Source organism: Mycobacterium sp. 141 (genome assembly GCF_000382405.1).
Lineage (GTDB): Bacteria > Actinomycetota > Actinomycetes > Mycobacteriales > Mycobacteriaceae > Mycobacterium.
In genome coordinates, this window is record NZ_KB908258.1 from 57,672 (window position 1) to 173,014 (window position 115,343).

Sequence of the window (115,343 nt, forward strand, 5' to 3'; positions counted from 1 at the left end):
GGTCTGCTCGACCTGATCCAGGAATGCCTTCGAGGCGTCAGCGAACAGTAGGTGCGCCTCGTCGAAGAAGAACACCAGCTTGGGCTTGTCGACGTCACCGATCTCGGGCAGCGTCGTGAACAGATCGGCCAACACCCACATCAAGAAGGTGGAGAACAATGCCGGCCGCGCGGCCTGCGACCCCAGTTCCAGCAGGGTGATGACACCCCGGCCCTGCGCGTCCAGCCGCATCAGATCCTTGGGTTCCAGCTCGGGTTCACCGAAGAACGTGTCGCCGCCTTCGGCCTCCAGGTTCACCAAAGCCCGCAGGATCACCCCGGCCGTGGCGGGTGACACCGCACCGAGCGCCTTGAGTTCGGGCTTGCCCTCGTCACTGGTGAGGTACTGGATGACCGCACGCAGATCCTTCAGATCCAGCAGCGAGAACCCCTTCTGATCGGCCCAGTGGAAGATCAGGCCGAGCGTGGACTCCTGGGTTGCGTTGAGCCCCAATACCTTTGACAAGAGGATGGGCCCGAAGCTGGTCATCGTCGCACGCACCGGCACGCCGATACCCGAGGTGCCCAGCGACAAGAACTCCGTCGGGAACGCGGTCGGGGTCCAGTCGTCACCAGTGTCCTTGGCGCGCTGGGTGATCTTGTCGTTGACCTCCCCCGGCTTCGACAACCCCGACAGATCGCCCTTGACGTCGGCCATCACCACCGGCACACCTGCGACCGACAGCTGCTCGGCGAGCACCTGCAGCGTCTTGGTCTTGCCGGTGCCGGTGGCACCGGCAATCAATCCGTGCCGGTTGATCGTGGCGAGCGGGATGCGGATCTGGGCGCCGGGGTCCACGGTCCCGTCGACCATGACGGTTCCCAGCTCCAACGCCTGGCCGCCGACTGCGTAGCCGGCGGCGATCTGCTGCGCGGGAGTTGCTGTCGATTCGGTGGTCATGCCGGGGTCCTCCGTACGCGCGAACGAGCCAATCGGGACCTGACACTACTGGCCGATCTGCCCGCGCGGTGGGTGCGGGCGACCGCTTGTCGCGCTTGGGCATACTGTGGATCCTCGTGCGAGACGAACTGGTGTGGATCGACTGCGAGATGACCGGCCTCGACCTGAAGAAAGACCGGCTCATCGAGATCGCAGTGCTGGTCACCGACGCAGACTTGAACATCCTCGGTGACGGCCTCGACGTGGTGATACACACCGACGACGCGGCGCTGAACTCGATGGTCGACGTGGTGACTCAGATGCACACCCGCTCGGGGCTCACCGAAGAGGTGCGTGCCTCGACCGTCGACGTGGCGACCGCCGAGCAAATGGTGCTCGATTACATCCGTGGCCACGTCAAACAGGCCAAGACCGCGCCACTTGCAGGCAACTCCATCGCAACCGACCGCGGTTTCATCGCCCGGGACATGCCCAAACTCGACGATTACCTGCACTACCGGATGATCGACGTCAGCTCGATCAAGGAGCTGTGCCGGCGCTGGTACCCGCGGATCTACTTCGGTCAGCCCGAAAAAGGGCTCGCCCACCGCGCGCTGGCCGACATCCACGAGTCGATCCGCGAATTGAAGTACTACCGCGCGACCGCCTTCGTGGCCCCACCAGGGCCGTCTACCAGCGATATCGCCGAGATCGCCAGCACCCTCGGACCGGATTCTTCCGACGCGGAGGAAAACGATTCGGCGTGGGAGCGTCCGAGCGGCTAGTATCTACGACGCCGCATGTGCCGAAAGGTGTAGCGGCGATGGTGGCTGTAGTTCAGTTGGTAGAGCACCAGGTTGTGATCCTGGTTGTCGCGGGTTCGAGTCCCGTCAGCCACCCCGCAGGTGGGAGGGTATTTAACCCTCCCACCCTTTGCGTTCCCGGGAGGGCTTGCAACGTTAGCGCAACGCTAAGGTCTGCCCGCCGCCATCGGCGTCTGCGACAAGACCATCCGCCGCCGCGTCGCTGACGGGACGCTCAAGTCCTACCGGGTAGGCCCGCGCCTGATCCGTATCGACCGGGACTCACTGCTGGCCCTGGCGCGTCCAATGTGTGATGCCGAGCTGCATGTACCGATGTTTATTGTTTGCTAAATCTGAACTTATACGCACGAGTGGTAGATTGATGCAGGTATATATCCTCGGTGGGTGAAGTTAAATAGCTAGCTGGCTCCCTGTGTGGCATTCCCGACCCTCCGTGTGCACGGACCCCGGTGCCCCGCCGCCCAGCAGCTCCCCGTGGAGCAGGCCGCCACTAACCCGCAGGTCTAGGAGTACCGCCAACCTCATCCTCATGTACGGGGTCCGGACATCGGATGCCACGGGCACTGCCGCCCACGAAAACCCCAGCACGTCGCTGACCAGCGTTTGTCGAGTCCCCAGCTACCGCCAGCGGACTAGACTGCACAATCATGGGGGAAAGTCTTGAGGTCAGTGCTGCCGACCTGCACCAGCTCGCCGGGGCGCACGACACCGCCGCCACCACCCTGACCGCTACTGCCGGACCGCCGGCGGCCGGGTCCACCGTATGGGCCAGCACCGCCGCCGTGAACGCAGGCCACAGCATCGTCACCGCTGCTGTGTGCACCATGGCCACCCGCACCACCACGACCAGCACCAAAATCAGCACAGCCTCCGCGGCCTACACCAGCACCGACGAAAACTCCGCTCAGCACCTCGCCGACGTCGGCCACACCGTGCACCTCTGACCATGGCGGCTGTCACCGGGGCCGCAACCCTGACCCGCTCCGACATCGAAGCGTTGACGGTCGAGCATCTGGAAGCCGCCGACACCCACTGGACTTCGACGGCGAAACTGTGGGAGGAGACCTTCGAGCACCTGCACTATCAGACCTCCAACACCCAGTGGAGTGGAAAAGCCGCAGACGCCGCCCTGGAACGATCCTGGGCCGATGTCGTCAAAGTGCGCGGGGCAGCGCTGACCACCTGCACAGCGCCGCTAACGCCGCCCGCCACGGGGCCGAAGAACTCCTCTGGGCCAAACGCGACGTCACCGACACCATCGAAGAAGCCAAGGAAGCGGGCTTCACCGTCGAACAAGACTTTTCGGTCACCGACCCCTCCTGGAGCCTGCTGTACGACAAAGCAGAACGCCAAGCCCAAGCCGAAGCTTTCGCCACCGACATCGCGGAGAAAGTGCAGCGACTGGCCAGCATCGACGCCGAGGTCGCAGGAAAAATCACCAGTGCTCTCGCGCCCCTGGAAGGGCTCAACTTCCCCGAGCACGGGGGAGAAAACGCCCACGACAACACGGTGCAAGCCGTCGATTACAAGACCGCACCACCAGGCGCTGGCGATGGCCCTACCGCTCCACTGCCACCACCATTGCCGCCCGGGGCAAACGACGAAGACTGGAAGCATGGTGGAGACCAGAGTCTCCCATCCCAAATGTCGGCAGGACTGAAGCAGAAATTGGTGGCAGCAGCCATGTTGGAGATGGAACGCAATGGCCAGACAGTTTCACGCGACATGCTGGAGCACTATCTGGACAACTCGGGAACACCGAGAAGACTGTCGTCCGGGCTAATTGACTCGTGGCTGGCGAACGAATCAACGAAGTACACCGACGCTCCCGCTCCCGCACTCCAGATACAGAGGAATCTGACAGATATGACGCAACAAGCCTACGAAAGGGCAAAGGCATCGGGGGGTCCCGTCACTATTACTGGAAGTACGCCCTGGGCGACTGTTGCCGGAAGTGACGGTGACAGTGTTCGAGCGCTCGGTCACTACTCAGTTTCCACAGCGTATTCGGTGACGATGAATCCTGACGGGACATACGCGGCTGCCTACCGCAATGATGTCTACGACTGGTACAACTTCTCGACACACCCGTATTCTGGTGTCGCCGAGTATATTTCAACCAAGGCGCATGAACTCCAGGCTGCGGGTGTCGCTCAAGACTTCCTCGTCACCGGTTCAGGAGCAATGCACTCTGTGAATGGACGCGTGAGCTAAATGCGAGTGCTACTCGGCCTGGCCGCCATCCCGCTGACCATCCTGCTCACCGCGTGCAACATGACCGACGACAAGACGGTAAATGAAGACATCACCCCCGCCTCGGATGGAACGGCAAAAATCGACGCAGAATTCAAGTTTGCCCGCGTGCCTTCGTCCTTCGCACCCATCAAGGCCATCAAAGGACACACAACCTGGGGTTCAACATTTTTGAGCTACAGCGCTGGCTACAGCGCCACTCAGCAAGATGTGGAAGCATTTCTCCAGGCATCGCATGCCCGCAAAGATTCGCTCATGTACCGAACGAAGGAGGGCTGCCCTCCTGCCCCGCCTGCCGAGCCCTCTCCAGCGGCCCCAACCGCGTTGATGGATCTATGGATGGGCTACGGAATCCTCGACCGATGCGCCACAATCGAAAGCTGGTACCTACCAAACTCAGAGCTAAAGCACGACAAAGCTACATCGGGGATCTATCGGGAATATCCGCCACCGAACGTTGAGGGCGGACACCGAACCAACGTCGTCATCAGCGTCTCGTTACCCGAGTCCAGCCAGAGCTGACCGCCCCGCATCACCCACACCCGCACGCCACGCTCCGTTCCCCCGCCACCCCGCACCTGAAACACACCACATACCACTGAATTTCGCCCCGCTCCCCCGTCGGCAAGGTCTCCAACCACCTCAACCACTCGACCACCTGGGGTTCACCCCAACCATCACAGAAGCCGAAGAAGCGGGCTTCACCGTCGAACAAGATTTCTCGGTCACCGACCCCTCCTGGAGCCCCCTGATGCGGGGATTCGAGGCACGCCAGTCCCAAGCCAAAGCATTCGCCACCGACATCGCGGAGAAAGTGCAGCGACTGACCAGCATCGACGCCGAGGTCGCAGGAAAAATCACCAGCGCACTCGCACCCTTGAAAGAGCTCAACTTCCCCGAACACGGAGGAGAAAACGCCCACGACAACACGGTGCAAGCCGTCGATTACAACATCAAGGAATCACCAAAGGGAACGGGTGGCAAAGGTATCGAGGTGGGTGACGACGCCATCAATGGCACTCAGCCGCCACTCCCGTCAGCCACCCCGATACGGGAACGCCGTCTACGCGAGTAGGCGGCGTTTTCCGTATCAGCGGCGATGCTGCCCGTCAGAACCTGGTATGCACGAAGTAGTGGACGACCAACCGTGGAACATCAACATTCACTACGACGGGCTGCTCGAATCGAAGGTCCCGCAGGATGCCCACACCGTTCTCGACGTCGGGTGCGGCGACGGCTTCCTGGCCGCCAGGCTTGCCCAGCGGGTGCCCGACGTGATGGCGGTCGACGTCGACGAGCCGGTACTCGATCGGGCCCAGATCCGCTTCCCGACGGCGCCGGTCAACTGGATTCACGGCGATGTCATGTCGACCGACCTGCCAACCCACGGTTTCGACGCGGTGGTCTCCAACGCAGCCTTGCATCATTTCGATGACACCGGTGCCGCCCTCACCCGGTTCGCATCTTTGGTCCGCCCCGGCGGCACAGTGGCAGTGACGACGTTCGTAAAGCCGTCCCTGCGCGAAATCGCTTGGCACATCCCGGCATGGGTGGCGTGCACGGTCGTCAACCACACCAAGGGCAAGTGGGAGCATTCGGCCCCGGTCAAATGGCCGCCGCCAGAAACGTTCGGCCAGTTGCGCCTCAAGGTACGTCAGGCGCTTCCTGGTGCGAGGTTGCACCGATTGCTCTACGGTCGCGTCCTGATCACCTGGCACGCGCCGCCGTCGTAGCTTTCGCCGTCGGCCAACGCCGTGTGCGATGAGTTCCGGGAGCATGGCGGGTCAATACGGGAGACCGGAGTCGTGTGAAGCATGGAGCGAAGGAGTACCTGATGACGACAGCGCAGCCCCCGGTGGTCGACGAGCAGACCTGGCGCGCCGCGCTGGGTGATTTGCGCCGCCGCGAGAAGGCCGCTACCCGCGAACTCGACTCGATCGCTGCCGAACGACGGCGCCTGCCGATGGTGGAGTTACCCGACTACACGCTGATCGGCGCCGAGGGTCCCGTCCGGCTGGCCGATGTGTTTGCGGGCCGCTCGCAGCTCATCACCTACCACCACATGTGGACCGATGGCGCCGAATGGCAGTGCGGTGGCTGCACGGGTTTCACCTCGCAGTTCACCCGGCTGGACTTCCTGGACAACTACGACGCCCGCTTCGTCATCGTGACGAACGGGCCGATCGAGGAGGCTCTGGCCTACCGCGACAAGGTGGGTAACCGGATGCAGTGGTATTCGTCGTCGCAGAGTTCGTTCGGCGCCGATATGGACGCCCCTGCGGGCGGCGGCTTCGCTGTGAATGTGTTTCTGCGCGACGGGGATACGGTCTACCGGACCTGGCACACCAACGGCCGCGGCACCGAACAGCTAAGCCACAGCTTCGCGCTCATCGACCTGCTGCCGTGGGGCCGGCAGGAACAGTGGCAGGACTCCCCCGAGGGGTGGCCGCAACGGCCCACCTATTCGGGGTGGCTGGACAGCCCGGATATCGCCCGCTCCTACGGAAAGGACTCCCAGTGACCGACCCCGAACGTTACGTCGTCACCCACACCATCGCCGCCGCACCCGGTGCGGTCTTCGCCGTGCTCGCGGATCCAGCCCGGCACAAGGACACCGAGCCCGGGGACTGGGTGCGCGACGCGATCGACCCCCAACCCATCACCGGGACGGGCCAGATCTTCGCGATGAACATGTTCCTGCCGCAGGTCGGCGGGCACTACGTCATGCACAACCTGGTTAGCGAGTTCGTCAAGGACCGCACCATCGCCTGGATGCCCGGCCGACTCGATGACGCCGGCAAGCACACGCCGGGCGGCTGGTACTGGCGCTACGACCTTGCGCCCAACGGCGACGCGACAGATGTCACGTTGACCTACGACTGGACCGGCACACCGCAGAGCTTTCGCGACCAGGTCGGCCGGATGCCCCCGTTCGGCGCGGATTTTCTCACTGAATCGCTTGCCGCACTGGACCGTTCGGTCAAGTAGCGCAGGTTCTGGCGTTGGTCACCCCGACGATGTCGCCTCGTCTGGTGTTCGCAGATATGCCGAAGATCACAGCCAGCGCCAGAGCAACGGCCGCACGTCGGCACCGCTTTCGACGCTGGCGAATAAACGCCTGTACGTGCCACGTATCTCGCTCCGCTCCGCATGACGAGAGCAAACGACGAATTCTGACAATGACCTGATGGGGTCCCGCAGCGTGAGCGCATCCACGCTGTCGAGCGGGCAAGAGAGCCGACCGGATTTCACCTTGAGCGCGTGGCCTGTTATCGTTCCATGCGCGCGCCGTTAGCTCAGTTGGTAGAGCAGCTGACTCTTAATCAGCGGGTCCGGGGTTCGAAACCCTGACGGCGCACAGATCAAGGCCGGTGCCTGTCCTCATCACACAGATGTACATGAGGACAGGCACCGGCTTTTCTCGTTCGCGCGACCGATGGACCAGGAATTGTCACGCTCGTCAGCACCGTGACTCAGCATCGCGGTCATCGCCGTCGGATGGTTCGGTTGGCAGAAGTACACCGAGTACAAGGATGCCGAGAAGAAACAGCAGCTCAGCTCCTGGGCCAAGACCTCCATTCAGCGGAAGGTGACCAACGACTCGCTCTCCGAGCTATGGATCAAGCGACCTCGGCGGGCCTAATCAAGGTGCCGAAGGGACTGTCCCGGCATGGCTTGCCCGCCTGGCGTTCTGGGCAGATGTAGCCGAGCGCCCGGCACGACGTCCGAACGCAGTCATGCACCACACCGTCACGCATGTCCTGCTCACGTGCCAGCTCGCACGCCGCGCACTTCGGATGATCCTGTTTGAACCACACCTCTTGCGACTCAGCATATTCCAGCTTGTACTGGCCGCACAGACTCTGCAGATAGATCTTCGTCGGTTCATCGTTGTCGACCCACCAGTGGGCCAGACTCCGGTTGTCGCCCGGCGTCCCCCAACCTCGGTTCATGGCCATTGCACCTTCTCCAGTCCGGGCTTCCCACTGTCGAGCAGAACGATGCCGGTGCTGATGAGGCTGGGAGCGATGCCTACGACGATGCTCATGACGCCACCCTCTTTAGCGGCCTATGACGGCGCATCCACACCGGCGCTGGGTGATTGCCCGTACTCGATGAGTGCCCCACTGGTGCGTGAGCCAAACCTCGTTCATCCTCGTAGTTCAGCGGCGCACCGATGGTCAGTACGTCAGCTGGCTCGTTTGCGAATGCCGTCGCGATCCTCGAGAAGTGCGCACATCACCCCACCGGTACTTACCGTCTTCGGTGGTATCCACTGGTGTCGATGCGCTTGCCGAGTTCGTGCCACAGCACCCAGACGAGTTGGAAGAGCCGGTTTTCGCGGAGGGTGCTCATGCGTTGGCCCTGTCCAGTGCGGTGACGAGGTCGGTGGTGGTGTTGAAGCCGGCGACGCGGGCGAGGTGTCATTCAGTCTCTGCGGCGAGCCACGCAGCTACCTCTGTGCGCCAACGTGATTCGGTGGGCAGCCACCTGAGCAATTCCATGTCAGCCTCCTTGCACTTTTAGGTGAAACTTCGTGAACCCGGCGAGCCGGTGGTAGTCGTCTTCGGTGAATCCCCTGCCCCATTGGGAATTCAGTGGGCACTTGGCGCAGTGGATGAGGTCGGTGCCGTACTGCGCGGTGCAGGCCGTGGTACTTGCCGAGCCCGATCTTGACGTATTCGGTAGGTTTCCTCCGGGGTCCGAAACCCTGACGGCGCACAACGAAAAGCCCCAGTAACACCGGGGCTTTTTCCGTCTGCGGCTATCGGCAGAGCCGCGCGTCAGCGGGCGTCAACCGGCCTGATCGTGCTCACCGACACTCTGCTCAGCCTCCTCCAAGAGCATTTCCACAGCGCCGGCGAGATGGGCTGCGGCATAGCCGCGATCGCGATACTGCTCACTCTTGAAGCGGCTGAGCTCTCGACGTAGCTCGTTGAGGGTTTCGTCGCTCACGTGCGCCATGCGACCTCCGGTTCGGGTGAATAAACAACGACTCGAACCGGCGCCACTCGGTACCGATGCGAGTCGTCAGAAGTTGAAAGTGATTGTCAGCGAGCCTCGACCTTGGCCTGGCCGTCGGTGTAGGTGATCGTTCCGTGCTGGAACTGCGACTGCCATCCGCCGGGGATCGTCTCCTCGTCCGACGTCGGATAGCCCAGCGGGCCGCCCGCACCGCCGTCGCGCTCCCAGGCGTCGCGGATTCCACCCCACACGATGTGGGCATCGGTCTGCGGCGTCCAATAGATTGCACCGCCGTCGAAGGTGCTGAATTGACCGCCGTTGGGTGCAGGAGCCTCACTCGCCGTCGGCAGTCCGAGTGGACTGCTCGCACCACCGGTTGCGTTGTACTTCTGCAGGATGATGCCCTGTACCACGAACGAACCGTTGGGTGTGACGATTGTGGTGCTGTCCGCTGCACCCGTACCCGGGGTATCGGCTGCAGGGCCGCCGGAAGTACCCGGGGCGCCTGGCGCACCAGGTGCAGCAATGCCGGACTCGGTTGGCGCACCAGGGGTGGCGGTTCCGTCGGCGCCCGGAGCAACCGACTCGCCCGGAGCGGTAGTACCAGCTTCCGCACCCGTGGTCGCTTCGCTGGCTGATCGGCTGGTCTCGCTTCCCGACCCCGCGGAATTGTTCGAACACCCCACGCCAAGCGCGCCAGTGGCGATGACTGCGATGATGCTGGCAAATCTCAAATATGTTCGCTGCATTGCAGGTCTTCCCTTGTCACACGGTGGCCCGTGTCGCGGTTCCGCTCGAATCCCGGCACGTCTCCCCCGACCAAGATCGTCATTCGAGCGTAACTGGCAACCCATACGGTAGCAACCACTACGGCAATAAGAGCCGTTCACGGCATGCCCCGGGTCGAGTTGTAGACTTTGACGTTGTTCGCCCGAGCACTGTCGGAATTGTCTTGTGCAGCAGCCGAAACACGCATTCGGACAGCGATCCGGCGTCGACTATCGATGAGTTCTCAACCCGGCGAACAGCCCCGGCGCAATCTTGCAGCAAAACCGATCAAGATGACCGAAACGATCGCCGGATCCCGGCCAATCGCCGTGCGATTCACCAGCAATCAGTAAGAGATTGCAGAACGACCATGACAGCTTCGTTGCATTCTATTCGGGATACCGGCCGGTGCGATGTGCTGGCAGAATGACCAACGTTGCAGGAAAGCCTGTTGCACCATATTGATTTGACGCTCACGAAAGTTACTGTTCGATAGTCGTACATCCACTGACGCACTGGTCAGACGTGGGGAATACTGCTAATCTCCAGTTAGCTGAACTCCGGTGTCGAGCAACTCTCGGCAGCATAGGCGAGGAATCGAGGTGTTAGCTGATGACCCCGAGCGTCGGTGCGGGCTACGCAGACCCCTCGCCTCGCGACGAGGTTGCTGCGCAACATCCGACCATGGTTTACAGCTGCAGTCGCCTCGGCCGCACAGCCAACCCGCCGGGTTTTACGTTGCCGGGCTGGCTCCTGCCGGGGCGCCGCCGCTGAGCGGCGAAGACAACTGAAGCCGCTGAGCGGCGAAGACAGCTGGAGCCGCTGAGCGGCGAAGACAGCTGGAGCCGCCGAGCTGGCTTGTCAGCGATTCTTGATCCGGCGGACGACGACGAACACCACCAGCACGCCGACCCCTGCCAGCGATGCCGTGACGGCGGGCTTACGCAGGAATTTGATCACTGCGGCTTTGGCGTCGTCGGCGAGTCGTTGCGGATTGGCGCGCTCAGCCAGGGAGTCGACAGTCAGCGCCAACTGATCGCGAGCCTGATCGATCTCACGCTTGATGCTCTCCGGGTCCCGGTTCGCCACTGTGCTCCTCCAAAGCCGCTCCATGTCGTGCTGCCCTGCCGAACTACCCTAGATCAGCCTGCGCCGTACGAACGGCACCGGTCGACCAAGAAGGGATTCCTGCGTATGTCGCCAACCCCGCGCCTCGAGGTGGGTGCCACCGCCCCCGCTTTCAGTTTGCCCGACGCCGATGGCAACATCGTCAAGCTCTCGGACTACCGCGGGCGCAAGGTCATCGTGTACTTCTACCCGGCGGCGTCCACTCCGGGATGCACCAAGCAGGCCTGTGATTTCCGCGACAGCCTCGCCGAGCTCAACGGCGCCGGTCTTGACGTGGTGGGAATTTCGCCGGACAAGCCCGAGAAACTCGCGAAGTTCCGCGATAACGAAGGCCTCACGTTCCCGCTGTTGTCGGACCCGGACCGCGAGGCGCTCACCGCCTGGGGCGCGTTCGGGGAAAAGACCATGTACGGCAAGACAGTTCAGGGCGTGATCCGCTCGACGTTCGTCGTCGACGAAAAGGGGAAGATCGCCGTCGCGCAGTACAACGTGAAGGCCGCACACACGTCAACAAAGATCAAGAAGATTCTGCATGAAGTGGCAGGAGCCAAGTAAAGCCGCGCCCGGTTGGATCGCCCGACTGATCACAAGATTCGCAGGCATAAGTTCCGAGCTGGCGGGGGTCTAAAGCGCGTGCGGCGCCGTCCACTGCCTGCCGTGACGTCCGGCAGTAGTCTGGTGCGCACGTTCGTTAGCTTGCGGATCTGGCCGGCTAACACCTGAACGCTGGCTGCCCGGCAGCTGGCCACCGGTTTGCCCACTTCACCGGCATGGTGAACAATCTGTTTGCTGTATGCGTCCATATCCACCAGAAAGGACGTCAGTGACCAAGTCAGGATCTGATTCCGACCGCCTGAGCGCAATGTCCATACTTGCGGCGGGCACCACGCCGAACGGGCTGCAAGTAGTGCTTCGCAACCCCCGATTGGGCGACGCAGACGCCTGGAGACGGGTCCGACTGGATGACCAAGCCGCGATTGAGCCGTACTGGGCGTACTCAGGTCAGTCCTGGCCGGATCAGCATCGTCGTCGAGTATGGGTCCGAGAGTGGATCGCTGCCCGCCGACGCATGCGGCGGGGGCAGTCGATCCACACGATAGTCGAGGTCGACGGCCAGCTTGCCGGCCAATGCGATGCTTGGTTGGAACGCTATCACCAGCGGGGCGAGCTGGGCATGTGGATACATTCCCGGTGGTCGGGCGACGGCGTCGGGCTAGTCGCAGTCGCATTACTGATCGACCATCTGTTCAGCGAAGTCGGGCTGGAACGGGTCAGTGCACCCATCGCGTGTGGCAACGTGCCGCCGACCCGGCTGGCCGAACGCTTGGGGTTCGTGCACGAAGGTGTGATGCGCAACTACCTGACATCCGGAAAAGGTCGCTGCGACTACGACCTATGGAGCATGACCCGCAAAGACTGGCTGGCACGTAGCAGGGGCTGACCCGCTCCCTGAGCGACTTGCAGATTGCACACACCTCCGCATCGAGGACCGTTTGCCCGCCACTACGGCAGCACACACCTGATACCGAAGTTTGAACACGGATCTGATAGATAATGTCCATGAAGCGGACTCTCTGTGGCCTCGGCCTGGTACCCCTCCTGATCGTGACGGGGTGTTCGGGGCGGCGCGCCACACCACCGCAACCAGCCGCGCTGAGCACCACCGCAACGACAACTCCTACCTCCAGCCCGCTGCATCCCGAGCCTCTCGGTTCGACGTACACGCTGACTGACCCCGGCTTGAAAGTGTCCGTCACGGTGTACGACGTCGCTCAGAATTTTCAGGCTGACGGACCGGGTCCGTCGGGTGGTGGCCATTGGACCGGAATCGATGTGCAGACCTGCCTTGATGAGGCTCACACTGTCTTCACGGTTAGCTGGGCGGATTGGTCGGTGGCTGACGCGGACAACGGTCACTATGAGGTCAGCCAAGATCGACCGACTAACATTTCGCCACCGATTTTTCCTGTTTCCCCGACGCCACTGGCGGTCGGTGAGTGCGCTCGTGGGTGGGTGGCCTTCCCGGTCGGATTCGGAGCCCGGATCACCACGGTGAAATATCAGCCTGGCGGTCGACCTGCGGTGTTCTGGTCAGCTGATGACAGTGATCACTGACTACCCGCCAATTTCCACCGGCAACGGCCACCATAATGGCGGGGCAACCCCGATCTACACCCAACCTGCCGCCCCGTTGGCGGCCCAGGCACTAACATTGAGTTTGCTGAATTTCGGAAAACACAACGTGCAGAGTTCAGGGAATGGCTATCACACTTTCATCATCATGGCGGCCAGGTGAGCTGCCATGACTCCCGACGTGAAGTACTCACGCACCTGTCGCGCCCCAGCAGCACCCATCTCGGCGCACCGACTCGGGTCTGCAAGCAGCTCGGCGACGGCAGCGGCGAATGCATCAACGTCGTTGGGCGGCACGAGTAACCCGGTGACCCCATGCTCGACATAGTCGCCGACCCCCGGATTCTTCGTCATGACCACTGGGCGACCACTGGCCATCGCCTCCAACGCCACGGTCAGTCCGGACCCACTCAACGTCGGCTTCAGCGCGATCGCCACAACAGCCGCCTTTCGGTAAAGGTCACGGATTTTGCCGAAGAGCCGGGCTCGGTGCACCACACCAAGATCGTCAGGAACGCCAACCGGCAGCAGAGTAGCCAGCTCAAGCCAGACGTCAGGACGCACATCGCGGACCATCTTGACGGCCGACACCAGCAGATCGTGATCGCGGTATCGGTCCTCCCCGGCACTGACAACAACATTCGATTGGCTCGGCATAGGTTGTCGGCAGTAGAAATCCGCGTCGATCCCCATCGGCACGAAATGCAAGCGGGACGACGCAACACCCCATTCCCTGCCCAGTACCGGCAGCACAGGCGCGCACTGAGCCCACACTGCGCCAGCACGTGGGAGTGCTCGCGCCGCCAACACAGCATGTACCTTCGGTGCGGCGGCACGGGTGGTCAGCCAACCGGCGCCGAGGAGCACAGGCGCGTAGCGTCGACTCGAACCCGTCAGGCTCGCCGGGATACCAGTTCGTTCGTCGTAGGCCAACACCACGTCGGTATTTCTGCGCAAACGAGACCGTGCCTGCGTCGCCCCCTCCAATATGTCGACGCCGCCGGTCTGACGGCGCACGATGTCGGCCAACCGCGCGGCCGGGCGGCTGAACGTCTTTTCCCCGAAGGTGACTTCGATGCCATGTTCGGCCAGCTTATGAAACCCGTACGGTGACGCATCCGGAACCTCGCCCAGAGCATGGCGAGTTTGCCAACCCGAAGCGGACAACCCGTGAGGCAGAGGAATATATGCACGCATCGTCCTCGGACTCTACCGCCGCAGAAAAGCCCGGGCGGGCGGCCTCCGAATCATTGCCCGGCCGGGTGTCGAACCGTCGGATGCTGCACAATTTCCTTCAGCAGATCGGCTCCCGCGCGCTCGGCATGGTCGCGTCGGTATTCACGGTGTCGGTAACAACGCGCTACTTAGGTCCTTCTTCCTACGGCGCTCTCACCACCGCTGTCATGTTCGTGGCGCTGTGGACCAGCCTTACCGAATTAGGCGTTGGACAGGTCATCGTGCGTCGGGTGATGGCGCACACCGGCGATCTTGAGCGGCTTATCCGTATCAACACCGGTATGTCAGTGGCGTACTGCCTGCCGCTGTCGGCAATTACCGCCATATCGGGCGCATTGATCTACCGGAACGACACCGACATTGTGGTGATGGTGCTGATCGTCTCGGTCAGTTTGCTGTTGACGACGATCTCCAGCTGTTTCACCCCGATCTTCCTGATCACGGCACGGTTCGGCGCAATCGCACTGTCGGATCTACTCAGTAGGTGCGCGTCGCTCGGCGTCACTATGTTGCTGGTCCATTTCCACGCTGGCATCGTGTGGTTCGCCATTGTGCAGTTGGTCCCACCGGCGGTGGTGCTGATCATTCAAGGTGCGGCCGCGACGCGGATGATCAACTGGCTTCCGCAGTTCTCCCTCCGGGAAAGCGTCGCGCTGGTCCGCGAGGCACTGCCGCTCACCGCGATGCTGATCATCGGCGTGCTGTACTGGCGTGCTGACGGAGTCATCCTGAGTCTCTTGAGCACAACCGACCAGGTCGGCATCTACGGTCTGGCCTACACGTTGACCTTCACACTGACTGCGCTGTCGGCCTTTTTCCTGTCCTCGACGCTGTCGACGATGGTTCATCTGTTCGCACAGGACCCCAGTGGGTACGCCAGGTTCACGGCACGCTCGATGGAATCGATGTTGTTCGCCGGAGGAGTGATAGCGGTTGTCGGCATCATCCTGGCCAACCCGATCGTCGACCTTGTCGGCTCGACCGAGTTCATCGCGGACGGCGGCGTCACCGTCGCGTTGCTCAGTGTTGCGGTCGCGCTGACCTTCGTGACCGGCTTGTTGAGTCAGGCAATGTTCGCCGCGCACGAGCAGTCATTCCTGGCTCGGCTGAGTTTCGTCAATCTCCTGATCAATATCGCCCTCAACGTCGCGTTGATCCCGCACTACGGGGCCATCGGAGCCGGGGTCGCGATGGTACTCACCGAAATCAGCGGGGTGGTCGTGGCGAGTTGGCGCCTCAGCCATCGGACGCCTTATCGAACCCCGTGGTTATTCATCGCCCGGTTGTTGATACCGCTGACAATCTGCGGTGTCGTCACCGAATTCGTCCAGCATCTGCCAGTGTTATTGGCTATCGCCGTCGGCGTGCTCGTCTATCTTGCCGTCAATCTAGTGATCGGCCCGGTCGATGCGAAGGCGATCAAGTCGCTGTTTGCCAAACACCCCGACGAGGAACAATCCGATGACGAAACCGAGCGCAATGCCAGACAGGCCCGGTGACCATGCCCAGTGAATCCCACCGGATCTATCTTGCGGATTGTTACGACCCCCCACAGCCACCCGTCACGCGGCAGCAATCTCGGCGTCGTGAGCTCGTCATACTCATCGTGGCATACCGCAACGCAAACCTGCTCCGCGAATGTCTTGCCGCGGCCCACACCCACTTGCCGGGGATACCGGTGTACGTGTGGGACAACTCCGGACCCGATTATGCGGGTGCCGATGAAATGACAAAAGTAGTGGCCGAGTATCCAGACGTACATTGGTATCTGGGCTCAGCCAACATTGGCTTCGCGGCCGCAGTAAACGCCTTGACCCGCGAAGTGCCCGACTATGACTTCATATTGCTGAACCCGGACGCGATTCTGCAGGGCCCGTTGACGGACACGCTGGCCGCAATCCAATGCGGCGGAGTGGCCGCAGCTTCACCACTTACCATCGAGCACGACACTCATTCCAAACACCGCCGGTCCTGGGATACCGCACACCGTGAGCAGAGCCTCAGCCGAGCACTGGTTGCGTGGTCTGGTTACGCCACCAAAATTCGCGGATCGCGGTGTTCCGATCTCTACGAACGTCGACCCGACATAGTCGAGGGCTACCTCACCGGTGCCTGCCTAGCCGTAAGTCGCGACGCATGGGACCGTGTCGGAAATTTCGATGAAGAGTTTTTCCTTTATGGCGAGGAAGCAGACTGGCAGCGTCGAGCACGGTCAGCTGGCTGGTCGCTGCGACTTGTCGACGAGCCCGGAATCGTACACACGGGTCACGGCACCGTCGCCGGCGATCCTACCGCCGGTCTGCGCTCCCAAGACCTGTTGCGCGCCAACATAGCGCTGAACCTCGAGTTCGAGAATGGCCGCAGGTGTGCGGATGCATTCCTCGTCGGATCCACGGTTCTGGACCGCGTACAACGCTCGGTACGAAGGGCGCGAACAGCCCGCAGGCGCCCTCCAGGCGCCCGGCCGTCGGTCCTCATAACCATGAACCAGCTGACATCCGCACAGGTCGAACGTCAGCACGCACTGCTGGCCGCAGAACTCGATCGTCGCGGATACGAAGTCATCATCGTCTGTGTCGGGAGGTTCGGCCCACCGGTCTCCATGGTTACCCCGTCGGTCCGCGTCATCCGCCAAACCTGGTGGCTACCCCTTATCGACACTGCACCCGGGCAATCGGTCGTGATCAGCGGCAGCACCCCAGCCGAGACTGGTTTCGCCACGCTGTGGCGAGCCGCCAACCGCAGTCGACGCTGGTTGGTCGCCGCTCCCCCGTCGTCCCCAAACAACCCGAGATGCTCACGTGCGCACGCAGTGGCCATGCATCGCTGCGACGGCGCCGTCACCGTGGACGGTGTTTTAGGAGCCGGCGAACTCGACAATGGGCTCGCCATCGACGGACTAGCCGACACATACGAATCTGCGATCGCCGAGGTACTCCGATGACCGATCTCACCCGATACCCTGGACGCGGACTAAGGGTGCTGTGGCTCTCGCCGTGGATGCGTCCACTCGCACGCGTTTACGCCGAATCATTACGCGCCATGGGTGCCGACTTACTGCTGGTGACCTCGAACCGTCACCCAAGCTCCGACGATGCCCGCCCGTACGAACTGGTGGTCGACTCCCGCCCGAAAACCGCCCGAACCTGGCCGGAATTCGCCCGCGCCGCGGCGGACGTCCGCCGCTTCAAGCCAACTGTCGTCGTTGCCGAAATTGTCCGGGACCCCCGTTGGATGATGTTGGCTCCCGGAATACCCAGAGTTGAACTCATCCACGATGACCAGCCGCACGACCCCGCCGAGCAACGTCCCGGCTGGGAACGCAGGCTGTTCGGCTGGTGGGCGTCGCGGGCGACCTGCCGCGTCGCATTCAGCGATTACGTCGCGCACGAAGTCGGCGCCGACACGGTCGTTCCCTTGACGAGCGATCTCGAAGACACTCAAGTGCCGTCCATAGTTGCGGCGACCGACCGCCGAGATTTTGTGTTGACCGGCCGACTCAATGGATACAAGAACATCGACATCTGCCTGCAAGCGTGGCAGCAGCACACGAATGGCAGTGGCTGGCGCGGCGACAAATTAGTTCTGCTCGGCCAAGGCGATCTACCCCAACCACTACCGCCACACGTGCATTGGCAAGCGAAGGCATTTGAGTATCGCGATGTCCTGCCCACGCTGGCACGCGCGAAGGGTTCGCTGGTGCATTATCGGCGGGCAAGCCAGAGCGGTGTCCAAGTACTGTCGATGCAGCTTGGAGTGGTGCCCATCGTGTCAATGCGGGGTGCACTACCTGAGTTCCAACCACCGGGAGAAGACCCGATCGACGTCGATGACGTGACGGGACTCTGCGCCGCGCTCGACGCCCTGGCCGACCCGGAACAAGCTGCGGTCCGTGGCTCGGCAGCGCAGCGCCATTACACATCTCGATATTCAGCCGGCGTTTCGACGAGTGTGCTCATCGAAGCGCTGAAAAAAATCAGCACCCCCACCGGTCCACAAGGTTCACCCGGGTGACACACAGCAACCATGGCGAAACTGTGAACCGATCTCGCCTCCGCGATGATCCCCCACCCATCAATCCCAACAAACAGCACATTGTTGACATCTGGACGTGCCCTCAGCGACTGTCGATTACCTCGAAACGTGCGGTATCGTTTGACATCGAAGCGACTGCAGCAAAGTCGTCACCCCATGCCGCATAGAAGGTTGTCCATTGAACGTCGCCACATTCCTGCGGTCACTGTTGTCGCGGCCACTCGCCTGTGCACTTATCGTCGTGGCGGCGATCATCGCGGGTGTAGCCGGTGTCGTATCGGCACCACACAGCTACGAATCAACAGCGGTCGTCGTAGTCCTCCCACCCGGCTCGGGTAACCCCGATGCCATGCTCAACCCGCTGGTGAACATGAACGACAACATCGCTCAGCTCGCCGCCGTCCTCGCAACCGTATTGAGAACCGAGGGCGGACCGGTCGCCGCCGAGGCCGGGGGCGACCGCGGATTCACCGTCGACACTACTTTTGGCGACTCCCCCACATACGCGAAGCTCACGTCACAGCTGGCAATCCATGCGACGGCGTCGACTCCCGAGGGAGCCCAGCAAGCCGCACAAGCGCTCGCTGATTATGTTGGAACCAGCCTCGTCAAAATCCAGGCCGACGCGCGGGTACCCAGCCAGAACAACTCGATCACTGTGGCATCAGTGGCACCACAGACAGGCACCGAGGTGTCCAACAGTCCCCTCCGCAGTGGAGCCTCATATGCGATCGCCACCCTACTGATCGGGTTTGTCTTACTGATCGCGTACGACGCAGTTCGGGCTCGTTTCGCCGAACGCAGTCCCACAAAGACCCAGGGTGCCCGGCGTAAACGGCCCAGACACGCTGAGGTCACTGCAGCCGAGACACCGGAACCCACCAAGCTAGCGGAGTCGTCGAGTATGCACCACGACGACTCCTCAGTAATCGACTACAGCGATTGGTCAATCGTTAAAACGGCGCTGGACCAACCTGAGCGATGAACACCACACCGGCGCTTACCCCGACATCGGGACGACACTGGGGCGCCATCTTTGTGGCGATCAGCGGATTCCTGCTGATCAGCATGCGTCAGAACATCACCGTCCCCATGTCGTTAGGGTTGAGCCTCGGGCAGTTCTTACTCTTCGGCAGTGGATTGTTGTGGGTCCTGACCCGACTCAGTGGCCAACGCTCCCGCATCTCTAATCCAATACTGACCATCGTCGTGATGTGCTACTTCGCCGCTGTGTGGCTGACCTACGCCGCAGCGACCGGCACAGGCCTCACACCTAAAGCAGCAGAATTCTCCGGACAGTACAACTATGTGACCGTTGGGCTGGTAATGATGGTCGGCGCGGTCATGTCGCTGCTCACCACCGCCGACGATGTCCGACTAGCACTAAAGGGACTGCTAGTCGGTGGGGCGGTAAGCTCCGGTTTCGCACTTGTTCAGTCGGCTACTGGGCTGGATCTCGCCGCCAGTTTCAAGCTGCCGGGCCTGAAAACGAGCGATTTTATGCTGGTCAAAGACCTTATGCGCGAAGGTATTGTTCGCTCACAAGGCTCTGCCGGGCATCCTCTCGAACTCGCTGTGGTGCTGACCATCCTGATACCGATCGGCGTCGGAGTCATCGGCAGTGCCCGTGCCAAGCACGATCGGATCTGGCCATGGGTATTGTGCACCGGCGTGGTGGCCTTGGGCGCACTGTCCACGGTGTCAAGATCAGTCGTACTCGGCTTGGCAGCCGCAACGGTCGTAATGTGCTGGCGGTGGCGAGTCACACGCTTGGCCGCGACATTGGGTGGTTTGCTTGTCGCGGTAGGAGCCGGTTGGCTACTGCAGTTGCGTATCGCCACTGCTCTGGCCGCCTCTTTCGCCGTGGTTTCCGATGATCCGTCAATCGAGTCGCGATCGACTGGTAGGGGTTACGTGCTCACTCACTATCAGGAACATTTTTGGGTCGGCACGGGGATGGGCACCTATCCGGCGGTCCCCAACCAGCCGGTTCTTGACAATGAATACTTCTCCCGACTGATGGAAGGCGGTGTCGTCGGCCTGATCTGCTACACACTTGTGTTGATCACTGCCATCGTATTGGCGATTCGGGCCTCGGCAGCACCATCTCCAGTTCTGGCGGAACTCGGCGGCGGAATCAGTGGCGCCCTAGCGGTGGTGATCGCCACCAGCGCGATCCTCGATATGGGTGGATTTGCCCAGGTCACAACATTGATCTGGCTTATTGTCGCAATGGCCGGAGTCGTCGCGTATCTCGCGCGCCATGGCGACCTGCCACCAGTGGATACCGGAAGGGCCGAGATACAGTGTGTCGACGCATCCAGATCGTCGCTGTAGCGATCGTGTGCGTGCTGGCCTCATGTTCCGCGCCCGGCGCGAATACCCCGGCACCCGGCGCGAATACCCTGGCACCCGGCTACGCCAACTTCGAGGGTCCAGATCTCGTCAATCCGTTGCGCGGGCAATATGAGAATTTACTGAGCCCACTTTTCCCGCAAGCAAGCACCGCCAATCAACAGTTTCCACCGTGGCCAGGCACCGATGACGTGAACGTCCGAATCGATTGGCGCCTCCTACAGCCGCGTGACCCGCGTACATTGCCACCCAACGCCCCTGACAGCGAAAAATTCGACTTCACCGCCCTGGACGAGGCTGTCGCTACGGCCGCACAGCAAGGCCGCCGTTTCGGTTTCCGCATCACGTCGTTCAATTCTTGCTGTGAAACCTCCTATCCGCACAACACCGACATCTCCGTGCCGGATTGGTTGCAATCGGTCAGTGGCGCGACCCAGAACTACGTCCACGACGGCATCACCTATGTGATTCCCGACTGGAACAACGAAGCGTATCTCTCGTATTTTGCCGAGCTGTTGGCGGCCCTGGGTCGCCGTTATGACCGTGACGAACGAATCGCACTGTTCGAGATGTCCGGCTATGGCGACTTCAGCGAGAATCATGTCGCCTTCATGAGCAACACACTCGGGATACCGGCCCCCAGCCCGTCGGACAGTGAAGCCCAACTTGGCTACTTCAGCCAATACAGAGACCAATTCATCACCAAACAATCAATCGAGTACCTGGTGGCCGCAAACCTAGCCGCATTCCCGAATACCCAAATAATCACAGCTATGTTAAACCCGGAAATTGTCAAACAAATGTTTCGCGACAGCCCGTTGCTGCGAAACCGGAAAAAACCGGTCGGCATTCGTGCCGACGGACTCGGCAGGTACGCGCCAATACCAGATTGGGCGGCACAGCGCGACTCGTACTACGTGCGCAATAACGACCCGATCAACCAGGTAGTCGCAGACCGGTACAGGGTCGCGCCAATTGTCACTGAATGGATTCCCCAGATCCCGTCGGACACCAGCACCACTGATTACTACCTGACCGGGCTACGCGACGTCGTCAACTACCACGTGTCGATGACTGCCAGTACCGGATTCCCTGCACAGTCCTCAAACAAACCCATGTCGCCTGATGACTTCACGATCTGGTCGCGTGCCAACAAATTCAGCGGCTATCGCTACGCGGTAATCGCCACTGGCACTCCAATACAAGTAACTGCGGGTATGCCAGTACGGATCCCGCTGCGCTGGACCAACTTCGGCTCGGCTCCCACATACGAGAACTGGCAGCCAGAGTTCGAGGTCCAATCCGATGCCGGTGCAGTAGTCCGCACCGTGACCGACCCGGTAGACCTTCATACACTGGTCGCCGATCAACGCTTTGAGGACGACAACAGCGTCCCAACCGCGCATACCGTCGACAGCAACCTGGTGATCGGGGACCTACCCCGCGGCAACTACACGGTACGGGTGCGAGTCGCCTGGCACGAACATAAGCCCGACGCGACACACACCATGGACTATCCGCCAATGCAACTCGCCCAGCCTGGCCGCGCCGCCGACGGCTCCTACCCGATCACGACAATTCGCGTGACCTGACGAGCCGAACATGCTTAATGCGTAGTTGCAGTTATCTAAGCAATTTGCTAAATTGCCCTAGAGACTATAATTTTGCTGCGAAATGTAGCTTCTATTTACAGAACATTACTTGCTGGCGGCTAGTGAGGGTCGGGGTTGAAGTCCTCAGTTCCCCACTACGCGGAATCACAGCTATCGGGAGTGCCGAACGACGATCACACTGGGGGTGTGCAGTGAAAGTAGTGTTGTTCTGCGGCGGATACGGGATGCGTATGCGCAACGGCGCCGAAGATGATGTACCAAAACCTATGCAGATGGTGGGGCCTCGACCACTGATCTGGCATGTGATGCGCTACTACGCCCACTACGGCCACCGAGAATTCATCCTGTGCCTGGGCTATGGCGCAGCTCACATCAAGAATTATTTCCTGTCTTACCAAGAAGCCGAGTCCAACGACTTCGTGATGCACCACGGCCAAGTCAAACTGATGCATTCTGACATCGCCGATTGGGAGATCACCTTTGTCGATACAGGCCTCGAGTCTGCAATCGGTGAGCGTTTACGCCGGATACGTCCGCAGTTGGACGGCGACCAGTATTTCCTGGCCAACTACGCCGACGTACTCACAGACGCACCGATGGATGAGTTGATTGCTAAGTTCCACCGGTCGGGCGCAGCGGCCTCGATGATGGTGGTACCGCCACAGTCGTCATTCCACTGTGTCGACATCGATGAAACAGGGTGCGTCAGCAGCATCAACCCGGTATCCAACCTGCCCATCTGGGAGAACGGTGGATTCTTTGTGCTGAGCCAGGAAATCTTCGACTACCTGCCCCCTGGGGGAGATCTCGTCGAAGACGTGTGCGGCAAGCTCGCCGGTGAGGGACGCCTTTTCGGCTACCGCTACGAGGGCTTCTGGAAACCGGCCGACACCTTCAAAGAGCGGGCCGAACTCGACGAAAGATACCGACGTGGTGATCGGCCGTGGATGGTGTGGGAGCAACCGAATAGGATCTCGGCGGCTGCCATCGGAAACACCCCATGATCACGTTCAATGCGGGCTCCCTAACCGAAATCGCGGTCACCGGTGCTCATTGCGATGACATCGCGATCGGCATGGGAGGCACTCTGCTGCAATTGTGTGCCGGTCACCCTGATCTGCGAGTGCACGCACTTGTTCTCAGCGGCGCGAGCGGGGTCCGCGAGGCCGAAGAGCGTAAAGCTCTCGCATCCTTGTGCCCCGGCAGCCATCTCGAGGTCACCGTGCTCGACATTCCCGACGGACGCGCTCCCCAGCACTGGGGTCGCATCAAAGAATCTCTGCACGAGTTTCGCCGTACCTGCGAACCGCAGTTTGTGTTTGGTCCGAATCGCACCGACGCCCACCAGGACCACCGACTATTGGCGAAGCTCTTACCCACCGAGTTTCGCAACCACGCGCTGTTCGGTTACGAAATTCTGAAGTGGGAGGCGGACAGTCCGCGTGCCAACATATTCTTTCCGTTGGAGCCGTCGACTGTCGACGACAAGGTGCGGTTGCTGCTCGAGCACTACCCGTCGCAAGCCGGTCACGATTGGTTCGACGCGGAGGCCTTCCGCGCTCTGGCGAGAGTCCGTGGCGTGCAATGCCATTCGGTGTATGCCGAAGCATTCACAGCCGAAAAGCTCACCGTGAAAATTTGATGACAAAGGGCTGATACAGATATGCGGGTACTCGTCACAGGCCACCAGGGCTATCTCGGCACGGTCATGGTGCCGGTATTGAAATCCGCTGGACATGAGGTGATCGGTCTGGATTGCGGGTTTTACGCCGACTGTGTGTTAGGCCCCGAACCCGCATCCTGCACGGCCCTGCGTGTCGACCTGCGCGATGTGACACCACGTCAACTCGAGGGCTTCGACGCCGTCATTCATTTGGCCGCGCTGTCTAATGACCCGTTGGGAGAGCTGGCACCGCAGATCACCTACGACATCAACCACCACGCCTCGACCCGGCTCGCCCGACTGGCCAAGCACGCGGGTGTAAGCCGATTCCTCTACGCTTCCACGTGTTCGGTGTACGGGGCCGCAGGGGATGGATTGGTCGGAGAAGACGCACCCTTGCGTCCCTTAACTCCCTACGCGGAAAGCAAGGTCCGCGTAGAAGACGATCTGGTCGCACTCGCCGGCGACGACTTCTGTCCGGTCTTTCTGCGCAATGCCACCGCATTCGGATTCTCCCCTCGGCTGCGGGCCGACATCGTGCTCAACAACCTGGTGGGGCACGCGGTCCTTACCGGGGACATCCGGGTGCTTTCCGACGGCACTCCCTGGCGTCCGCTGGTGCATGCCCGAGACATCGCCCAGGCTTTCCTGCTGTCATTGGATGCTCCTGCCGACCGCGTGCGGTCAGTTGCACTCAACATCGGATGCGAATCTAACAACGTCACCGTTGCACAGATCGCCGATGCGGTAGCAGGGGTTGTCCCCGGGTCACGTGTAGTGGTCACCGGTGAGACTGGTTCGGATCCGCGTTCTTACCGCGTGGACTTCTCCGCGAGCCGCCGGGTCCTCGGGTTCGAGGCTAAGTGGTCAGTTTCTGCCGGTGCTGCGGAACTCTACGAACGCTATACCGAATACGGGCTGACCGAGGAGGCCTTCCTCAACCAGTTCACCCGCCTGAGGCGTTTGGAGGCATTGCGCAACGCCGGGCTCGTCGACGAATCGTTACGCGAGGTCCCCCAAGATGCCTGATCGGCTCGGACCAGTTGCCCGCCGCAGCATCACGGGCGGAAACCGTCGTGACCGCGAAATCCGCCGATTCGATGTGCACCGGACGACCCTGACATGAGGCGTTGCCGTGGGTGCAACAATGCCGAGTTGCACCGCATCCTCGACCTCGGGACGGTCCCGGCGGCAGACTATTTCCCGCCGGTGGACACGCCGCTACTACCCGCTGAATCGACGCACCCTCTGGTGATGGTCCTGTGCGAAAGGTGCGGTCTCGCACAGCTTGCCGACGACGACACCATTGTGCAGGAACCGCGAGGGATAGAGCCACAGGCACTGAGAGATCAGGCCGCCGCCGCGGTCGAGCTGGTCGAAGATACCGGCTGGCTGCACGGAACGACCGCACTCGAGTTCGGCAGTCCGCACGGGGGCAGTTGGCTGCCGCTGCTCACCGCACGAGGATTCTCCCTGGGAGACCAACGCGCCGACCTGGTGTTGGACAGCTTCGGACTCATGCACGCACCCGACCAGGCCGCTGCGTTCCACCAGCGCGCACGGTGTCTGAATCCCGATGGCGTGTTGCTGTTGCAGTACCACTCGATCCTCACAATTGTCGAGCACGGTCAATGGAATGCATTGCGGCACGGGCATTTCGCGTACTACTCACTGACAGCGCTACGGTATCTGCTGCGTCGCGTGGGGCTGGGTGTCGCCAAGGCATGGGAATTCGACCTGTACGGCGGAACAGTATTGATCGCAGCGATTCCCGGCGATGACCCCACTCCGCAAGACGCGTCGGTTCGGGCCATTCTCGAGCGGGAGCACGCGAAAGCCATCACGACCGCTACGGCCTTCCGCTCCCTGCAGGACGCTGCCGACCGGGACGCAACCGAGCTGCGCGACTGGCTGCGAAGCCAGGCGGGCAGCCGGAAAGTCTTCGGCTACGGCGCCGCATCCCGCGCCGTGGCCCTGCTGAGCCGGGCTCGGCTGGATTCCAGCCTGTTGACGGCCGTTGCTGACGCATCGCCGGAAAAGCAGGGCCGTCGAATGCCGGGCACCGATATTCCCATCATCTCTCCATCCGAACTCGTTGCAGCACAGCCAGATTTGGTGATGCTCACGGTGCCCGACCTGCTGCCCGAAGTCAGTCGCCGCTTTCCTGAATTGGACGGCCGGTGGGTGGCCGAGTTGCCCTCACCCCACCGAGCGCGGACGTTCACGGGATCGCAACGGCTCCAATCCCGGCTTCACGAACTCATCCCCGGAGGGGCACACACATACGCCCGCGGTTCAGATCAGTACCCCGAGGGACTGGCGCCGGTTCTTCGCCGTGGTCATGGCGCCCGGGTTTGGGACGTCGACGGAAATGAATTCGTCGAGTACGGCATGGGTTTGCGCTCCGTCGTGCTCGGGCACGGCTACCGGCCGGTCGTCGATGCTGCCTACGCGGCCGCGCTCGATGGCATGAGCTTCACCCGTCCAACTGAGCTCGAACTGCTGGCGGCACAGGACTTCATCGAGCTTGTGCCGGGCGCAGATATGGTCAAGTTCGCCAAGAACGGATCCGACGTCACCACTGCTGCTATCCGGCTTGCCCGAGCTGCGACTGGACGACGCACGCTTGCGCTCTGTAAACAGCCGTTTTTCTCAGTCGATGACTGGTTCATCGGTACAACGGCTATGTCCAGTGGCATACCAGACATCAGTCAGCACACAGTGCAATTCGAGTACAACAATCTCTCATCGTTGCAGCGATGCTTCGACACCAACCCCGACGCGATTGCCGCCGTGATCATGGAGGCCGCCACCGCCCTGGCGGAACCGGAACCAGGGTTCCTCGAGGGGGTGCGGTCGCTGTGCGACGCTAACGGAACGGTTCTGATCTTCGATGAGATGATCACCGGATTCCGGTGGTCCACCGGTGGCGCTCAGAGTGTCTACAACGTCACTCCCGACCTGTCCTGCTGGGGCAAGGCAATGGGTAACGGATTCGCGATATCGGCTTTGGCGGGTCGGCGGGAGCTGATGGAACTTGGCGGCCTGAACACCGACCGCGATCGTGTGTTCTTGTTATCCACCACGCACGGACCAGAGACAACGGGGCTGGCCGCTTTTCGTGCCGTGGTGCGGGCCTACCGCCAGGACGATCCCATCGGCCGGATGGAAGCTATCGGAGCGCAGCTGGCAGCGGGGTTCAACAACGCCGCCGCCGAGTATGGGATCGCCGACTTCGTCTACGCGCAGGGTCGGCCATCCTGCCTGATTTTTGTCACCCGAGGTACCGATGGCACACCGTCACAAGCGTTCCGGACTCTGTTTCTGCAAGAAATGCTGCAGCGCGGGGTACTCGGCCAATCGTTCGTCGTCTCCGCCGCCCACACCGATCGGGATATCAGCGAGACCGTGGCTGCGGCGCATGGTGCGCTGCAGATCTATCGGCGTGCACTCGATGCCGGTTCAGTCGAGGGATTACTGTCTGGTCGGCCCGTCGCCCCAGCGATCAGACTCCGGGCCAACCCCCGCAGACTTTGAACACAGCGGTCACGTTCATCCACTGCTCAGAGATCTGATTCGTCGGTGCCACAACGGAATCCGGAGTGATACACGATGTCGCTCGTTCTTGTCGGGGCCTGGTAAAGACCCTCCTTGTAGTAGACGGACGACTCACCGGGAATGAGGGTCCGAACGTGGAAAGTGTCATCGCCGTTGGCGAATCGTTGTCGCTGCTGTCCCGGCACTACAAAGCCCCGTTTCATACTGACTGTAACGTAAAGTAACGTTGCTGGTGAGGTGAGCCCGGCGAAATCGCCTGGCGGCTCCGGCGCGGAGGCGTGGCTGTTCACCGGCGACGAACGCTACGCCAACGTCGCACTCGACCAGTTCGATTCCTGGATCGTGCAGAACCCATCCGGCGTCGTATCGCCTGGCGGCGTGCCTTTGAAGTCGCGATACGTGCCATCTCTCTCGGGGTTGCACTGCAGAGGCTTTGCACTGCACCGGGTCTCACCACAACGCGGCAGATCCTGCCAGACAGAGCGGATGGCGAACAGTCGGTCTCGTATCAAATGTTCACCACCGAACTCATTACGTTGATCGCGACACTGCTCCAGTCGCGCGGGACCCCGATTCCCTCCCGCACAGGAATTCAATCATCGGGCGTGGCAATCGAATTCAAGTCTATCTCAGTCGATGCATCGTTCGGATCTCACCGAGTTATCTCACGATAGAGGTCATCGAACCTGCGCCAGACAACGTCGATATCGAACTCGCGGTGGATACGGTCGAGCGCCGCACGGCCAAGTCGAACCCGCAGCTGCGGGTCTGTGATGACGTCCACCAGTGAGTTCGCCAGGCCATCGATGTCTCCCGGCGACATCAGTACCGCACATCGGTCGTCAACGAGGTCCGGGATGCCTCCGGCGTTGGACGCGACCACGCACAGGCCCTTCGCCATCGCCTCCAGAATGGCCATCGGTTGCCCCTCCATGTATGACGGCAGCACCAGCACGTGGGCTGACCGCATCAGGTCGGGGACAGCGTCTGGGCTGACCCAGCCCGCGACATCAATGGTGCCGGAGAGACCGAGGGTGTCCACCAGGCGATGGCACTCCCCCAGATCACCATCGCCGATCAGGCTCAACCTGGGTGTCGGATGGCCGGTGCAATTCGCTAGCACCTTCTGCCATGCGTGCACGAGGTCGAAAACGCCTTTATCGGTGGCGATTCGGCCGGCGAAGAGGACATGCACCGATTCGTCGAGGCCCGGTTGTCCGACGGGCTGCTCCGGGCGGGCAGTATTCGGGACAACCAGGATGCGGGCGCTCGGCTGCATCGCACGCAGCCGATGTGCCCAGGTCTCACCCAGTGCGACCACCACGGCGGAGTTTCCCAGCAGCCAACGCACCGCCGCCCGCGTAATCACCGGAGAATCGGCGTAGAAGTCGTGGAAGGCTGCACCATGTACGTGCGTGACGATCGGCACGCGGGCCAGCGAAGCGAGACCAGCGAGCAGTGCTTTGCGATAGAAGCTTCCGTTGGAAGCCACATGCAGGTGCACCACGGCGGGTCGGTTTCGGATCAACAGTCCCAGGAAAACCACTGCGCTGGTAGCGAACTGGCCGACCTTGACCGCGACACTGCCATCACGATGGGTTACCACGTGCTGGATATTCCATCGCTGCCACAATGGCGTTGTCGACATTCCTCGGACGAAACTGGCGACACCGCCCTTGGTTTCCATGCTGGTGGACACCCACACGACAGGCCCAGTCATTGCGGACTGCTCGCCGAGGGAGACACGCTGAGCGGCGTGGTGCCTGACTCGATGCCGGGCGCCACCGTGCGGCGGCTGGCTTGAGCGATGACGCACAAAGCCGCTCTTGGTGTCGGTGCGGTTAGAGTTACGGCCCCAGGCAGTGTGGTGTTGATCGACAACCGGCGTTCTCCACCGGAGGTGCGCCATTCGACGTCGATCGCGGCCCCGCGATGTCGCGCTTGGATATCGGCTGGGCCGTCGGCCGCCCGTCGGATGACAGTGGCGATCACGACTGGTAGTTCGCCCGCATGCGAGTGGCCGACCAGGAACGCGGGGCGACGTGACTCCAAGCGATCCGACCACCAGCCCAGGTGGTTGGACTCGTCAGCGCGCACCTGTTCCGCGGTGAGTTTGACCGTGCCGGCTGATTCGATTCGTGCGAGCGGCCCCTGCTCGCCGTGGATCAGATGGCCCGTCGTATCGGGAACCACCGTAAGCGCAGGGTGCACCGGCCATGATGTCCGCACCAGGTGGCGCCCACGGCCGGAGATCAGATCTACGACGACGATGTCATCGCTATCAGATGGAGCGACGAGCCATCGACGATGCGTGACCGGGTTGGGTAACCGGTCATAGCCGAAATGTTCCGCGTCGACCACGCCTCTGTCGAGGTCGACGGTCCGGATCCGGGTGTGGGTGTGTCGGCTCCACAAGAACGCGCCGCCGGCGACCGCTTGGTCGACGCCGTCGACCTCGACGGTGGCATGTACTCGGGTGCTCCGATGCGCTCGCCGCCAATCGGGATGCCCGTAGTAGCTGGCCGCACCCGGATCGCCGATGATGTCTTGGCCGTCGAGGCTCACCGTGACTGACAACGCATCAGCGTGTCCGTGCGCGGCGATGGACAGGTAGCCCAACGGTCCGACGTCCATCAACACCCGCCGGTCGTCACGCCGCAACACCACCAGGCCGCCGTCGGGTGCGTAGTGATGTTGACCGACGGTTTCCAGACTCGAGTTGCACTCTGGTGGCGACCACGTCGTAGGCCTGATTGTGTCCAGCCATTCAGCTGTCCAGGTTCGATTTCCGTACTGCCGGGCCGCATCAGATCCGGTCAATACAGCGACCGCGCCCAGATGGTCGCGGACGGTGCGCACGGGTTCGGGACCGAGCCTGAGAGCGAAACCCTCGTCGTCGTCGCCGTAGCGCGGATCGGGATCTGCCGCGTTGACCAGCACTGCGAGGTAGTCGGCGCTGCGCTGCAGGGCGGACAACAGCGCTGCTGGGGCTCGGCCGTCGCGTTGGCAGAGTAAGGCCGCGACGATCATTAGCAATTCGGCGGTGAAGATCTGATAGCCGACGGCTTGTTCGGCGCCGACTCCGTCGGGGAGGATCTGCAGGCCGGCCTCGACCGACAGCGCCGACATGGCCTGCTGTTCCCACTGACGGGCGCCGGGCAGTTCAGGAAACAGCATCGCCACAACAGCCAACCCCGCGAGTTCGCCGACGAGGTGATTGTTCGCCGAACTGAAGCGGGAGCGATCGTTCCAGCAGCGTTGTGCGCCATCGGCCAGGATGCTGACGATGCTGCGGTATCTCTCGACGGTGAGCTCATCGCTATCGCGGAAACCCTGGAGCGCCAACGCGATCGAGATGGCCCGGATGCCCACCTCGAACGGGTTGCGCCAGGCGATTCCTATCCCGGGAGGGTTTTGCTCAAGCCATGAGTCCAGCTGGGTGAACGCGGCCCGGCTGAACCTGTCGTCGCCGGTCAGCAGCCACGCCTGGGCCAGCCACGGTAGGTGCTGAAGTCGGTTTAATTCCCAGATCCACTTCACATCCCCGGCGTAGGTGCGGTAGTCGATCCGCGATGCCCGAATAGACGGCCACCGAGCCCCGCTGATCGGGTCGGTGTTCCAGTCGATGGGCTCACTCAGCATCACTTCGGGATAGCCGAAGAAGCTGAATCGTCGCTGGACGGAGCGCTCGGCTGCATCGATCACGTCGCCGCGGACCTCGGGCTGAGCTTGGCTGACCCGCGCCGCGTGCTGCCGATCGAGTAGGACCGGACGGTCGGTGCACCGCCGGAATTGGTCCAGGGCACGGGACCAGTCCAGCGTTGCCTGCCAGGCATTCTCACGTCGCTGCACATTTTGCGTCAGGGCATGATAGCGGGCGTCTATAGCCCGGTTCACCCGCCACGCAACCTCTGCGCCACCCATCGAACGTAGCCGTTTGGCATACCACAAGATATTTGCCATCACATCCTAAGTTACTCCCGTTAGACGACCTGATGGTACCCTGACTAGGCTAGAGACAACGATTCTTCTTTGATCTGATTGACTAGATCAATTGCTAGAACTACGACCAGATAAGGCACCTGACAGATGGCGCCAGTGAGATCGCGGAGTTTCGAACACCTGATTCGCAACACGCACCCGTTCCGGATCGGCATGCGTCGCCAGCTTGCCCGACTCGAACGTGTCGATCCCGAAGAGATCGTTCGCTGGCAGGAGCGGCGCCTGCGTCTTCTGGTTCGAGTGGCTGCTGCTCGTTCGCCGTTCTATCGTGAGTATTTCCGGCAATCGGGTGTCGACCCGCGTTCGATTCGCACTCTTGCCGACCTCGCTCAGCTGCCGCTTCTTACCCGTTCACATCTAGCCCAACGCCCTGAAGACTTCCGCACCTATCCCCGTCGAATGGTTTGGCCGGCATCGTCGAGTGGAACGTCGGGAGCACCTATCACCGCCTATCGCACTCCCGGCTCAAGCGTGTTCGAACTCTGCGCCCTCGAGCGGCAGTGGGGTTGGTTCGGCTTGCCGCCCCGGTCACGCCGGGTAATCCTGCGAGGTGCCGAGTTTGCCGGGCCGTCCGGACCGCCGACCATGGCGGTGCCCGGCGCAGGTCAGCTGCTGGTCTCCAGTTTCCATCTGATTCCCGGCAACGTCGATGAGATCGTCGACCGGATCCGTACATTCGAGCCCGATGCGGTGGAGGGCTGGCCATCGAGCATCGCGCTGCTTGCCGATCTGCTGACTGCGCGCGGCCAGACTTTGCCAGTACGAGCGGTGATCACTTCTTCGGAGACGATGACTCCGGGTCGGGTTGAGTTGATCGAGAAGGCGTTCGCCGCGCCCGTCGTTGATCACTACGGCCAGACCGAGCGGGTCATGATGGCCGGCAGCTGTGAGTTCGGCGGCTACCACATCTTTCCTGACTACGGAATTGTCGAGATGTTACCGATAGACAACTCAGAAACACGGTGGGAGCTTGTCGGCACTCCGCTGCACAACTGGGGGTTCCCGCTGCTCCGTTATCGCACCGGCGATGAAGTCCGTCCAATGCCAAACGTGGAATGCCCATGCAAGCGGCCGTTCCCGCTGATTGAACGAGTCGATGGTCGCGTCGAGGACAACTTCACCGCGGCGGACGGGCGGCCGATTCCACTGCCATCGCTCATTGTCGATCAACTCGTGGGAGCGCGTGAGGCGCAGGTCGCGCAGTTGGGGCAGGGGCGGTTCGAGGTCAGGGTAGCTCCTGGGCCGGGATTCGATGTCGCAGCTTGTGAGCGTGCGGTACGCGCAAACATCGACCATGTCTTCGGACCCGGACAAGAGGTGAGCTTTGTGACCATGGCCAATTTGCCGAGGTCCAGGAGTGGCAAGCTCAAGAGCGCGGTTGTCGAAGGCGTGGGCACAGGAGTCCGGCGCCATGCGTGAGGTCGAGATCCAATGCTGACGCGACGACAATGTGTTACGCGCAGTCTTTCGCTTTTCGCAGCGGTGGCGATCGGCTCGGGGACAGGATGTCGGCGAATGCGCCGCGAGCGTTCCCGGATTCCGATCTGACGTTCCCAAGGTCTGTCGCTACGACGTTGTGGTGACCAACAAACGAATGGGCGAACCGCAAACCGCGTGCATTCCTTGACGAGCTGCGCACGCGCCCCCCGGATGAGACTGCTGGCCTGTACCAATGTTTTGGATTCACTGCTGCAGCCCGGTAGTGAACGCTGGTGGCGCAACAGTTATCGGCTGTGGCAGATCGACGATTCGGCCGATCTGCTGCGGTCATGCCGGCGCCGAGGGATGACCGCACCGGCGCTGGCCGCCGGGGACAGGGCATTGGGTTCTGGAAAGTGGTCGGGGAGACGTTCCCGCAGACTCGGGAGCGGCGGTGCTGGTTTCATAAACGGCCAATGTCCTTGCCGCACTGCCGAAGTTGGCGCATCCGGGAGCGATCGCGGCGATGCGGGAAATCGTCACGCCGAAGATATCGACAAAACTCACCCCAAAGTGGTCGCCAAGATCGTTGATGACGCCGATGTGCTCCTGGAGTTCTACCGCTACCCCGCCGAGCACTGGGCGCACCTGCGCATCACGAACCTGATCGAAAGCACCTTTGCCACAGAATGTTTGAGAACCAAGGTCACCAAGAGGCCCGGCGCCCACGCGGCGGGGATTGCCATGGCCTACAAACTCATCGACGCTGCACAAGCCCGCTGGCGCGTCGTCAACGCCTCACACCTGGTCGCCCTCGTCCGAGAGGGTGACACCTTCTACAAAGGCAAACTGCTCGAACGACCCGTCGCCATCACCCCGGCCGAACCATCAACAGCCCCGCACCGCACCGCACTCGTGCCCCACTGAGCGCAAGCAAATATTCGGTCAGGCTCCCAGTACCCGATTTGGCGACAGCGCGCTCTTTACCAACGTCGTCACCGCCAGGAGATCCTCAGCGACCTCACGAGGGCATCGATCTACATTTGCTTGAAGTTCTCACAGCGAATGACAAGATAGAAGCGCTCCGACTTGGCTCACCAGACCTGCGGAAGAAATATGTGCTCAACAGCAGCTCTACGCTGGGACTAACACCCGCCATCACCAGGCGGAGGCCATGGGTTGCATGCCACGGCATCGACCATCGATGGAATTATCGCGACCATAGAAAAATTTGCTAAACTGACGGAATGTTGAAAGCTGCCCATACCGCTCGCGGCCTGGCCGACGGTGTAGCTACCAAACAGTCGATCAGCGTGTTCGGCCTCGGATACGTGGGTTGCGTATCGGCAGCCTGTTTGGCCGCGCGAGGACACACCGTCGTCGGTGTCGATGTGAGTCACACAAAACTGGACTTCCTCCGCGACGGTAAGTCCCCGGTAGTGGAAGATCGCATCGGCGAATTGGTGGCCGATGTGGTCCAGGCGGGTCGGCTCACGGTCACCACCGATGCTGCTCAAGCAGTGTCTGTTTCGGATATCTCCATCGTGTGCGTGGGAACACCGTCGGCCGCCTCCGGCGGACTGCTGACTCGATTCCTCGAAAATGTCAGCGAGGAGATCGGCACGGCGCTGATGCACAAGGACGGCTGGCACGTCATCGTCTTCCGCAGCACGATGGTGCCAGGAACCTGCGAGCAGCTGTTGATACCGATCTTGGAACGCACTTCCGGCAAGCGAGTCGGCGTCGATTTCGGTGTATGTGTCAATCCCGAATTCCTACGAGAAGGCACAAGCGTGACGGATTTCGAGAATCCGCCCAAGACCGTGGTCGGTGAAAGTGACGCACGCAGCGGCTCGGAGGTCATGGACCTCTACGACGGACTCCCCGGGCCCCGGTTCCGCGTCCCCATCTCAGTCGCAGAGATGACGAAATACGTCGACAACAGTTTTCATGCCCTCAAAGTCACCTTCGGCAACGAGATCGGAGCGCTGTGCGCACGTCTGGGCCTGGACTCTCACACCGTCATGGACATCTTCTTGAGCGACACCAAGCTCAACATCAGCCCGGCGTACCTCCGGCCCGGCTTCGCGTTCGGCGGATCATGCCTGCCCAAGGACGTACGAGCGCTGACCCACACCGCCCGACAGAACGACCTGGAGTTGCCGGTCCTGTCTAATGTGCTTGTATCCAACGAAGCCCAGTTGCGCCGGACTGTCGACAAGATCATCGAATTGGGCCGGCGTAAAGTCACCATCCTGGGATTGGCCTTCAAGTCAGGCACTGACGATCTTCGGGAAAGTCCGATGGTGGAGCTTGCCGAACGCCTGATCGGCAAGGGTTACGACGTGAAGGTATACGACGCCAACGTCGCACTGTCCCAACTCATCGGCGCCAACCGCGAATATCTCGACACACACTTGCCACACGTCGGGCAGCTGGTTACCGCTGATCTTTCACAGGCGCTCGACCACGGGGAATTGCTGGTGGTCGGCGCGACCGAACCAGGCCTCGGGGAGGCTATCGATGCCCTCGATGGCGACCGGGTGGTAATTGACCTGGTACGTCTTCCAGATGCAGAGACCCGTCGGGCGAAGCCGGGGTACATCGGCATCGGTTGGTAGGAACACTCCGTGCCGATTGATCAATGGCCCAACTGCCTGACGGGCCAGACCGCCTCGATCACCACACTGACTGCCTCCTCCGACGCTCGGGAACGCAGGTGACGGCTGATCACCAAGCCGTATCCACACGGCGTATCCGGGTGATGTACGTCGTGCCCGATCTCAATATCGGTGGGGCAGAACGGCATGTCACCACTCTGATGCCGAAGCTCAACCCCGATAGGTTCAGCACCTCGGTGATCTGTCTCGGTGAGAGGGGAACACTCTTCACCGACCTCGAGGGCACCACCACACCCGCCACAGCGCTGAATCATCGTAAGCGACAGGCGATCCGCGCGATCCTCGATCTGGTCCAGCACATGCGTGATTTTCGACCCGATGTGGTGATCACCCGGGGCTACAATGCCGAGACGCTCGGCAGGATCGCGGCAGCGCTCACCCGGGTACCGCACAATGTGGTCTGGATCCACAACTACGGCGACATCACCCGCAGGAGCACCATCCGCAGACTCGCTGACCGTTTGCTTGACCACGTCACCAGTGCATATTTCGGTGTGGCACAAGCGCAGACGTCGTACATAGTCGAAGAGCTCGGGTATCCGGCCGATAAGGTTCGCATCATTTACAACGGTGTCGATCTGGACAACTTCGAGACAGACCGATCCGCCGGGGCCACCGCAGCGACCGAGTTCGGTATCGCCCCGACCGACAAGGTTGTCGCGATCGTCGCGGCGCTGCGCCCGGAAAAAGACCACGAGATGCTGCTGCGTGCCGCACGAATGGTCGTAGACGCGGTACCCGCCACAAAATTACTCATCGTCGGTGACGGAGAGATGCGTTCACGAATCGAACAGCTCACTGCAGAACTCAATCTCGGCGACAGGGTGGTCATGGCCGGGGCTCGATCGGACATCCCCGCGATCTTGCAAACCGTCGACGTCTTCGCACTGAGTTCCTACAGCATCGAATGCTTCCCGATGGCCCTGCTGGAGGCAATGGCCGCAGGTCGGCCAGCGGTATGCACAGCTGTCGGTGGAGTACCGGAAATGATCGATGCCGGAACCACCGGCTTCCTTGTACCGCCCCACGATCCGCGAGCAATGGCCGATGGATTGCTGCGGATTCTCACCGACGATTCACTGGCCACGGCAATGGGACGAGCCGCACGGGTAAGGGTCGAACGGGAATTCAGCCTTAGCGCAAGCGTGTCAGCCACCGAGCGCGAACTCGAATCACTGACCAAAATAGAGTACTACCGTGAATAAACACATCCTGATTCTGGTCGAGAACCTCTCAGTGCCATTCGATCGGCGTGTCTGGCAAGAAAGCCGAGCGCTAGTGGATGCGGGGTTTGCGGTCACCGTGATATGTCCCGCAGGCAGCAAGCAGGACACCGAGCCCGAGGCAGTCATCGACGGGGTCAGGATCCTTCGCTACCCGCTTCGGCCGGCAGCGGGTGGTCCGCTGGGGTATCTACGCGAGTACTCGCTGGCGATGTGGCACACACTGCGTTTGGCAATCCGGGTGCGGCGCGCGCAACCTGTCGACGTCGTACACGCCTGCAACCCACCTGATCTCCTGTTCCTTATCGCGTTGGTATTGCGGCCGTGGGGTGCCCGGTTCGTGTTTGACCACCACGATCTGGTCCCGGAGCTTTTCATGTCACGTTTCACTGGCCACGGGCGCGCGCTGCTGACAGTCACCAAGTTTGTGGAACGACTCACCTTCGCCGCCGCAGATTACGTCATTTCCACCAATGAGAGTTATCGGCGAGTAGCCATTGAACGCGGTGGCATGGATCCGGACCGTGTCGTCGTGGTACGCAGCGCCCCCGACTTGGACCGGTTCTACCCACGCGAGCCTGACGATGGTCTCCGTCGGGGCAAACAACACTTACTGGCCTACCTGGGTGTGATGGGCCCTCAGGACGGCGTTGACTACGCCCTGCGTGCCATTCAAATTCTGCGCGATCGTATCGGACGCACAGATTTTCACTGCGTGTTCATGGGGGCGGGTGACGCGTTCGACTCCATGGTGGCGTTGTCCGAAGAACTCGGGATCGCCGATGTCGTCGAATTCACCGGTCGGGTGTCCGACGAGTTCGTCCAGCGGTGTCTGTCGACAGCCGACGTCTGTCTGTCCCCTGATCCGTTCAATCCGCTCAACGACGTTTCGACCATGAACAAGGTCATCGAGTACATGGCGATGGGACGCCCCATCGTCTCCTTCGAGCTCACCGAAGCGCGAGTGTCTGCGGGCGACGCAGCCGTCTACGTCCCTGCCAATGACGAATCCGGTTTTGCAGAAGCGATCGATGAGCTCCTCGCGGACCCGGACCGCCGAAGGAAGCTGGGCGAGTTAGGACGTGCACGGGTGGAGCGCGACTTGTCCTGGAGCGTCTCGCAACAACACCTGATCGACCTGTATATGACCGTGTGCGACCACTGACCGGGCAGATCTCGCCAGCGGGCCCGCGTCAGCGCAGCACGGACCTCTTGAGATAGCCGCCAACCTCACGCAGGCCAGCCGAGGATTGGGCTATCGAGTTCGCTTGCCGCAAGTAACTTTCAGTATGCCCCCGCCGCACGTCAGAACCTACCGGCCGCATGCTCGGTACGAAACCATTCAATCGTGGCGTCGAGACCGGTGTCGAGGCCAACCTGTGGCCGGAACCCGGTGCACACGTAGGTTTCCGTCGGATCAGCGCACCGGGCAATCTCCATGGTCCGATCCGGACGTGTGCCAATTACTGGAGCCGGCGCGTCCAGCTTCGTCGCAATACGGGTGACCATCTCTTCGACGGTGGTTGTATGTCCAGAACCAACATCCAGTGTTCGGCCTTCGACGCCCGACACTTCGCCGAGGGTGATCAGGCCTCGAACCACATCGTCGATGTATATCCAGTCGATTGGGCGAGCTCCTCCGGCCAGCTCGGCCGCACGTCCATTGAGGCCGGACAAAATCGAGTAGGGCACCACCTTGGCCGTTTCACGCTGACCGGGCCCGTACACCATGGAAATACGTGCCACCACGACCGGGGTTTGGTACACGGCCCGAAAAAATCGAGCATAGAGCGTCTGAGCCGACTTTGACACGGCGTAGGGCGACGATGGAACGTCCCCGTCGTCGCGGCGTGGCTCCTCGATCGATCCCGCAAGTACCACACGTTGGCACCCCGACGCGGTGGCGGCCGCCAACACGTTCACGGCCGACGCAACGTTACCGGTGAATGCCGTGCGCACGTTGTGGAGATTTTGCCGACCCGACACCCAACTCGAGAGATGGAACACCAGGTGCGGATTGATCTCCGCAAAGAGCGCATCGACGGCGTCTGCATCGCTGAGATCGACTTTCCTCCACGATATTTCGTCGGTATCCGGTCGAGCGCGCCGAGAGACACCGCTGACTTGCGCTCCTCGTACAACCAGCTCGTCGAGCAGTCTCGATCCGATGAAACCCGAAGCACCTGTCACCAATACGCGGGTACCCAGGGTGATCGCAGTCACGAGTAGCTATCCAGCCGAGCCACTCTGTCAGCCCACCTTCTCGACGAGGTCGTGCTCAAGGAGCGCTGTGGCCGCGCGATGCAAAACTGCGAAAGACAGGGACGACCGCTCGGCAATGTCGAGTAGTGAACGCGTGCCGTCGCTCTGGTTGAGCACCCAGAGTAATGCCATCTCGTCAAACCCGCCGTCAGTTCGATCCGCCATAGCGCGATAGATACCCCGGCGACCTAGCTGCGGTTCTCCCTTGGGTTTGAGATTGCGGTAAACAGCGTTCTTCTCGAGTACTTCCAGAATCTTCAGGCCAGTGTCCAACGAGCCCTCAAGCGAGGCGGCGTCGATGAAATCGAGGTTGTCCCCCGATGTGTGGTATTCCGGGTACTCACCGTGGGGTGTGCGCATCAGACAACCGACCGGGAGATCGAATCCCGGTGAGCAAAACTGCCTTTCGTCGTAGCCGTATGGGCTGAAATCGACGATGTCGAAGGGCGCGCCGGAATGAGCCAGGACATGCTCCGCCGCCCTGTCGACAACGGCGGACTCCCGTTGACTGCGCTTATAGGTGATATGACCACGATCGCCGAGCAGACTCAGCACCAAACCGTGCTGGATACGGTCGAGGTCGCTCTCGTTGCGAGCCAGCCACGTGATCGCACCGATGGTCACCGGTATGAACAGAAAACGGTAGGTGTACCGGTGGGGAACGACTGCCAAGTAGCGCGCCAGATATTTGGCAACCGCGATACCCGCCAGGTTGTCGTTGCACAACGATGGGTGACAGATGTGGCAGCTGATCAGGATCTCATCGGTGCTGGTGCCGGGCAGGGTCAGCTCGGCATATGTCAGTGAACCGTTCGAGAGTGTGGAGTCGATGCAATACTCGTACTCACCGTCAGGAAGTTCGTTCAACTTCGCGTCGCTCAGGCAGAATCCCCAATTTTCCGCGTAGAACGAGCTGCGGTACGGAATCCACTCGGGACGGTCGGGCAGCGAATACAGATGCGCCTTCAACTCCGACAGGGTTGCCCTGCCGTGCACTGGCACGCTGTAGCCGACCACGTGCAGGTTGCTGTCGGCGAAGTCGATCACGCGTTCACCCGCCGCGTTCTTCACGAACGCATCACGGATATTCCATTCCCGCGGCACCGTCCAGTCGAGCACGGGGGTTCCGGTTGGCACCTCATGTACCGCGAGCGGCAGATCTGTCCCGATGAATGCAAGTGTCTGGCGGACACCGTCACCGGTAATGCTGCGGCAGATGGGGTACAGAGACACGCACAATTCGTACATGTCCGTACCCGGCTCGTCTACGCCAAGCGATTCCCGGAGGTTGCTCAAATTGAGTGTCGGAAACTGTTCAGGCAGAGCATCTTCCGTCACAGCCCGATTCCTTCGTAACGATCGAAGGCCGATTTGTCCAACATGCGCCGGCCATCTACGACGACCGGGTTGTTCCCTGTTGCAGCCAACACGGCCGGCAGATGTTCGAACTCGGTCCATCGTGTGACGACCAGGACAGCCTCGGCCTCCGCCACAGCGCTCACCAGTGAGTCGCAGATACGGACGTCGTCGAAGATTCGGCTGCCGTCGGCTACCGGGTCATACACAGACACGATGGCACCCCGCTTTCGCAAACCATGCACGATCGGGATAGCGGGTGACTCCCGAGTATCGTTGGTGTCGGGCCGAAACGACAAACCGAGGACCGCGACCTGTACCCCCTCGAGACTGGCGAAATGTTTGGCCAACAGCCGGAACATCTCATTAGGCTGCCGCTCGTTGACGTCGATTACCGACTGCAGCAACGGCATCGGAATTCCGGCATCCCCGCCTCGTGCGATAAGTGCGTTGACATCCTTGGGCAGACAGCTTCCTCCGAAGCCGCAGCCTGCCATCAGGAACGATGCGATAGGCGGAACCACCCGCCGACCGTCATCTAGCACGGTGGTCAGATAACGACTCGTGTGTACCCCGTCCATGACTTCTACGACATCGATACCACCAAGTGCCGCACTCAATTTGGATATTTCGTTCGAGAAGGAGATCATCGTGGCGAGCATCGCGTTGGAGGCGTACTTAACCATCTCCGCGGTGTTGTTGTTCGTTCGCACACACGGCGCATCCGAGAACGGCAGGTACACCGATTCCAGCACCGCATGTGTTCGCGTATCGATGCCGCCGCAGATGACTCGATCGGGCCGCATGAAATCCCCGACGGCCTCCCCCTCGGTGAGGAACTCTGGGTTCATTCCAACGCCGAAATCGACATGCGCGCGCTTACCCGAGGCCGCTTCGAGAATCGGGAGCACAACGCGATCAGTGGTACCCGGAATCACGGTGCTCTTTACCACCACGACGTGGTAGTCGTCGGCGTCGCCCAACGCCGCACCGATCGCACGAGCCGACTCTTCAATGTGCGTCAAGTCGATCCTCGTGCCATCGAACGGGGTTCCCACAGCGATGAACGTGATCTCGGAACCTAATACCGCCTCACGGGTATCTGTCGTAGCCCGCAAACGGCGCCCGACATTGCGCACAAGCAGTTCTTCGAGGCCTTGTTCGAAGATCGGAGACTTACCGCGGTTGATTGCGTCGACCTTGGATCGGTCCAAGTCGACACAGACGACGTCGTGGCCCTTCTCGGCCAAACACGCCCCTGTGACCAGGCCGACGTACCCCGTTCCAATGATCGCAATGCGCATCAGGCGTCCTCGGCGTCGCGGTTACCTGCATACCAAATCAGTGAGCGTCGAAGCCCCTCGTCAACAAGGATTTTCGGTGCATAACCCAGCTCTGTCCTGGCCTTCGTGATCACCGGGCATCGGCGCTCAGGGTTGTCGGCGAGGTAGTCCTCGTCAATATTGCGCACCACCTTGCCCGTGTAACCCCACAAGTCATGACCGAGCGCGACTACTTTCTCCGCCAGCTGAGCCATGGTGATCTCCGGAGCCTCGACACCGATGTTGTACGCCTCGCCGGGGCGACCTTTCACCAGCACCTTGTAATAACCGACGACTGCGTCTGCGACGTAGCAGAACGTCCGGCTCGGGGTCCCAGTGGACTTCATCACGATGTCGCGGCCGGAAAGGATGTCGCGGGCGAAGTCGGGCAACACTCGTTTGTCGGTGATTTTCAAACCCGGTCCATAGTTGTTGAACGGTCTGACCACAGTGATCGGAAGGTCATGCTGCTGGGCGAAGAACACACAGAGGGTCTCACCGAATCGCTTGGACTCGTCGTAACACGAGCGCGGTCCCGTGCACGACACATTGCCTCGATAGGTTTCGGGCGTCGGGATGTTCTCTGGTGTTGGGTCACCGTAGATTTCGCTACTGGAGTAGAACAGGAACCCCTCCACTGGATGCGATGACGACTGTTGCCTCAGCGCATAGTCCAGAAGCCTTCGCAGACCACCGATGTTGGCATCCATTGTCTCGATCGGATGACGACGATAGAAGATCGGGGAGGCGATAGAACCCGCGTGCACGATGTATTGGACATCGCCGATGTCATCAGGTAGCGGCTCGGTGATGTCGTGGCGGACCAACTCGAGATGGGCAGTGCCATCCAGCGCGGCCAACCACTCCGGAATTCCACGAATATAGTTGTCGTACACCGTAAGCCGGATCGGGTTCAGTTTGCCGGCGGTGCGATTCCAGTGCAGCACCGCCTGCACCAGGTAGTAGCCGAGAAACCCCGCGCCGCCCACGATGAGTAGACGCTTGTTTCCCATGCGGCCGAACTCTTCGCGCAGTTCACCGGTGATGTACTCAAGGTCCTGCTCGACGATATCCGTTGCGGTATCGGTCATTTCAGCGCACAACCCTTACTTCGGGGATCGGGATCAGCCATTGCCCACCCCATTCGCGGATATAGGATGTCTGTTCCATGATTTCGTCGGCCAGGTTCCATGGACCTACGAACAAATAGTCGGGCCTAGTTTCCCGAATGCGGTCGGGAGACAGAATCGGGATATGGGTACCAGGCAGGAATTTCCCCTGCTTGTACGGGTTGCGATCGACGGTGTAATCGATGAAATCCGTTCGGATGCCGCAATAGTTCAGCAGGGTGTTGGTCTTGCCGGCCGCACCGTAGCCGACGATCGACTTGCCGTCCCGCTTAGCCGCGATGAGGAATTCGAGGAGACCGCGCTTGGTCTCTTTGACTCGCTCATCGAATTTCGCGTAGTAGGCCAATTCGTTCATCCCGCGGCGCTCTTCTTCCGCCAAGACGTCGGCCACGCGCGGCCCCGGCTCAACATCACGTTCCGCGTGGGCAGCGAAGATCCGCAACGATCCGCCGTGGGTGCCGAGTTCGGCGACGTCGAAGACCGTCAACCCGTGGTGTGTGAAGAGTCCGACGACCACGGCGAGCGACAGGTAAGAAAAGTGTTCCTGATAAATCGTGTCGAACTGATTGCCCTCAACCATCCGCATCAGGTGCTGAAAATCGATTGTGACGGTGCCGCCCGGCGCGAGCAGGATCTTGAGTCCCCCGACGAAGTCATGCAGGTCGGGCACGTGCGGCAACACGTTGTTGCCCAACAGGAGATCAGCTGTGACACCCTCGTCGACCAACTCCTGCGCGGCGCGCACCCCGAAGAACCGAATTCGAGTGGGAATTCCTTTGCTTTCGGCGACCTCTGCAACGTTGCCGGCGGGCTCGATACCCAGCACCGGTATGCCCTTTTTCGCGAAGTACTGCAGAAGGTAGCCGTCGTTACTGGCGACCTCGACCACCGTGCTCTGCGAGTTCAGCCGAAACCGTGGAACGACCTCCTCGACATATTCCTCGGCGTATCGCAGCAGCGTGTCGACGTAGGAGGAGAAGTACGCGTATTCGGTGAATATCGCCTCAGGTCGGACGTACTCATGGAGTTGGACCAGCAGGCAGCTCTCACACACGAAGACGTGCAAGGGGTAGAACTCCTCACCGCGCTCGAGTTCATCAGGCCCCAGGTGCGACTGGCACAATGGCGACATTCCCAAGTCGACAAACGTCCGGTTCAGCGGTTGCGTGCAGAACCGGCACGACAGCGTGGACTGCTCAGTCATGTTCAACAACGCTCTTTCGATCTCTACGACGCACCGGGCACGTTGACAGGTATTCCGCTAGCGAATCTACATTGATTATCCTCTGCTCGGCACACGGCGTACCGTCTTACTTCAACAAGAGCCGCAGCGCGTGGCTTAAGCTGCCAAGCTACCCTTTGACGACGGTGTCTACCAAGACCAACCGTTGGGTACACTCGCCACAGCCGGACGTCTCCAGCAAAGAGAGTTTTGCACATGTCAAACATCCCGCCCCCTAGCTGTCGCGCCATGAAAGCCACTAGCTGCATGACCACTCTTGTGGGCGCAGTCCTTGCGCGGAGTCTGTGAGATGCGGCGCTGCCGATTCAGTACGAAGAGTCCGGGTGCACGGATTCTGTGTGTCTCAAACCGCGACATCGCGCCACTGATCTCGCGATGCTTACAGTACGAACTCGAAGACCTCATCGCATCGGTGGACGATGTCGATGTGATCGCCCCCTCCGGCTCGGTCGCCCACGAGGGCGCAGAAGGTCTATTTCAGGCCACTCTGGGCAAGGTTCGGCAGCTGTCGCTGCGGGCGTTACAGCGGTTGAGCCTGCGACTCGAACAAGCTTGGCCTATCGCGGGTCGTCGGCGCCTGCCCGCCGGCCTGTCCCGCCACTACGACCTGGTCTTCCTCAGCACGGAATCAGTAGCCGACTTACGCGCACTCGCTCCGTGCGCAATGTGGCGATCAACGGCAAGAGTCTCCGCGTGCTACATAGAAGAAATCTATGCAGCCGACATTCCCGCCCTCGGGAGTCTCCTAGATCTACTCAAACGCTTCGACCACATTTTTGTCGCCGACGCGGGCACTGCTGAGCCCCTGGCACAGGCCACCGGCCGTCCTTGCCACCACATCCCGCCCTCTACCGATGCTCTCAAATTTTGCCCGTATCCTTCGGCACCCGAGAGAGTTATCGATTTCTATGCAATGGGTCGCCGCCCGGAACAAACCCACAACGCTCTCCTCAGGATCGCAGCCACAGACGACTTCTACTACATGTACGACACCGTGAAGAATTCCGAAGTCACGAGCTACGTCGAGCATCGCAACAGACTCGCGGACATGATCAAGCGTTCGCGGTACTTCCTGGTAAATCTGGCATTGTTCAATAATCCCGAACGCACCGGCGGCCAACAAGAATTGGGATTTCGATACTTCGAAGGCGCCGCCGGCGGAGCCATCCTCGTCGGCGATGTTCCCGATACCCAGGCGTTCCACGAATGGTTCGGATGGGAGGACGCGGTCATCCCACTCCCCGATGATTCCGACCAGATCTCAGCTGTCATGTCGGCATTGGACGCTGATCCGACTCGCTGTGAACGGATCAGCAAAACCAACGTCGTGAACTCATTACGCCGTCACGACCACGTTTATCGCTGGGCTCAGGTCCTGTCCGCCGTAGGACTGCCGGAAACTGAGGCAATGCAACGCCGCAAGCGTGCTCTCAGCGACCTCGCGGAGTCAATCGATCGCACCATCCCGCAAAGCGAGTTAGAAGGATCAGCTAACCCATGACAAATGTTGCGATCCTCGGATCCGGTATGGCAGGGTTCGGCGCGTCACATCGATTGCGTTCGGCGGGTCTGTCACCGGTGATGTTCGAGAAGCTGCCCTACTACGGCGGACATACCTCATCGCATGAGTGGCACGGTTTCGTGTTCGACGAGGGACCACACGTTTCCTTCACCAGCAATACCCGGATCCAAGAGTTATTGGCTGCCAATATCGATGGCGCGTACGAGATATTGCATGCCAAGATCAACAATCTCTGGCGCGGCCATTGGATCAAGCATCCAGCACAAGTCAATCTGTATGGTTTGCCCGAGGACTTGGTGGTCGACATCATCAAGGATTTCGTCGCCGTGCAGGACCAGCCCGCGGGCGAATTCAAGAACTACCAGGAATGGCTCTACGCGGCATTCGGCAAGACTTTCGCTGAGACCTTTCCGATGGAGTACGCGTACAAGTACCACACAACCACCGCTGACAATATGAGTACGGACTGGCTGGGGCCCCGGTTCTACCGACCCAGCCTCGACGAAGTCCTGCGGGGTGCACTGGGGCCCAACACCCCCCACACCCATTACGTGGACTACTTCCGTTACCCGACTCGCGGTGGATTCGCCTCCTATCTTCGCCGGTTCGCGCAGGAAGCCAATGTCAGAACCGGCCACGAGGTCAGCGCGGTAGACCCCAAGCGCGGGTTACTAACCTTCCGGAACGGGCAGCGTATCGACTACACGCACCTCATCTCTTCCATCCCACTGAAGACACTGGTGCCGATGATCGAGGGGACACCACCTGATGTGCTCGACGCGGCGGACCGACTCGCCTGCACCGAGGTGGTGCTCGTCAACGTTGGTGTCGATCGTGCGGACCTCCTCGACGCCCACTGGTCGTACTACTATGACCGCGAGATAACTTTCACCCGGCTTAGTACGCCACACCTACTCTCGCCGAACAACGCACCTACCGGCTGCGGCAGCCTGCAGGCTGAATGTTATTTCTCGGCCAAGTACCGGCCCCTAGACCGGAGTCCGGACAGTTTGATCGAGCCGGTGCTCCGCGATCTCAGGAAATGCGGCATCCTGCGCGAATCCGACCGAATCATCTTCGCGAATACGCTGCACATTCCCTACGCGAACATCATCTTCGACCTCGACCGGGCCGCGGCCCTCGAAACCGTTCACGGTTATCTAGCGGATATCGGGATCACCTGGTGTGGTCGATACGGAGAGTGGGGATATCAATGGACCGACGAAGCATTCGTCAGTGGCGAGAATGCGGCTGACCACGTCCTGAACCTCATCGGACATTGAACTGAACTGCCGGTTTTGATGCACACCGATTATTGGTGTGCATCCTCTGTGCCACGTCGCCAAGCTGCGCCGCGACCTATCGGTCTAGCTGTCCCAGCCGCTCCAGCAGCAGCGCCTCGGCGGTCGCGGCCTTCTCCAACACGCCGAGGTGCAGGCTTTCGTTGATGCTGTGGGCCTGGGTGCCGGGATCTTCAACGCCGGTCACCAGGATCGTCGCGGCGGGGAACGCCGCGGCGAACTCGGCGATGAACGGGATCGAGCCGCCCATGCCCATATCCACCGGATCGGTGCCCCATGCCTGCCGGAACGCGGCGCGGGTCGCGTCGTACACCGGGCCGCTGGCGTCGATGGCATACGGCTGCCCGACGTCGCCTGGCGTGACCGTCACTTGCGCACCCCACGGGGCGTGCTGCTGCAGATGACGTGTCAGCGCCTCAAGGTGGGCACGGGCGTCGCCGCCGGGTGCCACCCGCATGCTCACTTTCGCGCGGGCGCGTGGGATGAGGGTGTTGGACGATTTGTCGATGGGCGTGGTGTCGATGCCGATCACCGTGACGGCGGGTTTGGCCCACATACGTTGCACCACTGAGCCCGAGCCGATTTCGGACACCCCGTCGAGCAGACCGGATTCCTGGCGGACCCAGTCGTCACCGCGGTCGACGTCCGCGGCGGACGCCTCGTGCAGGCCGGCGACCGCGACGTTGCCGTCGTCATCGTGCAAGCTGGCCAGCAGCCGCACCAGCACGCTCAGTGCGTCGGGCACCACCCCGCCCCACAAGCCCGAATGCAATCCGTGGTCCAGGGTGGCGACCTCGACGACGCAGTCCGCCAGCCCACGCAGCGACACCGTCAGCGCAGGGGTTTCGGTGCTCCAGTTGTCCGAGTCCGCGATGACGATGACATCGGCGGCCAAGGCGTCATGATGGGCGGTCAACAGGGCTCCCAGCGATGGGGAACCGGACTCTTCTTCGCCTTCGACGAACACCGTCACGCCGACCGGGGGCTTGCCGTCGAAGGCCCTGATCGCGGCCAGATGCGTTGCGATACCGGCCTTGTCGTCGGCGGTGCCACGGCCGTAGAGCCGGCCGTCGCGCTCCTGCGGCTCGAACGGTGCCGAGTTCCATTGAGCGGGATCGCCTTCGGGCTGCACATCATGGTGGGCGTACAGCAGCACCGTGGGTGCCCCGGGCGGGGCCGGATAGTGCGCGATGACGGCGGGCGCACCGCCTTCGCTGACGATCGTGACGTCAGGGAAACCCGCATCGGACAACAGCTTTGCGACAGCTTCGGCGCTGCGGGCCACCTCTCCGCGGCGGGCCGGGTCAGCCCATACCGAGGGGATGCGGACCAGATCCTCCAGATCGGCCCGCACCGACGGCAATATCTGTTGGATCCGCTGCACGACATCACTCATGGTGATGACCCTAGCGTCACAGTCGAGCCCGGCGAGCGTGCGTGAAATGCTGACCGGACACGGCGTGTCGGGCGGCAGACGCGCACGCTCGCGGAGCTAGGGCTGCTAGGGCTCGAGTTCCTCGATGATCGCCACGGCGGCGGCGGTGTCCGCCTCGTGCGTGAGCGATACATGGATGGTCGTGTTCTCCAGGTGCCGGCCGATCTCACCCGACAGCCGGACCTTCGGACGGCCCCACATGTCGGTGACCACCTCGATGTCGCGGTGGATGTCCTCCGGCAGCATCGGCCGCTTGGAGAACCGCGACCCCGACCAGGCCTTGATCACCGCCTCCTTGGCGGCCCACCGGGCCGCCAGGTGCCGGGCCGCCGAGGAACTCTTGTCCGCGGCGTCCCGGCGCTCACCTGGTGTGAACGTCTCGGCGAAAACCGTGCCTGGCCGATCAACCTGCTCAGCGAAATCCGGTATGGAAACCAGATCGATGCCTACTCCGACTATCGCCACCCAGCGACCTTAGCTCACGCCCTCTTGCTCTCCGCGCAAGCGCTCATCGCGCATAGAGATCGTCATTGCCAAGTCGAGCATCCGGGTCGAGCAACATGGCCGCTTCCTGGGGCTTTTCCGGCACATCGTGATCGAACCGGCGGTCGGCAGGCTTCTCGTACATCGGACGCCCACCGGCGATGGCCGAGGCCAACCGGCGCTGCCCGGCCAGCGTGCGCTGTTCGGCCCGCTTGCGGTAGCTCTCCCGTTCAGCGGGATCGAGCGAAGCGATGAACGCCTCCGGATGCACCAGCGCGACCAAACCCGACACGTGACCGAACCCGAGGCTGGTCACCAGACCGGCCTTGAGCGGGAACTTGCCGCGCAGGTCCAGGGGCTCACGCACCCAGACGAAGTGGCCGGATGTGGCCAGCTCGTCGTCGACGCAGTCCAGGCTGCGGTTCGGCGGGATGACGCCGTCGCGCAGGATCTGGCACAGCCCCATCATCTGGAACACCGCGGCGCCGCCCTTGGCGTGCCCGGTCAACGACTTCTGGCTGACGATGAACAGCGGCGCACCCTCCGAGCGGCCCATCGAATCGGCCAGCCGCTCGTGCAGCTCGGTCTCGTTGGGATCGTTGGCCAACGTCGAGGTGTCGTGCTTGGAGATCACCGCGATGTCGTCGGCACCCACACCCAGCTTGGCCAGCGCACGGGACAGCGCCGAGTCCTTGCCGCCACGGCCCGCACCCAGGGCGCCCAGGCCCGGGGCCGGGATCGAGGTGTGCACACCGTCGGCGAAGCTCTGCGCGTAGCCGATCACCGCCAGCACCGGCAGACCCATCTTGGCGGCCAGGTCACCGCGGGCCAGCAGGATGGTGCCACCGCCCTGTGCCTCGAGGAACCCGAGCCGGCGCCGGTCGTTGGCGCGGGAGAACTTCGAGTCACTGATGCCCTTGGCCCGCATCGTCTCGGTGTCGGCGGTGGCCGCCATGTCACCGAAGCCGATGATGGCCTCCAGCGTCAGATCGTCGAAGCCGCCGGCCACCACCAGATCGGCCTTGCCCAGGCGGATCTTGTCGACGCCCTCCTCGACCGAGACCGCCGCGGTGGCGCATGCGCCGACCGGATGGACCATCGCGCCGTAGCCGCCGACGTAGGACTGCATGACGTGGGCCGCAACAACGTTCGGCAGCACCTCCTGCAGGATGTCGTTCGGCTTGGAGCGGCCCAGCAGGTTGCCGTGGTACATGGTCTGCATCGAGGTCATGCCACCCATACCGGTGCCCTGCGTGCTGGCCACCAGGCTCGGGTGCACCCAGCGCATCAGCTCGGTCGGCGTGAAGCCCGATGACAGGAACGCATCGACGGTCGCCACGATGTTCCACAGCGCCACCCGGTCGATGGAGCTGGCCATGTCCGGGGTGATGCCCCACACCGTCGGGTCGAACCCGGTGGGGATCTGCGCGCCGACGGTCCGCGACAGCTTGGTCTTGCGCGGCACCCGAATTTCGGTGCCCGCCTTGCGGATCACCTGCCAGTCACCGGAGTCCGGCACCGGCCGGGCCACGGTGTGCTCGGGATCGAAGGACACGAACGCCCGGGCGTCGGCCTCGCTGGACACGACGAACGAGAAATCCTTGTCCAGGAAGACGCTGACCAGCAGCGGCGAGGCGTGATCCGGATCGATCGCGCCGTCGTCGACGAACTCGCGGATGCCACAGCGCTCGACGACGGTGTCGTGGTAACGCTCCACGATCTCCGATTCGTCGACCAGCTCACCGGTTTCGGTGTCGTACCAGCCGGCCTTGGGATCGTCCTCCCACTTGACCAGTCCGGTTGTCCACGCCAGCTCCAGCACGCCGGCCGCCGACAACTCGCCGGAGACCTCCATCTCGTAACGGGTACGCGAGGAACCGTACGGGCCGAGCTCGGCACCGCCGACGATGACCACCAGATCGGCCGGGTCGACATCGAGGTTGTCGAAGACCGGCGCGGGCGCCGGGGCGTATCCGCGCGGCGGCGAGGGCAACGCGGCAATAGTACCGCGATTGTCGCCGTCGGAAGCTCCGTCTTCTGATGCGGCAGCAGCCATCTCCTCGCGGGCCTTGGCGGCCAGCTCGGCCATGTCGATCTTGATGTCGCCGAGACCACCGGTCAGGTCGACCTTGATCGGCGCATTCGCCGCGGCCACCTTCGACTCCACCGTGCACAGGTCCAGCAGCATGGCTGCCATCTCCGCACTGGTGTAGGTCGTCACGCCGGCCTCTTCGACCGCGCTGACGATGGCGTCGTTGTGACCCATCAGGCCCGTGCCCTTGGTCCAGCCGATCAGCGCGTGCGCCAGGGTGACTCGCTCGGCCCATGACGTCTCGGCGTTCCAGCGGTTCACCAGCGCGTCGAGCGCCGCCTTGGACTCGCCGTAGGCGCCGTCGCCACCGAACATGCCGCGGTTGGGCGAGCCCGGTAGCACCACGTGCAGGCGCGAAGCGATGTCACGGTCGGCGCCGATCCTGGACAGCCCACCGACGAGCCGCTCCACGGCCCACAGCAGCACCTTCATCTCCATCTCGGAGCGCGAACCGGCCTCCGACAGATCCCCGGCCACGCGCGGTGCGGCGAACGGGAACAGCAGCGTCGGAGTCTGCGCGTCCTTGAGGTGAATGGATTGCGGCCCAAGGCTTTCGACCTGATCGCTCCCGACCCACTCGACCAGCTTGTCGATGTCGGAGTAGGACGCCATGTTGGCCGGAACCACCCACAGCGTGGCGCCGAAACGAGCGTTGTCGCGGTAGAGCTTCTTGTAGAAGGCCAACCGGTCGTCGTCGAGGCGCGAGGTGGTGGCGATGACGGTGGCACCACCGTCGAGCAGCTGCCCGACCACCGCGGAGGCGATCGAACCCTTCGAAGCACCGGTCACGACCGCGATCTCGTCACGGTAGCGGCCCTTGCCCGGGTTCTCGGCGCCCGCGGCAATGCGACCGAACAGCGACGCATGCACGTTGCGGCCGGCGGCAAGGGCCTTGCCCTGCCACCAATTCGCCTGGGTGCCAACCACATGCCCGGCACCTTCGAAGCGCTCGGACAGCCGCGGCCACTCCGAGTCGATCTCGCTCTCGTCGGCCAACCACAGCTTGGCCAGATCTTCACGGGCACTGGCCCACCGGTCGTCGAACACGACGGCCTTGCGGGCGTCGAACGTCGGCGCGACAAGTCGCGGCCAGTCCGAACCGAGTTCGGTGGTCACGAGGTCGATGAGCTCGGCGTCGGTTGCCGTCTCCGGGGCGGTTACGGCGTTGTCGAGCCCGAGCTGACCCAAGATCGTCCGCGCCGCGGCAGCCAGCACACCGTCACGTCCGGTGACCTTCTCGGCGAACTCGCCGAGCGCTGCCGAATCCACCACACCGCCACCGGCACCGCCGGCCGACGGCAACGCGACAGGCACACCACGCCGGGCCGCAATTGCCGCCACGGCCGCGTCGATCACCTTGTCGACGCTGGCGGCGTCGGCCAGCGCGCCGGGATGCAGGGCACCCAGGTCGCCGCCGCGCACGCTGTTGCCCTCGCGGGTGCCCAGCGCGACCTCGACGGTGACGTGCTTGGCCCAGCCTGCACCCAGCTCCCAGGTTTTGGTGATCCGCTCGGCGATGTAGGCCGGACGCTTGCCGGACGGACCGAACACGGTCCGCAACTGGTCGTTGATGGCGTCCGACAGCACCGGGCCGAATGGCTTATAGGTGCGGGCGAGCTTGCTCACCTGCCCCTTCAGCGCACCGAGGTCGGCTTCGGCGGCACCGTCGATGGCACCGAGGTTCAGCTCGGAGCCCAGGTCCACCAGCAGCTGGTTCCGGCGCGATGACGCGCCGTCGGTGATGGACTCGATGGAGTCCAGCCCTTCGATCTGATCGATGCGCATCTTGGCCGACAACGCGATGAGCGCCACGGTGGCGTCGGCGGCATCGAACGCGATGTCGTCGGGCCGTGGGCCACCGGACGCCGCGACCGGGGCTGCGGGTGCCGGGGCCGCCGCAGGAGTGGCCTCGGCGGCTCCAGCGGAGCCGGTGGACGGTTCTGCGGAACCTTCATCGACGTCGGGATCCGGCTCCGGATCGGTGTCAGTGGCGAACAGCACTGCCGCGTCGCGCTCGCTGTTGAGCACCTCGACGGTGCTGTGCGAGTACTCGGGCAGCTTGAGCGTGTTGGTCGCCAGACCGGCGACCGTCGGAGCCGACTTCACGCCGATCTCGACGAACCGCTCAACACCGAGACCGCCTGCGGCCTCCTCGATGAACAACAGGTCCTGCGTCTCGATCCAGCGCACCGGGCTGGCGAACTGCCAGGCCAACAGCTCGATGACGATCTTGCGGCACAGCTCCTTCGGCTTCTCGTTCCGCCAGGTGTCGTAGTCGGCGAGCACCTCGTCGAGCGGCTCGGCCGGAACCAGGTCGCGGATCTCCTGAATGAAGTCCTTGTCCAGGGTGAACGGCCGTGGCACCAGGTTCGGGATGTACTTGCCGATGACCAGCTCGGGGTCGTTGTCGCGCGGCATGACGCGGTCCAGGCTGCGGCGGAAGTCGTCGACACCCACGCGCAGCACGCTGGAGTGGAAGGGCACGTCGACGCCAGGCACCAGGATGAACGAGCGTCGGCCGCCACTGAGCTCGCGACGCCGCTCGACCTCTTCTTCCAGTGCCTCCAGACCGCGCACGGTACCGGCTATCGCGTACTGCGAACCACGCAGGTTGAAGTTCACGATCTGAAGAAATTCACCGGTATCCGCCGCGATTTGCGCGACGAAGTCCTTGACGTCGGCGTCGGGGAGATCGATCTGCGACGGCCGGATCGCGGCCAGCCGGTAGTTGGACCGGCCCTGCTCGTCACGCTCGACGATGTCGTGCATCTTGCCGCCGCGCGCGAACACCACCTCGAGCAGAGCTTCCAGCTCGTACACGCCGGAAACGCAAGCCAGTGCGGTGTATTCACCGACGGAGTGCCCGCAGGCGATGGCGCCCTCGACGAACGCGCCCTGTTCACGCATCTCGGCGACCTGAGCCGCCGCAACCGTCGCCATGGCGACCTGGGTGAACTGCGTCAGGAACAGCACACCGTCGGGATGGTGGTAGTGCACACCGGACGCGATCAGGCTGGTCGGGTTGTCCCGCACCACGTGCAGGACCGAGAAGCCGAGGGTCTCGCGGGTGAACTTGTCCGCCGAGTCCCACACCTTGCGGGCGGCCTTGGACCGGGCCCGGACCTCCATGCCCATGCCCTTGTACTGGATACCCTGGCCGGGGAACGCATAGACGGTCTTGGGCGCGGCCAAGCGAGCGGTCGCCGACATCACCAGGTCGGAGCCGACGCGCGCCTGCACCTCGAGTACCTCTGCGCCGACGTCGATTCCGACGCGATCGACGCGGAAGTCGACCTCATCGCCGGGCTTGACCATGCCCAGGAAGCGGGCAGTCCAGCCGATCAGCTTGGCCGGCGGAGCCGGCTTACCGTCGGTGGCGGTGGCCACGTGCTGGGCCGCGGCCGAGAGCCACATGCCGTGCACGATGGGCGAATCCAAGCCGGCCAGCAGCGCTGCTGCCCGGTCGGTGTGGATCGGGTTGTGGTCACCGGACACCGCGGCGAACGGCCGCATGTCGACCGGGGCGCCGATGGTGATGTCGCGGCGACGGCGACGCGGGGTGTCAGTGGCGTTGTCGGAGATGGCGCCACCGGCCTTGACCGGGTCAGCCAGCTCGGCGTCGCCGGTGCGGCCACGGATGGCGAACCGCTCCTCGAGCGTGGCCAGCACCGTTCCGTCGGCAGCCTTCACGACCACCGAAACCGGGACCACCCGACCCACCTCGGTGTCATAGGCGGCCGAAGCCGTTGCGGCGACGGTCAATTCGGCCTGCTCCGACGGCAGCGAAGCGTGCAGCTGCGCGGCGTGGTCCAGGTGCACCAGGCTCAGCAGACCCTCGACGACCGGGAATCCGTCGTCGGTGAGAGCCGATCCGATCGCCGCGAACACCGCGGGCCAGCACCGGCCGACCAGTGCATCGGGGACCACGGTCAGCGTCGGGGCCAGTGGTGCACCGAAGGTCGCGGTCACGCCGGTGTGGTCAGCGACCTCCTCGGGATCCCAGGCGACCGTCACGGTGGCGGTGGAGTCGATCACCGGCGGCAGCGCATCAGGGCCGTTGACGCCTGCGGCGATGGCCAGCACCGATCGCATCGCGGTCGAGGCGTCCTCGACCGAAACGATCGGGGCTCCGCCGCTGTGCACGGCGTCGGTCAGGCTGAACCGGATCTCGATCCAGGTACCCGACAGCGGCACCGAGAGCACGACGTGCGTGTCGTCGACCACCTCAAGCCGAGCCCCGGTCGAAGGATGAGTAGCGGAACGGTTTGCCGACCCTTCGCGGACCTGCCAGTCGCCAGGCGCGGCGATGCGGTGTACCGGGTTGGTGGCGGTACGCCCGGCCCACAGCACGTCGGGAGCATCGAGCAGTACGGCCAGCGGACCGGACACGCCGGCGCGGCGGGCCCGTCGGGACAGCGCAGGCACCGGCTGGGCGCCCGACGACAGCGCCTCGTCGACGGCGGCCTGCTCGAAGCGGTCGAGCAGCTCGCCGACGGGCTCGTCGACACGGGTGATACCGGCGACCGCGGCGGTGCCGGGGATGACGCACACCTGGTCGGCCGTGTAGCGGGCATCGTGGGCCTGCCACAGCGAGTCACTGCGCCACCAGCGGCGCACATCCTTGTCGATGACCGGCACAAAGTTGACCGGCTTGCCCAGCATCTTGCACAGCTCCGTGAAGAACGGGACGTCGGCCGGGTGCAGCTGCACCGATGCGGCATCCGGGTAGGCGCCGACCAGGGCGGCCAGCGCGGCCTTGGGATCCTCGAGTAGCGCCTCGTTGTCGAACAGCGTCTCGACCGGACCGAAATCCTGTGCGTGCAAACGCCCTTCGGCACGCTTGAGCATCTGCTCGAAGCGGTCGCGCCAGGTGATGTCCAGCCACGGCGAGTTATCCCGCTTGGTGTCGGCGGTGCTGTTGCCGTCCCCGATGGCCAGCTCCACGTAGCGGCGCAACCACTGCAGGTAGGTCATGTCGGCGACGTTGCCGAAGTAGGGCTTGGCCGTGTCGGCCATGGCCGCGATGATCTCGTCGCGACGCTCCGCGACCGCGTCGGCGTCGCCGGCCACCTCGTCGAGCAACCGGCCGCAGCGTGACGCGGTGTTGTCGATCTCGTGGATGTCGGCGCCGAGCTGGCTGCGCCCGGAGGCCATGCCGCCCTGGGCTTTTCCGGCACCCACCCACTGGTCGGTGCCCTGGGTCGCCACCAGGAGCTCCTTGACCTGGGGACTGGTGGTCGCCTCCAGCGTGGCCATCGCGGCCGTGCCGACGAGGATGCCGTCGATCGGCATCAGCGGGTAGCCGTGGCCGACCGACCAGCGGCCGGACAGGTACTCGGCGGCCTGCTCGGGCGTACCGATGCCGCCGCCGACGCAGATGGTGATGTTGGACCGGCTACGCAGCTCCGAGTAGGTGGTCAGCAGCAGGTCGTCGAGGTCCTCCCACGAGTGGTGGCCACCGGCGCGGCCGCCTTCGATGTGCACGATCACCGGCTTGGTGGGGGTCTCGGCGGCGATCCGGATCACCGAGCGGATCTGCTCGATGGTGCCCGGCTTGAACACCACGTGGCTGAGGCCGGCGTCGTTGAGTTCGTCGATCAGCTCGACGGCCTCTTCCAGATCGGGGATACCCGCGCTGACGACGACGCCGTCGATCGGGGCACCCGACTGCCGGGCCTTCTGCACCAGGCGCTTGCCGCCGACCTGGAGCTTCCACAGGTAGGGGTCCAGGAACAGAGTGTTGAACTGGATCGCGCGGCCGGGCTCCAGCAGCGTGGTCAGCTCGGTCATGCGGTCATCGAATATGCCCTCGGTGACCTGACCACCGCCGGCCAGCTCGGCCCAGTGGCCAGCATTGGCGGCGGCCGCGACGATCTTGGCGTCGACGGTCGTCGGGGTCATACCGGCGAGCAGGATCGGCGAGCGCCCGGTGAGCCGGGTGAACTTGGTCTCGAGCTTGACCGAGCCGTCGGGCAGCGACACCAGGGTCGGGGTGTAGCTGGACCACGGGCGGGCAACCTCGGGCACCGCGCCGATGGTGAACAGGTTGCGCTGGCCCCCACGCGTGGCGGCGGGCACGATGCCCACGCCGAGCCCGCGGATGACGGGGGCGGTCAGCCGGGTGAGGATGTCGCCGGGGCCCAGGTCGAGAATCCAGCGGGCGCCTGCCGAGTGCACGTCGGTGATCTCTTCGACCCAGTCCACCTGGTCGACCAGGATCGACTCGGTCATCGCCTTGGCGAGCGTGACGTCGAGGCCCACGGCCTCGGCCCAGCGGCCGACGATCTCGATGCCGTCGGACAAACGTGGGGTATGGAAGCCGACCTCGACCTGGACCGGGTCGAACACCGGCGCGAACACCGCGCCGCCGCGGACTTTGCTCTTGCGCTCGGCCTCTTCCTTCTCGGCGATCTGGGTGCAGTACAGCTCGAACCGGGAGAGCTGCTCGGGCGTGCCGGTGATGACGACCGAACGACGGCCGTTGCGGATGGACAGCACCGGCGGCAGCACGGTGCGGACATCCTGAGAGAACTCCGCGAGCAGTTCGTAGATGCGCTCGGGCTCGGCGTTGGTGACCGAGACCATCGGCGGCCGGTCGCCCAGCACGGTGATACCGCGCCTGCGGGCCACGAGTGTGCCTGCGGCACCGATCAGCTGGGCCAACGCGAGCAACTCGACATCCTTGGCACCGCCGGCCTTGAGCGCCTCGACGGCCAGCACGCCCTGGGAGTGCCCCACGACCGCCACCGGCGGGGTGGCGGTCAGGTCCATCCCCTGACGGGCCAGGGCGCGAATGGCGGCGATCTGGGTCAGCAGCACGCCCGGCACCGACACCGCGGCCGACGTCAGCTGCTTGACCGACGGCACGGGCTCTTCGGAGGCCAGCGCGCGGACCCAATGCAGCGGGTCGAAGCCGATGGGCCGGACCACGACGAGTTCGGCGGCGACGGGCTCCAGCATCAGCTCGGCCTCACCGGCCAGGGTCGCCAGCTCGGCTTCGATCCCGGCGGAGGACACCAGTTCCTCAAGGGTCTCCAGCCAAGCGCTGCCCTGACCGCCGAAAGCCACCGCATACGGTTCGCCAGCGCTGAGCCGGTCGACAAGTGCGTGGGTGGAGTCGATCGGCAGTCCGTCGGATCCAGACTCGTTGTTCCAACCGGCGGACACTCGGTCGTGTTCGTAGATCGTCACTGGGGCTATCTCCTCGGTGCTGCTCGGGTGTTGTCGCGTACGGGCGGCCGTATGCCTGCCATGACTGTCGGCCCCGGAGGCTCAAGTCCCCCGAGCGTCAGGTCGTCGGCGATTCAGCGTCGAATCCGGCAAGGAGCCGCCTCCGGTTCAGGTTCCGGATGGTCCAGAAAGGTTGGGTGAGCATCCCTGCCGTACCAAGGGTGTCATAAGGGCAAGCGGGCATTTCTCCGCGAGATTGGTTACTGACGAGTTCTACGCACGGGTAACCACCGGTAACGTAACACCGCGTTCGACGGCGGCAGAACGCATTCGGTACAAAGCTCCTGCTGGCAGGTGGTTACGGTCGGGTAGCAACAATAATGCAGATCAAAGCAGCATTGTTATCAAATCGTTATCTAAAATCCGGGATCGACGAGGCCTGCCGGACGGCCGTGTTGCCAGTCGACATTGAGACTACAAATGTCAAGCGAATCGTGCGGTCAGATCCGAAAAGTTTGCTGGAAAGACTTACCGGTCAGTCCCACTGGCCAAATTGCGGCTTGAGGATGTGGTTGATATCCACCCCGACTCCCCCGACGTTGCGCTTGTCGATCTGGACCTGGTGCAGCTGCGCGGTGCCAGCCTCGCTTGGCGTGCTGCACACCCGCGTTCTGCCAACCCAGCCAGTCCGCGGCGTCCTGCTTGCCGTACTGGTCGCAGGACACGATCTTCATACCGTTCTGGTAGAGATCTCGAGCCTCGGGAAGCTGGATCGGCTTACCGAGCATCCACGCGCCTCCGGGGCGGCGATCGGAGACGTAGCGGATCGCGCCGAGTGCACCCACCGATCGGATGTCGGAGGCCTTGATGACACCCGCGGCATAGTCGAGCAGCACACCCAACGGCGCAGCGCCTGCAGGCGGCGCGGTAACCAGCTCACCCAGCCCGAGCAGGGCGGGTGTAGCGGCGGCGCATCTGAGCAGCTCGCGCCGGGACATCGACACGAATATCAGGTTACGACAATCGCCCCAATATTCACATCAACGCCACTGGTCACATCTCTATCAATATTCACGCCGGCGTCGAGGGGGCCGTCGAAGGCGTCGGGCCGCCGATCAAGAACGGTGAACTGCTCGCGACCCTGGGACGTCTGGCCCGGGCAAGTCGTCACAGCGCCGCGAATTTCCTTATGGCGCTTAGGGGTTCAGCGTGGTTCCCGCCCAGTGCGGGTGTGCCGCTCAGGCGATCGCAGCAGCCCGCTTGACGGCCTGGTCGAGCAGACCGGACAGCACGGCATGCGCCAGAGCGCAGTTGTCGGACTCCCGTTGATCAGCCAAACAGTCGGCGACCGTCCCGACCGCCGACTCGGCAAGCGCGCCGACCGCAGCGTCGGTCGACGCGACCACCTGGGCGATGGCGTGCAGACACATGTGTTGATCCGGCACATGGTCGACGACCTCCGCCAACACCGGGTCGGTCAGAACCACGGCATCGTCGATGACGCGCGCCAAACCACGCGAGACGAGAGCGTCCAAGTCAGGATCTGCCGGGGCGACCTGCAAATGACCGGCCTGTTGACCCACCGTTGTCGGCGGTATACCCAGGATGTCGACAAGACTCTGGCCGTGCCGCAGCCCATCGAAGAACTCCGCGATATGCGCGGAGCTGAATCCTTTGCCGAGAAGCCGGCTGATCGCCGCCAATTGCGCCAGGTGGGTGTCACCGTAGTACGCCGAACGACCGACACGACGGGGCGGATCGAGCAACCCCCGCTCGCGATAGGCGCGGATGTTCCTGGCGCTGACGCCCGAGATTCGCGCCAGATCATTCAACCGGTACTCAGCCAATCTGACCATCCCCCCGCCGAGCCGGACAGCGATGCATTCCTTCACCCTACCCCGGAAAAACGACTGCGAGCGAAGTTTTACCCACAGAAACAACACAGTCGATAACGGGATTAACACTCTGTTCATCTGCAGATATATCGACCACCTGGTGTGAATTCACACATGATACTGCGATCACAGCCAACTTTGGCCCGCAGCCTGCGAGCCGCCGTGAGTGAATTCACCCGACCAGAATTGGAAAGCCATCCCCACGTGCGCGACCATGTTGCGGGACATCGAGATAAATCCGTTCGACGAAAGGCCGCGAGTGCGTCCCTGGATCGTCTGGGCCACCGGACTGCTTGCGTACACCGTCGCGGTACTCGACCGAACCACGCTCGGCGTTTCCGGCCTGCAGGCTGCGGATCGGTTTGCCGCCAATCCGAGTGTGCTGTCGAGCTTCGTCGTGCTGCAGGTGATCGTCTATGCCGGGGCGCAGGTGCCCGCCGGGCTGCTGCTCGACCGGTTCGGCTCACGCGTGCTCATCGTCTCCGGCGCAGCCCTGATGGCGACAGGCCAATTGGTGTTGGCACTCAGCGAATCCTTGCCCGCGGCGTTCGCGGCTCGCGCGATCGTGGGCCTCGGCGACGCGGTCACCTTCATCTCGGTACTGCGGCTGGTGCCGCACTGGTTCAAACCCGCGCAGGTGCCGCTCGTCACCCAGTTGACCGGCATCTGCGGGCAGTTCGGCCAGGTGCTGTCAGCGGTGCCGTTCCTGGTGCTGCTCACCGGTTCTGGCTGGACCCCGGCCTATCTCAGCGTGGCCGCTTTGGGACTGGTGGCGATGACACTCGCGCTCGCCTTGGTCCGCAACAACCCGCACGGGCGCGTGGTCACGGTCGAGACCACCACCGTCCACGACATCCTGACCAGCGTGAAAACGGTGTGGCTGCGGCCCGGGACCCGGCTGGGCTTCTTCACCCACATGGGCACCCAGTTCTCGGTGACGGTGTTCGCGCTGATGTGGGGTGTGCCCTATCTGACCGTGGCGCAGGGCTTGTCCACGACCGCGGCCGGCTCATTGCTGACCCTCTCGGTGGCAGTCGCGATCGTCGCGGGCATCGCGATCGGGATCTTCACCGGCCGCCACCCGCATCGCCGGTCGCGCCTGGTGCTCAGCATCGTTGCAAGCAATGCGCTGATCTGGACTGTGGTGCTGGCACTACCGGGCCGCGCCCCGTTGTGGCTGCTGGTGGTACTCATCGTGATCATCTCGGTGGGTGGGCCGGGTTCGATGGTCGGCTTCGACTTCGCCCGCACGTTCAATCCGAGCGCGACGCTGGGCACCGCACAGGGCATGGTCAACATGGGCGGATTCCTGGCGGCACTGCTGGTCATGCAGACCATGGGGCTCATCCTGTCCCATGCCGGCGACTATTCGGCCGCGTCGTTCCGGGTGGCCTGGACCGTGCAGTACGCGATCTGGGTGCTGGCCACCATCGGCATCCTGATCACCCGCAGCAAGGCCCGCAGGCTCATGCAGGTCGAGCAGGAGCGGATGCTGTTGGAGAGCTTCGAGACTCACTCGCCCCGCTGATCGGCCAGCCGCCTGGCGACGATCGCCCTGGCATGCCGGTGCCCCACCAGTTCGAAACCCGCCACGATGACCATCGGTGCCGCCGTCACCAAGAGCAGGCACGGCGCCATAGGAACGCCCGCAGCAGCCATCGCCACCGCGATGGCCAATACCGCACCGGCGACAACCAGCAGTCCGGTGTGAAAAACGTCGAATGCGCCGACCAGCAACGAATAGATGACGAACATCGCGGCGATGTAGGCCCCAACCGGAATCGCGACGGCCAGCACGGTGTCCATCGCGCTCAGCGCGGACTGCTCTTCGACGTAGTAGGCCGCGACGTGCAGCCCAGCGCCGGTCGCCACGATCGAACCGAACACCATCAAATGCAGATATCCGTACTGGAACGAGACCTCGCGGTGAGCGTGCAGCAACTCCCCAGCCGGAACCAGGAAGTACACCCACCACATCCCGAACGTGAGACCTGTCCCGGCCACCGCTAGCACGATCGCATCAGCTGACCAGCCGTGCTCACCGACCGCGGCTGACAGTGACGCCACCGTTCCGACGACACCTTCGCCGAGCGCGATGATCGCCAGCAGCCCGTATCGCTCGGCGATGTGGTGGGCATGCCAGGGCGTACCGCCCATCCGGCGCTCGGCGAAAAAAGGACCGGAGATCTCGAACGCCATCAACACCAGTGCGCTCGCCGCAAACACCGGTGCCGACGTGCTCACCAGGATCTGGGCGACCCAGCCGATCTGTGCGACGACGATCACCACCGCATAGGTCAGGCAGGCCGGCCGCCGGTCCGGATCTTGACGCGCGGCCCGCAGCCACTGACCCACCATGGCGATCCGCATCACCACATACCCCGCCACCACGACGGTGTTGTCCACATGCCCGCCATGCTCGATCGAGGCAAAGGTCTGCGGGAGCCCCAGTGCCAGGATGATGACGCCGACCATCTGCACCATGGTCATCAGCCGATAGATCCAGTCGTCGGTGTCATACGCCGAGGCAAACCAGCTGAAGTTCATCCACGCCCACCAGATGGCAAACACCGCGAACCCGAAACCCAGCAACCCGGCGGCCACGTGATCCTCGGCCAGCAGATGCGCCAACTGGGCGGCCGCCACCCCGAAGGCGATTGCGAACGTCAGGTCGAACAACAACTCCAGCGGCGAGGAGACCCGGTGCAGTTCATGGGGATCACGTCCCGACATCCGGCGGATCCGGTGGGTCTGCACCGGCGAACTCGAATCGCCCTCGGCCACGTGTCAGCGTCCTCCCGATCGGTATCGAGGGTGACGGTACCGGGGTGAGCGGCGATCCCCCGCAGGGCCGGCGCTGTCAGATGGCGTCCAAGACCGTCCGTACCTTCACGATTGCCACACAATCAGGCGCAATTCGCCAGCCTCACTATTCACCGTCGATCACACAGCACCTGCCCTCTTCCGATCATGTCGTCACTGGTCAGTGCGCGTGGCGGACGCGATGTCGGCCGATCCTGTTAACCTCGAACGAATCCGGTCCGGAGAACCGCCTTGGCAAATCTGGCCGCCTACGCGATCAATGATGGGGGTAGCGACACATGGTCAAGCTGTCACGCACGAATCTGGCGATCGCTGTCTGTGGCGTCGCGTTGTCCGTGCCCTTGTCTGTCGGCGTCGCATCCGCGGCCCCCGACTTCGGTCCCGTGATCAACACGACGTGCACCTATGACCAGGTCATCGCGGCGCTCAACGCGCAACAGCCCGCGCTGGCCGAGGAGTTCAACACATCACCGTTCGCGCAGGGCGCGCTGCGCAACTTCCTGGCTTCACCGCCGGCCGATCGCCAACAGACAGTGGCGCAGCTGCAGAGCAGCCCGGCGGCTTCTCAGTATTTCGGGCCGATCAGCTCGATCGCGGGGAGCTGCAGCAACTACTGAGAGCCCTGCCTCTCAGGCACCATCCGATCCGGCGTCAGTGACCGGGTTCGCGATGTTCGGGCCTGTTCGCCGAGGAGATCGTGCGTCGCGCCGCGGTGCGTTTCGACATGGTCACTCGATTCGACGTGGTCACTCGACGTGCACGAACGGGTCGTTGGTGTCACCGGGCCCATCCCCGAAGCCGGGATCACCCGGATCCTCCCCGGGATCGCCAGGGTCCTCTCCTGGATCGTCGCCCGGGTCCCCGGGATCGTCGCCAGGATCTCCGGGATCACCGGGTCCGTCTGCCGAGCCGGGGTCACCAGGGTCCTCCCCTAACCCGTCACCGTCGTCGTCGTTTCCATCGCTATCCCCGCCGCTGTCACTATCACCGGGTGTGATCGGGCCTTGCGGACCATAGTCGTCGGTGGAATCGCCGTCGTCGTCATCGACTTCATGTGTCTGACCGTCGCCGGTGTCAGCGTCGTGTGAAGCCGGCGTGGTCGGCTTCGGCTCGAAACTGCCGTCGCGCGCCAGCCATACTGGCTCATCAGTCGAGTCGGTGAGGTTACCGTGCTCGTCATATTCGTCGGTGTGCCGCACTGCGTTGTTGAGGGAGTCGATCCACGTCGTCGTCTGGACCTTCTTGGCCCCACCGGGATACGTCGTCGTCACCGTTTCCTTACCCGAGAGATCTGAGTTGTTGATCTCTTCCCCGTGCTCAGTTGTCGGTGGGCCTTCGGATGGATTCAGGGTGGTATCCCAGGTCAGGGTGCCGCGATCTTCGTCGTCGACCGTCACCGTGTGCGAACTCGAATCAATCGTCGTCGTCGTGCCTTTGGCTTCGATGTGCCGTGTGCTGTCGGTGGTCGTGGTCGTGACACCGCCGGTGGACTGTTCGTGTGTCACGTCCGTGTCCACTACCGTCGACCCATTTTTGTAGTGGATACGGGTGATGGTCTGCACCCCGCCGTCAGGGAGCTGAGTCGCTTTCTGCTCCGCACTGTCGATCGCATGGTCCGGGTCCGGCACCGTGATCGGATTCCATCTGCCCGATGGTTTGGCCGGGCTGGTGCTGCCACTGGTGCCACCAGACTTGCCTGCGTCACCATGCGCTTGACTCATGATCGACCCCTGCGTGTTGTCGCTGTGCCGACTCTAAAGCGGCCCACGCTACTCGCTGGGTCGGATTCCTCACCTCACAGCGAATTGGCAGCGACGCCAACGTCTTAACTGGTTCGCATTACCGAAGCGCGGTGACCACGATCATCGGGACGACGCCTGCGGTGGGTCGAGGACGTCACCGCCGATCACTGGTCCCCGCGGTCCGTACAGCGGTGCCGCCGCATCTTGTGCCGAACCGTCGTCTCCGACGGAAGGCGCCGCGACGTTTGCCCACACTGCGCCGCCAGTCGACGTCAAGGTGCTGTCACGCTCGCTGGTGGTCATCCCGTTGGTATCGAACGTTTCGGTGTGACAGCTGGCGTCGCTTGTCACCGTCCAGGTGATCTCATCGGTACGGCCGGATTGATCAGCCACGAATGTGGTTGTGACTGTTTGCGTTCCCGATCCGTCTGGATTCAGCAGTGTCTTGCCGCTTTGATCGGTTTCGTTACCGTCGGAGTCGGTGAACGTCATCTGCCACGCGATCATATTGCCGCTGTCAACGATTTTGGTGCGTCCCTTCGTGTGGACACTCGGGCCGGCCTTGGCCGTGGTGTAGTGCCGACGGGAGAAATCGATGACGAAGGTTCTCACCCCCTCGGCACTCGTGACCGCCGAGGCGTAGTCATCGATCACCTGACCGTCGCGGTAGGTCGTGATTTTCGTGGTGTCGGTCGATCCGTCACCGCGAATGGTCACCTTCTTGATTGCCGTGCTTCCGGGTGGCGAGTCCACGGATTCCCATCCCGAACCACCGGTCGTCATGGTCGCCCCGCCGGCGATACGTGGCATCGATCCGACCGAGACATCCATCCCCCTATGACAGCTGGTGTGGATCGACACTACGGCGGGCGGCATGGTTCACCGGCGCGGATCGAAAAGGCGACAGGAAATTACCAGCTGTCTGCTCGCCGGGCCGCGTCGGGAGCCGCCGGAGCGCCTCGTGGTCCACGATGAACAGATCTCGCTGACTGACATGTCTTTACCCGAGAAGTTCGACCAGCGTGGCGTTTGCCGTACCGCCGCCCGCACACATGGTTTGCAATCCATATCGAATTCCCTTGTCGCGCATGTGGTTGATCATGCGCGTCATCAAGATCGCGCCTGACGCTCCGAGCGGATGCCCCAGCGCGATCGCACCGCCCAGCGGATTGAGCTTGGCTTCGTCGGCACCCGTTTCGACGAGCCAGGCCAGCGGCACCGGCGCGAAGGCTTCGTTGACCTCGAACACACCGACTTCGTCGAGCCGAACGCCGGCCTTGTGCAACACTTTCTCGGTGGCCGGGATCGGGCCGGTCAGCATCAGCACCGGGTCGGCGCCGGTAACCGCGCCGGCCCGGTACCGCACGATCGGCGAAAGCCCCATTGCCACAGCGTTTTCCTCGGTCATCACCAACAGTGCTGCCGCGCCGTCGGAAATCTGCGACGAGTTGCCAGCGTGGATGACGCCGTCCTCGGCGAACGCGGGCTTGAGCTCGGCCAGCTTCTCGACCGTGGTTCCCCGCCGCACGCCCTCGTCGACGACCACGGGGTCGCCGTCATCGGGGAACACCGTGATCGTCTGCGTCTCGAAGGCACCGCTGTCCTGCGCGGCGGCAGCCCGTTCGTGCGATGCCACGGCGTACTCGTCAAGTCGGGTCCGACTGAAACCCCATTTTTGCGAGATCATTTCAGCCGAAATACCCTGGTTGAAGGTGAAACCCTGATACCGGTCGAGCACTTGCGGGCCATATGGCTGACCGGTGGCGCGTGCTGCTCCGAGTGGGACCCGGCTCATCACCTCGACCCCGCCGGCAATCACGACGTCCTGTTGACCCGACATCACCGCCTGCACTGCGAAATCCAGTGCCTGCTGGCTGGATCCGCAGGCCCGATTGACGGTGGTGCCCGGGATGTGCTCGGACCAACCCGCTGCGAGCACCGAGTAGCGGCCGACGTTGCTCGACTGGTCACCGACCTGCGAGACGCAACCCCACACCACGTCATCGACGATGTTGGGACTGATGCCGGCACGCTCGACGAGTGCGTTGAGCACGAGTGCGGACAGATCGGCGGCGTGGAACCGGGACAATCCACCGTTGCGTTTGCCGACAGGCGTGCGGACGGCTTCGACGATGACGGTTTCGCGCATGGCAGTTGCTCCGATCTAGGACTTGGCTTTCAGGTAGGTAGGCCGCCAGTTCCGTGTCAGCGAGCTCACAAGCTCACATAACCATGCCGCCATAGTCTGCGATACACCGCCGCGCGACGGCGCCGACATCACGGTTGCAAAGCGCTCTTCCGATACAGTCAGCGCATGTTCGCCCGACTCGACAGCCATCTGGGCCGCCGGTGACCACCGCCGGCGAAGAACCCGCCTGGAAGCAACGGGCGGTCGAGCGGTCGATCAAAACCGCCAAACTGCGGGCAGCGCAGCGTGTTCAGCGCTTCCTGGATGCCGCGCAGGCGATCATCATCGAAAAGGGCAGCACCGACTTCACGGTGCAAGAGGTCGTCGACCGTTCGCGGCAGTCGCTGCGGAGTTTCTACCTCCAGTTCGACGGCAAGCACGAGCTGCTGTTGGCACTGTTCGAGGATGCGCTGAGCCGCTCGGCCGATCAGATCCGCGCCGCCACCGCCGGTCACGGCGACCCCCTTGAGCGGCTCAGGGTCGCCATTGAGCTGCTGTTCGAATCGTCCCGTCCGGACCCCGCCACCAACCGGCCGTTGTTCACCGATTTCGCGCCGCAGCTGCTGGCATCGCATCCCTCCGAAGTGAAGCTCGCGCATGCGCCGCTGCTGGCCCTGCTCACCGAACTCATGCAGGACGCCGCCGACGCCGGCCTGCTGCGCGAAGGCATCGATAGGCGTCGGACGGCCGCGATGACCATACAGACGGTCATGTTCGTCGCACAGTCGAGCCGCGGCGCCGACCGCACCGGGCCCTACCCGATCACCGCCGACGAAGTGTGGGAATTCTGCGCCCACGGGTTCGCCGCCGAGTAAACGAGAACTACTGCCATCTCACCATCTCCCGAGGGAGACGACGCACGCCGTACGTTCCGTACCGTCGCGACGCCATCGCGGCATGGTCGCGATCAGCCAGGCACTGCTCCTGACCAGTTCTCCACCGGAGGCACCCCGTCAGTCCTCACCATGCCGACCGCTCGGGATGCGGTGGCAGCGATCAGCCGGGCGTTGGGCTCATCGACCTCCTGCACCCAGCGCCGCGCGGCCTTCACGGATTTGCCGAACCGGATGTGACGGTCCATGAGGCGACGCACCCGCACTGCGTCATCGACTGTGCAGTACCAGATCTCGTCGATCTCGGCTGCGACTGCGCGCCACTGCGGCGCATCGAGAAGAAGGTAGTTCCCCTCGGTGATGACCACCCGGGCGGCCGGCGCGACCCCGATGGCGCCGGCTATGGGCTGCTCGAACTCCCGCTCGAAGGCCGGCGCATAGACCACGTCACCGCGCGGCCTGCGGATCCGTTGCAGCAGTGCCGCATACCCGGCGGCGTCGAAGGTGTCAGGCGCGCCCTTGCGGGACAGCCGACCGAGGCGGCCCAACTCGACATCGGCGAGGTGGAATCCGTCCATCGGCACATGGGCGACGGCGGCTGGACCCAGCCGCGCGGTGGTGGCGGCGACGACGGCCTCGGCGAGCGTGGTCTTACCGACACCGGGCGGCCCGGCAATCCCGACGATCGACGTGCCGGGCCGCGCGGCGTGCGCGACGACGCGGGCAACGAGATCGTCCAAACCGATGTGTTCGATGACGCCATTGTGGGCCGTTTGCGGGCGAACTATTCATCCGACCCACGACCCAGCGCAATACTGGGACACGCAATTGTCGGTTCGGTGCTCGTGACGGCTTGCACCGCTCAGCCGGTATAGCCGATTCGCCTGCTGATCTGCTCGGCCGCTTCGCCGGCCACACGAGCGATCTCATCGAACCGGGACTGTTCCAGCCGATAGGCCGGACCCGAAATACTCAGCGAGGCAATGACGGACCCGTTGTGATCGCGCACCGGGGCCGCCACCGCGTTGAGTCCCGTCTCGAGTTCTTCGCACGTCGGCGCCCATCCCTGTGCCCTGGCGGCGTCGAGTTCAGTATCGAGACGGGTGAAATCGGTGATGGTGCGAGGAGTGTAGGAGTCCATCCTGCGGCCCAGCCGGGCCCGTACCTCCGCGGGCGGCAGGGCGGCCAGCAGGATCTTGCCGCTGGACGTGGCGTGTGCGGGGCAGCTCTGGCCGACCCAGCTGCGCAGCGCGATTTCACCTCGGCCGACGGATTCGACGATGTTGATGATCCGGCCCCCGTCGAGAATCGCGATATTGGTGGTCTCGCCGGTCCTCTCCGCGACCTGATCACAGATGTCCTGGGACTGCTTGACCAGGTCCATCCGGGCGGTGGTCGATCCGGCCAGCCGCACGATCGAGAAACCCAGCTGGTATTTGCCGCGATCGGACAGTTGCTCGACGAATCCCCGTGATTCGAGGACCGCGATCAGCCGCGACACCGTCGACTTGTGCACACCGATCTCGGCCGCGATCTCGGTGACCCCGGCCGTCTGCAGCTTGGCCAGGATCTCCAGCACCTGCAGGGCGCGGTCGACCGACTGGACGGCCGCGGCCGGCTGACGGCTGTTGCTGGGCATGCTCATAGCGCGTCCAGTGTAGAGGTGCGAGGCGGGCATGTGAGTCTTCCGTTCAGCCTGCCGCACCGGCCGCTACCACTGCGGCCGGGTGTCGCCCAGTTTGTCCAACGTCCACCGATGAAACTCCCCGATGTGGTGCTCGGCGGGTACCAGTACGCCCCCGTTTCGGTACGCCCGCGACGACATCGCCGGTTGCGTACGTTCACAGGCATCGAAGTCCTGTTGGTTGACCCGGTGGAACAGCTCCATCGAATGTTCGACGTCACGACCCGATGCCACCACGTCGGGGCTGAACAGCCAATCGCACTCCACGATTGTGCGGTCAACGGCCAGCGGGAACATCCGGTGCAGGATCACGTGATCGGGCACGAGGTTGATGAATACGGTCGGCCGCACCGTGATCGCGTAATACTTGCGCTGCTGGTCGTCGGTCACCCCGGGAATCGTGTCGAAACCGGGCCGACCATCGATGGTGAATCCGTCGATGTCCTCGCCGAACGCGGCACCGTGGCCGACGAAGTACTGGGCGGCGAGGCCGTCGGCGAACTCCGGCAGCACCTCGGTGAGCTCAGGGTGAATGGTGGCGCAGTGGTAGCACTCCATGAAGTTCTCGACGATGAGCTTCCAGTTGGCGGCCACGTCGTAGACGACGCGGCGGCCCACCGACAACTCATCTACGTGGTAGTGGTCGATCGCGGTCGGATCACCCAGCCGCTCAGTGACGGCGCCGATCACGTCGGTCTCGAAAGACGGCGGCTCGGCGGCCAGGCAGACCCAGGCGTAGCCGAGCCATTCACGGAGCGCGACCGGCACCAGGCCGTATTCGGTGCGGTCGATGTCGACGCCATGGTCGTCCTTGAGCGCGCCCAGATTGGGCGCCGCGACCAGCTTGCCGTCCAGCCCGTAGGTCCAGGCATGGTACGGGCAGCGCAGATGGCGCTTGACCGCACCGGAATCCTCGGTGCACAGCATCGCCCCGCGATGCCGGCAGATGTTCAGGAAGGCACGCAGCTGCTTGTCCCGGCCACGGACGATCAGCACGCTCTCCCGGCCTACCTGAACCTTGCGGAAGTCTCCCGGGTCGGGCAGATCCGCACTGCGCGCCGAGCAGAACCACATGGCCTCGAAGATGTTCTCCTGCTCGGCACGGAAAACCTCAGGGTCGTAATAGTATTCGCCGCCGAGCGTCCGAACCAGGGTTCCTCCGCCAGGGTTGACACCCGTTGCTGCCGGAGACGGGTTGTCGATTGTCGTCATGAATTCACCAATCGTCGTGTGTCGAAGAGTCCGATGGGATGGGCTGTGGCATCGGTGGTGGCGACCTTGCGCATCTTGCCTCCGAGCTGTTGCTGAATACGCAACTAGTGCGTCATTCGCATCAATAATCACCCATGACCCAAGCCGTGTCAACGGATTGACGTGAGGCTGCTCACACTGGCATACTGTTGCGCTATAAGCGTGCGTTGCGTCTATCGCAACACAGAAAGGACGGGCTGTGGATGCGTCTTCCGTGCCGCTGACCGAGCCGATCCCCGGCCGTATCGTCGTCGGGCAGCTCGATGCACTACCGGTCGGCGAGGTACTCACCGTGCGGTTACCGGGGCTGGATCCGATCACTATCTTCCACACCGACTCTGGGCTGTTCGCGATCGATGACACCTGCACCCATCAGGACGCGTCACTGGCCGACGGCTGGGTCGAGGACTGCACCGTGGAGTGCCCGCTACACGAGTCCTGTTTCGACCTGCGAACGGGCGAGGTCTCCGGCCCGCCCGCGAAAGTTGCAGTACGCACCCACGGCGTCGGTGTCGAGGACGGCCAGATCTGGCTCGAGGTGAGCGCGGCATGAGCCGCCCGAAATCGGTCGTGGTGGTCGGCGCGTCCCTGGCCGGACTATCCACTGTCCGCGAGCTGCGTGCGGCCGGTTACGAAGGCCCGATCACCGTGGTCGGCGACGAGCCGCACATGCCGTACGACCGTCCGCCGCTGTCCAAGGAGTATCTGACCGGCCAGCCGTCGATCGAGCTGGCCGAGCCGGATGACATCGACGCCCTGCAAGCCAATTGGGTGCTCTGCCGCACTGCCGTGGGGCTGAGCACCGATGCCCGCGGCGGCCATACCGTGACGCTCGACGACGGCTGCATGCTGACCGCCGAGGTGGTCGTACTCGCCACCGGGGCGCGAGCTCGTTCGCTACCCGGTTGCCGGCCGCTGTCCGGCGTGCACACGTTGCGCACGGTCGACGACGCACGTGCGCTGCGCAGTTCCCTCGAGAACGCACGGCGGCTGGTGGTCGTGGGCGCCGGGTTTATCGGAGCCGAGGTCGCCAGTACCGCAGCCAGCCGCGGCATCGAAGTCACCGTCGTCGAGATGTCCACGGCGCCACTGGTCGGTGTGCTCGGTGAAGAGGTGGCGACGGCATGTACGGCGCTGCACGGGCTGAATGGCGTGACGTTACTGACCGGCGTCTGTGTGTCCGGGGTGACCGGCGAGGAGCGCGTGACGGGCGTGGTGCTCGACGACGGCACCGAACTGGCCGCCGACGTGGTGGTCGTCGGAGTAGGTGCGATCCCCAACACCGAGTGGTTGACGCACTCGGAGATCACCGTCGAGAACGGATTCCGCACCGATGACGGCTGCCGTACCGGGGCACCTGGCGTGTATGCGGTCGGCGACTGCGCGACGTCCTTCAACGTCCATCTCGGAGCCCACCATCGCAGTGAACATTGGACGAACGCCACCCAACAAGCCCGCGTCGTCGCGGCGGCGATCCTCGGCATGCCGCAGGCACCACCTGCCGCACCGTACTTCTGGTCGAAACAGTATGGCCGCCAACTGCAATTCGCCGGGCACCGTCAATCTGGCGATATCGTCCGGTTCATCGACGGCGATCCCGGCTCCGCATCGTTCGTGGCACTCTACGAACGCGACGGCGTCGCGACGGCCGTGTTCGCCATGGACAATCCGCGGTTGTTCACCCGGCACCGCAAGCTCATCGAGCGTCAACTCGCCGAGCAGGTTGCCGCCCGCACCGCCGCCGTGCACACCGCGGGGCTCGAGGCCGGCGGGCTATCGGACGAACTCGCGGCGACCTGAAGAATACGAGCAGGGCGCTGTGGACACAGGCGGCCAACTCGGCACCCGGTCGCGTCTGTGGCCATCCAATAAACGGATTATCGTTCTTCACAGGTGATTTCGACGCCGCCTCGGCAAGCCGCGGCAACTGTCTCCGCGCTCACGACCAAAGCCGGCCGGGTCGTGGGCCGGCGACGGCCTGCACTCGGGCATTCGCCGATGGACACGCCAGAGACTCTTTGGCCGGACGACTCGCCAACCTCACATTCGATCTGATTGCACAAGCCGAAGGCTCAACCCGCCGCCCACTCCTTGGCTGCATCGAGCTCATCAAGGCCAAAGATCCGGAGCTCGCCGGGAACCATCCAGGCGAACGCATGCATGGCGTGGGCCACCCAATCCTTGTCCGACACAACGGCAATCCGCTTGAACGCCGAATGATGGTGCGCCACCAGCCCGAGCCCGAGTTTGAGATCCTCGATCAATCCACCGGGCCCAAAGCCCGCATAGTCCGAATCGATGACCTCGACGATCCGGATCTCAGCGCGCTTCGACAGGTCGTCCATAGCCGGTCGGAACTGCCGCATATCGTCGCCGCTGACATGACCCGACACCCGGACCCCGAACACCCCGTCTGGCAAGTCGGGCAGTACTTCGATCATTGGTCTCCTCCTGACATGAGTCTCAACCAGCTACATCCATCCTCCCAGACGCAGCAATCCCCCGTGATTCGTCGGAGTCGACTGGCAGACAGTCCGGTTCGGTTCAATCATCTGGGGGCTTACCCCGTGCCGCCTTGCGTTGCAAACGGCACTCGCCGGGTTGGCGGTCAGTGCCTACGCAAACCCTGTATGTCGACCCATATCGGTCTGGAACACTTCAGCCAAGATCTCGGGGTCACAGGGTTCCCTGCAGAAGTCCTTGGACCAGAGACTGTTTGAGATCCGACTCGGCCTAGTCACCGCCATCGACCATACCCAGCCCACCCGAGATGCAGGGCGTCGAAAGTGAACGGGACCCTGCGCGTCGACACGACATCGTCGCCGTTCTCAACACGGTGAAGTCGAACGCAGCTCCCGTGAAGGCCCAACCGGGCTAACAGTGCGCGAGGGGGGACTCGAACCCCCACGCCCTAAGGCAATGGAACCTAAATCCATCTCGTCTGCCAGTTCCGACACTCGCGCGTTAGCGCATCAGCCTAGCGCCCCGTCGAGCTGCTCAATCTGTCGGTGCCACTCGCCAGGTTGACTTCAATGCCGCCGAAATGCACGACTGCGCCGTCGCGCGGCAAACGGACCGCACGTCTCGACGAGTTCGTCGGCCTGAAGGTCTGACGGATGTGAGCTGATCCAGGACCGCGCGGTACCGTGGACTAGTGTCCACTACACGGCGTAGGAGGCCAGCGCTCATCGCGCTGGTCTGCTTGGGCGCGGCCGGCTGTATGGGGCTGGCCTGGTGGCAGTGGACGCGGTATGAATCGGTCTCGGGTTCCTTCCAGAACCTGGGCTATGCCCTGCAGTGGCCGATGTTCGCCGCCTTCTGCTTCTATGCGTATTACAAGTTCGTCCGTTACGAGGACACACCACCGCAGCCGGTGGCAAAGCAGACCGAGATCCCTGCCGGGCTGCTACCCGAAAGGCCAAGCCCTGCAATACAAGACAACGATCAGGCGATGAGCGAGTACAACCGCTACCTTGCTGAACTGGCCAAGCGCGATGCCGAGAAGAAAGACAGGACCGACAGATGACGGCACCCGAACCGGACACCGAAGTCACCACGCCCAAGGACACCATCCGTAAGGCGCTGCTGGGCTACCGTGTGATGGCCTGGGCCACGGGTCTGTGGCTGATCGCGCTCTGCTACGAGATGGTGCTCAAGTACATCGTGCAGGTGGACAACCCGCCGAGCTGGATCGGCATCGTCCACGGCTGGGTGTACTTCGTCTACCTGATGTTCACCGCGAACCTCGCGGTCAAGATCCGCTGGCCTCTCGGCAAGACCATAGGCACCCTGCTGGCCGGCACCATCCCGCTGCTGGGCATCATCGTCGAGCACTTCAACACCGTCGCCATCAAAGAGCGCTTCAGCCTCTGAGAAGCCTCTGAGACAAACACCGCGCGGCTGGCTCGCATCGCCCGCGCCCGAACGCGGCGCCAATGTCACGCTGGAGTGGCGTTCGGCGCCGAGAGCCACGCTGGCGTGACAAAGTGAGGCGCCCCCGCCGCCGAACCGTGATCTGTTGCGCTGGTGTGACACTCGGAGAGCCGCCAAGCTACTGGCCGGCCAGCTCCCGCAGCGCCGGCACCAATAACGCGAGCGCCCGCCCGCGGTGCGACACCGCATCCTTCTCGGCGGGGGTCAGCTCGGCGGCCGTCAGGGTTGACCCGTTGGGCAGGAACACCGGGTCGTAACCGAAGCCGCCGTCCCCGCGGGGTTCGCGGGTGACCGTGCCGGGCCATTCGCCGCGCACCACCGTCGAACCGGAGGCAGACACCAAGGCACAGGCCGAGACGAACGCCGCGCCCCGCCGTTCGTCAGGGACATCCGCCAATTGCCCCAGCAGCAGTGCGGTGTTGGCGGCGTCATCGCCGTGCAACCCCGACCACCGCGCCGACAGCACACCGGGCATGCCGTTGAGGGCCGCGACGGCGATCCCGGAATCGTCGGCCACACACGCCAGGCCGGTGGCCCGGAAGCCATCGGTGGCCTTGGCGAGCGCATTGTCCTCGAACGTCGCGCCGATCTCGGGTGCCTCGTCGAACGGCACGACGTCGGCCAGGGACAGCAGCGAAAGCCCTGACACCCCGGCGGCATCCAACACCCGCCGAAGCTCGGCGAGCTTCTTCGGATTGCGGCTCGCGACCAACAGCTCAGGCATCGACCCTCAGCTTCCGAAGGTTTTCTTCGGGGCCGGGCCGTCCGGCAGCACACCGGGATACGGCAACTCCAGCGCCTCGCGCTGAACGACGAACAACTGCTCGCAGGCTCCGAGCGCGGCGTCCAACAGCTTGTCCAGCGTCGAGCGCGGGAAGGTCGCACCTTCGCCGGTGCCCTGGACCTCGACGAGCGTTCCGGTGTCCGTGGCGACGACGTTCATGTCCACCTCGGCGCGGGAATCCTCGGTGTAGGGCAGATCGACCCGCACACGGCCGTCGACCACGCCGACCGACACCGCGGCGATGGCGCACGACAACGGTCGCGGATCCGAGAGCCGTCCCGCAGCCGCCAGGTAGGTCACCGCATCGGCCAGCGCGACGTAGGCCCCGGTGATGGCTGCGGTGCGGGTGCCGCCGTCGGCCTGCAGCACATCGCAGTCGATGGCAATGGTGTTCTCCCCCAGCGCCCCCAGGTCGATGCACGCGCGCAGCGAGCGGCCCACGAGCCTGCTGATCTCCTGCGTGCGGCCGCCGATGCGGCCCTTGACCGACTCTCGATCCGACCGGTCATGGGTGGCGGCGGGCAGCATCGCGTATTCGGCGGTCAGCCAGCCCTGCCCGGTTCCCTTGCGCCAGCGCGGCACACCTTCGGTCACCGACGCGGTGCACATGACACGGGTCTGGCCGAATTCCACCAGCACCGAGCCTGCTGGGTGGTTGGTGAAGCCGCGGGTGATGACTACCGGCCGCAGTTCATCGTCGAGGCGGCCGTCTTCTCGTCTGGACACCCGCCAACCCTATCGGGTGATGTCGAATACCTCGCCGCACACCACGGCGTGCACCGGACCGTCGAACTCGGCCTTGGCCTCGCTGATCACGTCCTCGCGCGAGGTCCACGGTGGAATGTGGGTCAACAGCAACTCGCCCACACCGGCCGCGGCAGCAGCGCGTCCGGCCTCGGCACCCGACAGATGCAGCCGCGGCGGCCGGGACGGATCATCGGTCCACGATGCCTCGCACAGGAACACGTCGGCGTCGCGCGCCAGATCCACGAGCGCATCGCAGTAACCGGTGTCGCCGCTGTACACCAGCGTCGCGCCGGACGGGTCGGTGAACCGCATGCCGTACGACTCGGTGGGGTGGCATACCAACCGCGGCGTGATGGTCAACGCGCCCAGCTCGACAGACTCGCCGTCCACCCAGTTGCGGACGTCGAAGATGTCGGTGAAGTCATCGATCTCCCCACCCTCGGGCGACGACGCCGCGCCCAGCCGGGCCCAGGTGTTGGCAGGCCCGTACATGATGCCGCGCTCGGTGGCCGGCGTCGGGTGGTAGCGCCGCCAGACGAAGAGTCCGGGCAGGTCGAGGCAGTGATCGGCATGCAGATGAGACAGCAACACATTGACCGCATTGGGGTCGGCGTAGCGTTGCAACGCGCCCAGTACGCCTCCGCCGAAGTCGAGAACCATCGGGACGGTGTCCGGCGCGGTGACGAGATATCCCGACGCCGGCGAATCTGGGCCGACAACGCTGCCGGAGCATCCCAGGACGGTCAAACGCACAGTGCCTAGCTTGCCATGCCTGGCACGCACGTCGCCAAGACATGGCCGGTTTGAGCGACGGGGATCATGTTCCGGCGCCGGCGTGACGCCCCACCTGCCGGACCCCGTCGAGGCTCGGTCCCAGGAATCGGGCTGCCAGGGCGGTGAACGCCTCCGGATCGCCGGTCGCTTCGAAGATTCGTCGGGCCGGGGAAACCCCGTGCGGTTTCAGCAAATCGAGTTCGGTGAGCACCCGCAGCAGATCCTTGGCGGTCTCCTCGGCCGAGGACACCAAAGTGACGTGGTCGCCCATCGCCAGCTGGATCAGTCCCGACAGCATCGGGTAGTGCGTGCAGCCCAGCACCAGAGTGTCCACCTCGGCGCGCTGCAGCGGCTCAAGGTATCCCTCGGCCAGGCCGAGTACCTGCCGCCCACTGGTCACGCCGCGCTCGACGAAGTCGACGAACCGTGGGCAGGCCACGCCGATGACCTCGGTGTCGCGAGCGGCGGCGAAAGCGTCCTGGTACGCCCGCGACGCGATGGTCGCCGCAGTGCCGATCACGCCGATCCGTCCGTTGTGCGTGGCGGCCACCGCGCGACGCACCGCCGGCAGGATCACCTCGACCACCGGCACCGGGGCGTACCGTTCCCGCGCGTCGCGCAGGCACGCCGACGACGCGGTGTTGCACGCGATCACCAAGGCCTTGACCCCGCGGGCGACCAGATCGTCACCGATGGCCAGAGAGTGTGCTCGAATCTCCGGAATGGTCAGTGGCCCGTACGGTCCGTTGGCCGTGTCCCCGACGTAGACGATGTCCTCGTCGGGCAGCTGATCGATGATGGCGCGGGCGACGGTGAGCCCACCGACGCCGGAATCGAAAATCCCGATCGGCGCGAGCGGATCTCTCATGAGGTCAGCTGGTTGGTCGGCTTGCGGAGCTGCCGGGCCTTACGTTCGGGCCCCGACAACAGGTACGCCGCAATCACACCTGCAACAGCCCCGCACAGATGTCCCTGCCACGACACCCCCGGACCGACGAACAGCGGCAACACCGCGAGAAGGATCGTCCCGTAGTAGAGGAACACCACCACACCGACCACGATCTCCCACACCTTGCGGGTGAAGAAGCCGAACACAATCAGGAAGGTCAGATATCCCATGATGACCCCGGATGCACCGATCACCGGTCCGTACGGCGCGATCAGCCAGGTGCCGAACCCGCCGAGAATCCAGATGATCGCGGTCGCGGCGACGAAACGCGCGATCCCGAGCAGGGTCATGAGAAAACCCAAGACGAGCAGCGGGATGGTGTTGGCGAACAGGTGCGGCCAGCCGCCGTGCAGAAACGGCGCCCAGAGAATTCCCCAGAGTCCTTCTGCCTGGCGCGGGTAGATACCGTCGTAGTCCAGCCGGTTGTTCATCGCGGTGTCGACGACCTCGATCACGTACAGCAGCGCGACGAACGTAAGGATGGTGGCGCCGCCGACCTTCCACGCCGGAGGCTTGTTCGGCGTGGTCGGAACCGGCAGACCACTCATGGCCGATCCGCCTGCGGCTCCTCGCGGGCGCTTGCTCATGCCCGCACCTCTATGCCCACAACTGCCCTTCCAACGCGTCTTCCGCATCATCCAGGCTACCGGCGTAGGCGCCGGTCGACAGATACTTCCACCCGGCGTCGGCCACCACGAACGCGATGTCGGCGCGCTCACCCGCATCGACCGCCTTGGCCCCCATCCCCAGCGCGGCGTGCAACACCGCGCCGGTGGAGATGCCGGCGAAAATGCCCTCCCGGGTCACCAGGTCGCGAGTGCGTTTGACGGCGTCGTACGACCCGACGGAGAAGCGGGTGGTCAGCACATCGGGGTCGTAAAGCTCGGGGATGAAGCCCTCGTCGATGTTGCGCAGCGCGTACACGCCCTCGCCGTAGCGGGGTTCGGCAGCGACGATCTGCACCCCGGGCACATGTTCGCGCAGGAACCGGCCGGTGCCCATCAGGGTGCCGGTGGTGCCGAGCCCGGCGATGAAGTGGGTGATCTCCGGCAGGTCGGCCAGCAGCTCGGGCCCGGTGCCGTAGTAGTGCGCGTCGCTGTTCGCCGGGTTGCCGTACTGGTACAGCATCACCCATGACGGGTTTTGTGCGGCAAGCTCTTTGGCGGTGGCGACGGCCGTGTTGGAACCGCCTTCGGCCGGGCTGAAGATGATGCGCGCGCCGTAGAGCTCGAGGATCTGGCGCCGCTCGATCGAAGTGTTCTCCGGCATCACGCAGATCATGTTGTAGCCCTTGAGCAGGGCCGCCATCGCTAGTGAGATTCCGGTGTTGCCACTGGTCGGTTCCAGGATGGTGGCCCCGGGTTCCAACAGCCCGTCGCGTTCGGCCTGTTCGATCATCCGCAGCGCGGGTCGGTCCTTGATCGAGCCGGTCGGATTGCGGTCCTCCAGCTTGGCCCACAGCCGCACGTGTGGAGAGTCGCCGTCGTCCCAGCGGGGTGAGAGGTTCTGCAGTCCGACCAGCGGCGTATCGCCGAGGGCCTGCAGCAGTGAATCGTGCCGTGCCATGCGTTGCGTTACCCGCCAGCGACGGCCGGCAGGATGGTCACCGAGTCGCCGTCGGCGATCGCGGTGTCCAGTCCGCCGGAGAATCGCACGTCCTCGTCGTTGACGTAGATGTTGACGAAGCGGTGCAGCTTGCCGTTATCGACCAGCCGGTCGGAGATGCCCGAATAGTTAGCCTCCAGATCGCTGATCACCGCGGCCAGCGTGTCGCCGGAGGCGTTGACCCGTTTCTGCCCACCGGTATGCGGACGCAGGATGGTCGGGATCGAGACAGAAATAGACATGCAGCGGTTTCCTTCTACGTCTTGATACTGCTCATTGGTACTGCTCGACGATCTGGACGGGTTCCTCGGTGACGACTCCGTCGAGGATGCGGTAGCTGCGCAGTTCATGCTCGTTCGGGTCACGGGTCGACACCAGCACGTAGTGCGCGTCGGGTTCTTGGGCCAACGAGATGTCGGTACGGCTCGGGTAGGCCTCGGTCGCGGTGTGCGAGTGGTAGATGACGACGGGCACCTCGTCAGCCTCGTCCATCCCGCGCCACACCTTGAACTGCTCCATCGAGTCGAATCGGTAGAACGTCGGTGACCGCTCGGCGTTGGCCATGGCGATGAACCGGTCGGGCTGGTCGGACCCCTCGGCCCCCGCGATCACCCCGCACGCCTCGTCAGGATGGTCCGCCCGCGCATGGGCCACCATGGCCTCTACAAGGTCACGGCGAATCACCAGCACAGCACGGCTCCCTTCATTCGAACGCTCCCGGCAACATGTCACGGTAGGTGGGTATTCCTGCCACTGCATCCGCAGCCAACACCCCGACCAGGACTGCGCGGGCCAGCACGTCGGCGGCGGCCGCCCCGATCTGGGCCACCAACATGGTCTCGGGCGACATCGCGGCCGGGGTTCTCGGATCCGGTTCGACCGCGACGGCGCCGGTGGCCAGCGCGAAGACCGTATCGCCATCCAGCGGGGTGTGGCAGGGCGAGATGGCGCGGGCCAGCCCGTCGTGTGCGGCCACCGCGACGCGACGGCACGCCGCCGGGCTCAGCGCGGCGTCGGTGGCGACGACCGCGATGGTGGTGTTGAGCGGGCTCATTTCGATGTGGCGGTCGGCGTAGGCATCGAGCTGGTCCGCGGGTGGCGCGACCAGTCCGAATTCCTCGGTCAGCGCGGCCATCCAGGGCAGCCCCGTGGCCGGGTCCGCGACGTCGCCCGCGGCGTTGACGATCACCAGTGCCCCCACGGTCGCCCCGTTGGGAAGCACGGTCGATGCCGTGCCGACTCCGCCTTTGAGCACACCGGCCCTGGCACCCGCGCCCGCGCCGAAGGTACCGAGCCCGAATTCGGTGCCTGCCGCGTCGGCCGCCGCGTAGCCGAACTCCGCGGTCGGACGGTTGGCCCACGCGCCGACCGGCAGGTCGAAGATGACCGCGGCCGGCACGATCGGCACCACTCCACCGTCCATCGCCACGCCGCGGCCGTGTTCCTCCAGCCAGGTCATCACGCCGTCGGCAGCGGCCAGGCCGTACGCACTACCGCCGGAGAGCACCACGGCGTCGACGTGGCGGACCGTGTTGCTCGGGTCGAGCAGATCGGTTTCCCGCGTGCCCGGCGCGCCGCCGCGGCCGTCGACAGCGCCGACGGTGCCTGGTGGCGCGATCACGACGGTCGTACCCGCCGCCCAACCGGCGCCCAGGGTTGCGTCCGGGTCGATGCGGTGATGGTGGCCGACCAGAATTCTGCCGACGTCAGTGATCGAGCCCATCTACTTCCCCATGAGTCCCAGTACGAGGTACTCCTGCAGCACCGTCAACCACTGGTATACGTCCAGATGCCCCGCCATGGGGTGCTCCTGAGGCAACCGGTGCGACCCGTCCGGCCCGATGTCGAGCATGGTGCCGAGCGCCAGCCGGACGTCGTTGACCGCGGCCGCCCACGCATGCGCGTCGCCCTCGGTCAGCTCGAACTTGCCGCCGCCGTCCGGAACCGTTTCCAGCAGCCGTTGCGCCGCATCGCGTTTGGCGTCGATGATCGCAGGCTCGTGCAGGCCGCGCAGCGCGCTGTTGAGACTCTCGGCCGGGCCGGAGCCGGCCGGGTGCTCGGTGGCCGGCCGGTAGAAATCAGGGAGCAGCCGGCGCAGGGTTTCGTCCTGCGGTGGCTGCGGGTTGCCGGTCCGGATGCCGGTGATGGCGTGCAGTTCGTCTGCGGGTACGGAGGATTCACGCTCCTCGAGCATGCCCAGCAGCGAAGTCACCAGGTTCCGCAGCAATACGGCCTCGTGGGCGGCCAACGACGAGCGGAACCGCGGGCCGTCAGCGGTTTGGACCCGCTTCCATTTGCGCACAGTCGATCAGCGGTCCTGCGCCAAGGTCGCCCACAGCCCGGCGGCGTGCAGTTTCGACACGTCGACCTCCATGGATTCGCGGCTACCCGCCGACACGACGGCCCTGCCCTCGTTGTGCACCTGCAGCATGAGCTTGGTGGCGTGTGGCTCGCTGTAGCCGAAGAGCTTCTGGAAGACGTAGGTCACGTACGTCATCAGGTTGACCGGATCGTCCCAGACGATGGTCACCCAGGGACTGTCGGTGGCCTCCACCCCGGCGACGTCAACTTCTTCCCGGGTACCCGGACGGGCCTTCGCCGGTGTAACCATGGGCTCACAATACCGGCGAGATACCCAAACCCGGAAACGGCTACGGTTGCTGCTGTGACGGTCGCGTTGCTCACCGACAAGTACGAGTTGACCATGCTCGCCGCCGCGCTTCGGGACGGTACCGCGCACCGCCGAACCACGTTCGAGGTCTTTGCCCGCAGGTTGCCCGACGGCCGCCGTTACGGCGTGGTGGCAGGGACCGGGCGCTTCGTGGAAGCGTTGGGACAGTTCAGGTTCGACGCCACCACGTTGGCCGGCCTGGATTTTCTCGACGACGCGACGCTGGCGTACCTTGCCGACTACCGGTTCCGGGGGGATATCGACGGCTATGCCGAAGGTGACTTGTACTTCCCCGGCTCGCCGGTGCTGTCGGTGCACGGCAGTTTCGCCGAATGCGTGATCCTCGAAACGCTGGTGCTGTCAATCTTCAACCACGACACGGCGATCGCCTCTGCCGCGGCTCGGATGACCACCGCCGCGGCGGGGCGACCCATGATCGAGATGGGTTCGCGACGTACCCACGAACAGGCAGCCGTCGCCGCGGCCCGCGCGGCCTACCTGGCCGGGTTCGCGGGGTCGTCGAACCTGGAGGCCCAGCGGCGCTACGGCGTGCCCGCGATGGGCACCGCGGCACACGCATACACCCTGCTGCACACGACCCCCTCGGGGTCCGACGAGCAGGCCGCGTTCCGTGGCCAGCTGGCCGCTCTCGGCACCGGCACAACGTTACTGGTGGACACCTACGACATCACCGCGGGAGTGGCGAACGCGATCGCGGTGGGCGGCACCGAACTCGGCGCGGTCCGCATCGACTCGGGTGATCTGGGTGTGCTGGCCGGCCAAGTCCGCGCCCAGCTCGACGACCTGGGCGCAACGTCGACGCGCATCGTGGTCTCCGGCGACCTCGACGAGTTCGCGATCGCCGCCCTGCGCGCCGAACCCGCCGACAGCTACGGCGTCGGCACCTCGGTGGTGACCGGCTCGGGGGCACCGACCGCCAGCATGGTCTACAAGCTCGTCGAGGTGGACGGCATCCGCGTGGCCAAGCGCAGCAGCCATAAGGAATCGCACGGCGGGCGCAAACAGGCACTGCGCCTGGCCAAGGCCTCCGGAACGGTCGTAGAAGAGGTGGTCTATCCCTACGGACAAGCCCCTCCCGTGCCGAACGGGCTTACCGCACGCACGCTCACCGTCCCGTTGGTGACCGGTGGCGACCCAGTGTCCGACACCACCCCTGCCGACGAACTTGCCGCCGCGCGTGAGCGGGTCGCCGCCGGGCTGCACAGCCTGCCGTGGGACGGGCTCAAACTGTCCCGCGGCGAACCGGCCGTCGGGACCCGACTGGTCTTGCCTGCCGTCCCGTCGGCCCGAGATCGTTAGGAGCTCCCACGGCGGAATCCGACTTCACCAAAGACGTCGCCGACCTGCTCGCGGTCGCTGTCGACGGGCTGGGAGGCACGCGTCGCACCGGGCAGATCGAGATGGCCGAGGCCGTCACGCACGCCTTCGAATCCGGTGAACACCTGGCTGTCCAGGCCGGCACCGGCACCGGCAAATCGCTTGCCTACCTGGTTCCGGCGATCGCGCATGCGCTGGCCACCGAGCAGCCCGTCGTCGTCTCGACGGCGACCATTGCGCTGCAGCGGCAGCTGGTGGACCGCGATCTGCCCCGGCTCGTGGAGTCGTTGGCCGCCGCGCTCCCCCGCCGCCCTACCTTCGCCTTGTTGAAGGGTCGGGGAAACTACCTGTGCCTCAACAAGATCCACAACGGAGCCAGCGAACCAGAGGACCGCCCACAGGACGAGTTGTTCTCGCCGATGGCCATCAGCGCGATGGGCCGCGACGTGCAGCGCCTCATGGACTGGTCCTCGGACACCGAGACCGGCGACCGCGACGAGGTGACACCGGGTGTGCCGGACCGCTCCTGGAGCCAGGTCAGCGTCTCGGCGCGCGAGTGCCTAGGGGTCGCACGCTGCCAGTACGGCACCGACTGCTTCGCCGAGCGGGCCCGCAGCCTGGCCGGCACCGCCGATGTGGTGGTGACCAACCATGCCCTGCTGGCCATCGATGCCCTATCCGATTTCGCAGTGCTGCCCGAGTACGAGCTGCTGGTCGTCGACGAAGCTCACGAACTGGCCGACCGCGTCACCGGGGTGGCCACCGCCGAACTGTCCGCGACGTCGATGGCCGTGGCGCACCGCCGAGCCGCCAGGCTGGTGGATCCCGAACTCGCTGAACGTTTCGAGGCATGCATCGCGACGCTGTCCTCTCTGCTGCACGAGACCGAGCCGGGTCGCATCGATGTCCTCGACGACGAGCTGGCCACCTATCTGACCGCGCTGCGCGACGCCGCCAGCAAGGCCAGGATGGCGATCGACACCTCGCCGAGCGATCCGAAGGCCGCGGCCGCCCGCAACGAGGCCGCGACCGCGCTGTCCGATGTCGACGACACCGCCACCCGCATCCTGTCGTCGTTCGTCCCGGCCATCCCGGACCGGACCGACGTGGTGTGGCTCGACCATGATGAGGGCGCGCACGCGAGGAGCACCAAAGGCAGCAGCGGGACAGTCCGGACCATCCTGCGGGTGGCCCCGCTGACCGTGTCAAGGTTGTTGCGCACCAGGCTCTTTGACCACACCACCGCCGTGCTGACCTCTGCCACGCTGAGCCTGGGCGGCAACTTTGACGCCATGGCCAGGGCGTGGGGTCTGGCCAAACCGGACGACTCCGAGGGCGCGAGCACACCGGGCTGGCGCGGCATCGACGTCGGCTCGCCGTTCGAGCACGCCAAATCCGGAATCCTGTACGTCGCCAAGCATTTGCCGCCACCCGGCCGCGACGGCACTGGCGAGGACGCCCTCGCCGAGATCGAGGGTCTGATCACCGCGGCCGGCGGTCGCACACTGGGCCTGTTCTCCTCGATGCGCGCGGCCAAGGCTGCCGCCGAGGTCATGCGCGAGCGCCTGGACACCCCGGTGCTCTGCCAGGGTGACGACACCACTTCTGCTCTGGTGCAACAATTTTCCGCCGATCCCGAAACCTCACTGTTCGGCACGCTGTCGCTGTGGCAGGGTGTCGACGTGCCGGGGCCGTCGCTGTCGCTGGTGCTGATCGACCGGATCCCGTTCCCCCGCCCCGACGATCCGCTGCTGACCGCGCGGCAACGGGCGATCAGCGCACGCGGCGGCAACGGCTTCATGGCGGTGGCCGCCAACCACGCCGCCCTGCTGCTGGCCCAGGGCGCAGGCCGACTGCTGCGCCACACCGACGACCGGGGTGTGGTCGCGGTGCTGGATTCCCGACTGGCGACCGCGCGCTACGGCGGCTACCTGCGTGCGTCACTGCCACCGTTCTGGCCCACCACCGACGGCGACCGGGTGCGCCAAGCCCTGCGCCGGTTACATGGTGACAGCTGAGACTGCGGGTTGTCACTATCCTTTAGCTCCATGAGTCGACGGCGCCTGGCCCGCATAGTGATCGCCGCGTGCGCAGTGTTGCCGCTCCTGTCATGCTCGACGGTGCTGGAAGGTAACCCTGTATCGGTGTTCGCCGACCCGTTCTCGGTGGCAGGAATGCCTGCCACCGACGGGCCGAGTGGTTTGCGTCCGGATGCCGAGCCAGGCTCGCGCGAAGTCACCGGGACCGACAACGGGGATATCGACAAACTGGCCGGCGCTGCCGTCAGCGACATCGAGGAATTCTGGCACACGGCCTACGCAGACTCCTTCGACAGCGCGTTCCAACCTGTCTCCGAATTGATCTCGTGGGACGCACACGGATATGACGGCGAATTCTGCGGTGAGGACACCTACGGGCTGGTCAACGCCGCGTTCTGCAAACTCGACCGGAGCATCGGCTGGGACCGTGGCGTGCTGATGCCATCCCTACGCAAAGATGGCGGCGACATGGCAGCCGTGCTGGTGCTCGCCCACGAGTACGGTCACTCGGTGCAGCAGCAGGCCAAACTGATCACCCGCGGAACCCCCACCCTGGTTTCCGAGCAGCAGGCCGACTGCCTGGCCGGCACGTACATGCGCTGGGTGGCCGAGGGCAGTTCTCCCCGATTCACCCTCAACACCGGCGACGGCCTCAACAACGTGCTCGCGGCCGTGATCGCCTTCCGGGACCCGCTGCAGAGCGAGGACGACGCGCAAGCCGGCGCCGATCAGCACGGCTCGGCGTTCGAACGGGTCTCGGCGTTCCAGTTCGGCTTCACCGACGGCCCATCAGCGTGCGCGGCTATCGACGTCAAGGAGATCACCGAGCGCCGCGGGGACCTGCCGGTGCTGCTGACCGAGGACCAGACCGGCGAACTGCCGATCACCGACAAGTCGGTGCGCGCCATGGTCGACGCGCTGAACACCATCTTCACGCCGGCCGAACCACCTCAGCTCAGTTTCGACGTCGCGCAAACGTGCCCGAACGCCAGGCCCAGCGCACCGGCCTCGTATTGTCCGGCCACCAACACCATCGTCGTCGACCTCAAAGACCTCGCTGCGATGGGCGTGAAGAACAGTGAGGACGATGACGGCGCAGCCCTGGCCGACGGCGACAACACCGCTTTTTCGGTGTTGACCTCGCGATACATGCTGTCCCTGCAGAATGCTCGGGGGGTTGCGCTCAACAACGCCGAGGCCGCACTGCGGACGGCGTGCCTCACCGGGGTGGCCAACGCCAAGCTGAGCAAGAACATGACCTTGGGCAACGGGGACAGTCTCGTGCTGACCGCAGGCGACATCGACGAGGCGGTATCGGGCATTCTCACCAACGGGCTCGTGGCCAGCGACGTCAACGGCGAATCGGTGCCATCCGGTTTCTCCCGCATCGATGCGTTCCGGCTGGGTGTGCTCGGGGACACGGAGCGTTGCTTCAAGCGATTCGCCTGACGCCAGGGGGGCGCTCAGTTCGGCATGCGCAGTACGAACCCGGCCTCCAGGGCCACCCAGACGGCTCCGTCCGGACCGATCGCCAGACCGTGCGGTTCACTGCCTGAGGCCAGGTCGACGGTGGTGACCTCGCCGTCAGTGCTGATCCGGCCGATCACCCCCGAGGCCATGGCGGTGAACCACAGCGCCCCGTCGGGACCCGCAGTGATGATCGACGGCCGCGAACCGTCGCCGACCGCATGCACAGTCACCTCACCGGCGCCGGAGATCCGCGCGACAGCTCCGGCATGCACCAGCGTCACCCACATGGCGCCGTCCGGGCCCGCCGCCAAAGCGTACGGACCGCCGTCGACGGCGACTTTGAGCGCTTTGCTCAAGCCAGCGTGACGAGTCCGAGTTCGTTGTCGCCAGCCAACAAGCGGTGGTGTGGGAGGACTCGCACGGTGTAGCCCACCGGCCCGGCCACCGGCAGCGGCGTGCTGGTCGAGAACATCTCGTTGCCGCCTTCGGCGGTTCCGATGTGCACCATCGGTACCGTCACCGGGTCGGTGATGGAGTCGGTGGCGTCGACGCGCCCGAGAACGGCTTGGACCACCACCTCGTCGGGCGCCAGCCCGGCCAGCTGCACCGTCGCGCTCAACGTCAGTTCCGAGCCCAGCAGCGGGGTGTCGGGCAGCCCGTAGCTGTCCACATCGGTGATCTGGATCTTGGGCCAGGCCAACCGTGCTCGGCGCCGGTAATCTGCGAGTTCGCTTGCCGCACCGAAGGGTTCGCCCGCGGCGGGTTTGACTGTCTTGCGCAGCGACTGCGCTGCCGGTAGGTAGTACTTCTCGGTGTAGTCGCGCACCATCCGCGAGGCCAGCACCTTGGGCCCGAGTACCTGCAGGGTATGGCGCACCATCTCGACCCAACGCATCGGCACCCCATGCTCGTCACGCTCGTAGAACTTCGGCGTGACAGCCTTTTCCAGCAGGTCATAGAGCGCGGCGGCCTCCAGGTCGTCGCGGCGCCCCTCGTCGGCCAGTCCGTCGGCGGTCGGGATCTCCCACCCGTTCGAGCCGTCGTACCACTCGTCCCACCAACCGTCGCGGATGGACAGGTTGAGCCCGCCGTTGAGCGCGCTCTTCATCCCCGACGTGCCACAGGCTTCCAACGGGCGCAGCGGATTGTTCAGCCACACATCGCAGCCCCAATACAGGTACCGCGCCATCGACATGTCGTAGTCGGGCAGGAACGCGATGCGGTGCCGCACCTCGGGCCGGTCGGCGAATTTGACGATCTGCTGGATCAGCGCCTTGCCGCCGTCATCGGCCGGGTGTGACTTGCCTGCCACGATCAACTGGACGGGCCGGTGCTCGTCGAGCAGCAGTGCCTCCAGCCGTTCGGGGTCGCGAAGCATCAGCGTCAGCCGCTTGTAGGTCGGCACCCGCCGGGCGAACCCGATGGTCAGCACCGAAGGATCGAAAGCCGTTGCGATCCAGCCCAATTCCGCATCCGATGCGCCACGCTCCAGCCAAGAGCGGCGCAGCCGCTCACGCACGTCACCGATCAACGTCTCGCGCAGTTGGGACCGGATCCACCACAGTTGTCCGGGATCGACCTCCTGCAGCCGCTCCCACACGGCGGGCTCAGCGGCTTCGGACCCGATGAGCTCACGGCCCAGCGCCAGCCATTGCGGCGCCGCCCAGGTCGGGGCGTGCACACCGTTGGTGATGGACCCGATCGGCACCTCACTGGGGTCGAAGCCCGGCCACAGTTCGTTGAACATCATTCGGCTCACACGGCCGTGCAGCAACGACACACCGTTGGCCCGCTGCGCGAGCCGCAAACCCATGTGCGCCATGTTGAACTTCGACGGATCGTCCTCCGCCCCGAACGCGATCACCCGGTCCAGCGGCACCCCCGGCAGCAGCCGGGAATCATCGGCCGGGCCGCCGAAGTACCGCCTGATCAGGTCCACCGGGAACCGGTCTATGCCTGCGGGTACCGGGGTGTGGGTGGTGAACACCGTCGAGGACCGCACCACGGTGAGCGCCGTGTCGAAATCCAGCCCGGCCGCCACCAGCTCGCGGATACGTTCCAGTCCGAGGAAACCAGCGTGGCCCTCGTTCATATGGAACACCTCGGGCGCGGACAGACCCTCTGCCTCGACGAAGGCCCGGATCGCCCGGATCCCGCCGATACCGGCCAGGATCTCCTGCTTCATCCGGTGTTCCTGGTCACCGCCGTAGAGCCGGTCGGTCACCCCGCGCAGGTCGTGCTCATTTTCGGGGATGTCGGAATCCAGCAGCAGCAACGGGATTCGGCCCACCTGGGCGATCCACACCCGGGCCCGCAGCTCGCGATCGTCGGGCAGCGCCAGCGCCACCAGCACGGCATCGCCTGCCGCGTCGGTCAGCAGCCGTAACGGCAGGCCCTGCGGATCCAGTGACGGATAGTTCTCGCGCTGCCACCCGTCGGCGGTCAGCGACTGCCGGAAATAGCCCGACCGGTAGTACAGCCCGACCGCGATCAGCGGCAGACCCAGATCCGATGCCGATTTCAGGTGGTCACCGGCGAGGATGCCCAAACCACCGGAATAGTTGGGCAGCACCTCGGCAACGCCGAACTCCATCGAGAAGTACGCGATACCCTTCGGCATCTCGACGCCTTCGTCGGCCTGCTGCTGGTACCACAACGGCCGGGTCAGGTAGTTGTCCAGATCCGCGGCCAACCCGTCGAGACGATTCAGAAACGATTCGTCATTGGCCAACTCATCGAGCCGCTTCGGGCTTACCGCGCCCAGCAGCGCCACCGGATCTCCTCCGACGGTGCGCCACAGCACCGGATCGATATGGGCGAACAGGTCCTGGGTAGATTTGTCCCATGACCAGCGCAGATTGATCGACAAGCGTTCGAGCGCGGCCAACTGCTCGGGCAGATGCGCGCGGACAGTGAACCGTCGGAGGGCTTTCACGCGACACCACCTTACTGGTAATTCGCGATCTCGCAGCCAATCAGCCTGGGCCACACAAAGCCACACCGATGCAGACGTGCGCGCAGGGAAATCAACACCTGCGCTGCTTCACGCCCGCGAGATTCGACCGGACACTACGGTAGGTACTGGACGCGACAGGGACAGTGCAATCGAACAGCGGTAACGACAATGTGAGGAGTAGCGGGTGACCGGTCGTATCGGAATCGACGACGTCGCGCCAGTGATTTCCGGTGGGCGTTTCCCCGCAAAGGCAGTCGTCGGCGAAGTGGTACCGGTGTGTGCGACGGTGTGGCGCGAAGGCCACGACAAGGTTGCGGCCACTCTGGTGGTGCGGTATCACGGCACGGACTACCCGCGTCTGACCGAGACCCCCGCCGGCGCGCCCGAGCCTGTACCTATCCAGGACGTCGTGGCACCCGCCCCACGCGTCAAGCCGCAAGCGCTACCGATGCTGCAAGGCGACATCCCCGATATCTTTCATGGCCAGTTCACCCCCGACCGTGTCGGCCTGTGGTCGTTCCGGGTCGACGGATGGGGTGATCCCATCGCCACGTGGCGCCACGCGGTGGAGGCCAAGCTCGGCGCCGGGCAGAGCGAAGGCGAACTGTCCAACGATCTACTGGTCGGGGCCCGCTTGCTGGAGCGGGCGGCCGCAGGCACGCCGCACGACCTGCGTGACCCGCTGTTGGCCGCCGCCACCGCGCTGCGAACCCCCGGCGATCCGTTCACCCGCGCCGGCGCGGCACTGTCCGAGCAGGTCACCGACCTTTTGGCGCACTACCCACTGCGTGAATTGCTCACCCGTGGTGATCGGTACGGCGTGTGGGTGGACCGGCCGCTGGCCCGGTTCAGTTCCTGGTATGAGATGTTCCCACGGTCCACCGGCGGCTGGGACGCCGACGGCCACCCCGTACACGGAACGTTCTCCACCGCCGCCGCAGCCCTGCCCCGCATCGCCCGGATGGGTTTCAACATCGTCTACCTGCCGCCGATCCACCCGATCGGCAACCTGCACCGCAAGGGCCGGAACAACTCCGTGACCGCCGGGCCGGGCGACGTCGGATCACCGTGGGCGATCGGCAGTGACGCGGGCGGCCACGACGCCGTGCATCCGGAACTGGGCACCATCGACGACTTCGACGCATTCGTCTCAGCCGCCCGTGACCTGGGCCTGGAAGTCGCCCTGGACCTGGCCCTGCAGTGTGCGCCCGATCATCCGTGGGCCAAGGCCCACCGGGAATGGTTCACGGTGCTGCCCGACGACACCATCGCGTACGCGGAAAACCCGCCGAAGAAGTACCAGGACATCTATCCCCTGAACTTCGACAACGACCCGGCAGGCCTGTACCACGAGGTGCTGCGCGTGGTTCAGTTCTGGGTATCCCACGGCGTCAAGGTGTTTCGTGTCGACAACCCCCACACCAAACCGCCGAATTTCTGGGCCTGGCTGATCGCCGAAGTCAAGAACAGGGATCCGGACGTGCTGTTCCTCGCCGAGGCTTTCACCCGGCCCGCGCGGTTGTATGGGCTGGCCAAACTCGGTTTCACGCAGTCTTATACCTATTTCACCTGGCGCACGTCGAAGTGGGAGCTCACCGAATTCGGCAGGGAAATAGTCAAATACGCCGACTGCGCTCGGCTGAGCCTGTGGGTCAACACCCCCGACATCCTGCACGCAAGCCTGCAACACGGCGGTCCCGGCATGTTCGCCATCCGGGCGGTGCTCGCCGCGACGCTGAGCTCGACGTGGGGGGTGTACTCCGGCTACGAGCTCTACGAGCACCGCGCGGTGCGTGAGGGCAGCGAGGAATACCTGGACTCGGAAAAGTACGAGCTGCGTCCCCGCGACTTCGAGGCCGCCTTGGCGGCGGGTGAATCGCTCGAACCGTTCCTCGCCCGGCTCAACGAGATTCGCCGGTTGCATCCCGCGCTTCGCCAGCTGCGCAACGTGACGTTCCACCACATCGACAACGCCGCACTGCTGGCTTACAGCAAGTTCGACCCGATCACCGGCGACACCGTGCTTGTGGTGGTCACCCTGAACGCATTCGGTCCGGAAGAGTCCACGCTGTGGCTGGACATGGAGGCACTCGGCATGGAGGCCTACGACCGATTCTGGGTGCGCGACGAGATCACCGGTCAGGAATACCAGTGGGGCCAGGCCAATTTCATCCGCATCGACCCCGCCAAAGCGGTGGCACACGTGCTGAATATGCCCACGGTACCGCAGGACAAACGACTCGAACTGCTACGCAGGGAATGAGGGCGAGATGACGCGAAGTAATCAACTCACCAATGCGCAACTGCGGCCAGACCCGTCAGATGTGCACCGGCTGCTAGCCGGCGAACACCACGATCCGCACGCCTTCCTGGGTGCCCACGAATACGCCGATCACACCGTGATCCGGGCCTACCGGCCGCATGCGGTTAGGGTGACCGCGCTGATCGGTACCGACCGGTTTCCGTTGGAGCATCTGGAATCCGGGCTGTTCGCGGTTGCGGTGCCGTACACCAACCTGGTCGACTACCGGTTGGAGATCGGTTATCCGGGTGCCGATGACACCATCGACATTCACACCACCGCCGATGCCTACCGGTTCCTGCCGACGCTCGGTGAGCTCGACCTGCACCTGTTCGCCGAGGGTCGGCACGAGCGGCTGTGGGAGATCCTCGGGGCGCATCCCCGGTCGTTCACCACGCCGGACGGCGTGGTGAACGGGGTGTCGTTCGCGGTGTGGGCACCGAACGCCAAGGGCATCAGCCTGATCGGTGACTTCAACCACTGGGACGGCAATGAGGCACAGATGCGGGTGCTGGGCTCGACCGGTGTGTGGGAACTGTTCTGGCCGGACTTTCCGGCCGACGGGCTCTACAAGCTTCGGGTGCACGGCGCCGACGGGTCGGTCTCCGATCGCGCCGACCCGATGGCGTTCGCCACCGAGGTGCCACCACACACCGCCTCCCGCGTGTTCAGCAGTTCCTACACCTGGGACGACTCCGACTGGATGACGCAGCGTGCCGAGCTCAACCCGGTGTTCGAGCCGATGAGTACCTACGAAGTGCACCTGATGTCGTGGCGGCCCGGCCTGTCCTACCGGGAACTGGCCGAGCAGCTCACCGAATACGTCGTCCAACAGGGCTTTACCCACGTCGAGCTGCTGCCGGTGGCCGAACACCCGTTCGGCGGATCCTGGGGCTACCAGGTCACGTCGTATTACGCACCGACATCGCGCCTGGGTTCCCCCGACGACTTCCGGTATCTCGTCGACACCCTGCACCAGGCCGGCATCGGGGTGATCGTGGACTGGGTGCCCGCACACTTTCCCAAGGACTCCTGGGCGCTGGGCCGGTTCGACGGGACTGCCCTCTACGAGCACTCCGATCCGCGGCGCGGTGAGCAACTGGACTGGGGCACCTACGTTTTCGACTTCGGCCGGACCGAAGTCCGCAACTTCCTGGTTGCCAACGCCCTGTACTGGCTGCAGGAGTACCACATCGACGGGCTGCGGGTGGACGCGGTGGCTTCGATGCTCTACCTCGACTACTCACGCCCGGACGGCGGGTGGACACCCAACGTCTACGGCGGCCGGGAAAACCTCGAGGCCGTGCAGTTCCTGCAGGAGATGAACGCCACGGTGCACAAGATGGCCCCCGGTATCGTCACCGTGGCGGAGGAATCCACGTCCTGGCCCGGCGTCACGCGTCCGACCAACCTTGGCGGCCTCGGCTTTTCGATGAAGTGGAACATGGGCTGGATGAACGACACGCTGGACTACATCAGCCGCAACCCGATATACCGCAGCTACCACCACCACGAGATGACGTTCTCCATGCTGTACGCGTTCAGCGAGAACTACGTCCTGCCCATCAGCCACGACGAGGTGGTGCACGGCAAGGGCACGCTGTGGAACCGGATGCCCGGCGGCGATCACGAGAAGGCGGCCGGCCTACGCAGCCTGCTGGCCTACCAGTGGGCCCACCCGGGTAAGCAACTGCTGTTCATGGGCCAGGAATTCGGCCAGCGCACCGAATGGTCCGAGGGACGTGGCCTGGACTGGTTCCAGCTCGACGAGCAGGGTTTCTCGGGCGGTGTGCAACGCCTGGTACGTGATCTCAACGAGATCTACCGCAGCCACCCTGCGTTGTGGAGCCGTGACAGCTCGCCCGAGGGCTACTCCTGGATCGATGCCAACGATTCGGCCAACAACGTGCTGAGCTTCCTGAGAATCGGCGCCGACGGTTCGATGCTGGCCTGCGTGATCAACTTCGCCGGCACTGAACACAGCCAGTACCGGTTGGGCCTGCCGCATGCAGGCACCTGGCGCGAGGTGCTCAATACCGATGCCACGCTGTACAACGGCTCGGGCATCGGCAACTACGGCGCGGTGGAGGCTACCGACGAGCCGTGGCACGGCCGCCCGGCCTCGGCGGTCATGGTGTTGCCGCCGCTGTCGGCGCTCTGGTTCGACCCGGCCTAGTACAGCGCGTTGGCGAGGTTGCGCCGGCCGGCGACGACCTCGGGATCCGCCTGGTCGAACAGGTCGAACAGCTCGACCAGGCGGGTGCGGACCGCGGTCCGATCATCACCGGCCGTGTGCTTGACCAGCGCAATCAGCCGGTCGAACGCTGCCGACACCCGTTGCTGCAGGAGCTCGACGTCGGCTGCGGCGAACGCCGCCTCGATATCGCCCGGGGCGGCATCGGCAACGGCCACTGCGTCAGGGCGCTGCGCGCTGGCGCGCTGCAGGAAGGCGATCTGGCGCACGGCGCCCTTGGCCTCGGCGTGATTCGGATCGCCCTCGAGGATGGCCTGGTAGGCGGTCAGCGCCGCGGTGAAGTCGCCATTGTCCAAATGGTCGCGTGCCTGCTCGAGTTCGGGATCGACCTGTTCGGCCTCTTCCGCCGCTCCTGCTTCGAGCTTGCCCGCAGTGGCCTGCAGCAGGGAATCGACCCACCGGCGCAACTGCTCGGGCGGCTGTGGACCTTCGAAGCTGGCGATCGGCTGCCCACCGGCCAACGCTACGACCGTGGGCACTCCCTGGATACCGAACATCTGCGCGACCCGGGGCGTGGTGTCGACGTTGATCACCGCCAGCGACCACTTACCGCCGTCTCGAGCAGCCAGAGCCGCCAACGTGTCGCCCAACTGGATGCTGGGCTCACTACGCGGAGACCACAGCAGCACCACCACCGGGACCTGGCTGGACCGGACCAGCACCTCGGCTTCAAAGTTGACTTCGGTTACTTCGACGCCGCCGGGCGGCGCCGACGCGGTGCCCTCGGCGGGCCGCTGCTTGAGTGCCGACAAATCAACCGCACCGGCCAGCGCCGGACCGACGGAAGGACGTGGACGTGTCACGTCATCAAGTCTGTCACGTTGTTTCCGGCGCGCCGCGGCCCGGTTGGGGCGTCAGCGCCGAACCGGGTTCCATCGACAGCTACTACCCGGCGTAGTTTTGGCCCGTTGGTAGCGGTCACCGACGCAGCACGAGCGCATCGCCCTGCCCGCCCGCACCGCACAACGCGGCGACCGCATAGCCGGAGCCGCGGCGGGCGAGTTCAAGGGCTGCGTGCAGCGTGATGCGGGCACCTGACATGCCGATCGGATGGCCGATGGCGATAGCGCCGCCGTGGACGTTGACCTTGGCCGGGTCCACTCCGAGTTCCTTGGTCGACGCGAGCGACACCGCGGCGAATGCCTCATTGATCTCGATGACGTCCAGCTGGTCGGCGGTGATGCCTTCGCGGGCGATCGCCTTCTTGATGGCGTTGGCCGGCTGCGACTGCAGCGTGGAGTCCGGCCCCGCGACGACACCGTGCGCACCGATCTCACAGAGCCAGCTCAGCCCCAGCTTTTCGGCCTTGGCCTTGTTCATCACCACGACAGCACATGCGCCGTCGGAGATCTGCGACGACGAGCCAGCGGTGATGGTGCCGTCCTTGCGGAATGCGGGGCGCAGGCCGCCCAGCGACTCGGCGGTGGTGTTGGCCCGGATGCCCTCGTCCTCGGCGAACTCGATCGGGTCACCCTTGCGCTGCGGGATCGACACCGACACCACCTCGTCGGCGTAGACGCCGTCCTTCCACGCCGCGGCGGCTTTCTGATGCGACTGCGCAGCAAACTCGTCCTGCTCAGCGCGCGTGAACTTGTCGACATCGTTGCGCTGCTCGGTGAGTGCGCCCATCGGCTGATCGGTGAACACGTCGTACAGGCCGTCGTAGGCGAGGTGATCGAGCACGGTGACATCGCCGTACTTGTAGCCTTCACGGCTCTTGGGTAACAGGTGCGGCGCCTGCGTCATCGACTCCTGGCCGCCGGCGACCACCACATCGAACTCACCGGCGCGGATGAGCTGATCGGCCAGCGCAATCGCATCGATGCCGGACAGGCACATCTTGTTGATGGTCAGGGCGGGCACGTCCCAGCCGATCCCGCCACCGACCGCCGCTTGGCGCGCGGGCATCTGTCCGGCACCGGCGGTGAGAACCTGGCCCATGATCACGTAGTCGACGAGCGACGCGTCGCCCTCACCATTCGGGAAAGCTTTCGCCAGGGCCCCGCGGATAGCGACCGCACCCAGGTCACTGCCTGAGAAATCCTTCAGCGAACCCATCAATTTACCGACCGGAGTACGTGCTCCACCGACGATCACCGACGTGGTCATTTCCTACCTCCAAAGAGTGGTTCACCGGACCTGTGCGGCCGATCACACATACCGCAAACCCTTCAGGTAAAGGCTACCGTTGGGTTATGACCGCCGAACGAGTTGACGCCGGTCCCGCCCTTGCTACCGCGCTGGTGGCGGCCATCGACCACGTTGGCATAGCCGTCCCAGATCTGGACGCCGCCATCAAGTGGTATCACGACAACCTCGGCATGATCGTCCTACACGAAGAGATCAACAAAGAGCAGGGCGTGCGGGAGGCGATGCTCTCGGTCCGCGGCGCACCGAAGGGCAGCGCACAGATCCAGTTGATGTCGCCGCTCGACGAAGATTCGATGATCGCCAAGTTCATCGACAAGCGCGGCCCCGGCCTGCAGCAGCTGGCCTATCGAACCAACGACATCGACGCCCTGAGCAAACGGCTGCGCAGCCAGGGTGTGCGCCTGCTCTACGACGCTGCTCGCAAGGGCACCGCGAACTCGAGGATCAACTTCATCCACCCCAAAGACGCGGGTGGCGTGCTGATCGAGCTGGTCGAGCCGGCCGCCGATTCAGCGCACTGATCGTCACGACCACCTGCGCGTCGGGCCGCGATTGCCCCGGTTGGCCCAGCATGGCGTGTGCCAATGTCGACGGTCGTCCACCGCGGCCTCTCCCATGTCTGCCGGCCACGCCACCACATGAGCCGTGCCCGAACGTATCTCGTGATCGCATCCAGGGCAGCGATAGGTCTTGACCGCACGCGCCGCGGTGACGACGCGCACCTCATAGTCGTAACCGTCCGGCCCCGTTTCGACTCGACGCGTGGGCAACGACGATGGCAGCTTCCTGGGTGTTCTGTGCCGCCGTCCCATCAGAACAACCGATACTCGCTGCTGTCCATCCCCCGCATCTGGTCGTAATCCAGAGTCACGCAACGGATCCCGCGATCGGTTGCCAGCGTGCGCGCTTGCGGCTTGATCTGCTGAGCCGCGAACACCCCGGCCACCGGCGCCAACACACTGTCACGGTTGAGCAAATCCAGGTAACGGGTCAGTTGTTCGACGCCGTCGATCTCACCGCGACGCTTGATCTCCACCGCCACCGAGCCACCCAGCTCGTCGCGGCACATTAGATCCACCGGACCGATCGCCGTCGGATACTCCCGGCGGACCAGCGTGTAGCCGGTGCCGAGCAATTCGACATGTTCGGCCAGCAGCGTTTGCAGATGCGCCTCGACCCCGTCCTTCACCAGGCCGGGGTCGATCCCGAGCTCGTGACTGGAATCGTGCTCGACGTCTTCTACCGTGATGCGTAGCTGCTCACCGGCCCTGTTTTCCACCACCCAGACGACAGCGGATCCGCTCGCTGAGCCTTCTGCGTCCTCCTCGATGACCCAACACGGCGGGCTCATCCAGTTCAGCGGCTTGTAGGCACGGTCGTCGGCGTGCACGCTCACCGAGCCGTCGGCCTTGAACAACAACAGCCGGCGGGCGGACGGAAGGTGTGCCGTCAGCCGACCCACATAGTCGACGGTGCACTGGGCAATCACGAGGCGCACCCGATCTACCTTAAGGGCAGGACGAACGAACTACGCTGACGCATCGACGAACGCCGACAAATCCGTGGCGAGGCGGCTGGGCAGAATTCTGGAAACCCTGACCCTGCTGATCGTCACCCTGGTGTTCCCCATCCCGAGCGTGTTCGGTGCTCCGGTGCGTCTGGATCATCCCGAGGACGAAGCACTGGGCGCCGCACCGGCCATCGCCGAGTGCCACCAGCCACTGCGATGTCGCTTTTCCGCTAGTTTCGACGTCCGGCTCGTGCCATCGTTGCAGTTGTGCACGACGATTTCGACCGCTGTTACCGGGCCGTCCAGTCCAAGGACGCCCGGTTCGACGGTTGGTTTGTCATCGCAGTGCTCACCACAGGGATCTACTGTCGCCCCAGCTGTCCGGTGCGCCCGCCACTGGCTCACAACATGCGGTTCTACCCCACCGCAGCGGCGGCGCAGGCCGCCGGATTCCGCGCCTGCAAACGGTGCCGGCCTGACGCATCTCCCGGTTCACCGGAGTGGAATGTCCGGGGTGACGCGGTCGCCCGCTGTATGCGGCTCATCGCCGACGGCATCGTGGACCGCGAAGGCGTCACCGGTTTGGCTGCACGCATCGGCTACACCACCCGACAGTTGCAGCGCATCATGCAGGCAGAACTGGGCGCCGGCCCATTGGCCCTGGCCCGTGCACAGCGCACCCAAACCGCGCGGGTGCTCATCGAGACCACCGAATTGCCGTTCGGAGACGTCGCTTTCGCCGCCGGATTCGCCAGCATCCGCCAATTCAACGACACCGTCCGGGCGGTCTGCGATTTGACACCGAGCGAGCTGCGTCGGCGCGCGACAACCCGATTCGGCCGCGACGAGTCGGTGTCCCCCGGGGTGGTGTCGCTGCGGTTGCCGGTTCGTACGCCGTTCGCGTTCGAGGGATTGTTCGGCCACCTAGCGGCCAGCGCGGTGCCAGGACTGGAGGAAGTGCGCGACGGGTGGCTGCGACGCTCGCTGCGGTTGCCACACGGTCACGGCGTCGTCAGCCTGCAGCCGCACCCGGACCATGTCCGCTGCCGATTGGTGCTCGACGACTTCCGCGATCTCGGCGCCGCCATCGCCCGGTGCCGCCGGCTGCTCGACCTCGATGCCGATCCGGAGGCCGTGGTTGACGCGTTGGGCACCGATCAGGACCTGGCCGCCGTGGTGGCCAAGGCGCCGGGCCAACGCATCCCGCGCACAGTCGACGAGGCCGAGCTCGCGATCCGGGTGGTGCTCGGGCAACAGGTGTCCATCAAAGCGGCACGCACCCACGTGGGCCGGCTGGTCAAGGCCTACGGACAGCCCGTGCGCGATGACACCGGCGGTCTGACCCATGCGTTCCCCGATGTCGCCGCCCTCGCGGAGATCGATCCCACCCATCTGTCCATGCCCACCGCACGACGCCGGACGGTCAGCGCACTCGTTCGTGCCCTGACCGACGGCACCCTGGTCCTCGACCCCGGCTGCGACTGGACGGCAGCCCGCGAGCAACTCCTGGCACTGCCCGGTATCGGGCCGTGGAGCGCCGAGGTGATCGCCATGCGGGGGCTCGGAGATCCCGACGCGTTTCCCGCCAGCGACCTCGGTGTCCGGTTGGCGGCCGAGCAACTCGGGCTGCCTTCGGACCAGACCGCACTGACCCGGTACAGCACACGCTGGCGCCCTTGGCGTTCCTACGCGACTCAGCACCTGTGGACCACGCTGGACCACGTAGTCAACGACTGGCCGGTGGTTACCCAGCATGAGGATCTGAAAGTTCAGGAGAAACGATGACGACACTGCAATGCCGATCTGTGGACAGTCCGGTAGGTCCTCTGACCTTGGCGGGAAGAGACGGGCGGCTGATGCACCTTCGCATGGTCGATCAGACTTATGAGCCGAGCCGTGACGGCTGGGAAGTCGACAAGACGGCCTTTCCCGATGCCGTCGAACAATTGGCAGAGTATTTCGCCGGTGAGCGCACGGTATTCGACCTGGAACTGCACATGGTCGGCACGGCATTCCAACGCCGGGTGTGGGCCGCTCTGCAGTCGATTCCCTATGGCGAAACGTGCACATACGGCGATATAGCCCGTGAGGTCGGATCCCCCGGAGCATTTCGGGCGGTCGGATTGGCCAATGGGCACAATCCGATCGGAATCGTGGTGCCGTGTCACCGGGTGATCGGCGCTAATGGCAGCCTGACCGGATATGGGGGTGGACTGGACCGCAAAAGGGCACTGCTGGAATTGGAGAAAAGCCGCCGGGAGCCGGCACTTTTCGGCTGAGCTATTTACATATAGATACAAAAAAATGCCCGGGCCCCCAATCGAAATTGGGGGCCCGGGGCTTAATGTGTGTTCGGCGGTGTCCTACTTTTCCACCCGTGTGGGTAGTATCATCGGCGCTGGCAGGCTTAGCTTCCGGGTTCGGGATGGGACCGGGCGTTTCCCTGCCGCTATGGACCGCCGTAACTTTATTCACCCGTTTCTGGGTGTGAATCTTTGGGTGTGTTTTGGTGGTGGGGTGTGGTGTGCACCCGTGGCGACCCGGGGGTCGTGGGGGTGTGTGGTGTGGTTGCGAAGCAAGGTTGTGCGTGTCTTACGAAACCCGAACACGTTGGTGTTTGTGGGTTGTTGTAAGTTTTCGGCCGGTTAGTGCCAGTTCCCTGCGCCCATTGCTGGGTGTCTAGGTCTGGTCTATCGATCCCGTGGTCTGCGGGGGGCCTTATCCCACTGAAATGGGTGAGAAGCCTGGTCTTGGAGGGGGTTTCCCGCTTAGATGCTTTCAGCGGTTATCCTGTCCGAACGTAGCTATCCAGCAGTGCCCCTGGTGGGACAACTGGTAGACCAGAGGTTCGTCCGTCCCGGTCCTCTCGTACTAGGGACAGATTTCCTCAAGCTTCTGACGCGCGCGGCGGATAGAGACCGAACTGTCTCACGACGTTCTAAACCCAGCTCGCGTGCCGCTTTAATGGGCGAACAGCCCAACCCTTGGGACCTGCTCCAGCCCCAGGATGCGACGAGCCGACATCGAGGTGCCAAACCATCCCGTCGATATGGACTCTTGGGGAAGATCAGCCTGTTATCCCCGGGGTACCTTTTATCCGTTGAGCGACACCCCTTCCACTCAGAGGTGCCGGATCACTAGTCCCGACTTTCGTCCCTGCTCGACATGTCCGTCTCGCAGTCAAGCTCCCTTGTGCACTTACACTCAACACCTGATTGCCGTCCAGGTTGAGGGAACCTTTGGGCGCCTCCGTTACATTTTAGGAGGCAACCGCCCCAGTTAAACTACCCACCAGGCACTGTCCCTGAACCGGATATACGGTCCGAGGTTAGAGGCCCAATACGATCAGAGTGGTATTTCAACAACGACTCCACCCACACTGGCGTGTGAATATCACAGTCTCCCACCTATCCTACACAAACCGTATCGAGCACCAATACCAAGTTGTAGTGAAGGTCCCGGGGTCTTTTCGTCCTGCCGCGCGTAACGAGCATCTTTACTCGTAGTGCAATTTCGCCGAGTCTATGGTTGAGACAGTTGAGAAGTCGTTACGCCATTCGTGCAGGTCGGAACTTACCCGACAAGGAATTTCGCTACCTTAGGATGGTTATAGTTACCACCGCCGTTTACTGGGGCTTAAATTCTCCGCTTCACCCCGAAGGGTTAACGGGTCCTCTTAACCTTCCAGCACCGGGCAGGCGTCAGTCCGTATACATCGTCTTGCGACTTCGCACGGACCTGTGTTTTTAGTAAACAGTCGCTTCTCACTGGTTTGTGCCACCCCCTCCCGCTACCCCGGGCAAACCGGCTCACGATATGGGGGTCCCCCTTCTCCCGAAGTTACGGGGGCATTTTGCCGAGTTCCTTAACCATAGTTCACTCGTACGCCTTAGTATTCTCTACCTGACCACCTGTGTTGGTTTGGGGTACGGGCCGTGTATGTCCTCGCTAGAGGCTTTTCTTGGCAGCATAGGATCACCGAATTCGCCTCACTCGGCTATGCATCACCTCTCAGGATATGCGAAACGCGGATTTACCTACGTTCCTCCCTACAGGCTTACCCCGGTATTACCACTGACCGGTACGGCTACCTTCCTGCGTCACCCCATCGCTTGACTACTACCAACCAGGGTCCCACGCAGCCAGCGATCCCCGCACCCCGAAGGGATTAGTGGACCACCATTTGGGTGGTTAGCACGATTGATTCATCAGGGACGCACACACACGGGTACGGGAATATCAACCCGTTGTCCATCGACTACGCCTGTCGGCCTCGCCTTAGGTCCCGACTCACCCTGGGCGGACTGGCCTGGCCCAGGAACCCTTGGTCTTTCGGCGGGCAAGGTTCTCACTTGCCTATTCGCTACTCATGCCTGCATTCTCACTCCCACACCCTCCACCACTCGATCACTCGGCGGCTTCACCGGATGCAGGACGCTCCCCTACCCAACGTACAAATACGTTGCCGCGGCTTCGGCGGTGTGCTTGAGCCCCGCTACATTATCGGCGCACAATCACTTGACCAGTGAGCTATTACGCACTCTTTCAAGGGTGGCTGCTTCTAAGCCAACCTCCTGGTTGTCTTCGCGACTGCACATCCTTTTCCACTTAGCACACGCTTAGGGGCCTTAGCCGGCGATCTGGGCTGTTTCCCTCTCGACGCACGGAGCTTATCCCCCGCCGTCTCACTGCCACACTCTTAGACTTGTCGGCATTCGGAGTTTGGCTGACGTCAGTAACCTAGTAGGGCCCATCGGCCATCCAGTAGCTCTACCTCCAACAAGAAACATGTGACGCTGCACCTAAATGCATTTCGGGGAGAACCAGCTATCACGGAGTTTGATTGGCCTTTCACCCCTACCCACAACTCATCCCCTCAGTCTTCAACCTAAGTGGGTTCGGGCCTCCACACGGTCTTACCCGCGCTTCACCCTGGCCATGGGTAGATCACTCCGCTTCGGGTCCAGAACACACCACTACACCAACCCCTACGGATTGGATACGCCCTATTCAGACTCGCTTTCGCTGCGGCTACCCCACCCGGGTTAACCTCGCGACATGTCCCTGACTCGCAGGCTCATTCTTCAAAAGGCACGCCATCACCCCACACAAAGTGAGGGCTCTGACGGATTGTAAGCGCACGGTTTCAGGTACTCTTTCACTCCCCTCCCGGGGTACTTTTCACCATTCCCTCACGGTACTCATCCGCTATCGGTCACTGGGAAGTATTCAGGCTTACCGGGTGGTCCCGGCAGATTCACAGCAGATTCCACGAGCCCGCTGCTACTCGGGAACACCATCAAGACAGACGTCGGGTTTTCACGTACCGGGCTCTCACCGTCTACGGCAGGCCATCCCAAGCCACTTCCGCTAACCACAACATTTTCTCACTGCCCCCCAGTCGGATAGAACTGAGAAGATAGGTCCCACAACCCCGCACACACAACCCCTACCCGGTATCACATGCATACGGTTTAGCCATCCTCCGCTTTCGCTCGCCACTACTCACGGAATCACAATTGTTTTCTCTTCCTACGGGTACTGAGATGTTTCACTTCCCCGCGTTCCCCCCCGACACCTATGTATTCAGTGCCGGGTGACACGACATCACTCGTGCCGGGTTTCCCCATTCGGACATCCTCGGATCCACGCTCGGTTGACAGCTCCCCGAGGCATATCGCAGCCTCCCACGTCCTTCATCGGCTCCCAGTGCCAAGGCATCCACCATGCGCCCTTAAACACTTACAACACAAAAACCAAAAATGAGTTTCAAAAGAAATTGCACATCAACACACAAACACACAAGACCCACACCACCCCTACAGGCAGTGACAGCCTCACATATCCGCGTGCTAGATGCTCGCAACCACTATCCACAAATCAAACACCACACCCCACCACCAAAGCAGGGCAACAACACGACCTCCCACCCCACACAGGGGCCAGGGAAACACGGGCCTGTTGTCTCAAAGCCCAATAGCGTGTCTGGCAGCTTCCTCACCGACGAATCCCACGCCGGCTCAACGTTTGTTGTTGCACCAAACCCCGGTCACTACAACCCGACAGGTTCCTCACGGCTCACACCCTCCCCAACGGAGAGCGTCTCTCGTGGTGCTCCTTAGAAAGGAGGTGATCCAGCCGCACCTTCCGGTACGGCTACCTTGTTACGACTTCGTCCCAATCGCCGATCCCACCTTCGACGGCTCCCTCCACAAGGGTTAGGCCACCGGCTTCGGGTGTTACCGACTTTCATGACGTGACGGGCGGTGTGTACAAGGCCCGGGAACGTATTCACCGCAGCGTTGCTGATCTGCGATTACTAGCGACTCCGACTTCACGGGGTCGAGTTGCAGACCCCGATCCGAACTGAGACCGGCTTTGAAAGGATTCGCTCCACCTCACGGCATCGCAGCCCTTTGTACCGGCCATTGTAGCATGTGTGAAGCCCTGGACATAAGGGGCATGATGACTTGACGTCATCCCCACCTTCCTCCGAGTTGACCCCGGCAGTCTCCTACGAGTCCCCGGCATCACCCGCTGGCAACATAGGACAAGGGTTGCGCTCGTTGCGGGACTTAACCCAACATCTCACGACACGAGCTGACGACAGCCATGCACCACCTGCACACAGGCCACAAGGGAAACCACATCTCTGCAGTCGTCCTGTGCATGTCAAACCCAGGTAAGGTTCTTCGCGTTGCATCGAATTAATCCACATGCTCCGCCGCTTGTGCGGGCCCCCGTCAATTCCTTTGAGTTTTAGCCTTGCGGCCGTACTCCCCAGGCGGGGTACTTAATGCGTTAGCTACGGCACGGATCCCAAGGAAGGAAACCCACACCTAGTACCCACCGTTTACGGCGTGGACTACCAGGGTATCTAATCCTGTTCGCTCCCCACGCTTTCGCTCCTCAGCGTCAGTTACTGCCCAGAGACCCGCCTTCGCCACCGGTGTTCCTCCTGATATCTGCGCATTCCACCGCTACACCAGGAATTCCAGTCTCCCCTGCAGTACTCCAGTCTGCCCGTATCGCCCGCACGCCCACAGTTAAGCTGTGAGTTTTCACGAACAACGCGACAAACCACCTACGAGCTCTTTACGCCCAGTAATTCCGGACAACGCTCGCACCCTACGTATTACCGCGGCTGCTGGCACGTAGTTGGCCGGTGCTTCTTCTGCACATACCGTCACTTACGCTTCGTCTGTGCTGAAAGAGGTTTACAACCCGAAGGCCGTCATCCCCCACGCGGCGTCGCTGCATCAGGCTTGCGCCCATTGTGCAATATTCCCCACTGCTGCCTCCCGTAGGAGTCTGGGCCGTATCTCAGTCCCAGTGTGGCCGGTCACCCTCTCAGGCCGGCTACCCGTCGTCGCCTTGGTAGGCCATCACCCCACCAACAAGCTGATAGGCCGCGGGCCCATCCCACACCGCAAAAGCTTTCCACCCCAGACCATGCAGTCCGGAGTCCTATTCGGTATTAGACCCAGTTTCCCAGGCTTATCCCAAAGTGCAGGGCAGATCACCCACGTGTTACTCACCCGTTCGCCACTCGAGCACCCCGAAGGGCCTTTCCGTTCGACTTGCATGTGTTAAGCACGCCGCCAGCGTTCGTCCTGAGCCAGGATCAAACTCTCCAAACAAAACCCAAAAAAGGCCATTCAGAAAAATCCGATCACAAACAACAGACACCAAAAACCGGCATCCAAAAAAACAAAAAACAGCCACACCCCAAACGGGAAAAAGAGCATGACCAAAAAACAACAAACAAAAACCACCAAACACACTATTGAGTTCTCAAACAACAGACTAGATTGTTTCGAGTTGACCCTTTTAGGGCAACCCTGCCAGCTTAAACCATCTTCGTCAGACTGTCAAGCGACTTTGTCTCCCCGCTGCCGGGGCAACTCGACTAGATTAGAACTATCCGCGCTCGGGAGTCAAATCGCCTGGTCAGAGGCATTTCGACCGAACCCGGGCGACTCGAACTAGCTTACCCGCTCGATCTCCGCCCCCAAGCTCACCAGGTTCTCGACGAACAACGGGTAGCCGCGGTCGATGTGAAACACGTCGTGAACCTCGGTGTCCCCATCGGCGACCAAGCCGGCCAGCACCAGCCCGGCACCGGCCCGGATGTCCGAAGACCACACCGGTGCGCTCGAGAGCTGCGAGATCCCGCGGATAACTGCATGGTGTCCGTCGGTCCGGGCGTCGGCTCCGAGCCGGATCATCTCCTCGACAAAACGGAACCGAGCCTCAAAGACGTTCTCGGTGATCATCGACGTGCCGTCGGCTATGGAAGCCAAGCCGATCGCCATCGGCTGCAGATCCGTCGGGAATCCGGGGAACGGCAGCGTCGCCACGTTCACCGCCTTGGGCCGCTCGTACTGGACCACCCGGAAGCCGTCATCGTTCTGTGTCACGGTCGCACCGGCGTCGTGAAGTTTGTGCAGCACCAACTGCAGATGTTGGGGGTCGACACCGGTCACCGATATGTCGCCGCGCGTCATCGCCGCGGCGATCCCCCAGGTGGCGGCAACGATGCGGTCGCCGATCACCCTGTGCTCTGTCGGGTACAGCCGGTCAACACCGGTAATCGTCAACGTCGACGTGCCCGCGCCGCTGACCTCAGCCCCCATCTGGTTGAGCATCGCGCAGATGTCGACGATGTCGGGTTCCCTCGCGGCGTTGTGGATTGTGGTCACCCCCTCGGCGAAAACGGCAGCCATCAGGATGTTCTCCGTGGCCCCTACGGAGGGGAACTCAAGCTGGATCTCCGCACCACGCAGATGATCGGCATCGGCCACCACACAACCGTGTTCGATGTTGCATCGCGCCCCGAGCTGGCGTAACCCAGACTGATGCATGTCCAGCGGCCGCGAGCCGATGGCGTCACCGCCGGGCAGTGCGACCTTGGCCTTCTTGCATCGACCGACCAAAGGGCCGAGCACGCAGACCGAGGCTCGGAACTGTCTCACCGCGGCGAAGTCGGCGTCGTACTTGAGTTCGTCAGGAGAAGTGATCCAGACGGTGCCGCCGTCCAGCTCGACGGTGGCACCCAAGCCCCGCAGCACCTCGGCCATCAACGGCACATCCAGGATGTCGGGGCAGTTGGTGATGGTGCTGGTGCCCTCTGCCAGCAGTGCCGCTGCCATCAACTTCAGCACGCTGTTCTTCGCTCCGCCGACAGCAACTTCGCCCGACAACCGGTTTCCGCCGGTCACCACGAATCGCTCGCTCACGCGGGTTAGTTTATGCGGCCATTGACTGAGATTCGGAATGCTCTCTCAGAATGACGGGGCAGATGTTGCAGCCGGTACGGTTCCAACATGGCTGTTCACCTCACCCGCATCTACACCCGCACCGGTGACGACGGCACCACTGGACTCAGCGATTTCAGCAGAGTCTCGAAGAATGACACGAGGCTGATCGCGTACGCAGATTGTGACGAAGCCAACGCCGCGATCGGTGTCGCAGTCGCGATGGGACAGCCCGGCGACGAGTTGCTCGTGGTGCTGCGACAGATCCAAAACGATCTGTTCGACGCGGGCGCTGACCTCTCCACCCCCGTGGTGGAGAACCCGAAGTATCCGCCGCTGCGTATCTCGCAGGACTACATCGACCGGCTGGAGCGGTGGTGTGACGAATTCAATGAGCCGCTGCCCGCACTGAATTCATTCATCCTGCCCGGCGGAACCCCGCTTTCGGCACTGCTGCACGTGGCTCGCACCGTGGCGCGCCGAGCGGAACGATCGGCCTGGACTGCGGTCGCAGAGCATGGTGCCGGCGTCAGCGTGTTGCCGGCGAAGTACCTCAACCGACTGTCTGACCTGCTCTTCATACTGTCCCGAGTGGCCAATCCAGGCGGCGATGTGCTCTGGAAACCTGGGCAGGGTCAGTAACTGCGTCGGCGCGCACGTGGCGACGGCCGCGATTCCAGCCACGACGTGAAGGCCGTCAGCGCCCTTCGATCCAGTGCGATCTCGTAACCCTGGCGGCGCTCGGGGCTGGCATCACGCAGCTCGAGCACGACGATCTCGGGCGTCATGATGTCGAACTCGTCACCGCGTGGGGCACGCCGTGACACCACTTCGAGGCCGCGCCGGCTGAGCCGACGATCCGGCCACCAGCGCACGCTCGAAAGCCGGTAGAACCCGGCTTCACCCCCGTGATAGCGCATGACTCCGTGCCGCCAGCCGTGACCGCCGACCGCGGGATAATCCCGCAAAATCGCCGCTGTCCCACCGACCTGGCGTAACTTCCAGAGTCGGTAGGACAGCGCAGTAACTGCCAGCAGCAGCACACAGACCAGCGCGACCATGATGATCATGGGCGCGCTCATCGGCATATCAGTCGATCTGGCCTAGAGCACGCAGCCGGGCTCTACCCCATGCCGCGGTTGCCTGGTCATCGGATTCGGAATCCCGCTTCGCCGCGTCAGCGTCGATCTCTGATTCCAGCTGAGCATTCTCGACCAGAATCCGGACAGCCTCTTCGCTCACCGACAGAAACCCGCCGTCGACGGCGATCCGTACATCGTCTTCGCCCTCGCGCTCGACGCGCACCATGGCGTCCTCGACGAGCTGGGCGACCAGCGGGATGTGCCGCGGCAGGATGCCGATCTCACCCGCGGTGGTGCGGGTGAACACGAACGTCGCGTCACCCGACCAAAGCTCGCGTTCCACGGCGACGATCTCGACGTGCAAGTCGGCCATGTCACACCACCTTTCTCTGTGCTCCTCGCGTGCGCTGCCTTCGGTCTAGAGCGCTCATCACAGCTTGGCGCCGAGGCTCTCGGCCTTCTTCGCCAGATCGTCGAGGCCACCGATGAGGAAGAACGCCTGCTCGGGCAGGTGGTCGAACTCGCCCTTGGCCAGCTTGTCGAAGGCCTCGATGGTCTCCTTGAGCGGCACGGTCGAACCCGGCTGGCCGGTGAACTGCTCGGCGGCCATCATGTTCTGGCTCAGGAAGCGCTCGATCTTACGGGCGCGGTACACCAGGACCTTGTCCTCTTCCGACAGCTCGTCGATACCGAGGATGGCGATGATGTCCTGAAGGTCCTTGTAGCGCTGCAGAATCCGGATGACTTCCTGCGCGACGCGGTAGTGCTCGTCACCGACGACGCTGGGGTGCAGGATCGTCGAGGACGACGCCAGCGGATCCACCGCGGGGAAGATGCCCTTGGAGAACACCGCACGTGAAAGCTCGGTGGTGGCATCCAGGTGGGCGAACGTGGTCGCCGGTGCGGGGTCGGTGTAGTCGTCGGCGGGCACGTACACGGCCTGCATCGAGGTGATCGAACGACCGCGGGTCGAGGTGATGCGCTCCTGCAGCTCACCCATCTCGTCGGCCAGCGTCGGCTGGTAACCCACGGCAGAAGGCATACGGCCCAGCAGGGTCGACACCTCCGAACCGGCCTGGGTGAACCGGAAGATGTTGTCGATGAACAGCAGCACGTCCTGGCCCTGCTCATCGCGGAAGAACTCGGCCATGGTCAGGGCCGACAGGGCGACGCGCATACGAGTGCCTGGCGGCTCGTCCATCTGGCCGAACACCAGCGCGGTGTCCTTGAGCACGTTGGCGTCCGCGAGCTCGACCCACAGGTCGTTGCCCTCACGGGTGCGCTCACCGACGCCGGCGAACACCGAGGTACCACCGAAGTTGCGGGCGATGCGGTTGATCATCTCCTGGATCAGAACCGTCTTACCCACACCGGCACCACCGAACAGGGCGATCTTGCCACCGCGCACGTACGGCGTGAGCAGGTCGACGACCTTCAGACCGGTTTCCAGCATCTCGGTGCGGGGCTCCAGGTCGGCGAAGGCCGGCGGCTTGCGGTGAATCGACCAGTGCTCGAAGTCCTTGCCGTAACCGGGATCGTCGAGGCAGTCGCCCAGGGCGTTGAACACGTGTCCTTTGACACCGTCGCCGACAGGCACCGAGATCGAGGCGCCGGTATCGGTGACCTCGACGCCGCGGACCAGGCCATCGGTGGGCTGCATCGAGATGCAGCGCACCAGGTTGTCTCCGAGGTGCTGGGCAACCTCAAGCGTCAGGGTCTTGGCCAGCGCGCCGAAGCTGATGTCGGCGTGCAGCGCATTGAACAGGTCTGGCACGGCGCCACGCGGAAACTCGACGTCCACCACCGGGCCGGTGATACGGACAACGCGACCCGCGGTCTTGGTGTCTACGGCTGCAGTCATTTCTTTTCTTCGCTTTCCTACGGGGCCTTTGTCTTTAATCCGGCTAGCGTGCGTCGGCCAGCGCGTTGGCGCCACCGACGATTTCGCTGATTTCCTGGGTGATCTGAGCCTGCCGCTCCCGGTTGGCCGCGAGCGTCAGCGCCTTGATCAGATCATCGGCGTTGTCGGTGGCCGACTTCATGGCGCGGCGGCGAGACGCCGACTCGGAGGCCGCGGCTTCCAGCAGGGCCGCATACACGCGGGTCGCGATGTAGCGCGGCAGCAGCGTATCGAACAGCGTCTCTGCGTTGGGCTCGAACGAATACAGCGTGTGCGGACCGGCTTCGGACTCACCGACGTATTCGACGACCATCGGTGCGATCCGCAGTGCCACCGCGGTCTGCGAGAGCATCGACCGGAACTCGGTCGACACGATGTGCAGTTCGTCGACGCCTAGAACACCATCGGCACCTGGCTCGTCACCGCTGTCGTCGGCACCCGCCATGAACGCCGCCACCAGAGTGTCGGCGATCGTCTTGGCATCCTCATACGAGGGACGCTCGGAAAAGCCGGTCCACGACTCGGTCACGGTGCGTTGCCGGAAGCTGTAGTAGCCCAAGGCCTTCCGGCCGACCACGTACAGCACGGGATTCTTGCCCTCGTCGCGCAACAACGAGAACAGCTCCTCGGCGCGGCGCAGCACGTTGGCGTTGTAACCGCCGCACAGTCCGCGGTCCGAGGACACCACCAGCACACCGGCCCGCTTGGGGTTCTCCCGCTCGACGAGCAGCGGGTGGTCCAGCGCGCTGGCACCGGCGAGCTCGGTGAGCATGTTGGTGATCTCCGTGGCGTAGGGCCGGGCCGCATCGACCCGCGCCTGCGCCTTGGCGATCCGTGAGGTGGCGATCAGCTCCTGGGCCTTCGTGATCTTCTTGATCGACGAGGCGGAGCGGATACGTCCGCGTAGTTCGCGCAGTGTGGCTGCCATTGGTTACCTAGGCCTTCTTGGGAGCCGGCTTACGGACCTTGACGGATTCCTTCTCCAGGTCCTCGGGATCCAGTGCCTCTGCGTCAGCCTCGTTGGCGACCACCGAGCTGCCGTCGCTGGCAGCGAAGCCCTTCTTGAAGTCGTTGACGACCGAAACCAGCTTCGCCTCGTTCTCCTCAGAGAGCTTCTTGGATTCCTTGATCCCGGTGAGGATCTCGGCGTGGCTGGCCTTCACGTGCTCCAGGAACTCGGCCTCGAAGCGCGAAACATCCTCGGCGGGAACCGAATCCAGATGCCCCTGGGTGCCGAGGAAGATTGCCACGACCTGGTCCTCGACCGCCATCGGGCTGTACTGCGCCTGCTTGAGGAGCTCGACCAGGCGGACACCACGGTCCAGCTGGGCCTTGGACGCGGCGTCCAGGTCAGAGGCGAAGGCCGCGAAGGCCTCCAGCTCGCGGTACTGAGACAGGTCCAGACGCAGCGAGCCCGCCACCTCTTTCATCGCCTTGATCTGCGCGGCGCCACCGACACGGGACACCGACACACCGACGTTGACCGCGGGTCGGACGCCCTGGTTGAACAGGTCGGACTCCAGGAAGCACTGGCCGTCGGTGATGGAGATGACGTTGGTCGGGATGAACGCCGAGATGTCGTTGGCCTTGGTCTCGATGATCGGCAGACCCGTCATCGAACCGCCACCGAGCTCATCGGAGAGCTTGGCGCAACGCTCCAGCAGCCGCGAGTGCAGGTAGAACACGTCGCCGGGGAAGGCTTCACGGCCCGGCGGGCGGCGCAGCAGCAGTGAGATCGCGCGGTAGGCGTCGGCCTGCTTGGAGAGGTCATCGAAGACGATCAGCACATGCTTGCCGTTGTACATCCAGTGCTGGCCGATGGCCGAACCGGTGTAGGGGGCGAGCCACTTGAAGCCGGCCGAGTCGGAAGCCGGAGCCGCGACGATGGTGGTGTACTCCATCGCGCCACCCTCTTCCAGCGCGCGCTTCACGCTGGCGATGGTGGTGCCCTTCTGGCCGATCGCGACGTACACGCAGCGCACCTGCTGCTTGGGATCGCCGGTCTCCCAGGCTTCGCGCTGGTTCAGGATGGTGTCGACGCAGACGGCGGTCTTACCGGTCTTGCGGTCGCCGATGATCAGCTGGCGCTGGCCACGGCCGATCGGCGTCATGGCGTCGATGGCCTTGATGCCGGTCTGCAGCGGCTCGCTGACGCCCTGACGCTGAACCACCGAGGGGGCCTGCAGCTCTAGGGCGCGGCGGGTCTCGGCGGTGATGTCGCCCTGGCCGTCGATCGGCTGGCCCAGCGGGTTGATGACGCGCCCGAGGAAGGCATCGCCGACCGGAACCGACAGCACCTCACCGGTGCGCTTGACCTGCTGGCCCTCTTCGATCTTCTCGAACTCACCCAGGATGACGGCACCAACGCTGTGCTCGTCGAGGTTGAGCGCGACGCCCAGGACGCCACCGGGGAACTCCAGGAGCTCCTGCGTCATCACCGAGGGCAGTCCCTCGACGTGGGCGATGCCGTCACCGGCATCGATGACGGTGCCGATCTCTTCACGCTCGGTGTCGGCGGAAAACGAGGATACGTAGTCCTCGATGGCACCTTCGATATCAGCAGCCGAGATTGTCAACTCTGCCATGGTTTTTCGTCTTCCTACCTAGTTCCTGGGGTCGTTCATGTCGTTCGTGTCGAGGCCTGTCGCTTCCTCGCGCAAGCGCTCGTCAGTCATGTCGCTTCCTCGCGCAAGCGCTCGTCAGTCCGGTAGCCCGGTCGCCGCGGCAGCCAGTCGTGACGAGATGGATCCATCGATCACCTCGTCACCGACGGCGATCGACAGACCACCGAGGACATTCGGATCGACATGGAGTTGGACGGAGACCGGGTGGCCGTAGATGCGGGTCAACACCTCGGTCAATCGCGCATTCTGGGCGTCGCTGAGCGGCGCCGCAGCCGTGACGTGTGCGACAACCTCGCCGCGGCGGGCCACGGCCAGCTCGGCGAGGTCGATGACGGCCTCGTCGGCACGCTCGCCGCGCAGCAGCCCCACCGTCTGGGACAGCAGCGCCTTGACCGTGTCGTTCACCCCGGTCGAGGCGGGGATCACCTTGTCGAGCAAGGCGATCCGACCGTCGACGGGAGTCGTGTAATCCGTCAGCAGGGCCGAGAGCTTGGGCTCTGCATCGAGAACACGGCCGAACCGGAACAGCTGGTCCTCCACGGCGTCGACCTCACCTGAGATCTCGGCACGCTTGAGCAGCGCCAGTCGCGCAATGTGCTCGATCGCGTCGACCAAGTTCGACTCAGTCGACCAGCGCTGGGCCACCGCGGTCCGCACCAGTTCGATGGTCGGCGCGCCGACTTTGCCGGACAGCAGCGTGTCGACCAGACGGACCTTGGGAGCAGGATCGTCGGACGGCTGGGTCAGATGCCGGTTCAGCACGGTCTCCGCGAGCAGCACCTTGGCCACCGAAGCCAGTTCGTCTGCCAGCGTGGTCAGCCCGGCGACGTCCAGTCCGCCGGCGACCGAGTCGAACTTCTCGACCAGAACGCCGAGTGATTCGCGGCTGGCAGCGCGCAACTCGGCCGTCGCGGCGGTGTCGATAACCGCGGTCGACGGCGCCATCTGCTCCAGTTCGGCGAGGAACCGGTCGACGGTGGCCGACTGCGCGGCCGGATCGGCCACGTGTGCCCGCACCAGCTCGTCGGCCTTCGCCACCGATTCTTCGCCGAGATCAGTCCGCAGTCCGCGGATGAGCTGCTGGCGCATCAGCTGAACCTGTTGTGCGCCTTGAGCTTTGATGCGCTCGGCCTCCGAGCCGGCCTGCTCGGCAAGCTGCGCGGTGATCCGCTTCGAATCGTGCCGCGCTTCGTCGGTGACCTTGGCTGCTTCGGCCTTGGCATCCGCGAGCGCCTTGGCGTGCATGGCGTCGGCGTCGGCGAGCTTCCTGGAAGCTTCCGCGCTCTCAGCCAGTGCGGCGCGTATTGCATCCTGCTGTTTGGTCATCAGGGAATTCACCGGCGGTACCACGTACCGCCAGATGATGTACGCGATGACCGCGAAGCCGATCAGCTGTCCGATGAAGATTTCCATCTACTGCGTCCCACCTGATTTCACGTCGACGCCGAGGATGCGACTTGCCAGCGTGGCCGACAGACCGTCGACAGACGATTCGAGGTCGGACTGCGCGGCGGCACCTTGCGCGGATAGTTGCTGATCTGCATCGCGAACCGTTTCGGCCACTTCACCGCTGGCTTCGACACGCTTCTGCTCAACGACCGAACGGCCCGCGGCACGAGCCTCGTCACGGATGGCCGAAGCCTCGGTCCGAGCCCCTGCCATCGCATCGTCGTAATCGGCCTGCGCGGCCGCAACCTGCTCGGCCGACTTCCGGTTGTCCGCTGCGGTCTTGGCCAGCATCGCTTCCCGCTCCGCCAGGACCTTACCGATCGGCGGTACCACCCATTTCCCGATCACGCCGAGCACGATCAAGAAGATGAGCAGCACGACGAAGAAGGTTCCGTTGGGAATCAGGAAGTTGCTCTGACCCCCGCCGCCTTCTTCCGCTGCCTGGCTAGACGCCAGGATCGTTGCGCTCAGTTGTTCCATCACGCTGGATTACGAAGCGCCCGGGGTCGCAAACACGAACAGCGCCATGAATGCCAGGTTGATGAAGTATGCGGCCTCGACCAGACCGACGGTGATGAAGAACGGGGTGAACAGGCGGCCCTGTGCCTCCGGTTGACGGGCGATACCGGAGATCAGTGCGTTACCGGCGATACCGTCACCGATACCGGCACCAATCGCGCCACCGGCCATGATCAGACCACCGCCGATGAGTGCACCGGCAACGATTGTGGGGTCGGTCATTCCTTATTCCTCCTTGGTAACTGGCAGCGTTGCCACCAGGGTCTCTTGTGGTTCCTACACGCCCTGTCGGTCAGTGTCGGTTTTTAGTGGTCGTGTTCGTGGTCCAGTTCCATGGACTGACTGAAGTAAAGAATGGTCAGCAGGGCGAAGATAAAGGCCTGGATCAGACCGACGAACAAGTCGAACGTCTTCCAGATGGCGTTCGGCGCCCACTGGATGTACCAAGGGAACATCGCGATCAGCGCGACCAGGATGCCGCCGGCGAACATGTTGCCGAAAAGTCGGAGGGACAGCGAGACCG

92 protein-coding genes, 3 tRNA genes, 3 rRNA genes and 5 pseudogenes (2 of these 103 cut by a window edge) are annotated in these 115,343 nt (G+C 63.7%); 46 read left to right on the forward strand and 57 right to left on the reverse strand.

The window, feature by feature from the left end:
- Positions 1-939, reverse strand: the 5' portion of a protein-coding gene (locus H276_RS0107500) for a helicase HerA-like domain-containing protein (protein ID WP_019970686.1). It extends 639 nt beyond the left edge of the window; the window shows 939 of its 1,578 coding nt (coding positions 1-939); it begins with the start codon at positions 937-939; its stop codon lies beyond the left edge, outside the window.
- 116 nt (positions 940-1,055) lie between these two features.
- Between H276_RS0107500 and orn the strand changes: the two genes are divergently transcribed.
- The 10 genes from orn to H276_RS0107560 all read left to right on the forward strand — a co-directional run bounded on the left by orn (position 1,056) and on the right by H276_RS0107560 (position 7,353).
- Positions 1,056-1,703, forward strand: coding sequence for an oligoribonuclease (orn, locus tag H276_RS0107505; RefSeq protein WP_026356697.1), 648 nt, complete (start codon positions 1,056-1,058; stop codon positions 1,701-1,703).
- Positions 1,704-1,744: 41 nt separating this feature from the next.
- A tRNA-His gene (locus H276_RS0107510) sits at positions 1,745-1,817 on the forward strand.
- A gap of 572 nt (positions 1,818-2,389) precedes the next feature.
- Positions 2,390-2,686: a type VII secretion target gene (locus tag H276_RS0107520; protein ID WP_019970689.1), complete on the forward strand. Its 297-nt coding sequence runs from the start codon at positions 2,390-2,392 to the stop codon at positions 2,684-2,686.
- A gap of 157 nt (positions 2,687-2,843) precedes the next feature.
- Positions 2,844-3,956 (forward strand): hypothetical protein, encoded by a 1,113-nt coding sequence (locus H276_RS24545; protein ID WP_155942998.1) that lies wholly within the window; start codon positions 2,844-2,846, stop codon positions 3,954-3,956.
- A complete protein-coding gene (locus tag H276_RS0107535) occupies positions 3,957-4,517 on the forward strand; it encodes a hypothetical protein (RefSeq protein ID WP_019970692.1) in 561 nt (186 codons plus the stop codon).
- A gap of 229 nt (positions 4,518-4,746) precedes the next feature.
- Positions 4,747-5,070, forward strand: a complete 324-nt coding sequence (locus H276_RS0107540; RefSeq protein WP_019970693.1) for a hypothetical protein — start codon at positions 4,747-4,749, stop codon at positions 5,068-5,070.
- Between the two features lie 46 nt (positions 5,071-5,116).
- Positions 5,117-5,728: a bifunctional 2-polyprenyl-6-hydroxyphenol methylase/3-demethylubiquinol 3-O-methyltransferase UbiG gene (locus tag H276_RS0107545; RefSeq protein WP_019970694.1), complete on the forward strand. Its 612-nt coding sequence runs from the start codon at positions 5,117-5,119 to the stop codon at positions 5,726-5,728.
- A gap of 101 nt (positions 5,729-5,829) precedes the next feature.
- Complete coding sequence (locus H276_RS0107550) at positions 5,830-6,516, forward strand: DUF899 family protein (RefSeq protein WP_019970695.1); 687 nt, start codon at positions 5,830-5,832, stop codon at positions 6,514-6,516.
- Complete coding sequence (locus H276_RS0107555) at positions 6,513-6,983, forward strand: ATPase (RefSeq protein ID WP_019970696.1); 471 nt, start codon at positions 6,513-6,515, stop codon at positions 6,981-6,983. Before H276_RS0107550 ends, H276_RS0107555 begins: the two co-directional genes overlap by 4 nt.
- A gap of 297 nt (positions 6,984-7,280) precedes the next feature.
- Positions 7,281-7,353 (forward strand) — tRNA-Lys (locus H276_RS0107560).
- 262 nt (positions 7,354-7,615) lie between these two features.
- On the opposite strand, the gene H276_RS0107565 is transcribed toward H276_RS0107560, so the two are convergent.
- From H276_RS0107565 to H276_RS0107600, 4 genes are all read right to left on the reverse strand, one after another.
- Positions 7,616-7,948: a hypothetical protein gene (locus tag H276_RS0107565; protein WP_231376627.1), complete on the reverse strand. Its 333-nt coding sequence runs from the start codon at positions 7,946-7,948 to the stop codon at positions 7,616-7,618.
- 841 nt (positions 7,949-8,789) lie between these two features.
- Positions 8,790-8,960, reverse strand: a complete 171-nt coding sequence (locus H276_RS24550) for a hypothetical protein (RefSeq protein WP_019970700.1) — start codon at positions 8,958-8,960, stop codon at positions 8,790-8,792.
- An 86-nt stretch (positions 8,961-9,046) separates the two neighbouring features.
- Positions 9,047-9,373: an LGFP repeat-containing protein gene (locus H276_RS25245; protein ID WP_019970701.1), complete on the reverse strand. Its 327-nt coding sequence runs from the start codon at positions 9,371-9,373 to the stop codon at positions 9,047-9,049.
- 1,216 nt (positions 9,374-10,589) lie between these two features.
- Positions 10,590-10,817, reverse strand: a complete 228-nt coding sequence (locus tag H276_RS0107600) for a DUF3618 domain-containing protein (protein WP_019970704.1) — start codon at positions 10,815-10,817, stop codon at positions 10,590-10,592.
- Between the two features lie 105 nt (positions 10,818-10,922).
- On the opposite strand from H276_RS0107600, the gene bcp reads away from it, so the two are divergent.
- Both bcp and H276_RS23940 read left to right on the forward strand, forming a co-directional pair.
- Positions 10,923-11,411, forward strand: a complete 489-nt coding sequence (gene bcp / locus H276_RS0107605; protein WP_019970705.1) for a thioredoxin-dependent thiol peroxidase — start codon at positions 10,923-10,925, stop codon at positions 11,409-11,411.
- 307 nt (positions 11,412-11,718) lie between these two features.
- Entirely contained in the window at positions 11,719-12,297 is a 579-nt protein-coding gene (locus H276_RS23940) for a GNAT family N-acetyltransferase (protein ID WP_081625423.1), read from the forward strand.
- An 824-nt stretch (positions 12,298-13,121) separates the two neighbouring features.
- Here H276_RS23940 and H276_RS0107620 read toward each other — a convergent pair.
- A complete protein-coding gene (locus H276_RS0107620) occupies positions 13,122-14,186 on the reverse strand; it encodes a glycosyltransferase family 4 protein (protein WP_026356700.1) in 1,065 nt (354 codons plus the stop codon).
- Positions 14,187-14,266: 80 nt separating this feature from the next.
- Between H276_RS0107620 and H276_RS0107625 the strand changes: the two genes are divergently transcribed.
- The 11 genes and pseudogenes from H276_RS0107625 to H276_RS25255 all read left to right on the forward strand — a co-directional run bounded on the left by H276_RS0107625 (position 14,267) and on the right by H276_RS25255 (position 27,428).
- On the forward strand, positions 14,267-15,724 hold the full coding sequence (locus H276_RS0107625) for a flippase (RefSeq protein ID WP_019970709.1): 1,458 nt from the start codon (positions 14,267-14,269) through the stop codon (positions 15,722-15,724).
- Between the two features lie 107 nt (positions 15,725-15,831).
- Positions 15,832-17,169 carry a hypothetical protein gene (locus tag H276_RS22695; RefSeq protein ID WP_196807860.1) on the forward strand — a complete coding sequence of 446 codons (1,338 nt, stop codon included), beginning with the start codon at positions 15,832-15,834 and terminating at the stop codon, positions 17,167-17,169.
- A 35-nt stretch (positions 17,170-17,204) separates the two neighbouring features.
- A complete protein-coding gene (locus tag H276_RS0107635; protein WP_019970711.1) occupies positions 17,205-18,239 on the forward strand; it encodes a glycosyltransferase in 1,035 nt (344 codons plus the stop codon).
- A gap of 199 nt (positions 18,240-18,438) precedes the next feature.
- Entirely contained in the window at positions 18,439-19,245 is an 807-nt protein-coding gene (locus H276_RS0107640) for a hypothetical protein (protein WP_019970712.1), read from the forward strand.
- Positions 19,242-20,597: an O-antigen ligase gene (locus H276_RS0107645; protein ID WP_019970713.1), complete on the forward strand. Its 1,356-nt coding sequence runs from the start codon at positions 19,242-19,244 to the stop codon at positions 20,595-20,597. The genes H276_RS0107640 and H276_RS0107645 overlap by 4 nt, the downstream gene beginning before the upstream one ends.
- Complete coding sequence (locus tag H276_RS0107650) at positions 20,567-22,207, forward strand: hypothetical protein (protein ID WP_196807861.1); 1,641 nt, start codon at positions 20,567-20,569, stop codon at positions 22,205-22,207. Before H276_RS0107645 ends, H276_RS0107650 begins: the two co-directional genes overlap by 31 nt.
- Before the next feature lie 212 nt (positions 22,208-22,419).
- Positions 22,420-23,232 (forward strand): glucose-1-phosphate cytidylyltransferase, encoded by an 813-nt coding sequence (locus tag H276_RS0107655; protein WP_026356701.1) that lies wholly within the window; start codon positions 22,420-22,422, stop codon positions 23,230-23,232.
- A complete protein-coding gene (locus tag H276_RS0107660; protein WP_019970716.1) occupies positions 23,229-23,870 on the forward strand; it encodes a PIG-L deacetylase family protein in 642 nt (213 codons plus the stop codon). Before H276_RS0107655 ends, H276_RS0107660 begins: the two co-directional genes overlap by 4 nt.
- A 21-nt stretch (positions 23,871-23,891) precedes the next feature.
- Positions 23,892-24,920: an NAD(P)-dependent oxidoreductase gene (locus H276_RS0107665; protein ID WP_019970717.1), complete on the forward strand. Its 1,029-nt coding sequence runs from the start codon at positions 23,892-23,894 to the stop codon at positions 24,918-24,920.
- A gap of 93 nt (positions 24,921-25,013) precedes the next feature.
- Positions 25,014-26,030, forward strand: a pseudogene (locus H276_RS25250) (class I SAM-dependent methyltransferase); the annotation flags it as partial.
- A gap of 54 nt (positions 26,031-26,084) precedes the next feature.
- Positions 26,085-27,428 carry a glutamate-1-semialdehyde 2,1-aminomutase gene (locus H276_RS25255; protein ID WP_231376635.1) on the forward strand — a complete coding sequence of 448 codons (1,344 nt, stop codon included), beginning with the start codon at positions 26,085-26,087 and terminating at the stop codon, positions 27,426-27,428.
- 673 nt (positions 27,429-28,101) lie between these two features.
- Here H276_RS25255 and H276_RS0107675 read toward each other — a convergent pair.
- Together H276_RS0107675 and H276_RS0107680 are read right to left on the reverse strand one after the other, a co-directional pair.
- A complete protein-coding gene (locus H276_RS0107675; RefSeq protein ID WP_231376629.1) occupies positions 28,102-29,169 on the reverse strand; it encodes a glycosyltransferase family 4 protein in 1,068 nt (355 codons plus the stop codon).
- Positions 29,166-31,412, reverse strand: coding sequence for an alginate lyase family protein (locus H276_RS0107680; RefSeq protein WP_155942999.1), 2,247 nt, complete (start codon positions 31,410-31,412; stop codon positions 29,166-29,168). Before H276_RS0107680 ends, H276_RS0107675 begins: the two co-directional genes overlap by 4 nt.
- Before the next feature lie 624 nt (positions 31,413-32,036).
- On the opposite strand from H276_RS0107680, the gene H276_RS25260 reads away from it, so the two are divergent.
- The 5 genes and pseudogenes from H276_RS25260 (at position 32,037) to H276_RS0107705 (ending at position 37,939) form a co-directional block, all read left to right on the forward strand.
- Positions 32,037-32,870: a phenylacetate--CoA ligase family protein gene (locus H276_RS25260; protein WP_231376630.1), complete on the forward strand. Its 834-nt coding sequence runs from the start codon at positions 32,037-32,039 to the stop codon at positions 32,868-32,870.
- A gap of 294 nt (positions 32,871-33,164) precedes the next feature.
- Positions 33,165-33,797 (forward strand): annotated as a pseudogene (locus tag H276_RS22700) (transposase); the annotation flags it as partial.
- 320 nt (positions 33,798-34,117) lie between these two features.
- The gene (locus tag H276_RS0107695) at positions 34,118-35,491 is read left to right on the forward strand and encodes a nucleotide sugar dehydrogenase (protein WP_019970723.1); all 1,374 of its coding nucleotides are present in this window, start codon (positions 34,118-34,120) and stop codon (positions 35,489-35,491) included.
- Between the two features lie 98 nt (positions 35,492-35,589).
- Complete coding sequence (locus tag H276_RS0107700) at positions 35,590-36,756, forward strand: glycosyltransferase (RefSeq protein ID WP_231376631.1); 1,167 nt, start codon at positions 35,590-35,592, stop codon at positions 36,754-36,756.
- Entirely contained in the window at positions 36,749-37,939 is a 1,191-nt protein-coding gene (locus tag H276_RS0107705; RefSeq protein WP_026356703.1) for a glycosyltransferase family 4 protein, read from the forward strand. The genes H276_RS0107700 and H276_RS0107705 overlap by 8 nt, the downstream gene beginning before the upstream one ends.
- Positions 37,940-38,079: 140 nt before the next feature.
- On the opposite strand, the gene H276_RS0107710 is transcribed toward H276_RS0107705, so the two are convergent.
- Genes H276_RS0107710 through H276_RS0107730 form a run of 5 tightly spaced genes read right to left on the reverse strand, consistent with a single transcriptional unit; the run spans position 38,080 to position 44,048 of the window.
- Positions 38,080-38,997 carry an NAD(P)-dependent oxidoreductase gene (locus H276_RS0107710; RefSeq protein WP_019970726.1) on the reverse strand — a complete coding sequence of 306 codons (918 nt, stop codon included), beginning with the start codon at positions 38,995-38,997 and terminating at the stop codon, positions 38,080-38,082.
- A gap of 27 nt (positions 38,998-39,024) precedes the next feature.
- Positions 39,025-40,374 carry a DUF4910 domain-containing protein gene (locus H276_RS0107715; RefSeq protein ID WP_019970727.1) on the reverse strand — a complete coding sequence of 450 codons (1,350 nt, stop codon included), beginning with the start codon at positions 40,372-40,374 and terminating at the stop codon, positions 39,025-39,027.
- A complete protein-coding gene (locus tag H276_RS0107720) occupies positions 40,371-41,696 on the reverse strand; it encodes a UDP-glucose/GDP-mannose dehydrogenase family protein (protein ID WP_019970728.1) in 1,326 nt (441 codons plus the stop codon). The genes H276_RS0107715 and H276_RS0107720 overlap by 4 nt, the downstream gene beginning before the upstream one ends.
- Positions 41,696-42,805, reverse strand: coding sequence for an NAD-dependent epimerase/dehydratase family protein (locus tag H276_RS0107725; protein ID WP_019970729.1), 1,110 nt, complete (start codon positions 42,803-42,805; stop codon positions 41,696-41,698). The genes H276_RS0107720 and H276_RS0107725 overlap by 1 nt, the downstream gene beginning before the upstream one ends.
- 1 nt (position 42,806) lies before the next feature.
- Complete coding sequence (locus H276_RS0107730; protein ID WP_019970730.1) at positions 42,807-44,048, reverse strand: class I SAM-dependent methyltransferase; 1,242 nt, start codon at positions 44,046-44,048, stop codon at positions 42,807-42,809.
- 451 nt (positions 44,049-44,499) lie between these two features.
- On the opposite strand from H276_RS0107730, the gene H276_RS0107735 reads away from it, so the two are divergent.
- Together H276_RS0107735 and H276_RS0107740 are read left to right on the forward strand one after the other, a co-directional pair.
- Complete coding sequence (locus H276_RS0107735; protein WP_231376632.1) at positions 44,500-45,588, forward strand: glycosyltransferase; 1,089 nt, start codon at positions 44,500-44,502, stop codon at positions 45,586-45,588.
- A complete protein-coding gene (locus H276_RS0107740; protein ID WP_026356705.1) occupies positions 45,585-46,892 on the forward strand; it encodes an NAD(P)/FAD-dependent oxidoreductase in 1,308 nt (435 codons plus the stop codon). Before H276_RS0107735 ends, H276_RS0107740 begins: the two co-directional genes overlap by 4 nt.
- Positions 46,893-46,921: 29 nt before the next feature.
- On the opposite strand, the pseudogene H276_RS0107745 reads toward H276_RS0107740, so the two are convergent.
- The 5 genes and pseudogenes from H276_RS0107745 to H276_RS0107765 form a co-directional block, all read right to left on the reverse strand.
- Positions 46,922-48,306: pseudogene (locus tag H276_RS0107745) on the reverse strand (dipeptidase).
- Positions 48,307-48,411: 105 nt separating this feature from the next.
- Entirely contained in the window at positions 48,412-48,810 is a 399-nt protein-coding gene (locus H276_RS0107750; protein ID WP_019970734.1) for a holo-ACP synthase, read from the reverse strand.
- 43 nt (positions 48,811-48,853) lie between these two features.
- On the reverse strand, positions 48,854-58,111 hold the full coding sequence (locus tag H276_RS0107755) for a type I polyketide synthase (protein ID WP_019970735.1): 9,258 nt from the start codon (positions 58,109-58,111) through the stop codon (positions 48,854-48,856).
- Positions 58,112-58,625: 514 nt separating this feature from the next.
- Positions 58,626-59,094 (reverse strand): annotated as a pseudogene (locus tag H276_RS22705) (glycoside hydrolase domain-containing protein).
- Positions 59,095-59,328: 234 nt separating this feature from the next.
- A complete protein-coding gene (locus H276_RS0107765) occupies positions 59,329-59,982 on the reverse strand; it encodes a MerR family transcriptional regulator (RefSeq protein WP_019970736.1) in 654 nt (217 codons plus the stop codon).
- Between the two features lie 262 nt (positions 59,983-60,244).
- On the opposite strand from H276_RS0107765, the gene H276_RS0107770 reads away from it, so the two are divergent.
- Positions 60,245-61,513 (forward strand): nitrate/nitrite transporter, encoded by a 1,269-nt coding sequence (locus H276_RS0107770; RefSeq protein WP_026356706.1) that lies wholly within the window; start codon positions 60,245-60,247, stop codon positions 61,511-61,513.
- On the opposite strand, the gene H276_RS0107775 is transcribed toward H276_RS0107770, so the two are convergent.
- Positions 61,498-62,769 carry a low temperature requirement protein A gene (locus tag H276_RS0107775; protein WP_019970738.1) on the reverse strand — a complete coding sequence of 424 codons (1,272 nt, stop codon included), beginning with the start codon at positions 62,767-62,769 and terminating at the stop codon, positions 61,498-61,500. The two genes, H276_RS0107770 and H276_RS0107775, sit on opposite strands and share 16 nt — an antisense overlap.
- Positions 62,770-63,086: 317 nt before the next feature.
- Between H276_RS0107775 and H276_RS0107780 the strand changes: the two genes are divergently transcribed.
- A complete protein-coding gene (locus H276_RS0107780) occupies positions 63,087-63,425 on the forward strand; it encodes a hemophore-related protein (protein ID WP_019970739.1) in 339 nt (112 codons plus the stop codon).
- Between the two features lie 129 nt (positions 63,426-63,554).
- Here H276_RS0107780 and H276_RS23610 read toward each other — a convergent pair whose 3' ends face one another.
- The 3 genes from H276_RS23610 to H276_RS0107795 form a co-directional block, all read right to left on the reverse strand.
- On the reverse strand, positions 63,555-64,529 hold the full coding sequence (locus H276_RS23610) for a hypothetical protein (RefSeq protein ID WP_019970740.1): 975 nt from the start codon (positions 64,527-64,529) through the stop codon (positions 63,555-63,557).
- Between the two features lie 141 nt (positions 64,530-64,670).
- Positions 64,671-65,381: a hypothetical protein gene (locus tag H276_RS0107790; RefSeq protein WP_019970741.1), complete on the reverse strand. Its 711-nt coding sequence runs from the start codon at positions 65,379-65,381 to the stop codon at positions 64,671-64,673.
- Positions 65,382-65,550: 169 nt separating this feature from the next.
- Positions 65,551-66,699, reverse strand: coding sequence for a thiolase family protein (locus tag H276_RS0107795; RefSeq protein ID WP_019970742.1), 1,149 nt, complete (start codon positions 66,697-66,699; stop codon positions 65,551-65,553).
- A 200-nt stretch (positions 66,700-66,899) separates the two neighbouring features.
- Between H276_RS0107795 and H276_RS0107800 the strand changes: the two genes are divergently transcribed.
- Positions 66,900-67,553 carry a TetR/AcrR family transcriptional regulator gene (locus H276_RS0107800; protein WP_019970743.1) on the forward strand — a complete coding sequence of 218 codons (654 nt, stop codon included), beginning with the start codon at positions 66,900-66,902 and terminating at the stop codon, positions 67,551-67,553.
- A gap of 92 nt (positions 67,554-67,645) precedes the next feature.
- Here H276_RS0107800 and H276_RS0107805 read toward each other — a convergent pair whose 3' ends face one another.
- From H276_RS0107805 to H276_RS0107815, 3 genes are all read right to left on the reverse strand, one after another.
- A complete protein-coding gene (locus H276_RS0107805) occupies positions 67,646-68,311 on the reverse strand; it encodes a nucleoside/nucleotide kinase family protein (RefSeq protein WP_019970744.1) in 666 nt (221 codons plus the stop codon).
- A 122-nt stretch (positions 68,312-68,433) separates the two neighbouring features.
- On the reverse strand, positions 68,434-69,210 hold the full coding sequence (locus H276_RS0107810; RefSeq protein ID WP_019970745.1) for an IclR family transcriptional regulator: 777 nt from the start codon (positions 69,208-69,210) through the stop codon (positions 68,434-68,436).
- A gap of 72 nt (positions 69,211-69,282) precedes the next feature.
- Positions 69,283-70,467, reverse strand: a complete 1,185-nt coding sequence (locus tag H276_RS0107815) for an aromatic ring-hydroxylating dioxygenase subunit alpha (RefSeq protein WP_019970746.1) — start codon at positions 70,465-70,467, stop codon at positions 69,283-69,285.
- 238 nt (positions 70,468-70,705) lie between these two features.
- Between H276_RS0107815 and H276_RS0107825 the strand changes: the two genes are divergently transcribed.
- Both H276_RS0107825 and H276_RS22715 read left to right on the forward strand, forming a co-directional pair.
- A complete protein-coding gene (locus H276_RS0107825) occupies positions 70,706-71,059 on the forward strand; it encodes a bifunctional 3-phenylpropionate/cinnamic acid dioxygenase ferredoxin subunit (RefSeq protein WP_019970748.1) in 354 nt (117 codons plus the stop codon).
- A complete protein-coding gene (locus H276_RS22715) occupies positions 71,056-72,306 on the forward strand; it encodes an NAD(P)/FAD-dependent oxidoreductase (protein WP_019970749.1) in 1,251 nt (416 codons plus the stop codon). The genes H276_RS0107825 and H276_RS22715 overlap by 4 nt, the downstream gene beginning before the upstream one ends.
- 272 nt (positions 72,307-72,578) lie before the next feature.
- Here H276_RS22715 and H276_RS0107835 read toward each other — a convergent pair whose 3' ends face one another.
- A complete protein-coding gene (locus tag H276_RS0107835; RefSeq protein WP_019970750.1) occupies positions 72,579-72,947 on the reverse strand; it encodes an STAS/SEC14 domain-containing protein in 369 nt (122 codons plus the stop codon).
- 440 nt (positions 72,948-73,387) lie between these two features.
- Positions 73,388-73,469: transfer RNA gene (locus tag H276_RS0107845), tRNA-Leu, on the reverse strand.
- Positions 73,470-73,660: 191 nt separating this feature from the next.
- Between H276_RS0107845 and H276_RS0107855 the strand changes: the two genes are divergently transcribed.
- Complete coding sequence (locus H276_RS0107855; protein WP_081625425.1) at positions 73,661-74,032, forward strand: hypothetical protein; 372 nt, start codon at positions 73,661-73,663, stop codon at positions 74,030-74,032.
- Complete coding sequence (locus H276_RS0107860) at positions 74,029-74,379, forward strand: DUF3817 domain-containing protein (protein WP_019970753.1); 351 nt, start codon at positions 74,029-74,031, stop codon at positions 74,377-74,379. Before H276_RS0107855 ends, H276_RS0107860 begins: the two co-directional genes overlap by 4 nt.
- A 178-nt stretch (positions 74,380-74,557) precedes the next feature.
- Here the strand turns inward: H276_RS0107860 and H276_RS0107865 are convergent, their stop codons facing one another.
- From H276_RS0107865 to clpS, 11 genes are all read right to left on the reverse strand, one after another.
- Positions 74,558-75,163 carry a non-canonical purine NTP pyrophosphatase gene (locus H276_RS0107865; RefSeq protein WP_019970754.1) on the reverse strand — a complete coding sequence of 202 codons (606 nt, stop codon included), beginning with the start codon at positions 75,161-75,163 and terminating at the stop codon, positions 74,558-74,560.
- Between the two features lie 6 nt (positions 75,164-75,169).
- Positions 75,170-75,949, reverse strand: coding sequence for a ribonuclease PH (rph, locus tag H276_RS0107870; RefSeq protein ID WP_019970755.1), 780 nt, complete (start codon positions 75,947-75,949; stop codon positions 75,170-75,172).
- A 9-nt stretch (positions 75,950-75,958) separates the two neighbouring features.
- A complete protein-coding gene (locus H276_RS0107875; RefSeq protein ID WP_019970756.1) occupies positions 75,959-76,723 on the reverse strand; it encodes a cyclic nucleotide-degrading phosphodiesterase in 765 nt (254 codons plus the stop codon).
- 64 nt (positions 76,724-76,787) lie between these two features.
- Positions 76,788-77,612: a glutamate racemase gene (gene murI, locus H276_RS0107880; RefSeq protein WP_019970757.1), complete on the reverse strand. Its 825-nt coding sequence runs from the start codon at positions 77,610-77,612 to the stop codon at positions 76,788-76,790.
- Complete coding sequence (locus tag H276_RS0107885) at positions 77,609-78,280, reverse strand: rhomboid family intramembrane serine protease (RefSeq protein WP_369758430.1); 672 nt, start codon at positions 78,278-78,280, stop codon at positions 77,609-77,611. The genes murI and H276_RS0107885 overlap by 4 nt, the downstream gene beginning before the upstream one ends.
- A gap of 10 nt (positions 78,281-78,290) precedes the next feature.
- Positions 78,291-79,259: a cysteine synthase gene (locus tag H276_RS0107890; protein ID WP_019970759.1), complete on the reverse strand. Its 969-nt coding sequence runs from the start codon at positions 79,257-79,259 to the stop codon at positions 78,291-78,293.
- Between the two features lie 8 nt (positions 79,260-79,267).
- A complete protein-coding gene (locus H276_RS0107895; protein WP_018599102.1) occupies positions 79,268-79,540 on the reverse strand; it encodes a MoaD/ThiS family protein in 273 nt (90 codons plus the stop codon).
- 31 nt (positions 79,541-79,571) lie between these two features.
- The gene (locus H276_RS0107900; RefSeq protein WP_196807863.1) at positions 79,572-80,057 is read right to left on the reverse strand and encodes a Mov34/MPN/PAD-1 family protein; all 486 of its coding nucleotides are present in this window, start codon (positions 80,055-80,057) and stop codon (positions 79,572-79,574) included.
- Entirely contained in the window at positions 80,002-81,021 is a 1,020-nt protein-coding gene (locus H276_RS0107905) for a P1 family peptidase (RefSeq protein WP_019970761.1), read from the reverse strand. The genes H276_RS0107900 and H276_RS0107905 overlap by 56 nt, the downstream gene beginning before the upstream one ends.
- Complete coding sequence (locus tag H276_RS0107910) at positions 81,022-81,600, reverse strand: DUF2017 domain-containing protein (RefSeq protein WP_019970762.1); 579 nt, start codon at positions 81,598-81,600, stop codon at positions 81,022-81,024.
- 6 nt (positions 81,601-81,606) lie between these two features.
- Positions 81,607-81,909, reverse strand: a complete 303-nt coding sequence (gene clpS, locus H276_RS0107915; RefSeq protein WP_019970763.1) for an ATP-dependent Clp protease adapter ClpS — start codon at positions 81,907-81,909, stop codon at positions 81,607-81,609.
- Between the two features lie 9 nt (positions 81,910-81,918).
- On the opposite strand from clpS, the gene H276_RS0107920 reads away from it, so the two are divergent.
- The 3 genes from H276_RS0107920 to H276_RS0107930 are packed head-to-tail and all read left to right on the forward strand — an operon-like array spanning position 81,919 to position 86,795.
- Positions 81,919-83,289 (forward strand): nicotinate phosphoribosyltransferase, encoded by a 1,371-nt coding sequence (locus H276_RS0107920; protein WP_369758443.1) that lies wholly within the window; start codon positions 81,919-81,921, stop codon positions 83,287-83,289.
- A gap of 44 nt (positions 83,290-83,333) precedes the next feature.
- Complete coding sequence (locus tag H276_RS0107925) at positions 83,334-85,325, forward strand: ATP-dependent DNA helicase (protein ID WP_051111402.1); 1,992 nt, start codon at positions 83,334-83,336, stop codon at positions 85,323-85,325.
- 30 nt (positions 85,326-85,355) lie between these two features.
- Positions 85,356-86,795 (forward strand): neutral zinc metallopeptidase, encoded by a 1,440-nt coding sequence (locus H276_RS0107930; protein ID WP_026356709.1) that lies wholly within the window; start codon positions 85,356-85,358, stop codon positions 86,793-86,795.
- 26 nt (positions 86,796-86,821) lie between these two features.
- On the opposite strand, the pseudogene H276_RS22720 reads toward H276_RS0107930, so the two are convergent.
- A pseudogene (locus H276_RS22720) lies at positions 86,822-87,172 on the reverse strand (virginiamycin B lyase); the annotation flags it as partial.
- A complete protein-coding gene (locus H276_RS0107940) occupies positions 87,169-89,751 on the reverse strand; it encodes a glycosyltransferase family 1 protein (RefSeq protein ID WP_019970768.1) in 2,583 nt (860 codons plus the stop codon). The pseudogene H276_RS22720 and the gene H276_RS0107940, both read right to left, overlap by 4 nt.
- 205 nt (positions 89,752-89,956) lie before the next feature.
- Here H276_RS0107940 and H276_RS0107945 point away from each other — a divergent pair, with 205 nt between their 5' ends.
- Together H276_RS0107945 and glgB are read left to right on the forward strand one after the other, a co-directional pair.
- Positions 89,957-92,035: an alpha-1,4-glucan--maltose-1-phosphate maltosyltransferase gene (locus tag H276_RS0107945; RefSeq protein WP_019970769.1), complete on the forward strand. Its 2,079-nt coding sequence runs from the start codon at positions 89,957-89,959 to the stop codon at positions 92,033-92,035.
- A gap of 7 nt (positions 92,036-92,042) precedes the next feature.
- On the forward strand, positions 92,043-94,250 hold the full coding sequence (gene glgB / locus H276_RS0107950; protein WP_019970770.1) for a 1,4-alpha-glucan branching protein GlgB: 2,208 nt from the start codon (positions 92,043-92,045) through the stop codon (positions 94,248-94,250).
- Here the strand turns inward: glgB and H276_RS0107955 are convergent.
- A complete protein-coding gene (locus tag H276_RS0107955) occupies positions 94,247-95,131 on the reverse strand; it encodes a tetratricopeptide repeat protein (protein WP_019970771.1) in 885 nt (294 codons plus the stop codon). The two genes, glgB and H276_RS0107955, sit on opposite strands and share 4 nt — an antisense overlap.
- A 115-nt stretch (positions 95,132-95,246) precedes the next feature.
- The gene (locus H276_RS0107960; RefSeq protein WP_019970772.1) at positions 95,247-96,437 is read right to left on the reverse strand and encodes an acetyl-CoA C-acetyltransferase; all 1,191 of its coding nucleotides are present in this window, start codon (positions 96,435-96,437) and stop codon (positions 95,247-95,249) included.
- An 86-nt stretch (positions 96,438-96,523) separates the two neighbouring features.
- On the opposite strand from H276_RS0107960, the gene mce reads away from it, so the two are divergent.
- Positions 96,524-97,000 carry a methylmalonyl-CoA epimerase gene (gene mce / locus H276_RS0107965; protein ID WP_019970773.1) on the forward strand — a complete coding sequence of 159 codons (477 nt, stop codon included), beginning with the start codon at positions 96,524-96,526 and terminating at the stop codon, positions 96,998-97,000.
- A gap of 3 nt (positions 97,001-97,003) precedes the next feature.
- Here mce and H276_RS23950 read toward each other — a convergent pair whose 3' ends face one another.
- A complete protein-coding gene (locus H276_RS23950; RefSeq protein ID WP_081625426.1) occupies positions 97,004-97,291 on the reverse strand; it encodes a hypothetical protein in 288 nt (95 codons plus the stop codon).
- Positions 97,291-97,977 (reverse strand): endonuclease NucS, encoded by a 687-nt coding sequence (gene nucS, locus H276_RS0107970; protein WP_019970774.1) that lies wholly within the window; start codon positions 97,975-97,977, stop codon positions 97,291-97,293. The genes H276_RS23950 and nucS overlap by 1 nt, the downstream gene beginning before the upstream one ends.
- 279 nt (positions 97,978-98,256) lie before the next feature.
- On the opposite strand from nucS, the gene H276_RS0107975 reads away from it, so the two are divergent.
- Both H276_RS0107975 and H276_RS0107980 read left to right on the forward strand, forming a co-directional pair.
- Entirely contained in the window at positions 98,257-99,774 is a 1,518-nt protein-coding gene (locus H276_RS0107975; RefSeq protein ID WP_019970775.1) for a DNA-3-methyladenine glycosylase 2 family protein, read from the forward strand.
- Positions 99,771-100,268, forward strand: a complete 498-nt coding sequence (locus H276_RS0107980; RefSeq protein ID WP_026356710.1) for a methylated-DNA--[protein]-cysteine S-methyltransferase — start codon at positions 99,771-99,773, stop codon at positions 100,266-100,268. The genes H276_RS0107975 and H276_RS0107980 overlap by 4 nt, the downstream gene beginning before the upstream one ends.
- A 71-nt stretch (positions 100,269-100,339) precedes the next feature.
- On the opposite strand, the gene rrf is transcribed toward H276_RS0107980, so the two are convergent.
- The 4 genes from rrf to murA all read right to left on the reverse strand — a co-directional run bounded on the left by rrf (position 100,340) and on the right by murA (position 107,228).
- Positions 100,340-100,453 (reverse strand): 5S ribosomal RNA (gene rrf, locus H276_RS0107985).
- 161 nt (positions 100,454-100,614) lie between these two features.
- Positions 100,615-103,737 (reverse strand): 23S ribosomal RNA (locus tag H276_RS0107990).
- A 374-nt stretch (positions 103,738-104,111) separates the two neighbouring features.
- Positions 104,112-105,629 (reverse strand): 16S ribosomal RNA (locus H276_RS0107995).
- Together the 16S, 23S and 5S rRNA genes form the textbook arrangement of a ribosomal RNA operon.
- A 345-nt stretch (positions 105,630-105,974) precedes the next feature.
- Positions 105,975-107,228 (reverse strand): UDP-N-acetylglucosamine 1-carboxyvinyltransferase, encoded by a 1,254-nt coding sequence (gene murA, locus H276_RS0108005; RefSeq protein WP_019970778.1) that lies wholly within the window; start codon positions 107,226-107,228, stop codon positions 105,975-105,977.
- An 87-nt stretch (positions 107,229-107,315) separates the two neighbouring features.
- On the opposite strand from murA, the gene H276_RS0108010 reads away from it, so the two are divergent.
- Positions 107,316-107,888, forward strand: a complete 573-nt coding sequence (locus H276_RS0108010) for a cob(I)yrinic acid a,c-diamide adenosyltransferase (RefSeq protein WP_019970779.1) — start codon at positions 107,316-107,318, stop codon at positions 107,886-107,888.
- Here H276_RS0108010 and H276_RS0108015 read toward each other — a convergent pair.
- The 9 genes from H276_RS0108015 to atpB form a co-directional block, all read right to left on the reverse strand.
- Complete coding sequence (locus tag H276_RS0108015) at positions 107,882-108,328, reverse strand: DUF2550 domain-containing protein (protein ID WP_026356711.1); 447 nt, start codon at positions 108,326-108,328, stop codon at positions 107,882-107,884. The genes H276_RS0108010 and H276_RS0108015 overlap by 7 nt on opposite strands.
- Before the next feature lie 7 nt (positions 108,329-108,335).
- Positions 108,336-108,701: a F0F1 ATP synthase subunit epsilon gene (locus H276_RS0108020; RefSeq protein WP_019970781.1), complete on the reverse strand. Its 366-nt coding sequence runs from the start codon at positions 108,699-108,701 to the stop codon at positions 108,336-108,338.
- A gap of 57 nt (positions 108,702-108,758) precedes the next feature.
- On the reverse strand, positions 108,759-110,189 hold the full coding sequence (gene atpD, locus H276_RS0108025; RefSeq protein WP_019970782.1) for a F0F1 ATP synthase subunit beta: 1,431 nt from the start codon (positions 110,187-110,189) through the stop codon (positions 108,759-108,761).
- Positions 110,190-110,232: 43 nt separating this feature from the next.
- Positions 110,233-111,156, reverse strand: a complete 924-nt coding sequence (locus H276_RS0108030; protein WP_019970783.1) for a F0F1 ATP synthase subunit gamma — start codon at positions 111,154-111,156, stop codon at positions 110,233-110,235.
- A 7-nt stretch (positions 111,157-111,163) separates the two neighbouring features.
- Positions 111,164-112,813: a F0F1 ATP synthase subunit alpha gene (gene atpA / locus H276_RS0108035; RefSeq protein ID WP_019970784.1), complete on the reverse strand. Its 1,650-nt coding sequence runs from the start codon at positions 112,811-112,813 to the stop codon at positions 111,164-111,166.
- Positions 112,814-112,927: 114 nt separating this feature from the next.
- Entirely contained in the window at positions 112,928-114,265 is a 1,338-nt protein-coding gene (locus H276_RS0108040) for a F0F1 ATP synthase subunit B/delta (protein WP_019970785.1), read from the reverse strand.
- Positions 114,266-114,781, reverse strand: coding sequence for a F0F1 ATP synthase subunit B (locus H276_RS0108045; protein WP_019970786.1), 516 nt, complete (start codon positions 114,779-114,781; stop codon positions 114,266-114,268).
- Positions 114,782-114,790: 9 nt separating this feature from the next.
- Complete coding sequence (locus H276_RS0108050) at positions 114,791-115,042, reverse strand: F0F1 ATP synthase subunit C (RefSeq protein ID WP_018599073.1); 252 nt, start codon at positions 115,040-115,042, stop codon at positions 114,791-114,793.
- An 83-nt stretch (positions 115,043-115,125) separates the two neighbouring features.
- On the reverse strand, positions 115,126-115,343 hold the 3' end of the coding sequence (atpB, locus tag H276_RS0108055; protein ID WP_019970787.1) for a F0F1 ATP synthase subunit A. Its footprint extends 538 nt past the window's final position; only the last 218 of its 756 coding nucleotides appear in the window; its start codon lies off the right edge, out of view; the stop codon is at positions 115,126-115,128.

What these genes read in the sequence shown, in the direction of transcription:
- H276_RS0107520 (WP_019970689.1), top strand. Translation starts at nt 2,390, where the DNA reads ATGGGGGAAAGTCTTGAGGTCAGTGCTGCCGACCTGCACCAGCTCGCC.
- H276_RS0107535 (WP_019970692.1), top strand. Translation starts at nt 3,957, where the DNA reads ATGCGAGTGCTACTCGGCCTGGCCGCCATCCCGCTGACCATCCTGCTC.
- H276_RS0107540 (WP_019970693.1), top strand. Translation starts at nt 4,747, where the DNA reads ATGCGGGGATTCGAGGCACGCCAGTCCCAAGCCAAAGCATTCGCCACC.
- H276_RS0107545 (WP_019970694.1), top strand. Translation starts at nt 5,117, where the DNA reads ATGCACGAAGTAGTGGACGACCAACCGTGGAACATCAACATTCACTAC.
- H276_RS0107550 (WP_019970695.1), top strand. Translation starts at nt 5,830, where the DNA reads ATGACGACAGCGCAGCCCCCGGTGGTCGACGAGCAGACCTGGCGCGCC.
- H276_RS0107565 (WP_231376627.1), bottom strand. Translation starts at nt 7,948, where the DNA reads ATGAACCGAGGTTGGGGGACGCCGGGCGACAACCGGAGTCTGGCCCAC.
- H276_RS24550 (WP_019970700.1), bottom strand. Translation starts at nt 8,960, where the DNA reads ATGGCGCACGTGAGCGACGAAACCCTCAACGAGCTACGTCGAGAGCTC.
- bcp (WP_019970705.1), top strand. Translation starts at nt 10,923, where the DNA reads ATGTCGCCAACCCCGCGCCTCGAGGTGGGTGCCACCGCCCCCGCTTTC.
- H276_RS23940 (WP_081625423.1), top strand. Translation starts at nt 11,719, where the DNA reads ATGTCCATACTTGCGGCGGGCACCACGCCGAACGGGCTGCAAGTAGTG.
- H276_RS0107620 (WP_026356700.1), bottom strand. Translation starts at nt 14,186, where the DNA reads ATGCGTGCATATATTCCTCTGCCTCACGGGTTGTCCGCTTCGGGTTGG.
- H276_RS0107625 (WP_019970709.1), top strand. Translation starts at nt 14,267, where the DNA reads ATGCTGCACAATTTCCTTCAGCAGATCGGCTCCCGCGCGCTCGGCATG.
- H276_RS0107645 (WP_019970713.1), top strand. Translation starts at nt 19,242, where the DNA reads ATGAACACCACACCGGCGCTTACCCCGACATCGGGACGACACTGGGGC.
- H276_RS0107660 (WP_019970716.1), top strand. Translation starts at nt 23,229, where the DNA reads ATGATCACGTTCAATGCGGGCTCCCTAACCGAAATCGCGGTCACCGGT.
- H276_RS0107665 (WP_019970717.1), top strand. Translation starts at nt 23,892, where the DNA reads ATGCGGGTACTCGTCACAGGCCACCAGGGCTATCTCGGCACGGTCATG.
- H276_RS0107675 (WP_231376629.1), bottom strand. Translation starts at nt 29,169, where the DNA reads ATGACTGGGCCTGTCGTGTGGGTGTCCACCAGCATGGAAACCAAGGGC.
- H276_RS0107680 (WP_155942999.1), bottom strand. Translation starts at nt 31,412, where the DNA reads ATGGCAAATATCTTGTGGTATGCCAAACGGCTACGTTCGATGGGTGGC.
- H276_RS25260 (WP_231376630.1), top strand. Translation starts at nt 32,037, where the DNA reads ATGGCGGTGCCCGGCGCAGGTCAGCTGCTGGTCTCCAGTTTCCATCTG.
- H276_RS0107695 (WP_019970723.1), top strand. Translation starts at nt 34,118, where the DNA reads ATGTTGAAAGCTGCCCATACCGCTCGCGGCCTGGCCGACGGTGTAGCT.
- H276_RS0107720 (WP_019970728.1), bottom strand. Translation starts at nt 41,696, where the DNA reads ATGCGCATTGCGATCATTGGAACGGGGTACGTCGGCCTGGTCACAGGG.
- H276_RS0107725 (WP_019970729.1), bottom strand. Translation starts at nt 42,805, where the DNA reads ATGACCGATACCGCAACGGATATCGTCGAGCAGGACCTTGAGTACATC.
- H276_RS0107730 (WP_019970730.1), bottom strand. Translation starts at nt 44,048, where the DNA reads ATGACTGAGCAGTCCACGCTGTCGTGCCGGTTCTGCACGCAACCGCTG.
- H276_RS0107740 (WP_026356705.1), top strand. Translation starts at nt 45,585, where the DNA reads ATGACAAATGTTGCGATCCTCGGATCCGGTATGGCAGGGTTCGGCGCG.
- H276_RS0107780 (WP_019970739.1), top strand. Translation starts at nt 63,087, where the DNA reads ATGGTCAAGCTGTCACGCACGAATCTGGCGATCGCTGTCTGTGGCGTC.
- H276_RS23610 (WP_019970740.1), bottom strand. Translation starts at nt 64,529, where the DNA reads ATGAGTCAAGCGCATGGTGACGCAGGCAAGTCTGGTGGCACCAGTGGC.
- H276_RS0107790 (WP_019970741.1), bottom strand. Translation starts at nt 65,381, where the DNA reads ATGGATGTCTCGGTCGGATCGATGCCACGTATCGCCGGCGGGGCGACC.
- H276_RS0107795 (WP_019970742.1), bottom strand. Translation starts at nt 66,699, where the DNA reads ATGCGCGAAACCGTCATCGTCGAAGCCGTCCGCACGCCTGTCGGCAAA.
- H276_RS0107810 (WP_019970745.1), bottom strand. Translation starts at nt 69,210, where the DNA reads ATGCCCAGCAACAGCCGTCAGCCGGCCGCGGCCGTCCAGTCGGTCGAC.
- H276_RS0107815 (WP_019970746.1), bottom strand. Translation starts at nt 70,467, where the DNA reads ATGACGACAATCGACAACCCGTCTCCGGCAGCAACGGGTGTCAACCCT.
- H276_RS22715 (WP_019970749.1), top strand. Translation starts at nt 71,056, where the DNA reads ATGAGCCGCCCGAAATCGGTCGTGGTGGTCGGCGCGTCCCTGGCCGGA.
- H276_RS0107835 (WP_019970750.1), bottom strand. Translation starts at nt 72,947, where the DNA reads ATGATCGAAGTACTGCCCGACTTGCCAGACGGGGTGTTCGGGGTCCGG.
- H276_RS0107860 (WP_019970753.1), top strand. Translation starts at nt 74,029, where the DNA reads ATGACGGCACCCGAACCGGACACCGAAGTCACCACGCCCAAGGACACC.
- H276_RS0107865 (WP_019970754.1), bottom strand. Translation starts at nt 75,163, where the DNA reads ATGCCTGAGCTGTTGGTCGCGAGCCGCAATCCGAAGAAGCTCGCCGAG.
- murI (WP_019970757.1), bottom strand. Translation starts at nt 77,612, where the DNA reads ATGAGAGATCCGCTCGCGCCGATCGGGATTTTCGATTCCGGCGTCGGT.
- H276_RS0107885 (WP_369758430.1), bottom strand. Translation starts at nt 78,280, where the DNA reads ATGAGCAAGCGCCCGCGAGGAGCCGCAGGCGGATCGGCCATGAGTGGT.
- H276_RS0107890 (WP_019970759.1), bottom strand. Translation starts at nt 79,259, where the DNA reads ATGGCACGGCACGATTCACTGCTGCAGGCCCTCGGCGATACGCCGCTG.
- H276_RS0107895 (WP_018599102.1), bottom strand. Translation starts at nt 79,540, where the DNA reads ATGTCTATTTCTGTCTCGATCCCGACCATCCTGCGTCCGCATACCGGT.
- H276_RS0107900 (WP_196807863.1), bottom strand. Translation starts at nt 80,057, where the DNA reads ATGCAGTGGCAGGAATACCCACCTACCGTGACATGTTGCCGGGAGCGT.
- H276_RS0107905 (WP_019970761.1), bottom strand. Translation starts at nt 81,021, where the DNA reads ATGGGCTCGATCACTGACGTCGGCAGAATTCTGGTCGGCCACCATCAC.
- clpS (WP_019970763.1), bottom strand. Translation starts at nt 81,909, where the DNA reads ATGGTTACACCGGCGAAGGCCCGTCCGGGTACCCGGGAAGAAGTTGAC.
- H276_RS0107930 (WP_026356709.1), top strand. Translation starts at nt 85,356, where the DNA reads ATGAGTCGACGGCGCCTGGCCCGCATAGTGATCGCCGCGTGCGCAGTG.
- glgB (WP_019970770.1), top strand. Translation starts at nt 92,043, where the DNA reads ATGACGCGAAGTAATCAACTCACCAATGCGCAACTGCGGCCAGACCCG.
- H276_RS0107960 (WP_019970772.1), bottom strand. Translation starts at nt 96,437, where the DNA reads ATGACCACGTCGGTGATCGTCGGTGGAGCACGTACTCCGGTCGGTAAA.
- mce (WP_019970773.1), top strand. Translation starts at nt 96,524, where the DNA reads ATGACCGCCGAACGAGTTGACGCCGGTCCCGCCCTTGCTACCGCGCTG.
- H276_RS23950 (WP_081625426.1), bottom strand. Translation starts at nt 97,291, where the DNA reads ATGGGACGGCGGCACAGAACACCCAGGAAGCTGCCATCGTCGTTGCCC.
- H276_RS0107980 (WP_026356710.1), top strand. Translation starts at nt 99,771, where the DNA reads ATGACGACACTGCAATGCCGATCTGTGGACAGTCCGGTAGGTCCTCTG.
- H276_RS0108010 (WP_019970779.1), top strand. Translation starts at nt 107,316, where the DNA reads ATGGCTGTTCACCTCACCCGCATCTACACCCGCACCGGTGACGACGGC.
- H276_RS0108015 (WP_026356711.1), bottom strand. Translation starts at nt 108,328, where the DNA reads ATGAGCGCGCCCATGATCATCATGGTCGCGCTGGTCTGTGTGCTGCTG.
- H276_RS0108020 (WP_019970781.1), bottom strand. Translation starts at nt 108,701, where the DNA reads ATGGCCGACTTGCACGTCGAGATCGTCGCCGTGGAACGCGAGCTTTGG.
- atpD (WP_019970782.1), bottom strand. Translation starts at nt 110,189, where the DNA reads ATGACTGCAGCCGTAGACACCAAGACCGCGGGTCGCGTTGTCCGTATC.
- H276_RS0108030 (WP_019970783.1), bottom strand. Translation starts at nt 111,156, where the DNA reads ATGGCAGCCACACTGCGCGAACTACGCGGACGTATCCGCTCCGCCTCG.
- atpA (WP_019970784.1), bottom strand. Translation starts at nt 112,813, where the DNA reads ATGGCAGAGTTGACAATCTCGGCTGCTGATATCGAAGGTGCCATCGAG.
- H276_RS0108040 (WP_019970785.1), bottom strand. Translation starts at nt 114,265, where the DNA reads ATGGAAATCTTCATCGGACAGCTGATCGGCTTCGCGGTCATCGCGTAC.
- H276_RS0108045 (WP_019970786.1), bottom strand. Translation starts at nt 114,781, where the DNA reads ATGGAACAACTGAGCGCAACGATCCTGGCGTCTAGCCAGGCAGCGGAA.
- H276_RS0108050 (WP_018599073.1), bottom strand. Translation starts at nt 115,042, where the DNA reads ATGACCGACCCCACAATCGTTGCCGGTGCACTCATCGGCGGTGGTCTG.